This is a genomic window from Sinorhizobium sojae CCBAU 05684 (assembly GCF_002288525.1).
Taxonomy (GTDB): Bacteria; Pseudomonadota; Alphaproteobacteria; order Rhizobiales; family Rhizobiaceae; genus Sinorhizobium; species Sinorhizobium sojae.
This window is the reverse complement of record NZ_CP023067.1, coordinates 2719535-2834877: the sequence shown is the minus strand read 5'-3', so window position 1 is coordinate 2834877 and position 115343 is coordinate 2719535. Positions and strand designations below refer to the sequence as shown.

The following is a 115343-nucleotide window of genomic DNA, read 5'->3' as shown; positions in this document are numbered from 1 at the left end:
CTGATGCGTGCAGGCCTCGATCTTGTCGCCGACGACGGTCAGGTCCTCGTCGGTCGGGAAATCCATCGCCGTGTACATGGTCGGATCGTAGACGCCGAAAGAGAGCTTGCCCTTGAGGGGCATCGCTTCGGCGGGCTTCACCGCGAACATCATCAGGAGCTGGTTATCCTTGTAGTCGACGGCGATGCTGTCGGGCCGGTTCACCTTAACCGACTTTCCGTTGTCAAGGATCGTCGTGTAGTAATTGTACTCGGCCAGGGATTCGAGCACGGTCTGCCCGATCTCCTGCAGCTCTTCCGGATCGAGCGTGGCGTTCGCATTCTTGTCGAAGTCGAGCACCACGCTCGCCGAGAACAGCTCGTCGAAGCGCCAGACATTGCGCAGCTCGCTGATTGCTCCCTGGTCGTCGGAAACCACTTCCAGCCGCGCTTCGGCGAAGATATGCGGATGGGCGGCGGCAAACGCAGGTGCGAGAAGCGTTGCAAGGCCGGCCATGACGAGGCGTTTTAGGTTCATTGGATTGGAATCCCTTTCGGCCGGAACGGTCCGTATGAATCGTCCTTCGAATGTATCCCAATTGGGACGGAAATGGGACCTGGCCGCGCAGGCGCGCAAAAGTCGCAGCTCAACTCGGTTTGCGGAACCAGCCGTGCAAAAAATCGACGAAGGTACGCACCTTTGCCGGTAGGTAACGTCGATGCGGGTAGATCGCGTAAATGCCGCGATCCTTGGGCAAAAAATCGTCGAACAGGGACACGAGCTCGCCCGATTGAACTTTCGGCCGGGCGATGAAATCCGGCACAGCGGCAACGCCCAGGCCGGCCGCGGCCGCCCGCAGGGTGGCAAGCGGACTGTTGACCTCGATCGGCCCGCGCACCGGAACGGTGAAGGAGGAACCGTCCGCCTCGACGAACCGCCAATTCGAATAGGAGCGGCCGTTAGTGTCGAGGATGCACGCGGCCTTCGAAAGCTCGCTCGGATGATTGAGCGTGCCGTTTTTTGCCATGTATTCCGGCGAGGCGCAGATAACGACCTGGAAATCGTCGAGCTTGCGCGCAATCAGCGTCGAATCCTCGAGCCGGGTGATCCGGATCGCCACGTCGAAGCCTTCTTCGACGAGATCGACGAATCGGTCGTCGGAGACGATATCCAGGGACAATTCCGGGTGCTCGCTGCCGAAGTCGATCAGCGATTGGCCGATCTCCGCATCGAGGAAGGAGCGCGGTACGGTGATCCTCAGCCGGCCGCGCAGGTCGGAATTGTTGGCGCGGACGAGATCTGCGAGATTGTCGATTTCCTTGAGGATCTCCGAGGCGCTGCGGTAATAGGTATGGCCGGCCTCGGTCAGCGAGAATTGCCGCGTTGTGCGGTTGAGGAGAAGGGCACCGAGTTGATCTTCGAGTTCCCGCACATATTTCGAAAGCAGCGCCTTGGACTTGCCGACCCGCCGGGCGGCGGCCGAGAAACCCTCCGCATCCACGACGTCGATGAAGGCGCGGATTCGGGTCAAGGTGTCCATAACTCGTCTTTCTCGTCGCGCCGCGCCGGCCTTCGAAGTCGCCCGCGGTACCCGCATTCTTCGGCGTCTTTGCAGCAATCGCGACAGCCCGAAACGCGTTCAGTCAAACTGAACACTGGCGGTGGCGCCCGGTCCAGAAAAAATTACAGGGCGAGCGGAAAAAACTCTTGATTACGGCAGTGATTTTTCTTACCTACGCCCTTGCCCAAAGTCGCACGTGCCTGTGGGTGTCCGCCGACCCTCGATTAGGTGAGGGTATCGGTAAGGTACCTGGAACTAACCCCTCCAGTCGCTATTCCGGCCAACCGGGAAATGCGAGGACATCTTGAAGCAACGACGGTGCGGGCCTTTCTGGTGTCTGCCGGCTCTCCAACAGCCGGGGTTACTGAAGAGGCACACCTTCATTGCCGGAAGTGCGGTTGGGATATTCCCTCCAATCCATGGCAGACAAAGCCGAGTCTTAGCCTTCGCGGGCTTCGATTCATCGTTCGCGCATTGAGCGCATGCATGGTTCCGGGGTCTCCACCGGCTGGTGCCAGTGCAAGCGCGCATGCCCTTTGTCCTCCACTCAGGTGGAGCTAATGGATCAGGGGAATATCGCCATGACCACGGCACGCATCATCGACTTTCTGAACACCCGACGTCCGGAAGGCCCTTGCCTCGTCGTCGATCTCGACGTCGTGCGCGATAATTTCAAGGCCTTCCGCCATGCGCTGCCGGACAGCGCGATCTACTACGCCGTCAAGGCCAACCCGGCGCCGGAAATCCTGCGCCTTCTCGCCGGACTCGGCTCCAATTTCGATTGCGCGTCCGTCGCCGAAATCGAAATGGCGCTCGATGCCGGCGCGACCCCGAGCCGCGTCTCTTACGGCAACACCATCAAGAAGGAGCGCGATATCGCCCGCGCCCATGCGCTTGGGGTCAACCTCTTCGCGGTCGACAGCCACGAGGAAGCGGAAAAGATTGCGCGTGCCGCTCCCGGCGCCCGCGTCTTCTGCCGCGTCCTGACGGACGGCGAAGGAGCCGAGTGGCCGCTGTCGCGCAAATTCGGCTGCGTACCGCAAATGGCCGTCGACGTGCTCGTCTATGCCCATCAACTCGGCCTCGTCTCCTATGGCGTGTCGTTCCATGTCGGCTCGCAGATGACGAAGCTCGACGCCTGGGATTCGGCCCTTGCCGATGCCAAGCGCGTCTTCGTCCAGCTTGCCAAGCAGGGCATCGAGCTCAAGATGGTCAATATGGGCGGCGGCTTTCCGACGAAGTACCTCAGGGACGTTCCGTCGGCCGAAGCCTATGGCCAGGCGATCTTCGGTGCGCTTAAGAAGCACTTCGGCAACAACATCCCGGAGACCATCATCGAGCCGGGCCGCGGCATGGTCGGCAATGCCGGCGTGATCAAGGCGGAAGTCGTTCTCGTCTCGAAGAAGTCGGATAACGACAATCACCGCTGGGTCTTCCTCGACATCGGCAAGTTCGGCGGTCTTGCCGAGACGATGGACGAGGCTATCCGCTATCCGATCCGCACGGCGCGCGATGGCGACGCGATGGAGCCCTGCGTGCTCGCCGGCCCGACCTGCGACTCGGCCGACGTGCTCTACGAGAAGAATATGTATCCGCTGCCGATCTCGCTGACGATCGGCGATGAGGTTCTGATCGAAGGCACCGGGGCCTACACGACTACCTACTCGGCCGTCGCCTTCAATGGCTTCGAGCCGCTGAAGGCTTACGTAATCTGATCCGGCACGCTCCCGCCTCCAAAAGTGGGAGCGGCCACTTCACAATTTATCTCCGGTCCGCCTGAAGCGGTTTTGATGACGGGAGGCCCCGATGGCCGCTGTTGTTGACGCCCTCCGCGCGATCTTCGCGCCGTCCAACTTTGTGATCGATTCCGAAAGTGCCGGCGACGTCGTCGCGCGCGAAAGCCTGCTCGACCGGGCTATGGGCCCGGGCCGGCGCAAGAAGTCGTCGGAAAAGCTGCGGCGCGGCCGTCTGCCAGCCGAGGGCCTTGCCTTGGTCGCGCGTGACAACGGCCATGTGATCGGCACCGTCCGCCTCTGGAACGTCGAGGCCGGCGTCGACCGCGACGGACAGGCCGTGCCGGCTCTGCTGCTTGGCCCGCTCGCCGTAGATCCGGCGCATGAGGGCAAGGGTATCGGCGGCACGCTGATGCGCGCGGCCATTGAAGAGGCCAAGAAGCGCGGTCACGGCGCGATCCTGCTGGTGGGCGACGCCGACTATTACGAGCGCTTCGGCTTCTTCGCGGAGCGGGCGCGGCACCTCGTGATGCCCGGACCCTTCGAGCGCAACCGTTTCCTGGCGCTCGAGCTCAAGCAAGGCTGGCTTGACGGTGCGGCCGGCATGCTGGTCGCCAGCGGCCGCAAGCTGGCACTGCCGCCGCTCTCAAGCGCGCCGCATGACATTTTCTCGCCTTTCACCCTGGGGCGATTATCAACGGCGCTCCTGTGCCTTGCGGGCTCCTGGGCGCCGCTTGCTTTTGGCGTAGCCGTTTACGAGGCGGCCCGCCGATAGAATGCCAACGATCCGGCAAGCGCCAGAAGCGCGCCGCCGCATATTCGGTCGAGCCAGATGGCGCCGGAGCGTTTCAGGAACCGGACGGCCTGAGAGCCAACGACGGCATAGCCGAACATCACCAGGAAATCGATCGAGGCGAAGACGAAGGCAAGCATCGCATATTGCGACGCTTGCGGCATTGCGGGATCGATGAACTGCGGCAGGAACGCGGAAAAGAAGAGATAGCCCTTGGGATTGGTCACGGCGACTAGGAAGCTCTTGAGGAAGATCGCGCGCGGCGTGCTCGCCGATACGTTGGGTGTCCCGGCCGCGACATCGAGCGTGCCTTTGGATCGCAGCAACATGACGCCCAGATAAGCGAGATAGGCGGCGCCCAGCCACTTGACCGCTGTGAACCAGAACTCGGATGCGGCGAGCAGCGCGCCAAGCCCGAGCGCCACGGTGCCGATCAGCACGAAATCGGAGAAAACGGCGCCCACCATGCCTGCCGCCGCTTTCTTCAACCCATGGCGCGCGCCATTGGTGAGCGCTAAGAGAACCGTAGGGCCCGGGGTCGCGATGCCGATAAAGGCGACGAGGGCGAATGCGAAAAGAGTGACGTCGCTCATGACATGCTCCCTTGTGGAGCCCAGTCGTCACACAACTTTCAGGCTTGTGCAAGCGAGGCGCTTGGCGAAATAGAGCAGAAGCGCCTGTTTGACAGCCGACGCGGCTTCTCCTATGAACGCAGCGGGCGAGGGCCCCTGCCGTCCGCGAGCGTCAAGCTTTTGGTGAAGCCCTCTTCTCTGGACACGGTAACGCTTCAGGCATGCGAACCGATGGCAATGCGGACCCCATCCAGACGAGCGCATGCCGCAGCAGGAGACCCTGTCATGACGCATGGATCGCGGACGCTTCCATCACTCCACATGTTAAAAGATCAGGCGAAGCACTTGCGCGCCCTGCTCGCTGCCGCAGGCAATGAGATCGGGCATTCGAGATCGCTAGAACTGATCGCCGCCCACTACGGCTATCGCGACTGGAACGCGCTTCACGCCGCAGCCGGCGACCGGCCGGCGTTCAGGCCATGTATGCTTGGCTCTCGAGTTAGGGGCCATTATCTCGGCCAAGCCTTCGAAGGCGAGATAATCTCTGCCCAGGCCTTGCGGGCGCAGCCAGGCCGCTATCGCTTGACGTTCCGGTTCGACGAGCCGGTCGACGTCGTGACGTTTGAGAGCTTTTCGGCTTTCCGCCAACGGGTGACCGCAACTGTCGACGAAACCGGAACGACGGTCGAGCGAACCTCGAACGGCCGGCCGCATCTGGAACTCGAGTGGTAGCGGGTGAGGGGCAGTAGATTACGGCAGATGGATCAGTGATCCATCCCCGCCGACGCGTATCCTGTCGACGCGCCGGCGCGCAACATCGCTGTCGGCGCGCCGGCAACCGTCAACAGACCGTTGTCACCCACTACCCAGCAATATCCACCACACCAGAATCACCAGCCGCCGAACCGAACGCGAGCTGGCGGCCGTTCTTATTCCAGGCCATGGCGGTGATGGCGCCCTTGCCGGGGCGGCGCAGCAGCACTTCCTTGCTGTCGGCGAAGCGGGCGGCGATGACCATCCCGTCCTCATAGCCGATCGCGACGATGTCTTCCGCCGGGTGGCAGGCGACCGCCGTCACCATGGTGTTGCCGCGGGTCCCCAGTTCGAGCGGCGCCTTGCCCATGGGCCCGTCCTTGCCCTGGAAGGGCCAGACGATCGCCGCCGGCGCGCCGGATGAAGCAAGCCACTTGCCTTTGGCGGACCAGGAAAGCGATTTCACCTTGGCGGGATAGCCGGTCATGCGCATGTGCCGCGCGTCGGCACCGGGTTTCGTGTCGAGCTTCCAGCCATGCAGGGCGTTTTCCTGCATCGAGGTGACGACGAAGCGTCCGTCGGGAGAGAAGGTGACGCTCGTATGGGCACCCTTCCATTCGAGGTCGACGGCTTTCCCGGCCATCGCCACCCAGTGCAGCGAGACGCCGTTGTAGCGCGCAACCGCGATGCGCAACCCCTTGGGAGCAAAGGCAATGCCCTCGACGGTGCGCTCCTCGGCGAATTCCTTTGTCGTGCCGTCGGCAAGGCGGACATAGGTGGTTTTGCCGAAGGCGTATGCGACCGCGCCTTGAGGCCCGGCCGCGACCTCGGAGATCCACTTGCGCGGCGTTTCGGCGACGAGGCTCGCCGTCCCGTCGGCCAGGAGGCGCATCACCTTGCCGTCTTCGCCGCCGGTCAGAAGCGTTTCGCTCGCTTCGTCATAGGCAAGCGACAACAGGCCGTCATGCGCTTCCGTCGTCCTGTGGCCGTGATCAAGCCGGTGAATGGCGCCGGCGGCCCCGGCGAAGAAGGGGATGTCTTTCAAAAAGGCCACGCCGACGATGTGGCCTTCGAGATCGAGCGGTGCGACGGTCGGCATCAGTTGGGCAGGCTCTCTCGTTTCAGCTTGATGTCATTCGAAATCCGGCAAATCCCGCTGGCGATCATGCCTGGGCTTCGCAGGCCTTGAAGGTGCGCTCGAGCATCTCGCGGTCGAGATCACGGCCGATAAAGACGAGGCGGCTCTCGCGCTTCTCGTCCTCCTTCCAGGGGCGCTGGTGGTCGCCCTCGATGATCATGTGCACGCCCTGGACCACATAGCGCTGAGCGTCGCCCGCAAAGGCGATGATGCCTTTGAGGCGCAATATGTTCGGACCCTGCGTCTGGGTGACCTTCTGGATCCAAGGGAAGAAGCGCTCCGGGATCATCTCGCCGCCGCGTAGCGAGATCGATTGCACCGTCACGTCATGGATCGGCGACGGTCCGTGGTGATGGTGGTGGTGACCATGGTCGTGATCATGATGGTCGTGATGATCATGATGATCATGATGATCATGATGATCATGATGGGGGTGGTGATCGTGATCGCAGTCGGGGCCGCAGACGTGGTCGTCATGCTGGTCCTGATCGAGGAAGTGCGGATCGTTTTCGAGCGCCTTCTCGAGATTGAAGGCGCCCTGGTCGAGGACCTTGGTCAGCTCAATTTCTGAGCGCTGGGTCCGGTAGATACGGGCGGACGGGTTGATCACACGCACCGTCGCCTCAATCCGGTCGAGTTCTTCGGGCGTGACGAGATCCGTCTTGTTGAGCAGCACGACATCGGCAAATGCAATCTGGTCTTCCGCCTCCCGGCTGTCCTTCAGTCGGAGCGGCAGGTGCTTGGCGTCGACCAGCGCCACGACGGCGTCGAGCTCGGTCTTGGCCCGCACGTCATCGTCCATAAAGAAGGTTTGGGCGACCGGCACCGGATCGGCAAGCCCGGTGGTCTCGACGATGATGGCATCGAAACGGCCGGGACGGCGCATCAGCCCTTCGACCACCCGGATCAGGTCGCCGCGGACCGTGCAGCAGACGCAGCCATTGTTCATCTCGTAGATTTCCTCGTCGGACTCGACGATGAGGTCGTTGTCGATGCCGATCTCGCCGAATTCGTTGACGATGACCGCATAGCGGCGGCCATGATTCTCGCTCAAGATGCGGTTGAGGAGCGTCGTCTTGCCGGCGCCGAGATAACCCGTGAGCACGGTGACGGGGATCGGCTTCTGCGTCGATGTTTCGGTCATGGGGGCCTCGAGGATTGGCGATGCGCGCAGCTATCTAAAGTGTTGGCGTCTCATATAGGAGATGGCGGAGCGAAGCGCAAATGGCCCGACTTTCGTCGGCACCCAGCGCAGGCGACGCGATCAGGAAAGGTCGTCAGCGTCGAAGGCCTGAACGTCCTGAAGCAACTCGACGATGCCCTTCACCGCGTGGGCGATGAGGGTTTTGCCGCGCTCCGCCGTGGCGGCGGCGGCATTGCCGGCGGCACCTTCGGGATTAAGGTCCGACATCTTCCAGCCGAAGGCATGCGGACCATAGGCGCGCAGATGCCGGAAGCGGCGGGCGAACTCGCTCTGGCGCGAGTGGAAATGGCGGGCCTTCGCCATGTCCACCTTCTCGGGGTAAAGGGTCAGCATCGCCGAGGTCTCGATGTCGCCGCCGTGAATGTCGACCGCCTTGTCCTCAGGCCCGATCCAGCCTTCCGGCTGGCCGAAGCGGGTCCAGCTCGTCGCGACAGCGAGCATGTCGAAACGTATCCGCGCCTCGGTCGCGACGATCGTCGTCAGGGGAGAATTGCCGCCATGGGCATTCAGCATCACCAGCTTGCGGATGCCGAGGGCGGCAAGGTGTTCGGCGATGCCGAGCCAGCGCTCGATCGCTTCGCCGTAGGCGAGCGTCCGGGTCCCCGCCACGTCCATATGCTCGACCGAATAGCCGACCGGCTCGACCGGCAGAAATGTCGCCGGCAGATCCGCAGGCAGTGCCGCAATGACGCGCTCGACTATGCCTTCGGCGATCAGCCGGTCGGTTTCGAAGGGAAGATGGGGGCCATGCTGCTCCTCGGCGCCGAGCGGCAGGACGGCAATCCAATCGTGCCGCTCAACGGGCGAAAGTTCGGCTGGATTGTCCTCCCAGCGGGGCTTCGGCATCGACATATCTCTTCGGTCCTCAGCAGCGAATGTCGTAAAATTGTTATTTGAGTCATACAGTTCGTAATCACAAGCACTATTGTTATAAAGGTGGTGCAAGGGATTCGGCGGAGGTTCAATGGGCAAGAAGAGCAAAGCCGAAAAGAAGGGCAAGAACGGCAAGAGGAAGGATGAGCTTAACGCCGAAGTGCATGATCAGGATCTCGCTTCGGTGCTCGTCCAGGCTGCGCGCTCAATGCGTACCGTGCTATCCCGCAACCTGATCGAGAGCGGCCTTTATGCGGGGCAGGACGGCGTCATGCTGGCCCTTGGCGAAACCGACGGGCTGACCGCCGGGGCACTTGCCGCCAGGCTCGGGGTCAAAGCGCCGACCATGACGCGCACGATCGGCCGCATGGAAGCGCAGGGCTTCCTCGAACGTCGGCCGGACGAGGATGATGCGCGGCTGACCAAGGTCTATCTCACGGCTCCGGGGCGCGACCGGCTGCAAAGGATTGCCGAGGCCGGCCAGTACTCGGAGAGACTCGCCACCCGCGGGCTCACCGACAAACAGGTGCGCACGCTCCTGAAACTCCTGCGGATCGTCGACAGCAATCTGCAGGCGGCGCGAGCGGAGTGACGTTCAACCGTCTTCCCGATTGCAGCGATGATTTAAACAGTTTAAAGAGGGTTTAAAACGGGCTGGAACACATCATCAGGTACGGGGGGTATGGTGGCGCAAAAGGTCAAGCTTTCGACAATCGCGGAAACACTCGGCCTTTCGACGGCGACGGTATCCCTGGCATTGCGAGACAGCCCGCTTGTTGCGGCTGCAACGCGCGACAAGATCAAGGAGCAGGCGCGGGCTCTCGGCTATATCTACAATCGCCGCGCCGCCAGCCTTAGGACGTCACGCTCCGGCATCATCGGCGTCGTCGTGCATGACATAATGAACCCGTTTTACGGAGAAATCCTGAAGGCGATCGAGGCGGAGCTCGATCGCGACAAGCAGACTTTCATCCTTTCCAATCACTACGATTCCGTCGAGAAGCAGCGCGATTTCATCGAGACGCTGCTGCAACTCGGCGGCGATGGCGTCATCATGTCGCCGGCGATCGGCACGCCGCCGGAGGACATCCAGCTTGCCGAGGACAACGCCATGCCCGCAATCCTGATCGCACGCTCGATCGATGGGTTGGACGTGCCGATCTTCCGCGGTGACGACGCCTATGGCATCGCGCTTGCGACCAACCACCTGATCGGCCTCGGCCACCGCTGCATCGCCATGGTCGGCGGCACCGATCAGACCTCCACCGGGCGAGACCGTTACCAGGGCTATGTCAATGCGCTGCGCAAGGCCAATATCGACGTCGATCCGGATCTGCGCATTCCCGGCCCCCGTTCCAAGCAGGGCGGTTTTGAGGCGGCCGTGCATCTTCTGTCGCTGCCGCAAAAGCCGACGGCTGTCGTCTGCTGGAACGATCTCGTGGCGATCGGCATGATGAACGGCATCGCTCGCGCCGGCCTAGTGCCCGGCGTGGATATTTCAGTAACGGGCTATGACGATCTCGAGGAGGCGTCGATTGCCACGCCGGCGCTGACGACCGTGTGGAACGGCCAGGCCGAAGTCGGGCGTAGCGCCGCGCGCGCACTCTTGGACAAGCTCTCCGGCAGCCACGAGCCGGATGGAATCCATCTGATAAAGCCGGAAATGCGCATCCGCCAGTCAACCGGGCCTCTCCGCGTCATCGCTTGATCCTTACCGGTGTACTGGAGCAGGATGCGCTGCAACACGCACCGCACCGCTTCGCTTCGCAAAGGAACTTAGATGAGCCGTCCCCGAATTCTCGTTCCCGGCAAGGTCAATCCACGCATTCTCGAACGGCTGCCGGACATGTTCGAGACGGTGCTGATCGAACGTGCCGATCCGGCTCTGGTGCCGGCGGAGATGGCGGATGTCGTGGGCATTGCCGTTTCCGGTCGGCTGCCGACCGAATTGATGGATCGATTCCCCAGGCTTGAGATCATCGCCAATTTCGGGGTCGGCTATGACGGTGTCGATGTCGACCGCGCCGCCGCGCGTCGGATCGTCGTCACCAATACGCCGGACGTGCTGAACGAGGAAGTCGCCGACACGGCGATCGGCCTGCTGATCAATGCGGTCCGACGCCTGCCTCGGGCGGAACAATGGCTTCGGCAGGGCCGCTGGGCGCACGAAGGCGCCTTTCCGCTTTCGCCGTTGTCGCTTCGGGGACGAAAGGTCGGCCTCTACGGCCTTGGCAGAATAGGGCTCTCGATCGCCCGCAGGCTCGAGGCCTTCGGTCTGCCGATCGCCTATCACACGCGCAGCCGGCGCGAAGACATCGCCTTTCCGTATTACCCTAGCCTGGCAAGCCTTGCCGAGGCGGTCGATACGCTGATCGTGATCGTACCGGGAACGCCGAGTACGGCGAAGGCTGTCAATGCGGGGGTTCTCTCGGCGCTCGGTCCTAACGGCGTGGTGATTAATGTAGGCCGCGGCTCGACGGTCGACGAAGCCGCCCTCATCACGGCGCTTCAGGACGGCACGATTGCCGGCGCCGGACTCGACGTCTTCGAGAATGAGCCACATGTACCGGAAGCGCTCATCGCACTCCCGAACGTGTCGCTGCTGCCGCACGTGGCCTCCGCATCGGTGGTCACCCGCGGCGCCATGGCAGATCTGGTGGTCGACAATCTCGAGGCCTGGTTCACGCATGGAAGGGCCCTGACGCCCGTCGCCGAGACGCCGTTCGAGCGCAATTCCCGATAGACCTAGTTGCGCTTGTTTTCCCGGTAGGCGCGGACCGCGTCGCCGAAGGCCTTGAACAAGGCGGCCGACGGGGCGTCGGTCCTGACCCAATATTCCGGGTGCCATTGCACACCGACGGCAAAGGCTTTGGCGCCGATGACAGATACGGCTTCGATCGTGCCGTCCTCAGCCACCGCCTCGACGGCCAGGCGAGGCGCGGTGGCGGCAATCGCCTGGCGATGCAGTGAATTGACCCGGACCCGGCCGACGCCGAGGACGGGGGCGAGGCAGCTTCCCTCCTTGACGATCACGTCCTGCCGAATGCCATAGGCGACGTCGAGATCAGGCACGTCCGGCTTGCGGTGATCCCAGATACCCGGCTGCTCCTGAATTTCGGTCGCCAGCGTGCCGCCGAGGGCGACGTTGAGTTCCTGGACGCCGCGGCAGATGGCGAATAGCGGAATGCCGCGGTCGAGCGCGCGACGGATGAGCGGCAGGCTCGTCGCGTCGCGGCCCGGATCGAAGGGGCCATCCGCCTCTGTCGCCTCCCTGCCGTAAAGCGACGGATGGACATTGGAGCGGGCGCCGCTTGCAAGCACGCCGTCGACGCGGTCGAGAATCTCGTCGACGTCATTGCCGGATTCGAGCGCCGGGACTAGGAAGGGCATCACGCCGGCTCCTTCGACGGCCGCACGCACATATTGATGGGCAACCACATGCCAGACATTGCCGTCAAACTCGCGGAAGTCGGAGGGAATGGCAACGACAGGTTTCGACATCATCAGGCTCCGTCGATCTATTGCTGCATGTTCAGGGACAAAGCCATGCAAGCAATTCAAAGTGCTAAGCCGACCTTTGCGTGGTCTGAGGAAAACGCAGCTGAACGGTGGCGCCCCGTCCGTACCCGCTCCGGCTCATGCGAAAAGCCTTGGCGCCAGATACGCGTGAAAGTCAACTCCGGAGTATTACCGCATCGACCCGAATGCGGACCCTATTTTCCGGAGAGCCCGATGCGTAGATTTCGAGAAGTTGCAGCATCCCTTGTGCGTTCCGAGGGCCGCGCTGCGCTGAAAAGTGCCGTCTGCAGGCGCGGGGTCCGCCGGCTCCTGCCGGACGGCGACGGTCATATCGTGGTTGCCAACGAGCGCACCTGCGCGCTTCTCAAGCTCGGCGACAGGACGGAACTGACTGCGCTGAGCCTCAGCCATCGACCATGCAGCAGCCCAAGCGGAAGGGTTTTCGTTGCGAACACCCCGCGCATTGTGTATGCGGAAACCAAGGGGGTGTCCTGCGCGTTGCGCAGGTGCTCAATTCGTGGATCATGTGCCCGCCTATTGGCGGTGCCGCAGCATTCTGGAGTTTTGACGATGGCAGAGCATCATTCGGGACCGGCAGAGACGGGCGCTCCGATGGATTATTCCGAGCACGAGAAGACCTACAACCTCTTTCTCAACGCAACCAAGTACGGCACGCTGTTTTGCGTCGCACTGCTGATCGCCATGGCCGCTGGCTTCTTCACGACCATGGGCTTCTTCAGTTCCCTCATCCTTTTCATCCTCCTCAACGTCGCTGGCTATTTCTTCCTGCGCTAACACCTGCCTTGCCGAAGGCGGGAGGAGGATGCCCCGTCGCCGCTGCCGGAGGACTATCCGGTTTTCCCTCACCCTGTGAGGAGCATTGGTTTCGACGGCGGCCAAAACCGCCTTCGAGCGAAGAGTGTCCATCGCTACCAGCGCTGTGACACTTTTGAATGGTGGCGCATGGCTTTTGCTTGGATCGGGGGCGATCCGGCGAGACACGCGAGAGGGCGGACCGCTGCTGGCGACCCGCTCGGCAATCGATCTAGATGCCCGCCGTCCAGACCTAGTGCGGGCCGATGGAGGGGGACTATTGAGCGAGATCGTCTTTATAGCCAAGGAATCCGATCCGAATGAACCGCGCGTGGCGGGCTCGCCTGAGACGGTGAAGAAAATCCGATCGTTCGGCTTCGAGGTCGTCGTCGAAGCCGGTGCGGGCCTCAGTTCGCGCATTCCCGATGCGGAATACGAGAAGGCCGGTGCGCGGATCGGCACGGCGAAGGACGCCAAGAGTGCCGACGTCGTGCTGAAGGTGCGCCGCCCGACGGTGGCCGAGATCAAGGGCTACAAGGCGGGCGCGCTGGTCATTGCCATCATGGACCCCCATGGCAACGAGGAGGCGATCGCCGGGATGGCGAAGGCCGGGCTCACCGCGTTCGCCATGGAACTGATGCCGCGGATCACCCGGGCGCAATCGATGGACGTTCTGTCTTCCCAGGCGAACCTCGCCGGCTACCAGGCGGTGATCGACGCGGCCCATGAATACGACCGGGCGCTGCCGATGATGATGACGGCGGCCGGCACGGTGCCGGCGGCGAAGGTCTTCGTCATGGGCGCCGGCGTCGCCGGCCTGCAGGCGATCGCTACCGCCCGGCGCCTGGGTGCCATGGTGTCCGCCACCGACGTCCGTCCGGCCGCCAAGGAGCAGGTCGCCTCGCTTGGCGCCAAGTTCATCGCCGTCGAGGACGAGGAGTTCAAGGCGGCCGAGACCGCCGGCGGCTATGCCAAGGAAATGTCGAAGGAATACCAGGCCAAACAGGCGGCGCTCGTCGCCGAGCACATCGCCAAGCAGGACATCGTTATCACCACGGCGCTGATCCCGGGGCGGCCGGCGCCGCGGCTCGTCACGCGCGAGATGCTGAAATCCATGAAGCCCGGCTCGGTTGTCATCGACCTCGCCGTCGAGCGCGGCGGCAATGTCGAAGGCGCCGAAGCCGGCACGGTCGCGGAGGTGGAAGGCGTCAAGGTCGTCGGCCACCTCAACGTGCCTGGCCGCATCGCCGCCTCCGCCTCGCTTCTTTACGCCAAGAACCTCGTCACCTTCCTGGAGACGCTGGTCTCGAAGGAGGAAAAGCGGCTGGCTTTGAACATGGAGGACGAACTCGTCAAGGCGACGGCGCTGAGCCACGGCGGCACGGTCGTGCACCCGGCCTTCGACGGCGCGAAAGAGGGGAACAAGTGATGGCGAATGAACTCTTGGACAAGGCACTGACAGACCTCGAACGGGCGGTCGAGGCGGTCAGGACCGCCGCCGAATACGTGCCGGATGCGGCCGGGGCCGTTGCCCATGGCGCCACTGGCGGTGCGATCGATCCCTTCGTCTTCCGCCTGGCGATCTTCGTGCTGGCGATCTTCGTCGGCTACTACGTCGTCTGGTCGGTGACGCCGGCACTGCACACGCCCTTGATGGCGGTGACGAATGCGATCTCCTCGGTGATCGTCGTCGGCGCGCTGCTTGCCGTCGGTATCTCGGCCTCGGGGCTTGCCACCGGCTTCGGCTTCGTCGCGCTGGTGCTTGCTTCGGTCAACATCTTCGGCGGCTTCCTCGTCACCCAGCGCATGCTCGCCATGTACAAGAAGAAAGAAAAGTGAGGCGGGGCCAATGAACGCGAACTTTGCAGCCTTCCTCTATCTCGTCTCCGGCGTGCTGTTCATCATGGCGCTCCGGGGTCTGTCGCACCCGACCACCAGCCGCAAGGGCAATGCCTATGGCATGGTCGGCATGGCGATCGCCATCGTCACGACCCTCCTCTTGGCGCAGCCCTCGCTCGGCGGCTTCCTGCTGATCGTGCTCGGTCTCGCGCTCGGCGGCGGCGTCGGCGCCTATGTCGCCAAGCGCATCCCGATGACGGCGATGCCGCAGCTCGTCGCCGGCTTCCACTCGCTGGTCGGCCTTGCGGCGGTGCTGGTTGCCGCCGCCGCCCTCTACGCGCCGTCCTCCTTCGGCATCGGCGAGATCGGCGCGATCCATGCCCAGGCTCTGGTCGAGATGGCCCTCGGCGTCGCCATCGGCGCCATCACCTTCACCGGCTCGATCATCGCCTTCCTGAAGCTCGACGGCCGCATGTCCGGCAAGCCGATCCTCTTGCCCTACCGCCACCTGATCAATCTGGCGCTCGCGGCGCTTGTCGTCTTCTTCATCATCGGCCTGGCGCTGACCGAGAGCCACTTCAATTTCTGGGCGATCGTCCTCCTGTCGCTGGCGCTCGGCGTTTTGATCATCGTCCCGATCGGCGGCGCCGACATGCCGGTGGTGGTGTCGATGCTCAACTCCTATTCCGGCTGGGCGGCGGCCGGCATCGGCTTCACGCTCGGCAACCTGGCGCTGATCATCACCGGCGCCCTGGTCGGCTCCTCCGGTGCGATCCTCTCCTACATCATGTGCAAGGGCATGAACCGCTCCTTCGTCTCGGTTATCCTCGGCGGCTTCGGCGGCGAGACGGCTTCGGCCGGTGGCGACGACGGCGTTGAGAAGACGGTCAAGCAGGGCTCGGCCGACGATGCCGCCTTCCTGATGCAGAACGCCTCGAAGGTGATCATCGTGCCCGGCTACGGCATGGCGGTGGCGCAGGCCCAGCATGCGCTGAGAGAACTGGCGGACAAGCTCAAGGAGGCGGGCGTCGAGGTCAAATATGCGATCCATCCGGTCGCCGGCCGCATGCCGGGGCACATGAACGTGCTGCTCGCCGAGGCGAACGTGCCTTACGACGAGGTGTTCGAACTCGAGGACATCAATTCCGAGTTCGCGCAGGCCGACGTCGCCTATGTCATCGGCGCCAATGACGTCACCAACCCGGCGGCGCGCGACGACAAGACCTCGCCGATCTACGGCATGCCGATCCTCGACGTCGACAAGGCCAAGACCTGCCTGTTCGTCAAGCGCTCGCTCGGCTCCGGCTATGCCGGCATCGACAACACGCTGTTCTACAAGGACGGTACGATGATGCTGCTTGGCGACGCCAAGAAGGTCACCGAGGAGATCGTCAAGGCGATCAACCACTGAGAAGTCCTCAATCGAAAGACAAAATGCCCGCCTCACCGGCGGGCATTTGCGTTGGCGATCACAACTGCCGCGTGATTTGCAATCCGCAGTTACCCGCCCGTGGTCTCGGGATCCCAAGTGAACAATTCCTTCGCCCGGGCGATGCCGCGCAGGGCAAAGCGTCCCAATGACACGGCGTTGGCGCGGTGGACCGGCGGGCACGCCGCAATGAACTCGGACGACATGATCACCTGCCGCTCGACCGAACGGCACATGGCGACGATACGGCTCACCTCATTGACGGCCGGTCCGACAACGGTGAAGTCAAGTCGGTCCTGACTGCCGATATTGCCGTAGAAGACCTCGCCGATATGCAGGGCGAGCGAGACGTCGGTAACGGGCTTGCCCTCTTCAAGCCGTCGCGCATTGAGTTCAGTCAGCATGCGGCGCAACTGTCGCTCGGCGACGATTGCAGCGTTACAGGCATCAGCTGAGTCGCGGCCGTTGAAGATCGCGAGAACGCCGTCGCCGATCAGCTTCAGCACGCTGCCGCCATGGTCATGGATCGCGTCGATGACGGTGCCGGAGTAATCATTCAGAAAAGGAATGATCTCCTCAGGCGCAATGCTGTCGGATATCCGGGTGAAATGCCGCAGATCGGAAAACCACATGACCGCCTCAATGCGTTCGGCCGCGCCCCGCTCGATTCTGCCTTCGACGACGCGCCGGCCCGCATCCTCGCCGAGATAGACATCCGCAAGAGTGCCGATGATGCGCATGCAGGAGGCCGTCTTCACGGCAAGCGCGAGCGTCGGCACGAGGATCCTCAGCGAATCCACATCCTCGTCGCTGAAGCCCCGTTCGTTTTTCGTCGTCCAGTTGGAATAGAAGCAGTCCATCTCTCCGACGCGACCGCGATCGGTGAAATGATGTACGAAGCAAAGACAATCGGTTTGTCCCTCGGTTTTCAGCCTGTCCAGCGTTGTGAAGGGGACGTGCTGTTCGCGCGCGAGGCGGATACGTCGCTCCCATTGCTGTTGCTGCAGCATCTGGAAGAAGACCGAATGCTGCCAGTTCGCCAGGGCCTCCCCGCTGGTGGTCGAGCCGTAATGCAGGACCTCGGGGATTTCGTCCCTATCGCTGAACCACTGGAAGGCGCGTCCCTCGAATTCGGGATGAAGCGTATCGATGATCCCCAGTGCGCGATCGAGAGGAATGCCTGCAGCATGGCATTGGTCGCAGAACCCGGCAAGCAGGTCCTGTTCCTTCAGGCCTTGGATGCCCTGTTCCGACAGCCACCGAACAATGTCGCGGATCTGTTGCTCGTTCATGCTGTATCCCGTCGCCGCGGCTTTATCGACCCGGCAATCGCCGAGGGAAAAACACAGTGCCGCGCCGTGCTGCGGTGCGCAAGATCAAGCTGCTGCTGCATGTCTACTTTAGACCGACCTTGATTCAAGGAGACATGCAGCAATTCAAAGGTCGCTGTGTAGGACGGTGGGGCGAACCTGAACGCCCGCGGAGATGCCGCAGGCGTCGTGAGAACCACCGCTGAGGCTCAGGACATTGCCTTGACGCGGGCAAGACCGGCGCGGGCGGGCTCGTATTTGGGGTCGAGTTGCAGCGCGTGCGAGTAGGACTTCTGCGCCTTGGCTTTGTCACCGCGGCGCTCGTAGATGAGCGCCTGGTTCGCCCAGGACTCGGCCAGCTTGTTGTTGAGATTAATGGCGGTGTTGAAATCCGAGAAGGCATTCTCGTCGTCGCCCTGGGCGGCATAGGAGATGCCGCGACCATTGTAAGGCTCCGGAGAGCTGGGCGACAGCGAGATTGCCGTGGAGAAGTCCTCGATCGCTTGGGCATGCTGGTTGCGCGCCTGATAGATCAGGCCGCGATTGTGATAGGCGCGGGGATCCGTCGTGTCGAGCTGGATCGCGCTGTTGAAATCGTTGAAGGCCGCATCGAGCTGGCCGGCCTGGCGGTAGAGATTGCCGCGGCCGATAAAGGCGACGTCATAGCTCGGGTTGATTTGCAGCGACGCGTTGTAATCGGCGAGTGCCGCGTCCTGATTGCCCACATTGCGCTGGACGAGCGCACGGTTGGCATAGGCTTGGTAGAAGCGCGGATTGAGCTGGATCGCTTGGTCGAAATCGGCGAGCGCACGACGGAACTCGCCGGCGCGGCCGTAGGCGGACCCGCGCACATTGTATGCTTCCGGATCGCTGGGATTGGAAGCAATCACGCTCGAGAGCGAGGCAATGTTTTCTTCCGATCCCTGCGCTCGTTCCACTCGAATCATCGACTCGGGATTGTTCGTCGTCTGACAGCCGGCGACGAGCAGGGCCGAGCCGATGATCAGCATAGCGGCAAGCATCGGTTTGCGCTGGTGGCGGCGGCGCGCCTCTTGGATGGTGTGGCCGGAGACGTCCGCAGTCATGGCAGCAAGTTTCAAAGTCGATCCCCCAATGCGACAAGGTCCGAGTGGCTTTCCGTAGACGGAGAGCGGCGAAGGCGCCGGGTCCCGCGCCGGGGCTCGTCAATGTCCCCGGAGAACCGGCCTGTTCTTTCCGGGCGGTTGGCCGTCGCCAGTTTATGCAGCCAGGCTAGACTGCCGACGGACAAGGTGTCCATGTAAAAAAGGCGGCGGCGATAACTCGCCCCCGCCACGATTTACATCGGAAAGCGTCGAAAAAACGACGATCAGCGGGCCAGAAGGCCTTCACGCTGTGCGCGCTTGCGAGCCAGCTTGCGGACGCGGCGAACGGCTTCAGCCTTTTCGCGCGCACGCTTCTGGGACGGCTTTTCGTAGAAGTCACGCATCTTCATTTCGCGGAAAATGCCTTCGCGCTGCATCTTCTTCTTGAGAGCGCGGAGCGCCTGGTCGACATTGTTATCGCGGACAAGTACCTGCACGTGAATCCCGTTCCTTTGTTTGGCGTTGTCAGCCTCACCATATGGGAGGCAAAGAGTCTGCGTTCGCTGGGCCGGAGCTTTTGCGATTAAAGGAGCGGATATCAGATCGCGGGCGGAAAGTCCAGCGCGAGATCGTTTGCACCGGCAAAATTCGGTCGGGAGCGCGATGTGCCGGCGGGCAACGCAGCCACAAAAGGCGCCACCCCATGTCGCAGTTCCGTCCAAGTCCGTCGGATCGCGTCGCAAAAGAAACGTTGCGCAGCCCTCGGATTTGCGATTTCTAACGGCAACGGAAGGTTTACCCAGGTTCATGGAGTAGCAGGCGGATGCGCAAATATTCTGTTTTTGCCGTGGCGCGCGAGGCGATGCGCGGCCACAAGGGCTGGGGGCCGCATTGGGCCTCGCCGGAGCCGCGCAAGCAATATGATGTGATCATCATCGGTGGCGGCGGCCATGGCCTCGGCGCCGCCTACTATCTGGCGAAAGAGCATGGCATCACCAATGTCGCTGTGCTCGAGAAGGGTTGGATCGGCGGCGGCAATACCGGCCGCAACACGACGATCATCCGGTCCAACTATCTCTATGAAGAGAGCATGGACATCTATGAGCATTCGCTGAAGCTCTGGGAAAACCTGTCGCAGGACCTCAATTACAACGTCATGTACTCGCCACGCGGCGTGATGATGCTGTCGCACAACATTCACGACCAGCAGTCCTTCAAACGCCACATCAACGCCAACCGGCTCTACGGGATCGACAATGAGTGGCTGACGCCGGAACAGGCAAAGGCCTATTGTCCGCCGCTCGATATTGCCAAGACGGCCCGCTATCCGATCAACGGTGCAGCATTGCAGCGGCGCGGCGGTACGGCGCGCCACGATGCGGTCGCATGGGGCTATGCCCGCGCGGCCTCCGACCGCGGCGTACACATCATCCAGAACTGCGAGGTGACCGGCATTCGCCGTGACGAGACCGGGCGCGTCACCGGCGTCGACACCAATCGCGGCTTTATCGGCGCGAAGAAGGTCGGCATCTCCGCTGCCGGCCATACGTCGACCTTGATGCGGATGGTGGATGTGCGCACGCCGCTGCAGAGCCAGCCGCTGCAGGCGCTCGTATCCGAGCCGCTGAAGCCGATCTTTCCATGCGTGGTCATGTCCAACTCGGTGCATGCCTATATCTCGCAGTCGGACAAGGGCGAGTTCGTTATCGGCGCCGGCACCGATCAGTACAATTCCTATTCGCAGACCGGCGGCCTGCAGATCATCACCCATACGCTGGATGCGATCTGTGAACTCTTCCCGATGTTCCGCCGCGTCAAGATGATGCGGCAATGGGGTGGCATCGTAGACGTCACCCAGGACCGTTCGCCGATCCAGGGCGTGACGCCGGTGCCGGGTCTCTACCTAAACGCCGGCTGGGGAACGGGCGGCTTCAAGGCGACGCCGGGTTCGGCCAATCTCTTTGCCTATCTCATCGCGCGGGGCGAGCCGCACCGGCTCGCGGCGGGGCTGACGCTCGATCGCTTCCGCACCGGACGGCTCATCGACGAGGCGGCTGCCGCCGCCGTTGCGCACTGATGCGAGGACTTTCCAGATGCTTCTGATTTATTGCCCTTACTGCGAGGAAGAGCGCTCGGAGCTCGAATTCCGCAATGCCGGCGATGCCCATATCGTCCGCCCGACCAACATGGCCGAGATCAGCGACGAAGAGTTCGAGGCTTATTTCTTCCTTCGAGACAACCCGAAGGGCGTGATCTTCGAGAGGTGGCGGCACATGCATGGCTGCGGCCGCTTCTTCAATGCCGCCCGCGATACGGTGAGCGACCGCTTCATCACCACCTACAAGGCGGGCGAGCCGAAGCCGGATATCGACGCGAAGCCGAAGACGCCCGCAACGGTCGAAACCTACGAAGCCCTCGAAGGAGCAGCACAATGACCGGGGTCAATCGCATTTCGGGTGCGGGGCGCCTAACGCCGGCGCGCACGGCCCGCCTCACCTTCGACGGCCGGACGCTGGCGGCACTCGAAGGCGACACGGTCGCCTCTGCACTGCTGGCCAATGATATCCATCTCGTCGGCCGTTCGTTCAAGTATCACCGCCCGCGCGGCATTCTTTCCGCGGGTGCCGAAGAGCCGAACGCACTCCTCGACGTCTCGCGTGACGCCGCACGCCGGCAGCCGAACGTGCGGGCGACCGTGCAGGAGGTCTTCGACGGCATGAAGGTGTCGTCGCAGAACCGCTGGCCCTCCCTCTCGTTCGACGTCGGCGGATTCAACAATTTCCTGTCGCCATTCTTCGCTGCAGGCTTCTACTACAAGACCTTCATGTGGCCGAAGGCGGCGTGGCATAAGCTCTACGAGCCGTTCATTCGCCGCGCGGCCGGTCTCGGCGTCACGCCGACAGAGGCCGATCCGGATCACTATGCCAGCCGCTACGTCCATTGCGACGTGCTGGTGGTCGGCGCCGGCGTAGCCGGTCTGGCGGCGGCAGTCGCCGCGGCCAAGGCCGGAGCCAAGGTCATCCTGTGCGACGAGCAGGCTGAAGTCGGCGGTGCGCTTCACTACGACACCGGCACCCTCATCGACGGCCAGCCGGGTTACGAATGGGCGCAGGCCACAGGCAAGGCGCTCGCCGACATGGACAATGTCAGGCTGCTGACGCGCACAACCGCCTTCGGCTATTACAACCACAACTACGTCGCTCTCGTCGAGCGCGTGACCGATCATCTCGCTGCGCCGGAAAAGGCGCTGCCACGCGAGCGGCTCTGGCAGGTGCGGGCGAAAAAGGTGATCCTCGCAAATGGCGCGATCGAGCGCCACATGGTCTTCGCCAACAACGACCGCCCGGGCATCATGCTGGCGTCGGCCGGCCGCACCTATCTCAACCATTTCGGCGTGGCCGTCGGGAAGAGCGTCGGCGTCTATACCGCGCATGATTCCGCCTACGAGGCTGCCTTCGACCTTAAGAGGGCAGGCGTTGCGGTTCCCGCGATCGTCGATTGCCGCGAAAAACCCGGCGAGGCGGTGCTTCAACAAGCCCGCAACCTCGGCATTGAAGTGCTGACCGGCCACTCCGTCGTGGACACTAGCGGCAAGCTCCGGGTCGCCTCCATCAGCGTCGCCCGCAACGGTGGCGGCGGCCAGCGCAAGATTGCCGTTGACGCGCTTCTGGTCTCGGCCGGCTGGACGCCGTCGGTACACCTCTTCTCGCAGTCGCGCGGCAAGGTGAAGTTCGACGCGGCGACGGAGCGCTTCCTGCCGGGCATCTACGCGCAGGACTGCCTCTCGGTCGGCGCTTGCAACGGCACTGACGACCTGCAGGCGACGATCGACGAGGCGCTTGCCGCAGGCGAACTGACCGCACGCGCTGCCGGCGCCGACGGCGGCGCACAGGTGGCCCTGTCCGGCAAGAATGCCTTCGAGTGGACGGGCGGCATGATCGGCGCGGCTGAAGGGGCCGGCGCCGACAAGACGGTCAAGGCCTTCATCGACTTCCAGCACGATGTCTGCGCCAAGGACATTCGCCTCGCCGTCCGCGAGGGCATGCACTCGATCGAGCACATCAAGCGCTTCACGACGAATGGCATGGCCTCCGATCAGGGCAAGCTCTCCAACATGCACGGGCTTGCGATCGCGGCGGAAGCGCTCGGCAAGGAAATCCCGGCGGTGGGGCTCACGACTTTCCGCCAGCCCTATACGCCGGTGACCTTCGGTACCATCGTCAACCACTCGCGCGGCAGCCTGTTCGACCCGGCCCGCAAGACGCCGATGCATGCCTGGGAGGAGGCGCGGGGCGCCGAATTCGAGGATGTCGGCAACTGGAAGCGTGCCTGGTACTATCCGCGGGCCGGCGAGACCATGCATGAGGCGGTCGCCCGCGAATGCAAGACCGTTCGCGACGTCGCCGGGATCTTCGATGCCTCGACGCTCGGCAAGATCGAGGTGGTCGGCCCCGACGCCGCCAAGTTCCTCAATCTCATGTATACGAATGCCTGGGACAATCTGAAGCCCGGCCGCTGCCGCTACGGCATCATGCTGCGCGACGACGGCTTCATCTATGACGACGGCGTCGTCGGCCGGCTTGCCGAGGATCGCTTCCATGTGACGACGACGACCGGCGGTGCGCCGCGCGTTCTCCATCACATGGAAGACTACCTGCAAACGGAATTCCCGCATCTCAAGGTGTGGCTCACTTCGACGACCGAGCAATGGGCGGTCATCGCCGTGCAGGGCCCGAAGGCGCGCGAGATCATCGCGCCGCTGGTCGAAGGCATCGATCTGTCGAACGAAGGCTTGCCGCATATGAGCGTTGCGGAGGGTCGCATCTGCGGCGTGCCGACGCGGCTCTTCCGCATGTCGTTTACGGGCGAGCTCGGTTTCGAAGTCAATGTCCCGGCCGATTATGGCCAGGCTGTATGGGAAGCAATCTGGGCCCGGGCCGAACCGATGGGCGCCTGCGCCTACGGCACCGAGACCATGCACGTCCTGCGCGCCGAGAAGGGCTACATAATCGTCGGCCAGGACACGGACGGCACTGTCACGCCGGACGACGCAGGACTCTCCTGGGCGGTCTCGAAGAAGAAGCCGGACTTCGTCGGCATTCGCGGCCTGAAGCGGCCTGATCTCGTCAAGGACGGCCGCAAACAGCTCGTCGGATTGCTCACCAAAGATCCGAAGGTGGTATTGGAGGAAGGGGCGCAGATCGTCGCCGATCCGAACGAGCCGAAGCCGATGACCATGCTCGGTCATGTGACCTCGTCTTACTGGTCGCCGAATTGCGGCCGTTCGATTGCAATGGCGCTGGTCGCGGGCGGCCGCGCGCGCCTCGGGCAGACGCTTTACGTACCGATGGCGGATCGCACGATCGCCGTCGAAGTGAGCGACATGGTATTCTTTGACAAGGAAGGAGGTCGCCTCCATGGCTGACCAGGCAATGGCAACTCGCAAGGCTCCGCTCGAGGGGCTCCGCGGCGGCTCGCCGGCGGCGATGATCACTCCGGCAGCTCCGACCTCGAGGCTGGCGCTGCGCGCCCCGGCAGAGTCGGTTGCCGCCCTCTCCGCTGCGCTCGGCGTCACGCTGCCGGTGCGGGCGAAGACGTCCGCCTCGGCCGGCACGCGACACGCGCTCTGGCTCGGGCCCGACGAATGGCTGGTGATCGACGAGGATGGCGCCGATTTGATGGCGGCGGCCGCTTCGAGCGGCACGCTGCACTCGGCGGCCGATGTCTCCCATCGCAACACCGCCGTGATCGTCAGCGGTCCGGGCGCGGAGGTCGCGGTCAACAGCGGCTGCCCGCAGGACCTGTCGCTCCGCCTCTTTCCGGTCGGCGCCTGCTCGCGCACGATTTTCGGCAAGGCCGAAATCGTCCTCTTACGCACGGCTGAAGACACGTTCCGGGTCGAATGCTGGCGGTCGTTCGCGCCCTTCGTCTTCGGTCTGCTTTCAGAGGGTGCCGTAGACGCGGGGCACTGAACCAAGTCGATGCGTCGTCCAAAGCGCTACAGCGCCGCGCGTCTGAGAAGACGCGCGGCGCTGTAGCGCTTCATGACGATGCGGCGGGTCTCAATCCCGAGCGCAGGCGCGTTAGCGCTGCGCAAACCACTGCCGCGAGAGCCATCGTCGCCAGGATCAAGGCGGTTCCGCCAAACAGGCCTTCGTAGCCGAAGGCCGAAATCGCCGGCGTGCTGAGCAGCGGCGAGCAGAATTGCCCGATGAATACCGAAGCCGTCAGGATGCCACCTGCCAGTCCTCGCCGCCGAGCCGGCGCGAGATTGAGCAGGAGGGCGACGAAAGTGGGCGAGACGATCGCATAACCGGCACCGATCGAAGCGGCCCCGGCAAAGGAAAGCGGGCCCACCGCCCCGACGATCAGAAGGGCAAAGCCGACGCCCATCGCTGTATAGCCGAGAATGAACACGCCGGCATAGCCGGATGCCCGGTAGAGCCGAGGATAGAGCAGAGCGAAGACACCGCCCGCCAGCATGAGCGTGCCAAGAGCCGCACCGGTGGTGACTCCGCCGCCATGGCCATACGAATCGAAGAAAAACGGCAACTGCGTCGGGACGATGAAGAAGAGCAAATTCGTCAGCGCCTGGAGCAAGACGAGCCCGGAAAAGAACAGACGCCAGGACTTGCCTTCTGTTCTCGCGGCCGCACCGATACTCTGCCCTGGCGATGGCGGCGAGGCATCGACAATGACCCTCCACATCAGGGGCAGCAAGAGGATGGCAAGGGCATAGATAGCGAAAGGCATCCGGGGTGAAATGAGCGCCACGCATCCGGCCAGCGTGATGAAGAGGAGTCCGCCGAAGTTGCGCGCCGAGATCTGCAAACCCGTCAATGCGCTTCGCTCGACACCCGAGAAATAGTCTCCGATAAGTGCCGTTTGTGCCGTCATGATCAGGCCGACCGCAAGACCCAGGACAAGGCGGCTGATGAAAATCGTCGGCAGGTCCGGGAGGAAAAGGCCGGCACTTCCCGCAATCACGAACATAGTCACGCCCAGGAGCAGCAGCCGTCGCCGTCCGAAGCGATCGGCTGCCAATCCTGCAATCGGCGCGCTGAGCGCGACGCTTAACGAAGGGGCAGGGACGAGCAGGCGTGTCAGTATCTCCGCATACGGATCCTCCGCGAAGAGGCGCTGAAGCCCCGGCAGGGCGGGACTGATGGTTGCGTTCGCCATGGTCGTGAGCATTGCCGCCATCAGGAGTGCGACGGCCCGCGCATCCCGCCAGACCGCCTTTTTCGCTGCAGTTCCGAAGCTGTCCATGGATTTTCCTCTTGCTGAAATCACCGATGCGGAGGAGACTGCCACTTCAAGCCAACTTGAGGTCAAGCATGAATCTTCTCGACATCGGCGAGGTCGCTCGGCGCTCAGGCGTCCCGCCTTCGACGCTGCGCTATTACGAGGAAATCGGGCTGATCAGTTCCCATGGCAGGCGCGGACTGCGGCGGCAATTCGATGCCGATGTTCTCCTCAAGCTGGCGCTGATCGATCTTGGGAAGTCAGGGGGCTTCGGCCTCACCGAGATCGCCGGAATGTTCGGTCGGAACGGCCAACTTGCTATTCCTCGTGCCGACCTGCACGCCAAGGCGGACGCCCTGCAGAGGCAGTTGGCGGACCTCCGAGCATTGCGGGATGCGCTTCGCCACGTCGCCGACTGTCCAGCAGTGAGTCACCTTGAATGCCCGAACTTTCGCAAGCTGGTCAGGGCGGCCTCACGCGGACGGGTTGCGGCTGGGCGGCTCCGGAAGGCAACTGACAAAGAATGATGAGGCGTCGGCACGGCGAACGCCGTTCTCGGCCGATCGCTCGTCACGCATCGGCAGGCCGGTCCTTCGGGTCGAACTGTATGATGGTCTGCCAGATCGCAGTCAGCGCCGGCTTCCTCTCGCCTTCGATCTCCACCGTCGCGTCATAGGTGATCATCAGCATGCCGGCGCCGCGGAAGCGGGCATCGGCCATGGTAAAACGGCCGCGCACCCGTGCGCCGCTCTTGACCGGCGCCATGAAGCGCACCTTGTCGAAGCCGTAATTGATGCCCATCGTCTGCTCACGGATCTTCGGCAGGCAATTGTAGTTCATCGCCGAAAGCAGCGAGAGCGAGAGGAAACCATGCGCGATCGTGCCGCCGAAGGGCGTCTCCGCTGCCGCGCGAACCGGGTCGGTGTGGATGAACTGGAAGTCGCCCGTCGCCTCGGCGAAGTTGTCGATGGTCTTCTGCGTCACGGTAATCCAATCGGAGACGCCGATCTCTTTGCCGACCAGGTTCTTGACATCGGAAAGCGAAATTTCTTGCGGCATGTATTCGTCCTGAGGAAGCCTTGCAGCCGATCTATAGGCCGCTCGGCCCAAGCCTAGCAAGTGGTGGTAAAACTTTAGAAAACCTCGACGAGAAAGTTGACGGAGCGGGCAGGGGCGAGGGCTCCAAGTGCGGCCCCCGTGAGTGCGTCGCGCCATTCGCCGTCGAGGCTTGGAGGCAACTGCAAAGGATGCGGTGCGTGGCTGCGATTGATCACGACGGCAAGTCGCGTGAACCGCTTCTGCATCTCATCCTCTGTCGTAAGCATCATGATCAGATTGTCGGTCGCCGGGTGCTCCCAATCCTCGACCGTCATGGCGCGGCCGTCGAGGCGGAGCCAGGCGACGTCATCCCTGCCGGTGAAGAAGGTCGTTTCGGCGAAAACTCGGAAGCGGCGGCGCATGGCGGAGAGTGCAGCCGTGCGGTCGATCATCTGCTGGTCGAGCTGGCCCCAGTCGAGCCATGTGATCCTGTTGTCCTGCGCATAGGCATTGTTGTTGCCGTGCTGGCTGTGCCCGCCTTCGTCGCCCGCGGTCAACATGATCGTGCCGCGGGAGGCAAACAGGGTACCGATCAGAGCCATGACGTCATTTCGGCGTGCTGTCAGTAGCTCCGGATCTTCGGTCGGCCCCTCGACGCCGTTGTTCCATGAATGGTTCTCGTCATGGCCGTCGCGATTGCCTTCGCCGTTCGCCTCATTGTGCTTGCATGCGTAGGAGACGAGATCGATCATCGTGAAGCCGTCATGGGCGGCGATAAAGTTGAGGCTGCGCGTGCTTGTTTCACCCCAGCGCGAAAAGGTGTCGGAGGAACCCGCCAGCGCCGTAGCAAATGCGCCGATCGTATGCCGGTCGCCGCGCCAGTAGCGGCGGATATCATCGCGCGCCCGGTCGTTCCATTCGAGGAAGACATCCGGGAAATTGCCGAGCTGATATCCGCCGGGTCCGGTGTCCCAAGGCTCGGCGATGAGAACACGATCGCTCAGCACCGGATCGGTGGCCATCGCCTGCAAGAGCGCGGCATTGCGGCGGAACCCGCTCATGTCGCGGCCAAGAATGGAGGCAAGATCGAAGCGGAACCCGTCGACACCGGCGGCGCGTACAAAATGGCGTAGACTGTCGAGGATGAGCGCCTGCACAACCGGGTGGTCGCAGGCGATCGTGTTGCCGCAGCCTGTGTCGTTGATCAGTTCTCCAGGCTGATCGATCGCATGCCGGTAATAGGTGAGATTGTCGATCCCGCGCATGGAGAGCGTGGTGCCATGCCGATCGCTCTCGCCGGAATGATTGAAGACGAGGTCGAGGATGACGCCGATGCCCGCCCCGTGCAGGGCTTCCACGGTCCTGCGCAGTTCCTTGATGCCGCCAGGGGCGAGACTTGGATCGAGCGCCATTGGCGCAATCGGGTTGTAGCCCCAACCATTGTGGAGGCCGAGGGGCGGCAGGTGCCGCTCGTCGATCCAGGCAACGACCGGCATGAGTTCGACCGCGGAGACGCCGAGTCGCGTCAGGTGCTCGATGACGACCGGTTCGGCAAGTGCGGCCACGGTCCCGCGCTTTTTTTCCGGAACGTCCGGATGGAGGACCGTGAACGGCTTGACGGCGATCTCATAGATCAATCCGCCCGGCTGGAAGAGCGGCCGCTTCGGTTTGACCGGCCTGAATTCCGTGACGATCGCCTTGGGTACCAGATCCGCCGTTTCTTCGCCATGGATCGTCAGCCGGAGATCATGGCGAAAGGGGCGGTCGAGTTCCACCGCATAAGGATCAACCAGGAGCTTCGAGGGGTCGAACCAAAGCCCATGCTCCGGCGAATAGATCCCGTCGGCGCGAAGTCCATAGCGCGTGCCGAGGGGCACGTCGGAGAGAGCGAGGCTGTGCACGTCGCCGTTGCGCCGCAGCGGCAGGCGATGCAGTTCCTTGCTCCCCGTCTTGTCGAACAGGCAGAGGTCGACCCGGGCGGCATTGTGCGACCAGACGGCAAAGCGTGTGCCGTCGGGTGTACGGGTCACGCCGAGAGGTGGAATTCCGGTCGTCGGCATGAAGCACGCCCCTTCTTGAAAATGTCCTGCAGGTACAGCCGTTGTCTAAGCCCCCGCTGGCCTGTCGGTCACCTCCCCACAAAGGGAGAAAATGTGCGGTTTGCCACTCGCTTCAACTTAAAGCTTCTACAGTCGGAGTGCTTCGGAGGAGACGCAATGGATGCCACATCCTTTCTCCCCCCTGGTGGGGAGATGGCCGGTAGACCGGAGGGGTAAAGGGGCGCAGAGATGAGGCCGCAGGAAGCGGGCCTATAACATCTCAGGTGATCACGCTCGGCTCTTCACGGCCGGTGCGCGTCTTGATCTCCGCCATCTCGTCGGCAACGGCGATCAGGTCGGCCAAGGCGGCCTGCGTGTCGAGATCGTGGCGCTCCGGGTCCGGCTCGTAGCGCTCGATATAGACGCGCAGCGTCGCGCCAGAGGTCCCGGTGCCCGAAAGGCGAAAGACGACCCGCGATCCGCCCTCGAACAGAACGCGGACACCCTGATTTTTGCTCACCGACTTGTCGACCGGATCGTGATAGGAGAAGTCGTCGGCGGCCTCGACCTTTAGCGCACCGAAGCTCTTGCCGGGAAGGTCGGCGAGTTTTTCTCTCAGCGCCGCCATCAGCCCGTTCGCCGCGTCGGTATCGACGGCTTCGTAGTCGTGGCGCGAATAATAATTGCGGCCATAGGTCGCCCAGTGCTTCTGCACGATATCGAGCGCGCTTTCCTTGCGCGCCGCCAGGATGTTGAGCCAGAGCAGCACCGCCCAGAGCCCGTCCTTCTCGCGCACATGATTCGAGCCGGTACCGGCGCTTTCCTCTCCGCAGATCGTCGCTAGCCCCTCGTCGAGCAGATTGCCGAAGAATTTCCACCCGGTCGGGGTTTCATACAGGCCGATGCCGAGTTTTTCAGCGACACGGTCGGCCGCACCGCTTGTCGGCATGGAGCGGGCGATGCCGGCAAGGCCCTTGGCGTAACCCGGAGCCAGATGCGCATTGGCAGCAAGGATGGCTAGACTGTCTGAGGGCGTGACGAAGATCCCTCTGCCGATGATGAGATTGCGGTCGCCGTCGCCGTCGGAGGCGGCGCCGAAATCGGGCGCGTCCGGCGCCATCATCGTCTCGTAGAGCGCGCGCGCATGGACGAGGTTCGGATCCGGATGATGGCCGCCGAAATCCGGCAGCGGGATGAAGTTCATCACCGAGCCCTTCGGTGCACCAAGCCGCTTCTCGAGGATTTCCTTGGCGTAAGGGCCGGTGACGGCGCTCATTGCATCGAAGGCGACGCGGAAACCGCCGGCAATCAGCGCGCGGATCGCCGCGAAATCGAACAGGCTCTCCATCAGTTCGGCATAGTCCGCGACGGGATCGATCACCGTCACCGCCATGTCCTCGACATGCTGCGTGCCTTCCACATCGAGGTTGACGTCGGGAACGTCGGCGATCCTGTAACTGTCGATCGCCTGCGTGCGGGCGAAGATCGCATCGGTCACCCTTTCAGGCGCCGGGCCGCCGTTACCGACATTGTACTTGATGCCGAAGTCCTCGGTCGGGCCGCCAGGATTGTGGCTCGCCGACAGTACGATGCCGCCGAAAGCCTTGTATTTACGGATGACGTTGGAGGCGGCCGGCGTCGACAGGATACCGCCGCGGCCGACGAGCACGCGGCCGAAGCCGTTTGCCGCGGCCATCTTGATCGCTTTCTGGATCACTTCGCGGTTGTAGTAGCGGCCATCGCCGCCGATCACCAGCGTCTCGCCCTGATAGCCCTCGAGCGAATCGAAAATGGACTGGATGAAGTTCTCGGCGTAGTTCTTCTGCTGGAAAACCGGAACTTTCTTGCGCAGGCCGGAAGTCCCGGGTTTCTGGTCGCCATAGGGGTTTGTGGAGACGGTTATCATCATCTGTCTTAGCCTTTCGCGAGAAGACCGGAATAGAGCGAAGCGTAGCGTTCCGCACTCTTCGCCCAAGAAACGTCGGACTTCATGCCCTGGTTCTGCAAGCGTGCCCACACTTTCGGCTCTTTGTATGCATGCATTGCGCGCCGAATCGCGAGACGCAGGCCGTCCGCCGTGACCGGCTGGAACTGGAAGCCGGTCGCGACCCTGGCCGCCAGCGCCGCCTCGTTGGCGTCGATCACCGTGTCGGTCAGGCCGCCGGTGCGCGCGACGATCGGCACGCAACCATAACGCAAACCATAGAGCTGCGTCAGTCCGCAGGGTTCGAAGCGCGACGGAATGAGGATCGCGTCGGAACCCGCCTGCATCAGATGCGAAAGTGGTTCGTCATAGCCGGTCACCATGCCGATATGGCCGCGATGGCGCGAGGAGGCGGCCATGAGCGCGCCTTCGAGCGCCGCGTCGCCCGAACCGAGCACGACGAGCCTGCCACCGAGCGCGACGATGTCGTCGGTCACCTGGGCCAGCAGGTCCATGCCTTTCTGCCAGGTGAGGCGGCTGATGACGCAGAAGATCGGCCCCGGGCCCTTGTCGAGCCCGAAGCGCTCCTCCAGCGCCTTGCGGTTTGCTGCCCGCCGCTTGAGCGTGCCGGGAGCGTAATTCTGGGGGATATGAGGGTCCGATTCGGGATTCCATGTCGCGGCGTCGATACCGTTGACGATCCCGCTCAGGCTGGCGACACGGCTTGCCAGGAGCCCCTCAAGCCCCATGCCGAATTCCGGCGTCAGGATTTCCTGCGCGTAGGACGGGCTGACGGTCGTGATGGCGGTCGCCGTCTGCAATCCGCCTTTCAGAAAGCCAACATCGCCATAGTATTCTAAGAACTGCATCGAGAAGGCTTCGGGCGGCAGCGACAGTTCCGGAAAGACGGACGCGCCGAATTGGCCTTGGAAGGCGATGTTGTGAATTGTCATAACGGTCGGTATGTCGGCCGCGGAACCGAAGCGCATGTAGACCGGCGTCAGCGCGGTCTGCCAGTCATGCACGTGGACGAGATCCGGCTTCCAGCCCGGGACGACACTGTCGCTGGCGATTTCCGCCGCCGCCAGCGAGAGGGCGGCGAAGCGGCGAAAATTATCCGGATAATCGCGTCCCGTCGTGTCGAGATAAGGGCCGCCGTCGCGGGCATAAAGCGCCGGCTGATCGAGGACGAGCAGATCCAGGCCGTCATAGTCTGCTGCGAGCACCCGGGCAGGATGGCCGAAGAGGTTACCGATGCTGCCGACGGCTTTCTTCTTTTTCAGCTTGTGCAGTACGGCGGGATAGCCGGGCACCAGCGTGCGTATCCGGATGCCGTGCGGAAGAAGAGCTGAGGGCAGCGCACCGACCACGTCGGCGAGTCCCCCGGTCTTGACCAGGGGAAAGACTTCGGACGCAACGGACAGAACATTCATGCGACTTAAGACCTACATTCCCAGCTTGTCGATCATCGGTTGCGTGATCAGGCAAACGCCGTTCTCGCTGCGGCGGAAGCGTTTGGCATCGAGCACCGGATCATCGCCGACGACCAGCCCTTCGGGGATGGTTACGCGGCTGTCGATGACGACGTTGCGCAGGATGGAGTGCCGTCCAACCGTTACGTCGGGAAGAACTACGGCATTTTCGAGTCTGGAATATGAATTGATCCTGACGCCGGTGAACAAGAGGCTCCTGTTGAGCATGGCGCCTGAAATGATGCAATCGCCCGAGACGAGCGAGGAGGTTGCCGAGCCGCGGCGGTCCTCATCGTCATGGACGAATTTTGCCGGAGGCTTGATCTCGGCAAAAGTCCAGACCGGCCATGTGCTGTCGTAGATGTCGAGTTCCGGAGTCACATGGGTGAGGTCGATATTGGCCTGCCAATAGGCGTCGATCGTGCCGACGTCCCGCCAATAGGCCTCCCGTTCGAAATCCGAGCGCACGCAGGAGTGGGTGAAACGGTGCGCCACTGCTTTGCCGTGTTCGACGATATAAGGGATGATGTCCTTGCCGAAGTCCCGGCTCGACTTGGGATCGGCTGCATCGCGGCGCAGCATGTCCATCAGGAACTTGGTGTGGAAGACGTAGATGCCCATGGACGCCAATGCCATATCCGGATTGCCCGGAATGCCGGGCGGATCGGCCGGCTTTTCGACGAAGGCGATGATCCGGTCTTCGGTGTCGACATGCATTACGCCGAAGCCGGTCGCTTCCATGCGCGGCACTTCCAGGCAGCCGATGGTGACGTCGGCGCCGGAATCGACGTGCTGCTGCAGCATCAACTCGTAGTCCATCTTGTAGATATGGTCGCCGGCGAGAATCACCATGTACTCGACGCCGTAGTCCTCGATGATATCGATGTTCTGGTAGACCGCGTCGGCGGTACCCTCATACCATTGCGTTTCGGAGACGCGCTGGCTCGCCGGCAGGACGTCGAAGCTCTCATTGCGTTCGGGCCGGAAGAAGTTCCAGCCGCGCTGCAGGTGCCGGATCAACGAATGGGCCTTGTACTGCGTCGCGACGCCGATGCGGCGGATACCGGAGTTCAGCGCATTGGACAGCGCGAAATCGATGATGCGCGCCTTGCCGCCGAAATGGACGGCCGGCTTGGCGCGGCGATCGGTCAGTTCCTTGAGCCGGCTGCCGCGTCCGCCGGCAAGCACATAGGCCATGGCATCGCGAGCCAGAGGTTGTGTACGCTTCTCCACCATTTGTCCTCCCCAAGATCATGTCGTCGAGGACTGCCCGGCGACCACATGCGACGCCTCGCGGCCCACGTCACTTCGTCCTGTACCGCTCGGCGGAAGAGCCCGCCGGGCAGCTAGGTCCTGAGCCTAGTCCTGCTCCAGCATCAGCGTCGCCAAAGGCGGCAGCGTGATGGTGGCAGCCGTCACTCCGCTCGGTTTCCTCTCCGCATAAACGGCACCGCCGTTGCCCTTGCCGCTCCCTCCATAGATTTCCGCATCCGTATTGACTATCTCCCGCCAGCGACCTGCGACCGGAAGCGGCACGTCGTAGCTCTCCCGGTAGACCGGCGTGAAATTCGTGACCACTGCGACGAGCTTCTCGCCGGGCGCCTTCCTCAGCCACGCAAAGACGGAATTGTCGCGGTCGTCCGCGATTAGCCACTCGAAGCCTTCGCCCTCGCAGTCGCGGGCATGCAGCGCCGGCTTGGACCGGTAGGTGCCGTTCAGGTCTCGCACGAGGCGGCGCATGCCCTCGTGAAGGTTGTATTCGAGCAGATTCCAGTCGAGTGCGCGCTCCTCCGACCATTCCCGCCATTGGGCGAACTCCTGCCCCATAAAGAGCAGCTTCTTGCCCGGATAGCCCCACATGAAGGCGTAATAGGCCCTGAGATTGGCGAACTTCTGCCAGTCGTCGCCGGCCATCTTTGCAATCAGCGATCCCTTCCCGTGCACCACCTCATCGTGGGAGAGCGGCAGCACGAAGTTCTCGCTGAAGGCGTAAAGCAGCCCAAAGGTCATGTCGTTGTGGTGGAACTTGCGGTGGACGGGCTCATGCGCGAGATATTGAAGCGTATCGTGCATGAAGCCCATGTTCCACTTGAAGCCGAAGCCGAGCCCGCCGGCGTGGACCGGGTGTGAGACCTTCGGCCAGGAGGTCGATTCCTCCGCGATCGTCAGCACGCCCTGGTGGATGCCGTAAAGCCGGGTATTCATGGTCTGCAGGAAGCGTACTGCCGCGAGATTCTCGTTGCCGCCATATTCGTTCGGTACCCACTCACCGGGCTGGCGCGAATAGTCGAGGTAGAGCATTGATGCAACCGCATCGACGCGCAGGCCGTCGACATGGAACTTTTCGGCCCAGTAGAGCGCATTGTTGATGAGATAGGCGGCGACCTCGTCGCGGCCGAAATTGTAGATCGCCGTGTTCCAATCGGGGTGGAAACCCTGGCGTGGGTCTTCATGCTCGTAAAGCGCCGTGCCGTCGAACCAGCGCAGCCCGTGCTCGTCCGTCGGAAAATGCGCCGGCACCCAGTCGAGGATGACGCCGATGCCGACCTTGTGGCAGCCGTTGACGAAACGGGCGAAGCCCTCCGGCTCGCCGAAACGCGCCGTCGGCGCGTAGAGCCCGGTCGTCTGGTAGCCCCATGACGGGTCGTAGGGGAACTCGGAGATCGGCAGGAACTCGATATGGGTAAAGCCCATATCGACACAGTAGGGGATCAGCCGTTCCGCCAGTTCGTCCCAGGTCAGCATCTCGCCATTGTCGCCGCGTTGCCAGGAGCCCGCATGAACCTCATAGATCGAAATCGGCTGGCGGCGTGGATCAACCTCCTCCCAATGGCGGCGATGGGCCGCGTCCTCCCAGACCTGGTCGATCTCGCCCGTCGTCACCGAGGCCGTATCGGGACGCAACTCCGAGCGGCGGGCGAATGGGTCCGCCTTCAGGGGCAGCAGCTGGCCCTCGCGGTCGAGGATTTCATATTTGTACCGAGCGCCTTCGGACACGCCCGGAATGAAGATTTCCCAGATGCCGGTGTCGGCGCGAAGGCGCATGACGTGGCGGCGCCCGTCCCAATCGTTGAAGCTGCCGACCACGGAAACGCGGCGCGCATTCGGCGCCCAGACGGCGAAGTGAAAGCCTTCGGCACCGTCATGCGTGATCTGATGGGCTCCCATTCTGTCGAAGAGCCTGAGATGCGAGCCTTCGCGTATGTAGTAGTCATCCATCGGCCCAAGCACCGGGCCGAAGCTATAGGCGTCGACCACGATCCATTCGCCGCCCTCGTTGCGGGCGCGGTAGCGGATCGGCTGTTCCTTGCGGAGCGAAACGAGGCCCTCGAAGAAGCCGGCATCGTCGCGCCGCTTGAGCGTGCCGATTTCCTTGCCGGAAAGCGTTTCCGCGGTGACCGACTCGGCGCCGGGTATGAAGCACCGGGCAATATAGGCCTTGTCCGTCGCGTGCACGCCCAGAACGGCGAAGGGGTTGCCGTGGCTACCGGAAAGTATTGCCGCAATCTCCGGCGCCGGCAGGCCCGACCCTGCGGGTGTGGCTGTGTCCTTGCCGGGCGAGAGCTTCATCCAGCTCTCCAGATCTCTTCGGCATATTGGCGGATCGTCCGATCGGACGAGAACCAGCCCATACGCGCCGTGTTTCGTATCGTCTTCGAATACCAGTCGGAGGGCCCGGTCCAGAGCTGGTCTACCTCGCGCTGCGCCTTCGCATAGGCCTCGAAATCCGCCGCGACCATGAACCAGTCATGGTTGTAGAGCCCGTCGACCAGACCCGAGAAACGGTGGGGATCGTCCGGCGAGAAGACGCCGGAGGCAATGGCCGAGAGGGCCTGTGACAGTTCGCGCGAGCCCTCGATGACGGCGCGCGGATTGTGTCCTTCCGCTCGTGCCTTCGCCACCTCCTCGGCGGTCAGGCCGAAGATCTTGATGTTTTCCTCGCCGACCCAGTCGCGCATCTCGACATTGGCGCCGTCCAGCGTGCCGATCGTCAGCGCGCCGTTGAGCGCAAACTTCATGTTGCCGGTGCCCGAAGCTTCCATGCCGGCGGTCGAAATCTGCTCTGAGAGATCGGCTGCGGGCACCATCACTTCCGCGAGCGAAACATTGTAGTTCGGGACGAAGACGACCTTCAGAAGGCCGCGCACGGCCGGGTCATTGTTGATGACGCGCGCGACGTCATTGGCAAGCTTTATGATGAGCTTGGCGTTGTGATAGCTCGGTGCCGCCTTTCCGGCGAAAAGCTTGACGCGCGGCACCCAGTCGAGCTCGGGGTGCGAGCGTATCTGGTCGTAAAGCGCGACAGCCTCGATGATGTTCAGCAATTGCCGCTTGTATTCGTGGATGCGCTTGATCTGGATGTCGAACATCGCCGATGGATCCAGCCGGATGCCGAGGCCCGTCTGGACCAGCTTTGCCAGCCTTACCTTGTTGGCGCGCTTGACGGCGGCGAACTGCTCTTGGAAATCGGCCTTGTCGGCAAAGGCGTCAAGCGCCTGCAGCGCCTCCGTGTCGTCCATGAACTCATCGCCGATCGCATCGCGGATAAGAGCGAAGAGACCGGGATTGCATTGCATCAGCCATCGGCGCGGCGTGATGCCGTTGGTCTTGTTGTTGATGCGGTCGGGATAGAGCCGGTGCAGGTCGGCGAAAACCGTTTCCTTCATCAGCTCCGTGTGCAGCGCCGAGACGCCGTTGATCGAGTGGGAGCCGACGAAAGCGAGATTGCCCATGCGCACGCGCCGCTCGCCGGTCTCGTCGATGAGCGAGATGTTGCGGATCTCCTCGTCCGTCGCGTGCTTCTGCTTGCGCGCCTCGATCAGGATCTTGGCATTGACGGCGTAGACGATCTGCATGTGGCGCGGCAGCAGCCGCTCGAAGAGCGGTACGGGCCAGCTTTCCAGCGCTTCCGGCAGAAGCGTGTGGTTGGTGTAGGCGAAGGTGCGCCGGGCTATGTCCCAGGCCTGGTCGAAATCGAGCCCATGGATGTCCGTCAGCAGGCGGACGAGTTCGGCCACCGATACGGCCGGATGCGTGTCGTTGAGCTGGATGGCGACGGCATCCGGCAATGAGGTGAAATCCGGATATTGCTGCAGGTGCCGGCGCAGGATGTCCTGCAGCGAGGCGGATGAGAAGAAATATTCCTGCCGCAGCCGCAGTTCCTGTCCGGCCGGCGTCGCGTCGGCCGGATAGAGCACGCGTGTCAGGCTCTCCGCCTTGTTGCTTTCGCGCAGCGCGCCGAAGTGGTCGCCAGCATTGAAGGCGTCGAGCAGGATCGGATCGATCGGCTGTGCGGCCCAGAGCCTCAGCGTGTTGACCCGCGTCGCCCGCCAGCCGACGGCCGGCGTGTCGAAGGCCGTCGCGATCACCCGTTCCGCAGGCTTCCAGACATAGCGCTGGACTTCCTCGTCGACATTGACGGTTTCGACGCTGCCGCCGAAGCCGATTTCGTAGGAGCTTTCCCGGCGTTCGAATTCCCAGGGGTTGCCGTGCGCCAGCCAGGTTTCCGGCAGTTCGACCTGCCAGCCCTCGGCCATCTGCTGCCGGAACAGGCCGTGCATGTAGCGGATGCCATAGCCATAGGCGGGCACGTCGACGGTCGCCATGGATTCCATGAAACAGGCGGCGAGCCGCCCGAGGCCGCCATTGCCCAGTGCGGCATCCGGCTCCAGCTGCGCAACGAGATCAATATCGACGCCGAGGGAGGCGAGCGCATCGCGCATCTCGTCCATCAGGCCCATATTGGTCATCGCGTCGCGCATCAGGCGGCCGATGAGGAATTCGAGCGAGAGGTAATAGACCCGCTTGGCCCCGGTCGAATAGGTCTTGCGCGTCGAGTCCATCCAGCGATCGGTGACACGGTCGCGCACGACCAAAATGGCGGCCGTGAGCCAGTCATGCGGTTTGGCGACTTTCGGATCCTTGCCGATCCGATACTTCAGGCGCTCCAGGATCTCGACCGCGAGCTGGCCCGGTTCGGAAGACCTCAGTGCGGGCTGCGGCAGTTCGTTCGTGGAGAGCCGATTCATCATCAAAACTGTCAAACCCTTGTTGCATTTGGGAGACCGAAGGCCGGAGCCGACCGTAGACAAGGCAATTTATGCATCGATCCGAAACGCTTGCAACAGGTGTTTTTAAATGGATTAAAACAGCGGGCACTTACATGTGGACGGGTCCGAGACGCATTTGGCCTGAAACGCGCGGCGATCTATGCGCCTATCGCGGCATGCAAAGTGATGCGTGTCGGACCGATCTAATGCCACTGCACAACGACAAAATGCCGCCCGCGTGAGCCGGGCGGCAGCTTTAGACTTCGACGCTTGGGACGAGCAGAAACCAGCACTCACCGGTAACTCAACCGGTCAACCGGGGCGCGTTGATTATCTTTCTGAAGAGGGCATTCATGGCGTCACTGATGCCTTCAGTGGGAGAGACCTCGAAGAACAGACCCGGGGTTGCGCACTCCTGCATTCTTGAGCCAATTTCCGACTGGAACGGTTTGATCCAGGTGTTGTACCAGCCATTGGTTGGAAGAGGCAGATAGGTCGTATATAGAACGGCGATCTTGTAGCCCTTCGCTTTCAGCGCTGCGCAGGGCTTCGTATCGATCGGCTCTTGGCAGCGGCCACTCGTAGTCTTCTTGGTGCATGTTGATGGCTTATAGCTGTCGCCGACTCCGTCGGAGACGAAGAAGACGATCTTTTCCGGAGAGCTCGCGGTCAGCCCGGTGCCCGCCTCACCCATCTTCGTGGCGATCTGGGTCAGGGCGCGGTCGAAATCAGTTTGTTGATCGTTGTCGTAGCCTTGGTAGGGGATCGACATCAGATCGATCAGCGACGCCTTCTTTTTTGCGTCGGACAAGTTGACAGTCAGCGGCGAGACTTCCAGCAGCTTGGTGTCCTCTGCCTTTTGACCGAACGTATACACCGCCATGCGGTACTGGTTCGAGCTTTTGCGGGACGCCATTGCAGTGTCCATTAGGTTCGCAGTCGCTTGTGCGACGACGTTGATACGGACAGTTACGCCGAGCTTCTTTGCCAGGTTGTAATAGCTGTTCTTGTCTTCGAATCCGTTCTTGACGATGTGGCAAGCAAAGGCACACTTATCGGATGTGTTGGCGACCATCGTGGCAACATCGGCTGGCGTCGCCCCAACGCCCATTGATGGTGTATTGTCCAGCAAGAGGAAAAAATCGCGATATGTTTCAGTCTGGAATTCCGCGGTAGCTGATCCGGAAACCTCGATACTATCCTTGCCGATGATTCTCGACAGAGACGTCGGTACAGACGCCCTGTAGGTGAAGACCGCCTTCAGTTTGTTATCTTCCTTGATGACTTTGGCGTCCGATTCCACCAGGGTGAAATAGGTATTCGTAGCGAACTGGCTCTTGAAGAACTTAAACGCGTCCGTCTCACTCAAGTGGACGGTCCCGTTCCCAGACATCTCAAGAGCTTCAGTCACGCCGGCGGAGGTTTCGGCTATTGCACCCAAAGCCGCCGCGTCGGCGGCGCCCTGAAGCTCGCTCTTGGCCATGAGGGCGGCGCTGAAATCCAGGGCGAGTCCCGCGGTGGCTCCGATGGGCACAAGTAGCAAGGCCGTCATCATGCCGAAGTTGCCGCCCCGGTCCTTCCACATCTTCATAAATGACCGGCAGGCAGTGGATCCGCATTCCATGTTCGTGCCCCCACACGTTGTATGTTTCCGTGGCATGACACTAATGGTGATGCGTTACCGCTTGGTTCACCTGTTCGTTGCAATTTTATCGGATCGCCGCAAATCCAGTTGCTTCTGCGGGGTATCAAGCAGGGTCGTTCCGTTCGGAATTGGCACGCTCGTGCCATTTCGGATCATTCGACGGGGATGACGTCGACCGCCTGTTCGGTCGTCTGGCTGCCGTAGCTTTTCAGAACGCCGATCACCGGCGCCACGTCGCCATAGTCGCGACCATGGCCGACGACGATGTGATCGGTGCCGGCGGGCATGTTGTTCGTCGGGTCGAATTCCATCCAGCCGCCGGTCGTGCCGCACCAGAAACGCACCCAGGCATGCATGGCGTCGGCGCCTTCGAGCCGCTCCTTGCCGGGCGGCGGCAGGGTTCTAAGGAAACCGCTGACATAGCCGGCCGGAATGCCGAGACTGCGCAGCGCCACGATCATCACGTGGGTGAAGTCCTGGCAGACGCCGCCCTTCAGCTTGAATGCGTCGGCCGGGGTCGTCGTGACGGTCGTCGCGTCCGTGTCGTAGCTGAAATCCCGATGGATGCGATCGCAGATGGCAAGGCCGATCTGCTGCACCGTCATCCCGTCGCGCGCGATCTCGCGCGCATAGGCGGCGATCTCCGGGACCTGCGCCAGCAGCGGGCTTGGCCCCAGGAAATGATGGGGGGATTTGGCGTCGACGGACCAGCAGGCGGCAAGCTCCGCCGGCAGGGCGGCAAGCGACGGCGAAAGATCGGCTGAGAGCGCGGTTGGCTCCGCCTGCACGCGCGCCTGCATGCGGATGACCAAATCGTCGTGGGCCGAACGGAACAGAATGGTGGTGGTCGGATTGGCGAAAAAATCGACGCTTTCAGAGCGCTCGAACGGTGCCGGCTGGCAGGTAACCGACCCTGCGATGAGCCGCTGGCGCCCCGGGATCGAGACGGGCAGGACCCGGACGAGATGGCGCCCGCCGCTGACCGGAACCTCATAGCGATAAGTGATCTTCAGGTTGATGTCGTAGAGCATCGGAACCATCGCTCTTGTCAGCCGAGATAGGTTTGCGCGAGCAGATCGGAGAGCCTTTCGAGGTCCTGTTCCAGCCGCTTGTAGACCGTCGTCGTCATTGCCTCCGGCGTCATCACCGCAAGGCCGGAATGAAGTCTCATGGTTTCCCGATAGAAGGGCGACATCTGACCGTTGACGAAAGCGTTCGGCAGCAGCTCCACTTCCGTCTTGATCTCATTCAACTGGTAGAGGACGGAGCGCGGGTTGAGCGGGTCGAGCGCCAGCAGGTCGGTGACGGTCACGGCCGCCGTGTTGACGTTGTAGCGGCGCCGGTGGGTCATGACGCTGTCGCCGATCTCGAGCAGCATGTCGTAGGCGCCGTCAGGTGCATCGGGCCCGGACATGTGCCCGAGCAGCCGCGTCATGTGCAGGCCACGCTCGATATGGCGGCCGATCGACAGAAAGCGCCAGCCGGTGAAGCGATACATGTTTTCGTGCACGAGGCCGGCAAATCCCGCGAGCTTGCGCAGAAGAATCGTCATCGCATGGGAGGCGTCATCGCCGGCCTGCACGGTTGCATGGAATTTGCGCGCAGTTTTCAAGAGGTCGTTGAGCGCAAGCCAGCCGTCGGGCGAGAAGCGGTCGCGGATATTGCCGGCGCTGAAAAGGGCGCTGGCGATATCGGAAACCAGGCTGTCAGGCACTGGCTGGCGCGTCTTCACATCGAGGACGGCGAGATACTCGCTCACGTCCTTGAGCAGCGGCATGTCGGGATCGGCCGCCTCCGCAAAGCGACTATGCCAGGCGCGCAGGATTCGGAGCGCGCCCTCCGCCCTTTCGATGTAGCGACCGAGCCAGAAGAGGTTGTCGGCCGCGCGGCTCGGCAGGCTGCCCGGCAGGTTGCGAGTGAAGCTCTCCTCTGCCGGAAGCAGCGACATTCGCTCGACCGGCTTGTCGCTGACGATCCAGACATCGGCGGCGGTGCCGCCGGATTGCATGGCGATCGCCGCCACGTCGTCGCCGGAGCCGATACGGGCGAAGCCTCCCGGCATGATCTGCCAGCCGTCGCGGGTGCGCGCGGCAAAGACCCGGAGGCTCATCGGCCGGGGCGTCAGCCGCCCGCGCACCCAGGCGGGCGTCGTCGACAGCGTGACGACCTCCTGTCCAACGAGCTTGCCGCCGTCCGTCGCCAGCCACTGGGCGACCGAGGTCTTGGCCGTATCGCGGAGCGAGGCACCGAGCACCGACTGGCCATCGTCGTCAAAGAAGGGCCGCGTCGAGTAAGCCGGGCCGATGACCATGCCTTCGATATTGCCGGCGACGTGTTCGCGCTCGGATTCCTGGCCGCACCACCAGGTGGCGATCGACGGCAACTTCTGTTCCTCGCCGAGCAATTGGCGACAGATGGCCGGCATGAAGGCCAGAAGCGCACGCGTCTCCAGGATGCCGGAGCCGAGCGCATTGACGATCGAAACCGAGCCTGCCCTCAGTGCCGCGACGATACCCGGCGTGCCGATATGCGACGACTGGTTGAGCTCCAGCGGGTCGGCGAAGGAGGCGTCGAGGCGGCGCCAGAGCACGCCAACAGGCTTCAGGCCGGCGACGGTGCGAACCATCACGCGGCCGCCGACGACCGTCAGGTCCTCGCCCTCGAGCAGCATGAAGCCGAGATAGCGGGCGATATAGGCGTGTTCGAAGTAAGTCTCGTTGGCGATGCCCGGCGAAAGTACTGCGATGCGATCGTCGGGGTGCTGCCTGCGCGCCTGGAGCGTATCGCGGAAGGCGCCGAAGAAGCTCGCCAGCCGGTGGGCGTGGGTTTCGGCATAGAGATCGGAAAAGGCACGCGCCGTCGCCACCCGGTTTTCGAGCGCGAAACCGGCGCCGGACGGCGCCTCCGTCCGGTCCGAAAGCACCCACCAGTTGCCGTCCGGGCCGCGGCCGATCTCGAAAGAGCAGAAGTGCAGGAAGTGCCCGTCGGCCGGCCGGACGCCGACGAGAGGGCGCAGGAATTGCGGATTGGAGGCAATGAGCGCCGGCGGCAGCAGGCCTTCCCGCACCAGCCGGTTGTCGCCATATATATCGGCGGCTACCCTTTCCAGGAGCTCGGCCCTCTGCACGAGCCCAGCCGATACGGCGGCCCATTCGACCTCGTCGATCAGCACGGGTATATGCGACAGCGGCCAGCTTCGCTCCGTATTCTCCTTGCCATAGGCGCGGTAGAAAACGCCGGCGTCGCGCAGGTACCGGTCGGCGCGGGCAAAGCGGTTGGCGAGTTCCGTCTCGTCCATGCGGCCAAGCGTCGAGAGCAGCCGTTGCCACACGGGCCGGACATTGCCGTTCGGATCGAGCATCTCATCAGCGACGCCCGGCAGCGCGCGGTAGCCGCCGAAGGGGTCGTGCCCGGTTCGGCCCATGTCTTTTGCCTCTGCCGCCTGTTTCTTCGCCATTTACACTCCTGCCGGACGCCGCAAATCGAGCGTCAGGGGAAACTCCGCCGATGGGCTTTCGGGATGCAGCCGATACATGCCCGTGGTGTGGCCCCAGGGTTCGAAGCGCGCCAGCCGGCGAGCCTCGGCCTCGTTGCCGTTGACCGGGAACGTCTCGTAATTACGCCCGCCCGGATGCGCAACGTGATAAACGCAGCCGCCGATCGCGCGATTCGACCATGTATCATAAATGTCGAATGTAAGGGGAGTGTTCACCGGCAACACCGGATGAAGGCCCGATGCCGGCTGCCAGGCCTTGTAGCGCACGCCCGCAACGGCAATACCGCTCGTTCCGGTCTTCGCGAGCGGTATCGGCCGGCCGTTGCAGGCGACGGTATAGCGGTCGGGATTGGCGGTTTCGAGCTTCACCTGCAGGCGCTCGACCGAGGAATCGACGTAGCGCACCGTGCCGCCGATCGCGCCCTGTTCGCCCATCACATGCCAGGGTTCGAGCGCTTGGCGGATTTCGAGCTGCGCCTCCTCGTACTCGACCGCGCCGCAGAAGGGGAAGCGGAACTCGAGTTGCGCCTTGAACCAATCCGGGCGGAGATCGAAGCCGTGGGCGCCGAGGTCCGCAAGGACGTCGAGAAAATCCTGCCAGACATAGTGGGGCAGCATGAAGCGGTCGTGGAGCGCTGTGCCCCAGCGCACGAAGCCGCCCTCGACCGGGTTCTTCCAAAAGCGGGCGATAAGGGCGCGTACGAGCAATTGCTGGGCGAGCGACATGCGCGCGTTCGGCGGCATTTCGAAGCCGCGGAACTCGATGAGGCCGAGCCGTCCGGTAGGACCGTCCGGCGAGAACAGCTTGTCGATGCAGATCTCCGCGCGATGGGTGTTGCCCGTGACGTCGACGAGCAGGTTGCGGAAGAGCCGGTCTATCAGCCAGGGCAACGGCGGCAGCCGGCGGGTATCGGGCGACGGCACTTGGGCCAGCGCGATCTCCAACTCGTAAAGCGAATCATGCCGCGCCTCATCGATGCGGGGAGCCTGGCTGGTCGGGCCGATAAACAGGCCGGAAAAAAGATAGGAGAGCGACGGGTGGCGCTGCCAATGGAGGACGATGCTTTTCAACAGGTCCGGCCGGCGAAGGAAGGGACTGTCATTGGGGCTGCGGCCGCCAACCACCACATGGTTGCCGCCGCCGGTCCCCGTATGGCGGCCGTCGATCATGAACTTGTCGGCACCGAGCCGGCTCTGGCGCGCTTCCTCATAAACCGCCGTGGTGATGTCGACGCATTCCCGCCAGCTTGCGGCCGGGTGGATGTTGACCTCGATCACGCCCGGGTCGGGTGCGACGCGGATGACGTTGATGCGTTCGTCGTGCGGTGGCGGATAACCTTCGATATGGACCGGCAGGCCGAGCTCCGCTGCGGCGCGCTCGGTGGAAGCGATCAGGTCCAGATATTCCTCGATGCTTGTCGTCGGCGGCATGAAGACGCTGAGGCGGCCCCCGCGGGGCTCGACGGTTATCGCGGTGCGGACATGGCCGCCGATCTCGTCACGGACCGGCGGCCGCGACGCCTGCGGCTCGACTGACGCCTGGAAGCGCGGCGGCTGCGCGCGCCCCTTCTCCGCGCTGAAATCCGGAAGGTCGTCGCGCGGAACGGACGGATCGACCGGATTGATGTAGGGATAGGAGGAGGGGGAGATGTGGGGGAGCGATCCGAGCGGCAACCGGTGGCCGATCGGGCTGTCGCCGGGGACGAGAAAGATGCGTCCGCGCCGCGTCCGCCATTTCTCGCTTGTCCACTTGCGGCCAAAGGCGCGCGAATTCCACGCCTGTACCGGCAGCACGAAGCCTGTGGGTGTCGTCAGGCCGCGTTCGAAAACGCGCGCGAGCCGGCTGCGCTCCTCCGGATCCTTGAGCTTGGAATTGGACGGATCGACATTGTCGGGAAGATTGGCCTCCTTGACGATCCATTCGGCCGGATCCTCATAGGCCGGAACGACCCTGTCCGCAGCGATATCGAGTTCGCCGGCAATGGCAGTGAGCAGGCGTTCGGCATCGTGTTCGGTCACCTCTTGTCGGCCACTCTCCTCGGCGATGAGGTCGGGACGCTGCCATATCGTCACGCCGTCGCGACGCCAGTAGAGCGAGAAGGTCCAGCGCGGCAGGCTCTCGCCGGGATACCATTTGCCGTGCCCGTAATGCAGGAAGCCGCCCGGGGCGAAGCGCTCGCGCAGCCGGCGCACCAAAATGTCGGCCTTTTCGCGTTTGGTCGGACCGACGGCGGCGGTGTTCCACTCGTCGGATTCGAAGTCGTCGATCGACACGAAGGTGGGTTCGCCGCCCATGGTGAGCCGCACGTCGTTTTCAGCAAGCACCCGGTCGACCTCGTCGCCGAGGGCGTTAAGCGCCTCCCAGCTCTCGTCGGAAAAGGGTTTGGTGATGCGCGGATGTTCGGCAACGCGCGCAACCTTCATGTCGAAGGCGAATTCGGACTGGGTTTCCGGATCGCCGAAGAAGCCGCCGGAGATCGGTGCGGCATTGCGATAATGCGGCGTGGCGGCGAGCGGGATATGGCTCTCGCCGGTCAGGAGCCCGGATGTCGGGTCGAGTCCGATCCAGCCCGCGCCCGGAATATAGACCTCGGCCCAGGCATGGAGGTCGGTGAAGTCGTGTTCCGTGCCTGAGGGGCCGTCGAGCGCCCTGAGGTCCGGCGTGAGCTGAATGAGGTAGCCGGACACGAAGCGGGCGGCAAAGCCGAGATTTCGGAGAATCTGCACGAGCAGCCAGCTGGAATCGCGGCAGGAGCCTTTGGCAAGACCCAGCGTCTCCTCCGGCGTCTGAACACCCGGCTCCATGCGGATGACGTAGCCGATCTCCTTCTGCAGCCGCATGTTGATGCCGACGATCATGTCGACCGTGCGCTGCCGCGAACGGTCGATCGTTTCCATGAAGGCCGAGAGCTGCGGCCCCATCGGTTCCGGCGTCATGTAGATCGTAAGGTCTTCGCTCAGGTCTTCGGCATAGTGCAACGGCCAATGCTCTGCCTCTTCCTCGACGAAGAAGTCGAAGGGGTTGTAGACCGTCATGTCGGCGACGAGATCCACCTCGATCTTCAATTCCGACACGGGATCGGGAAAGAAGTAGCGTGCGAGATAGTTGCCGTAGGGGTCCTGCTGCAGATTGACGAAATGATTGGCCGGCGAAACCTTCAGCGAATGGCTGATGACCTTCGTCTTCGAATGCGCGGCGGGCTTCAGCCTGATGATCTGCGGTGAGAGCTTGATCGGCCGGTCATATTTATAGTGGGTCAGATGATAAATACTGGCCTTGATCGACATTGAGCGTTTTCCCCTCGATGGCAGGTCCTTTTGCCCGCCATTCGAGAGGACTTTTGTGCAATGCGAACAAGAAAGCAAGCCGAAACCATGGGCGGTGGCGGCTGGCTTTCGGATGGCAGCCGGCCTCCTGCCCACTCAGATCGGCGGCGGGTTGATCCGCGCAAAGCCTGCCTGCCGATAATAAGGAAAATAGGGGTAGGGCGCCGTCGTTGCACTCACCGCATCGAGGCGCGACACTTGTTCCGTCGAGAGCGCCCAGCCGATCGCGCCGAGGTTCTGCCGCAGTTGCTCCTCGTTGCGCGCACCGATGATGACGCTTGAGACGGTTGGGCGCTGGAGAAGCCAGTTGATGGCGATTTGCGGCACGGTCTTACCGGTCTCCTCGGCGAGTGCGTCCAGTACCTCGACGATGTCGTAAAGCTTTTCGTCGTCCACCGGCGGCCCGAAGTCGGCCGTGTCGTGCAGGCGGCTGCTCTCCGGCCAAGGTTGGCCGCGACGAATTCTGCCCGTCAGCCGCCCCCAGCCGAGTGGGCTCCAGACGAGGGCGCCGACGCCCTGGTCGAGGCCGAGCGGCATCAGCTCCCATTCGTAGTCACGTCCGGCGAGCGAATAATAGACCTGGTTGGCGACGTAGCGTGGATAGCCATATAGGTCGGCGGCCGCGAGGGATTTCATCAGTTGCCAGCCGGCGAAATTGGATACGCCGACATAGCGCAGCTTGCCCGAGCGCACGAGCATGTCGAGCGTCGAAAGCACCTCCTCGATTGGCGTTCCGGCGTCGAAGGCGTGCAGTTGCATGAGGTCGATATAGTCGGTGCCGAGCCGCTTCAGGGCATCCTCCACGCCGTTGACGAGGCGCGCGCGGGACGAGCCGGCATCGTTCGGACCATCGCCGATCGGTAGCGATATCTTCGTCGACAGGATGGCCTTGTCGCGCCGTCCTTTGACTGCCGCTCCCAGGATCACCTCGGAGGCGCCATCGGAGTAGACGTCTGCCGTGTCGAAGAGATTGACGCCGGCTTCGAGGCAGATGTCGATGAGGCGCCGTGCCTCCGCTTCATCCGTCGCGCCCCAGGCGCTGAAAAGCGGTCCCTTGCCGCCGAAAGTGCCTGCGCCGAAACTGAGCGCCGGCACCTTCAATCCAGACGAACCAAGCCGTCGATAATCCATTCCAAAACTCCTTTGCGCTCGTCATGATTTCTCCATGACAAAGATTGGAGCCGGTCGCTTTTTGAATATAGACTCCGTGCGGGAACATTATCTGTGAGTTGAATTCACATGTCGCGACTCTCGGTCAATCGCTCGGGCGAAATGGAGGTTTTCGCCAAGGCAGTTGAGCTTGGCGGCTTCTCTGCGGCAGCCCGCCATTATCGCATGACGCCCTCGGCCGTCAGCAAGCTCGTGCTGCGCCTTGAGGAGCGGCTCGGCGTTCGCCTGGTGAACCGATCGACGCGTAAGCTTCAGCTTACACCGGAAGGGCACGCATTTTACGATCGAACGACCCGCATCCTCGCCGATATCGACGAGGCGGAGCGCTGCGCGTCGGCCGGCGAAAGCCCGGCGGGCAGGGTCCGATTGAATGTCAGCGCGTCCTTCGGCACCCATATCCTGATGCCGCTAATACCCGAATTCCGGGCGCGCTTTCCGGCCGTCACCCTTGATATCGTTCAGACCGATGCGGTGGTTGACTTGATGGAGGCGCGCGCCGACGTGGCGGTGCGGGCAGGTCCCTTGAAGAGTTCGACGCTGATTGCGCGCAAGCTCGGGGCGACGCGAATGATGATCGTCGCGGCACCGTCCTATACCGAACGCTTCGGCATGCCCTCGAATCTCGACGAACTCAAGACGCATGACCGGCTCGGTTTCTGTTACGCCCGCACCGTTGACGGCTGGCCCATCAAAGCGGATGGCGAAACCATCATAATTCCGGCTAACGGGGCGGTGCAGGTAAGCGATGGTGAGGGGCTGCGCCATCTGGCGCTCGCCGGTGCAGGATTGGCGCGGCTTGCTGAGTTCACGGTGCGCGATGATCTGCGCATGGGCCGGCTCGTTCCCGTGCTCGAAGAATTGAACCCGGGCGATCTGGAAGAGGTTCATGCCGTCTTTCTTGGCCAGGGCGGCGCGCTCCCTTCTCGGATGCGCGCCGTTTTGGATTTCCTCGCCAGCCATGCCCGGGTGATGCCGGACACGGCCATGTAGAGTCAGGGCAGGCACAAATCGTTCCTCGAGACCGAGGAGCGGATCAGCGTTTTGGCGCGACCAGCGCGAAAAACGCGCCCTGCGGATCGGTGCACTGGACGATCCAGGCTCCGCCGGGGACTTCCATCGGCTCAACCACCACTTGAGCACCCTCGGACTGAGCGCGATCGATCGCGGCGTCGAGCGCTTCGACGTTGAAGTAATAGAGCCAGTAGGGCGCTGGAACCTCCTTCGGCTTTGTCATCATGCCGCCAATGGCCTGACCATTATGGGCGAACAGCTGGTAGACGCCCATTTCTCCCATGTCCATCGCCTGGTCCTTGGTCCAGCCGAACAGCTTCGAATAGAAAGCAAAGGCGCTGTCGAGCTCGCCGGCCATCAGTTCGTGCCAGCCGATATTTCCGGGCGCCATCTGGTCGAGCGACGGCGGCGGCTCGCCGGTTCCCTTGAAAAGGGCGAAGGCGGCGCCATGTGGGTCGGTGACGATGGCGAAGCGGCCGACGCCGGGGATATCATCCGGCTCGCGATGAACGGTGCCGCCCTCGCCGGCGAGCCTGGCGGCGGCGGTGTCGACGTCATCCACGGCCACGTAGCCGAGCCAGGCCGGCGGCACGTTCAATTCGAGCGCCCCTTCGGGCATGGTCATCAGGCCCGCCACCAGATGGTCGCCCATGGAAAACAGTGTGTAGTCGACCCCCGGCATGTCGGCGTCGCGAGCGTCCCAGCCGACGACCTTCTTGTAAAAGGCCTCCGCAGCTTTCGTGTCCGTTGTCATCAACTCGTACCAGACGAAATTGCCATGCATTGTCGGTCCTCCCGTTTTTTTGTGGACATGCTGCTGTAGGACGGCGACGGAACCGTCGCCGTGGTGGTCTGGACTAGGGCGGATTGCGCCGCGCCGGCCCCGCTCCGGATCGGTCTACCGGCGGCGGTAGTCCGCTGTCATGATGTCTTTCCAGTCTCCGCTGTCGGTTTCGACGCGGGCCGTCAGGGTACGCCGGGTGGCATCGATCAGCGTAAGCCTGTCCTGATATCTGGCGGTCCGGCCGGGATTCTCGAAGTCCGGTCCCTCGCAATTGAGGGCAAGCGTCCGACCGTCGTCTTCGATATCGCCGTCATAGAGCCACATATGGTTCATCATCGAGCCGACCCAGGTGCCGACATAGCGACCCGTCGAAGGATTGAATCCGAGCGTCATCAAAGTCTGGCCGGGCTTTCCGCCCGGCATCGTTCCCTTGCCTTCGCAAACGATCCAGAGGCCGTTGAGCGAGCGGACATTCTCCACCCAGGCTTCATCCGGCGGCGCGGTTCCGGCGGGATCCTCCGACGTCACCGTCCACTCGCCGAGCAATTGCTCGAGCCAGCGGTGTTCCTCCTGAGGCTCTGCATGCATTTCTTTCTCCTGAGGGCTAAGGGACGCTCTTTCGTCGACGCAGCCGGACAAAACGTCCCGGCGCGGCGACGGGTTCCATCCCGGATGGTTCTTCTTTACGCCCGCCGCCGCGGCTCGCCATCGTATTCGTCGTGCCGGCGGACGAAGTCCATGATGGTGCCTTCGTTACGGCCCTTCGGCGCCCGATCGAGCAGCATGAAGGTGCTGACCAGTTCCTCGAGGCCCCGCGCATAGGTGGAGTAGGTGTGATAGACGGTTCCGCCCTCGTCCTTGTAGAAGGCGCTCAGGCCCGGCAGTTCCTCATGGGCCTCCTTGCTGTCGATTTCGGTGAAATTGTAGCTGACCTTGCCGCGCGCCATTTCCGATGGCGAGAAGGACACATGGAAATCACGGTTGAAATCGCTGCCGTGAGACGAAACCCAGGGGAAGTGCCAGTCCATCCGCTTGCGATAGGCTTCGATCTTTTCGAGAGGAGCGTTCGAGGCGGCCACCAGCGTGACGTCGTGATGGTTGAGATGGGGTAGGGTGCCGTCGAAGTGATCCGCAAGGAAGGAGCAGCTTGGGCAGCCGGCCTCCCAGTTTTCACCGAACATGAAGTGGTAGAGAAGAAGCTGGCTGCGTCCATCGAAAAGGTCCGCGAGGCTCTTCGGCCCGTCACGGGTTTCGAACCTATAGGTCTTGTCCAGCACCACCCAAGGCAAGGCCTGACGCTCGGCATTGACCCTGTCGCGCAGGTGGGTTTGCTCCTTTTCGAGGGCGAGAAGCGATTTGCGGGCTTGCAGCCATTCCTCCTGCGATACGACGGCGTGGTTCGGTCTCATGTCCGTTCCTCCTCCAGTGCATCCGATGACTTATTGCGGATAATGCAGTCAATCAGGCGTTGTGGCGACAGGCGAATTTCATGGGTCCTGGGGCCGACTGCATGCTCTTCGCGCCTGAAGACGCGCTTGACACATTATGTTGGTATCAACATTAATGCTCCATGTCAAAGACGTCGCTCATCCCTTTTACCACCACCATGCATGTCAGGGATACCTGCCTCTGCCTCCACGTCCAGCGTGCCGCCCGGGCGCTGGCCCGCCGCTTCGACGAGGCGCTGCGGCCGTTTGCCATGACGAACGGCCAGTTTTCGCTGATGATGTCGCTCAACCGACCGGAACCGCCGACCGTCGGCGCGGTAGCCGCGTTGCTCGCCATGGACCGCACGACGCTGACGGCGGCACTGAAGCCGCTGGAACGCCGCGGCCTGGTGGAGATTTCCGCCAATCCGGGCGACCGGCGGCAGCGTCGGATCCGGCTGACTGCGGATGGCGAGCACCTGCTGGCCGAGGCCGTACCGGTCTGGAAGGAAACACATCGGGCGCTCGACGAGCAACTCGGCGAAGATGGTTCGAAGCGCCTGCGTGCCGACCTTCTTGCGGTGACGCATGCGCCAGATGCGGATGGTTAGCCGCGGCCGCTTAAAACAGTTACGTCTTCTGCGGCACGATGCTGATTGCGCCGTCCGCCTCGAGAACGGCGAACTTGATCTGGTCCAGGCGATAGAGACCCTGCTGCTGCCTCGCAGCAGTCAAGATGTCCTCTATGCCGACCCTTGCGCTCTTCAGCGCATGGGTGTCGACTTCCCCGTCGGCGACGAGAACCGTCGGTGTGCCGTCCATGAGCAATTCGGCCCTCGGGAACCATTGCTTGACGTAGGACAGCGCTATGTCGACGCTGAACAGGGTGAGGATCAGTATCGTCGCATTCATGATCGAGAAATCGTCGCCCAACAGGGCCTGCTGCGTGGTCTCCGCGACGATGAGCAGCAGTACGAAGTCAAAAGGCGTCAGCTGCGCAACCGTGCGCCTTCCCGACAGGCGCATAGCGATCAGCATGATGACGTAGATGGCAAGGCCGCGTGCAACAGAATCCATTGCAGTCTCCTCCTAAACAGGCTTCGAAAAGGTGTCCCACGGCTTGGGCGAAGCCACGCAACCTGCTTACAGCGCCGTGCGTCCTTCAGGACGGACAAAGGACCCTGTAACTCTTTGAATCTACGCATCGTGCTTTCCGAAAATCGGGTGCGATTTTCGGGCCGATGCGCTAGGGCCAGACGATCGTCCGCGCGTCTTTCATCGCCTCGCCGTTAACGCCCACGCGATAGCGCACGACGCCGGGCCCCTGGGCCCGAAGGTGCATGGTGAGCGCCAAAGGCGCCTCCGGATCGGACCGGAAGTGGTAAATCGTGCCGTCACTGCCGTTCTCGGTGGCGAAGGGTGGCGGTACAATGTCTTCGATCTGGAATGTGCGGAAGAATGCGGGGCCGACGGTGAAGCGGCGCTCGCTCGCTCCCGGAGGCAACGACGCGGTCAGGCTGTCCGACGCCTGCCAGCGACTGAAGCGGGGCACGTCGACATATCCGTCACCGAAGTCGATGGTCATTCGCGAGAACACGCCTCCCGATCCCATTATGCCGAGCAGTGCCAGGAGGAGAAGGAGGCCAAAGCCAGCCCAGGCAATCCGCTCCGCTTTCCAGAACTTCTGCTGAAAAGGGCGATGCTCCTCTAACTGTAGTCCGTCGCGGCGGACCGGCGGCTGTTCCAAAGTTCATCCTCCGTTTCGGCTTCTGAAAACGCGTTGGAGGTGAGGAGGTTCCTTCCTGCCGGCGTCGTGACTTGCCTGCAGCGCCGCCGCGAAGGAATGTGGCGGTTCAAGGCTGTGCCCCCCGTTCCTTGAGGAGAGCGATGACGTCGCTCACCAGTGCTGTCGCCTGCTTCAGCCTCTCCTCGCCGATGTCGGCGCCGAGAGCGTTCGTCCAGACGGCCTGGCGGCTGCTGATGTCAGCGAGGACGGCCTCGCCCTTTGGTGTGGGTATCATCAGCTTCGCCCGCTGGTGAACCGGATTGTCCCGATAGGCGATCATCCCTTCCGCTTCGAGGAGGTCTGCGATGCGCTGCACCCCCTGGCGGGCGAGTCCAAGCATGCGGGCCGCATCGGCGACCGACATCGGTGCATGATTCGCCGCCGCCAGAACCTGCCAGCGCGCGCTGGTCTGGCCGGAAGGGCGAGCGAGCTTATCTCCTTCGGAGGTCAGATGGCCCGCCAATCGAAGGACGGAGATGGCGAGTTCGGCAAATGCATCGCCGGAGGGCGTTCTCGGGGTCGAATTCATATTGACAACATACTGTCATGAGTTACTTTGACAATATATTGTCATATTGATCGACGCATGACAACATCATGTTAAACCCAATGGAGGAGCAATCATGAAGCAGACCTACAAGGGCAGCTGCCATTGCGGCCGAATCCGATACGAGGTCGATGTCGACCTTCAGGCTGGGACCAGCCGCTGCAACTGCTCATATTGCTCGAAACTGCGCTACTGGGGCGCGACCGTTAAGCCGGAGGACTTCCGGCTGGCGTGCGAGGAGGCGGGGATCGGCGACTATCAATTCGGCACCATGAGCGGGCACCACCGCTTCTGCACCATTTGCGGAATGGCGCCCTACGGTCACGGCCATGTCGAGGAGATCGGGGGCGCCTTCGTCTCGATCAACATCGCCTGCCTCGACGACGTCGATCCGGCCCTGCTCGCGGAACTGCCGGTGCAGTACATGGACGGCTTGCATGACAACTGGTGGAACCCGCCAGTCGAGACGCGGCATATGTGACAGATGCCCGCAAAAAGGCTCCCGTCGGGAGCCTTTTTGGTTGAAGGTTGAGGATTAGCGGTCTCCGAGGTCGCGCACGGCGCCGCGGTCGGCGGAGGTGGCGAATGCAGCATAGGCCTTGAGTGCGGTCGTTACCCGGCGCTTACGCTGCTCGGCCGGTTTCCAGCCCTTGGCATCCTGCTCCTGCCGGCGAGCGGCAAGTTCCGTCTCGTCGACCCTGAGGCCGATCGTACGGTTCGGGATGTCGATATCGATCACGTCGCCATCGCGCACAAGGCCAATTGTGCCGCCATTCGCCGCCTCGGGCGACACGTGGCCGATCGAAAGGCCGGAGGTGCCGCCGGAGAACCGACCGTCCGTGATCAGCGCGCAAGCCTTGCCAAGGCCCTTGGACTTCAAGTAACTGGTTGGATACAACATCTCCTGCATGCCCGGTCCGCCTTTCGGTCCCTCGTAGCGGATGACCACGACGTCGCCGGCCTTGATCTCGTTGCCGAGGATCGCCTTGACCGCCGCGTCCTGACTTTCGAAAACGCGTGCCGGACCGGAAAATTTCAAAATGCTCTCATCGACGCCGGCGGTCTTCACGATGCAGCCATCAAGCGCGATATTCCCCCTCAGGACCGCCAGGCCGCCATCCTTGGAGAAGGGATGTTCGACCGAGCGGATAACGCCGTGCTCGCGGTCGGTGTCGAGTTCCTCCCAGCGGGCATCCTGGCTGAAGGCGACCTGGGTCGGGATGCCGCCGGGCGCGGCTCGGAAGAAGTTGCGCACCGTCTCGCTCGTGGTGCGGGTAATGTCCCAGCGGTCGATGGCGTCGCCGAGCGTTTCGCTGTGCACAGTCGTGCAGTCGCGGTTAATGAGGCCGCCCTTGTCGAGCTCGCCGAGGATCGCCATGATGCCACCGGCGCGGTGCACGTCTTCCATGTGCACATCCGCCTTGGCGGGCGCGACCTTCGACAGGCAGGGTACCTTGCGCGACAGCCGGTCGATGTCGTCCATGGTGAAATCGACCTCGCCTTCATAGGCTGCGGCGAGGATGTGCAGCACGGTGTTGGTCGAACCGCCCATGGCGATGTCGAGCGCCATCGCGTTCTCGAAGGCCCGCTTCGACGCGACCGAGCGCGGCAGGATGCGCTCGTCCTCCTGCTCGTAATAACGGCGGGCAAGGTCGACGATCAGGTGGCCGGCCTCGACGAAGAGACGCTTGCGGTCGGCATGGGTTGCAAGCGTCGAGCCGTTGCCCGGCAGCGACAGGCCGAGCGCTTCCGTCAGACAGTTCATCGAATTTGCCGTGAACATGCCCGAGCAGGAGCCGCAGGTCGGGCAAGCGGAGCGCTCGATGATCTGGACGTCCTCGTCGGATACGTTGTCGTCGGCGGCAGCAACCATCGCGTCGACGAGATCGAGCGCGTGCTTCTTGCCGTGAAGCACCACCTTGCCGGCCTCCATCGGTCCGCCGGAGACGAAGACGGCGGGGATATTGAGCCGGAGGGCGGCCATCAGCATGCCGGGTGTGATCTTGTCGCAATTGGAGATGCAGACCATGGCGTCGGCGCAATGGGCATTGACCATATATTCGACGCTGTCGGCAATGATCTCGCGCGAAGGCAGCGAATAGAGCATGCCGTCGTGGCCCATGGCGATGCCGTCGTCCACGGCGATCGTGTTGAATTCCTTGGCGACGCCGCCGGCAGCCTCGATCTCCCGCGCAACGAGCTGGCCGAGATCCTTCAGATGCACGTGGCCCGGCACGAACTGCGTGAACGAGTTCACCACCGCGATAATCGGCTTGCCGAAATCGCTGTCCTTCATGCCCGTCGCGCGCCAGAGGCCGCGGGCGCCGGCCATGTTGCGGCCGTGGGTGGTGGTGCGAGAGCGATAGGCAGGCATGAACGTCTTCCTTCACGGACGGATGGCGATACGCGGAACGTGGCGATGCTGGAGCGCCAGTGCATGGCGTACTAGCGCAAAATTGCGCCCGCGTCATCTTTGCGTCAGAATATTTCCGCCTCTCGCCGCGATTCAATCCGGCGGCTGCCGACCTCTCTTGCTTGTCAAGCCGGGGCTAGAGGTCCATTGTCATCGGGCATTCCCGCGTTCTCTCCCGGGTATTCCGGCGGGAGCGGCCTCATGAGGTTCGTCCGAGATGAACTGCCACGAATGCGGCACCGAAATCGAGAGCGGCTTCGCCTACTGCCCGAGATGCGGGGCGAAGCAGCAGACGCTGTGTCCGGACTGCGGCTATGCGTGTCCGCCGCACTTCGCTTTCTGCCCCCGATGCGGCACGAAGATCGGCACCTCTCCGGTCCCAAGGCGATCGTCACCCGAGCCCTCCGCAGCGCCCGCGCCGCGATCCTCATCGTCGAGCCCGGATGCCGGGGCCGACCGGCGCACCGTAACGGTCGTCTTTGCCGATCTCTGCGGGTTTACGGGCCTGAGCGAGCGGGTCGATCCCGAAATCCTGCAGACCCTTCAGAACGAGCTTTTCGAGGAATTGACCGAAGCCGTCGAAGCCGTCGGCGGCTTTGTCGACAAGTTCATCGGCGATGCACTGCTTGCCCTTTTCGGCGCGCCAGTGGCGCATGAGGATGATCCGGAACGGGCGCTTCGCGCGGCGCTCGAGATGGTGGGCCGGGCGGGGCGGGTGAGCGAGCGCTGGCGCAAACAGATCGGCTTGCCCCTGAGCCTCCATGTCGGCGTGAACACCGGGCCGGTCGTCGCGGGGCGCCTCGGCGCGGGAGATTCCAAGTCCTATTCCGTCACCGGCGATACGGTCAACATTGCTCAGCGCCTGCAGGCGACCGCTGGGGCAGACGAAATTCTTGTAGGCCCGGTGACGCACAAGCTCACCCGGCACGCCTTCGCCTACGAGACGCTTGGCGCCGTTGGTCTGCGCGGCAAGACCGGCAGCCTGCAGGTTCACCGCGTGCTGAGTGCTCTGGAGATACCCCGGCCGGCAAGGGGGCTCGAAGCACTCGGCCTCAATGCCCCGCTGATCGGACGGGACTCCGAACTCGGCCGCCTGCGGGATTGCCTGGCGCTTGCCTGCGCCGGTACCGCGCAACTGGTGCGGCTGACCGGCGAGGCGGGCATCGGCAAGACGCGTCTCGTCGGAGAATTCCTCGCGAGTATAGGCGGCGATCCGCGTTTCGCCCATGTCGCCGTCAGGTGTGCCGCCTGCTCGCCACTTGGAGAGCCATCCTACGGCACGCTCGCCACCGTGCTCCGCAGCGCCTACGGGCTGTCGCGCGCCGACTCGGCGGAGAGAGTTCGGGAGGGCCTGGGGTCGGGCCTGGCGGAGATCGGCTTTACAGCCGCCGAGGCGGATGAACTGATGCCGCTCCTCTTTCACATTTTCGGCATGGGGGATCGAACGGGCGCATTGCAGCATCTCGCACCCGAACAGGTTCGCCGCCAGCTCTTCTCCGTTATCCGCACCCTGTTTGAGCGTCGGCTCGATCTGGCGCCATTGCTTCTCGTCATAGAGGATCTGCACTGGGCCGATGAGGCCTCGCTGGAGGCCCTGCGTTTTGTGCTTGACCGTTTGGATTGCCGGCCGCTGATGGTGATCACCACGCAGCGGCCGCATGCCGGGCCGGAGCGGCTGGCGCCGGGTCGAGCCAGCGTCACGGCGCTTCGCTTGGCTCCGCTCCCTGCGGCCGACGGCCAAAGGCTCCTTCGCGCATTCTTCGGCGAAGACGGGCTGCCGCGAGTCCTGCACACAAGAATTCTGGCGAGGGCCGGGGGCAATCCGCTCTTCGTGGAAGAGATCATCCGAGCCCTGATCGAGCTCGAAACGCTACGGCGCGACGGCTCGTGCTGGCAGGCGGCCGATGCCGATGCAAGCGTCGACATTCCAATCGGCATCGAGGCGATGCTGCTTGCACGCATCGACCGGTTGTCAAAGGGGATGCGCAGCCTTGTCCACAACGCCGCCGTCATCGGCCCGCGTTTCGACGCCGCGCTTCTCGCCGCCATTTCGCCCCACCCGGCCGACATCGAATCCGGACTGGAATTGCTCTGCGAAGCGGAAATCTTCGAGGAAGATGCGGGGGCAGGGGAGCAAGCCTATCGCTTCGTGCAGTCGCTGCTCCACGAGGTGGTCTATAACAACCTCCTGATGAAGCGGCGGATGGAGATCCATGCGGCTGTCGCAGCGGCCCTGGAGCGCCGTTTTGGCGCAAATCCCGAGCGCTTCGAAGATTTGGCGTTTCTCGGGTATCATTTCAGCCAATCGGCCGAGCGGGCGAAAGGGGCCCGGTGCCTGCTGGAAGCGGGAGACCGCGCGCGCCGGCTCTATGCCAACGAGGACGCCATCCGCTTCTATAGGCAGGCAATGGCGGCACTCGCCGCTCTGGAGGAGCCCGAATGGTTCATCGCGCGCGAGCGCCTCGCCGATCTGCTCGGGCCTGCCGGCAGGCGAGCCGAGGCGGAGGAGCACTACAATGCGCTGCTCGACAGCCATCGGGTGTCGGCGGACACGGTTGCCTCCGCCCGTATTCTCCGCAAGCTCGGGCATCTTTATTGGGAGGCGGGCAAGCGCGATCGGGCGCAGGCGAGTTTCGCCCGGGCCGCGGCGTTGCTCGAAAGCGCGCACGCTCCCCTGGAGAGTGCATCGCTCTTGCAGGAGCGCGGACACCTCGCCTTCCGCATGGGTGACTATCCCGCTGCCGCCCGTTGGGCCGACGAGGCCTTGGACAAAGTCGCAGGGCTCGCGTCCGACGCCACTGAGGAGACGCGGCGCGAGGCGGCTCTGGTTACCGCCGAGGCGTTGAACACCAAGGGTGTTGCGCTGGCGCGGCGCGGTAGCCTCCGCGACGCGATCGATGCGGTGGAAAGGAGCGTCGGGGTGGCCGGCCAGGCTGAATTGATGCATGCCGCCTGCCGCGGCTATACGAACCTCGCCGTGCTCTACACGATCGTCGATCCCAAGCTGGCCGTGGATGTCTGCCGGCGCGGCCTCGACGTGGCGCACCGCACCGGCGATCTCGGTTTCCAGGCGCGTCTGCTCGCCAATCTCGCGGTTGCCTGTTGCACCTTCACCGACCGCTGCGGAAGGGAAGGCGTGCCTGCGGCGCAGAGGGCAATCGAGATCGACCGGAGCCTCGACCAGCGCGAGCATCTCCCGGTATCTCTGCTCGTACTCGGTCAGATCTACCAGTGCCATGGCCGGCCGGAGGACGCCCGCGCGCTTTACCGAGAGGCGCTCGACCTTGCCGACGAAACGGGCGAGGCGCAGGTGCTGTTTCCATGCTATGATGGGTTAGCGACACTCTGCCTCGACGAGGGCCAACTCGCCGACGCGGAGCGCTACTTCGCTTTGGCTCGCGACGTCTGCGAGCGACATGATCTCGACCCGGAAGCCTTGGTGGTATTGCCGTTTCTTGACTAGTCGCCGAGATGCGGGGTTTTCCGCCTTCCGAGCCGAAGCGGCGTTAGCGTTACGGGAGGAAAAAGCCATGGAGGAATATCGTCGTTCCGAACCGTTGCAGCCCGGCGATCGGGCACCCAATGTCGTGCTGGATGCGATCACCCATGAGGGCAAGATCGCCATCGACGATTTTCGTGGACACAAGCCTGTCCTGGTGGGTCTCTTCAGGGGTCTGCAATGCCCCTTCTGCCGTAGGCAGATCGCGACAATGGGACAGCTCAAGGCCGCCCTGAACGAAAAGGGCATCGAGAGCCTGACGGTGGTGAACACCCCGATCGAGCGGGCGCGCCTCTACTTCCGGTACCATCCCTTGCCCGATCTGCTTGCTGCGGCCGATCCCGAGCGGCTTTCACACCGAGCCTTCGGTCTGGCCAACCCTGAGTTCACCGAAGACGAGGACGACTGGCCCTATAAGATCAGCATGCCGACAATGATGTCGATGCGGGTGGAGATGCCCGGCGAACTGCCGGAACCCATGGATCCTGCTGCCGCCTCCGACTATCTCCAGCAATCGGACGGCTACGAGATGACGGAGGACGACAACCGCATGCAGGCGGCCGCCTTCGGGCAACTCGTCGGCGAGTTCCTGCTCGACCGTGACGGCGTTGTGCGCTGGTGTTTCACGGAGGCGGTGTCGGAAGGCAGAAACATGTTTCGAACCCCGTCGCCCGAGGAGGTGATGTCGGCGGCAGCGCAGGTGGCACATTAGATCAGCGCATCCGTCCAAATCAGACCCGATCTTCGGAAAGCACCATGCGAGGGCGGCGCGGTAGGGCGGATCGAAGGTTTGCATCGACTGCGCGAACAAAAAAAGGCCGGGGCAAACCCGACCTTCCTCGTGACCTTTCGCTAGTGCCAGTACATCCGTGGTCAATGGCGAGGTGGTTATTTCTTAGCCTTCAAACGTGACAACAGCATGACGCCTTCGAAAAATGCGCCTGACTACTGACATCACAGGAAGAAATCGGAATGGTGGGCGTGACAAGGATCGAACTTGTGACCCCTACGATGTCAACGTAGTGCTCTCCCGCTGAGCTACACGCCCATCCGATGCGGCGCATAGACCACAAAACCCGCACCGGCGTCAATAGGCTATTCGAAGGTTTTTTGACAGAAAATTCGACCGAGATTTCGAAAGCGACGCAGGTGCGGGATTTGCCGTTTGTTCTTGCCGCTTCAGGATCGGCGCAGCCGTCGGCGGGACTTAAATCCTTGAAAAGGAAAGGCCATCGCGGACGCTTTCGTCTGCGATGGCCTCGCAAGCCATTTGGAACGGATGCTGTGGATAAATCTGCGGCGGCTCTGTAAGCGAGCGGTTGCCGGCCGCACCTAACCCAGCGAGATCAGGCCGCCAGCATCTTGTTGACCTCGTTGACGAGATCGCGCAGGTGGAAGGGCTTGGAAAGCACCTTGGCGTCCTTCGGAGCCTTCGAATCGGGGTTCAACGCCACGGCGGCAAAGCCGGTGATGAACATGACCTTGAGGTCCGGATCGAGCTCGGTGGCGCGGCGGGCAAGTTCGATGCCGTCCATTTCCGGCATGACGATGTCGGTCAGGAGCAGCGAAAAGGGCTCTTCGCGAAGCCGGTCATAGGCGCTGGCGCCGTTGTCGTAGGACTGGACCTTGTAGCCCGCCTTTTCCAACGCCTTCACGAGGAAGCGGCGCATGTCGTTGTCGTCTTCGGCAAGGAGGATTTTCGCAGTCATGAATTCGGCCGTGGCTACTTCTTTTCAATGCTTGTGAATGGCGGCAGTCTAGCTAACCGCAGCCGCGTAAATATCCGGTGAATGGGATGGGTCAACCCCCCGAATCCGGGAAGCGGCCACTATGGACACAGAGGCGGCCAACTGGCAACATGGTCGACGAAGCAAGATCCCGACATGGTAAAAAGGGTTCCGATGGGGGAAGTGGGTGAGTGGGAAATGTTCGAAATTCTGGAACCCGCGACCCAGCGGATTCCCTTCGTGTTCAACTCTCCCCATAGCGGCCGCCTCTATCCTCAGTCCTTTCTCGATCAATCGCGCCTCGACGCCCATTCGATCCGCCGTTCGGAAGACCATTTCGTCGACGAACTGTTTCAGAGCGCCACCTTCCTGGGGGCGCCGCTTCTGAGGGCGCATTTCCCGCGGGCTTTCCTCGACGTCAATCGCGAACCCTACGAACTCGATCCCCGCATGTTCGACGGCGCCCTGCCGCCGCATGCGAATATCAGCTCCATGCGCGTTGCCGGCGGGCTCGGCACCGTTCCGCGCGTGGTCGCCGAGAATATGGAGATATATCGTGGCCGTTTTCCGGTCGAGGAGGCGCTCACGCGCGTCGAGTCGATCTACAAGCCATACCACGCGACGCTTCGGAAGCTGATCGCCCGCACGCATGTGCAGTTCGGGATGGCGGTCCTCATCGATTGCCATTCCATGCCCGGCAACGTGCATCTTGCAGCGAGCGGGCAGCGGCCGGATTTCATCATCGGCGACCGCTACGGAACGAGTGCCGCCGCGGAATTGTCGCGCATGGCGGTGGAACTCCTGGAACAGCTTGGCTATGCGGTGACCCGCAATAAACCCTATGCCGGCGGCTTCATCACCGAGCATTACGGCCGCCCCACCCGCGGGCTGCACGCGCTGCAGATCGAGATCAATCGCTCTCTCTATATCGACGAGTCGACACTGATCAAAAAGCCTGGTTTCTCTGCATTGGCGACCGATCTCGCCACCTTCATCGGAACGTTTTCCCGACATGTCGAGGATTTTGCCGCCGATCTGCCGCTGGCGGCCGAGTAGCGCTCGCGTCTCTTCAAACCTCGCCGTCCATAAAAAGAACCGCGCCAGCGGCGCGGTCAAGTCTAGGGAGGAAACACCCAAGGAGGGTATTCGCAGCCACGAGTGACTGCACGATCAGGCTAATATTGCGCTGCACAATTGTCAAGTTTTCCGGTCGGTAACTTTTGCGGCGCAACAAGAAACATTCGTGATCTCGCCGGACTTGCTTGCGTCCGTGCGCCCAGGGCGGTCGTTGCCTTTCGGTGGGATTCGTCTATTCAAAGATTTTCCACATCCGCCAAGAGAGTGCCATGTTGCCCGACCGTTCCTTCTTCGATCGCCTCGCCGACGCCGCCAAGGCGGAAACCATGCCGCGCTTCCGCACCGACGCATGTGTGACCAACAAGCTCCAAGGTGGCTTCGATCCAGTCACGGAGGCTGATCAGTCGGCCGAGGCGGCGATCCGGGCGCTGATCGAAAGCGCATATCCCGAGCACGGAATCCTGGGCGAGGAGCACGGCAATGTCGGGCTCGATCGCGAGCATGTCTGGGTTATCGATCCGATCGACGGAACGCGCGCCTTCATCTCCGGCCTGCCGGTCTGGGGCACGCTGATCGGGCTCTATCGCAACGGCGAGGCGATCATGGGACTGATGGATCAGCCCTTCACCGGCGAGCGCTATTTCGCCGATGGCGAGAGATCGGTCTATCGCGGTCCGGGCGGTGAGAAGGTGCTGCGTACACGCGATTGCGGCGGGCTTTCGGATGCCGTTCTCTTCACCACCTCGCCGCATCTTTATACGGGCGAAATCAAGGAGCGCTTCGAGGCGCTGCAGTCGGAGGTCCGGCTCTTCCGCTATGGCTGCGATTGCTACGCATTTGCGCTGCTGGCTGCCGGCCATGTCGATCTCGTCATCGAATGCGGCCTGAAGCCCTATGACGTCGGCGGGCTCATCCCGCTGATCGAACAGGCCGGCGGCATCATCACCGATTGGCAGGGCGGACCGGCGGAAATGGGGGGAGAGGTCATCGCCGCCGGCAGCCGCGAGGTCCACGCGCAAGCGCTGGAGATGTTGCGCTCCCGCTGAATGCGAAAGCGTCAGGCCTCTTCCAGGACTTGCGGCGAGCCGTCCGCTTCCTCGGCTTCGGCCTCCGGCAGGAAGGCGAGGATCGCCGCCATGGCCTGCGCCCTATAGCGATCCGCCTCCTGCAGCAGTTCGTGGCGCGCACCATCGATGGGTATCAGGTGGCCGGCGCGGAAATTGCTGGCCAGGCGTTCGATCGCGAGATAGGGCACGAGCCCGTCGGCCGTCGGCGCCAGCAGGACGGTCGGTACGGTGATCCTTGTCAGATGCCAGGGGCGCGTCACGCGCCGTATGGTCCGGAAGGCCTCGTTCAACCATCGCGCCGTCGGCGGCCCGAGCCGCAAGCGCGGGTGGCTCTCGAGCAGCGCCAGGTTGCGGGCGTAGCGGTCGGCGTCCCTGGTCAACGGATTGTTCGCGAAGGGCCCGTGGCCGCGCCTGTCCCGGTGGAGCGGCATTCTGCCGAGGCCAAGCCAGCGCATCACGGCCGCGAGCGCGACGATGCCCGGCTCGCCGATGACCTGCCCGCCCAAGCCTACGAAAGGGGCAAGCAGCACGATGCGGTCGACCCGAGTCGCCATCGCCGGCGCCACCGACAGACAGACGAGCGCTCCCATGGAATGGGCGACGATCGAGAAGGGCAGGCGCGTGTCCGGCAACACGATCTGCTCCAGGAAAATCATCAGGTCGCGCCCGTAATCGGAGAAGTGCTCCACATGGCCGAGCGCCGGCTGTGGCAGCAGCCGTTCCGACCCGCCCTGTCCGCGCCAGTCGAAGGTCGCGACCCAATAGCCGGCCTCCATGAACTCGCCGATGGTTTCGAAATATTTCTCGATCGATTCGTTGCGCCCCTGCAGCAGCACCACCGTGCCACGCGCGACGCGCGCCTTCGTCTTGAAAATCGCGTAGCGGATCTTCCGGCTGCCGACGCCATCGAAAAAGCCTGCCACGGGATTTCCCGGGATCGGATTGTCCGGTGTGGCGTCGAGAATCGCGGTCATGGGGCGCCGGGCGAGATGAAAATGAACTTGAGTTGCTACGTGCCTGTCGGCCGGGACACGGAGACGCTGGGCTGCTCCCCGCGCTCCCATCCCCCTTCACGGATAGGCTGTGGCTTCTCGTCCGTCAAAGGAAAAAGCCGGAAGCGGTGGATGAAGTCCGGGCGATCACCGCTTCCGGCCGCTGAAGGGAGAAGGGACATGTCACTTCAGCACCGGGGCTTTCGCTCCCAGTATCCTGCTTATACTTGCGAGCCCATGAACCGCGCCCGAATCCGCCATTCATGCAGCATTCACCAAGGCCGCGGGTGCGCAATGCGCGCCCTTGAACTCAGTGATCCGCATTCCCATGTCTTCCCCCGGACGCCGTTGACGGGTCCGTTCACCGGTCGCGCCACTGCCGGATGGGGTGGCAGGCCAGTAATCGCAAACAGTTGCTCTAAGGAGGACAACATGCGTCACTTTGATTTCTCCCCCCTCTATCGTTCCACCGTCGGCTTCGATCGCCTGTTCACCATGCTTGACAGCCTGGGCCAGCCCGATCAGGCGCAGACCTACCCGCCCTACAATATCGAGCGCACCGGCGAGAATGCCTACCGCATCACCATGGCCGTTGCCGGCTTTGACGAAAGCGAGCTGTCGGTCGAGGCGCGCGAAAACACGCTGACGATCAAAGGCGAAAAGAGCGAGGAAAAGGCTGATGAGACCCAGTTTCTTCATCGTGGCATTGCCAAGCGCGCCTTCGAGCGCCGCTTCCAGCTCGCCGACCACGTCGAGATCAAGTCGGCCTCGCTGAAGAACGGCCTGCTCCATGTCGACCTCGTGCGCGAGATCCCGGAAGCCGCCAAGCCGCGCCGGATCGAGATCACCTCGGTATCCTCGCAGCCGAAGCAGATCGAGGCGCAGAACGCCTAGATCACAAGGCTGGGATTCACCGAACGGCGCCCATCGTGGCGCCGTTTTTCATAGGGGAAGTCGCCGCAGTTGCTCAGCAAGCGGCGAGGAGGCGGTCGACGTCCTCGATCCTGGTGGCGAAGCTCGTGACGAGGCGATAGAGGCCCTCGTCTTCGCCGACGCTGCCGGCAAGGTGCTGCGGCACGTGCCAGTCGTAGAAGATCGCCCCTTCCTGCTGAAGCCGTGTCGCCACCTCGCGTTTCATGATCGCAAAGACCTCGTTGGCCTCCGGCGTCCAGGCAAGACGGCTGCTCGCGGACGCCGCGATGCCGTCGGCGAGGCGATTTGCCATGGCGTTGGCATGACGGGCGAGATCGAGCCAGAGGTCGCCCGCGAAATAGGCGTCGAACTGCGCGGCGATGAAGCGCGATTTGGAAAAGAGCTGGGCCGCCCGCTTGCGCAGGAATTGCATCTCCTGTGCCTTGGACAGATCGAACAGAACCACGGCTTCGGCGCACCAGCAGCCGTTCTTCGTTCCCCCGAAGGAGAGCAGATCGACGCCGCGCTTCCAGGTCATCTCGGCCGGCGCGACGCCGAGGCCGACGAGGGCATTGGCAAAACGCGCGCCGTCCATATGGAGCGGCAGCTTGTGCGCCCTGGCAATCGCAGCGATCGCCTCGATCTCGTCAAGCGAGTAGACTGTGCCACTCTCGGTTGCCTGGGTCACGGTCACGGCCATGGGCTGGCCACCATGCACGAAATGCGGCGGAAAGCGGCGGATCTCCGCTTCGAGCCGCGCTGCATCCATCTTGCCGAGAGCGCCGTCCACCGGGTCGAGCCTTGCCCCATGCGAGAAGAACTCCGGCGCGCCGCACTCGTCGACATTCACATGGGCCTCGCGGTGGCAGAAGACGACGCCGCCCGGCCGATTGGCGGTGGCAAGCGCCAACGAGTTCGCTGCCGTTCCGGTGCCGACAAAAAACACGGCGACCTCTCTCTCGAAGACCTCCGAGAACCGCTTCTCCACCTTTCGGTCGAGTTCGCTGGTGCCGTAGGCGGGAACATAGCCGTGGGATTGCGCCATCAGGGAATCGGCAATTGCCGGGTGGGCGCCGGCCCAATTGTCGGAAGCGAAGATCATGCAAAACACCCTGTGCTCATCTGCTCTCGGCGAGACCATAGCGGACTTCGGACAGCTGGCAATGCTTCACGAATGCGGTAATTCCAAATTAAGACCAATTTGAAACCAAAGGGAAGAAACTATGGGAAGTGTGTAATTTTATTTCAAAACTGTGAAACTTTCGGCAATGTTCGGCAAAATCTCCTCCACTATTGCGGGGCAAGCCCCTTGCGGAGGGGGGTGCTTTCTGGCATACAGCGCATGAAATAGGACAGGTTTGCTGTCCTATTTCGGTCTAGGGACCGGAACAATCGTCGGGGAACGGCGCGAAAAGCGACCTCCGGCGAGGGCGCAAGGGGTTTCTCCGGATTTTATTCGGTTGTTAGCCATTGCCATCTGTATGGTCGCAGACATTCGTGCCTGATGCGGCCGCGCTTCATTTGCGACCTGATCAGGATCATGCGACGATAACGCCCGGCCTGTCGCACTGCAAAAGCAGACGCAAGGTGGCGACAGGCGGGGCCCGCGGTTTGCCCAAGACTCTGGGCGCAACAGGAGGGAACAGGATGACGGATCATTCGCCATCGCAACAGATTGGGCTCAACCTCGCAACGAGCGCTGCGACGGCTGTGAAAACGCCCGCATTCCCGTCCGGGCTGCCGCGAAGGCAGGGGCTTTACGATCCGCGCAACGAACGCGACGCCTGCGGCGTCGGTTTCGTTGCCCATATGAAGGGTGAGAAGTCGCACCAGATCGTGCGCGACGGCCTCTTCATGCTCGAAAACCTGACGCACCGCGGTGCGGTCGGTGCCGACCCGTTGATGGGCGATGGCGCAGGCATCCTGGTGCAGATCCCCGATCGCTTCTTCCGCGAGGAGATGGCGAAAGAGGGCGTCACCCTGCCGAGGGCCGGCGAATACGCCGTCGGCTACCTTTTCATGCCACGGGACGAAAAACTGATCGCCCATTTCAAGGACGTGATCCGCGAGGTCGTCGAAGAGGAGGGGCAGTACCTGCTCGGCTTCCGCGAGGTGCCGGTCGACAACTCGTCGCTTTCCAAGGCGCCGGATATCGCCGCCACGGAGCCGTATCATGTGCAGGTCTTCATCGGCGCCGGCCGTGAAGCCGCCACCAACGACGAGTTCGAGCGCCGGCTGTTCACGCTGCGCAAGGTGATCTCCAACCGTATCTATGCGGAAGCTGACGGCGGCGATCTCGGCTTCTATATTGTATCACTGTCCACCACGACTATTGTCTACAAGGGCATGTTCCTCGCCTATCAGGTTGGCGCCTATTACAAAGACCTGTCGGACGAGCGGTTCCAGTCGGCGGTAGCCCTGGTGCACCAGCGCTTCTCCACCAACACCTTCCCGTCCTGGAAGCTGGCGCACCCCTATCGCATGGTTGCCCACAATGGCGAGATCAACACGCTGCGCGGCAACGTCAATTGGATGGCGGCGCGCCAGGCTTCGGTCTCCTCGCCGCTCTTCGGCGACGACATTTCCAAGCTCTGGCCGATTTCCTATGAAGGACAGTCGGACACGGCCTGCTTCGACAATGCGCTCGAATTCCTGGTGCGCGGCGGCTATTCGCTCGCCCATGCGGTCATGATGCTCATCCCGGAGGCCTGGGCCGGTAACCAGCTCATGTCGGCGGAACGCAAGGCATTCTACGAATATCATGCGGCGCTGATGGAGCCGTGGGACGGGCCGGCGGCAGTCGCCTTCACCGACGGGCGCCAGATCGGCGCGACCCTCGACCGCAACGGCCTGCGCCCGGCGCGCTACATCGTCACCAACGACGATCGCGTCATCATGGCGTCGGAAGCCGGCGTGCTGCCGGTCCCAGAGGACAAGATCGTCAAGAAATGGCGGCTGCAGCCCGGCAAGATGCTGCTGATCGACATGGAAGAAGGCCGCATCATATCCGATGAGGAGGTGAAGTCGGCGCTCGCGGGCAAACACCCCTATCGTCAATGGCTCGACAACACCCAGCTCATCCTCGAAGACCTGAAGCCGGTCGAGCCGAGGGCGCTGCGACGCGACGTGTCGCTGATCGACCGCCAACAGGCTTTCGGCTATTCGCAGGAGGATACGAAGATCCTGATGTCGCCGATGGCGACGACCGGCCAGGAGGCGATCGGCTCCATGGGCACCGACACGCCGATCTCGGCGATGTCGGACAAGCCGAAGCTGCTTTACACCTATTTCAAGCAGAACTTCGCGCAGGTCACCAACCCGCCGATCGACCCGATCCGCGAGGAGCTGGTAATGAGCCTCGTCTCGTTCATCGGCCCACGCCCGAATATTCTCGACCATGAGGGCATGGCGCATGCCAAGCGGCTGGAAGTCCGACAGCCGATCCTCACCAATGGCGATCTCGAGAAGATCCGCTCGATCGGCCATACCGAAGACCGCTTCGACACCAAGACGCTTGATTTCACCTACGACATTTCGCGTGGGGACGAAGGCATGCCGGAAATGCTCGATCGCCTTTGCGAACGGGCGGAAGCGGCGGTCAAGGGCGGCTACAATATCATCGTGCTTTCGGACCGGCAGGTCGGGCCCGATCGCGTGGCGATCCCGGCGCTGCTCGCCACGGCGGCCGTTCACCACCACCTGATCCGCAAGGGCCTGCGCACGTCGGTCGGTATCGTGGTGGAATCCGGCGAGCCGCGCGAGGTACACCATTTCTGTCTGCTCGCCGGTTTCGGCGCGGAAGCGATCAACCCCTATCTCGCCTTCGACACGCTGATCGACATGCACAAGCGCGGCGAGTTCCCGAAGGAGGTCGACGCCAGCGAAATCGTCTACCGCTACATCAAGGCGGTGGGGAAGGGCATTCTCAAGGTCATGTCCAAGATGGGCATCTCGACCTACCAGTCCTATTGCGGCGCGCAGATCTTCGACGCCGTCGGCCTTTCGTCGGCGTTGGTCGAAAAGTACTTCTTCGGTACGGCGACGACCATCGAAGGCATCGGCCTCGAAGAGATCGCAGCAGAGACCGTCGCCCGCCACAGGGCGGCCTTCGGAGCCGACCCGGTTCTCTCCAACGCGCTCGAGGTCGGCGGCGAATATGCCTTCCGCATGCGCGGCGAAAGCCATGCCTGGACGCCGGATGCGATCGCCTCACTCCAGCATGCGGTGCGCGGCAATGCCGAGGATCGCTATCGTGAGTTCGCCGCGATGATGAACGAGCAGGCGAGCCGCATGAACACGATCCGCGGCCTCTTCACGATCAGGCGCGCCGAGGACGTCGGCCGCAACCCCATCCCCGTCGAGGAGGTCGAGCCGGCATCCGAGATCGTCAAGCGTTTCTCGACCGGCGCCATGTCCTTCGGCTCGATCAGCCGAGAGGCCCATACGACATTGGCGATCGCGATGAACCGGATCGGCGGCAAGTCGAACACCGGCGAGGGCGGGGAGGAGAGCGACCGCTATCTGCCGCTGCCGGACGGATCGATGAATCCGGAGCGCTCGGCGATCAAGCAGATCGCCTCCGGCCGCTTCGGCGTCACCACCGAATATCTGGTCAATGCCGATGTGCTGCAGATCAAGGTGGCGCAGGGAGCCAAGCCCGGCGAGGGCGGTCAGCTTCCCGGCCACAAGGTCGATGCGACCGTCGCCAAGACCCGGCATTCTACCCCGGGCGTCGGCCTCATCTCGCCGCCGCCGCACCATGACATCTATTCGATCGAGGATCTGGCGCAGCTGATCTTCGATCTCAAGAACGTCAACCCGGAGGCCGATGTCTCGGTCAAGCTGGTGTCGGAAGTAGGTGTCGGCACGGTCGCGGCCGGTGTCGCCAAGGCACGCGCCGACCACATCACCATTGCCGGTTTCGACGGCGGCACCGGCGCCTCGCCGCTTACTTCGCTGAAGCATGCGGGCAGCCCGTGGGAAATAGGTCTTGCCGAAACCCAGCAGACGCTGGTCTTGAACGGCCTGCGCTCGCGCGTCGCGCTTCAGGTCGACGGGGGCCTGAAGACCGGACGCGACGTCATCATCGGTGCCATGCTGGGGGCCGACGAGTTCGGCTTCGCCACCGCGCCGCTGATCGCGGCCGGCTGCATCATGATGCGCAAGTGCCATCTGAACACCTGCCCGGTCGGCGTCGCCACCCAGGACCCGGTGCTCAGAAAGCGCTTCAAGGGTACGCCTGAACACGTCATCAATTACTTCTTCTTCGTTGCGGAGGAGGTGCGTGGAATTCTCGCTTCGCTCGGCGTCAGGAAGCTCGACGAAATCATCGGCGCTTCGGAACTGCTCGAGCGCGACGGGATGATCGAGCACTGGAAGGCCAAGGGCCTCGACTTCTCCAAGATTTTCCACAAGGTCGAGGCGCCGAAGGAAGCGTCCTATTGGACGGAGCGCCAAAGCCATCCGATTGACGACGTTCTCGACCGCGGGCTGATCGAAAAGGCGAAGCTGGCGCTGGAAACCAAGGTGCCGGTGGCCTTCGAAGCCGAGATCAAGAATGTCGACCGCTCGGCCGGCGCGATGCTTTCCGGTGCGCTTGCCAAGCGCTGGGGATACAAGGGGCTCAAGGACGACACGATCCACGTGACGCTCAAGGGCACGGCGGGCCAGTCCTTCGGTGCGTTCCTGGCTCGCGGCATCACCTTCGACCTTGTCGGCGACGGCAACGATTATGTCGGTAAGGGTCTTTCGGGCGGACGCATCATCGTCCGGCCACCGGAAAACGCCAGGATCGTGCCGCAGGAGTCGATCATCGTCGGCAACACCGTGCTTTACGGGGCGATTTCGGGCGAATGCTACTTCAACGGCGTCGCCGGCGAGCGCTTCGCGGTGCGCAACTCCGGTGCAATCGCGGTCGTCGAAGGTGTGGGCGATCACGGTTGCGAATACATGACTGGCGGCGTCGTCGTCGTGCTCGGCAACACCGGACGCAACTTCGCGGCCGGCATGTCCGGCGGTGTCGCCTATGTGCTCGACGAGGAGGGCGACTTCGCCCGCCGCTGCAACATGGCCATGGTCGAGCTGGAGCCGGTTCCGGAGGAGGATGACATGTTGGAGAAGCTGCACCACCACGGCGGCGACCTCATGCACAAGGGGCGGGTCGACGTCTCGGGCGACATGACGCGTCACGACGAAGAGCGGCTCTATCAGCTCGTCTCGAACCACATGCATTACACGGGTTCCATTCGCGCCAAGGAGATTCTCGAACATTGGGCGGACTACCGGCCGAAATTCCGCAAGGTCATGCCGGTCGAGTATCGCCGCGCGCTCGAAGACATGGAGCGCATGAGAATGTCGGAAGCGGCCGAGTAACGGGCTCCACGTGACCGCGGCCCCGATCCGTTTTCCGGCGGCGGGGCCATCATGCGCGCTTTGAGGCGTGTCTGTTTGAGATTGAAGATATCAGGATCGTAAGATGGGCAAGGTTACAGGATTTCTCGAGATCGATCGGCAGGTGGCCAAGTACCAGCCGGCATCCGACCGCATCCGCCATTTCCGCGAATTCACCATTCCGATGTCCGATCAGGAAGTGCAGAAGCAGGCTGCTCGCTGCATGGACTGCGGCATTCCCTATTGCCATGGGCCGACCGGCTGCCCCGTTCACAACCAGATCCCGGACTGGAACGACCTCGTCTATAACGGCAATTGGGACGAGGCGATCCGCAACCTGCATTCGACCAACAATTTTCCGGAATTCACCGGCCGAGTCTGCCCCGCGCCTTGCGAGGAAGCCTGCACGCTGAACCTCGAAGACGTACCGGTTGCGATAAAGACGGTGGAGCAGGCGATCGCCGACAAGGCCTATGAAATGGGCTATATCGTGCCGCAGCCTGCCGTCACCAAGACCGGCAAGAAAGTCGCGGTCATCGGATCCGGTCCGGCGGGAATGGCGGCCGCCCAGCAGCTCGCCCGCGCTGGCCACGAGGTCCATGTCTACGAGCGCGAATCGAAGCCAGGCGGGCTGCTGCGATACGGCATTCCGGACTTCAAGATGGAGAAGAACTTCATCGATCGCCGCATCGAGCAGATGAAGGGCGAGGGGGTCACCTTCCACTGTGGGGTCAATGTCGGCGTCGAGCTGGCCGTCCAGCAACTCCTCGACGAGAACGACGCCGTTCTCTATTGCGGCGGCTCCGAAACCCCGCGCGACGCCGGCATTCCGGGCGTGGAATTTATCGGCGTGCACGATGCGATGCCCTACCTCGTCCAGCAGAACCGGCGCATCGGCCGCGAGAATATCGACAGTGTCGGCTGGCCGTCCGAGCCGATCCTGGCCGGCGGCAAGCATGTCGTCGTCGTCGGTGGCGGCGACACGGCGTCCGACTGCGTCGGAACCGCTTTCCGCCAGGGCGCCGTCAAGGTGACGCAGCTCGACATTCGCCCGCAGCCGCCGGAAAAGGAAGACAAGCTCGCCGTCTGGCCCTTCTGGGCGACGAAGATGCGCACGTCCTCCAGCCAGGCAGAGGGCGCGGTTCGCGAGTTCCAGGTGGCGACGCTGGAGTTCGTCGGCGACGAGGACGGCATTCTGGCAGGCGTGAAGTGCTGCCAGGTCGATGAGCGCCGCAAGCCGATCGCCGGCACCGAATTCGTTATCAAGGCCGACCTAGCATTCATCGCCATCGGCTTCCGTGGGCCGTTTACCGACGGCGTGCTCAAGGATCTCGGCGACCGGCTGGCCCTCAATGTCGACCGTCGGGGTTCGACCAACGTCATTGCCAACGAGCGGGACTACAGGACCTCGGTTGAAAAGCTCTGGACGGCCGGCGACGTCCGTCGCGGCCAATCGCTCGTCGTCTGGGCGATCCGCGAAGGCCGCCAGGCAGCGCGCGCGATAGACGAGGCGCTGATGGGCTCGACGGTGCTGCCGCGGTAGGCGATTTCGCGCTCTGTTTCCGCGGGCGCCGGCGGGTTCGGACTCCTTTACCGCTTACGAGCCCGAATCACATCGCCGCGCGTCCTTTCAGACGCGCAAAGGTCGATGTAACTCTTGAACCTACGCGTCGGCCCGAAAATCAGTCACGATTTTCGGGCCGATGCCTAGCCGCCGTCATCCTCCGGCTTGACCTGGTCGAGCCGAGCCTAAAGACCTTCAGGGGGGCGGCAAATGGGCCGGCAATGTCCCCGGCTTGCTCTGGTGCGCTGCTTTCGTCTACACGCACTTCCCTCAGATTGCCGGGCAGCACTCAATTCCGCATCAGCGGTTTGCTGATCACCGTTTCGGGCTTCGCCAGGCGGAAATCATCGACGCGTCCGGGCGGGGCGCTAACGATTTCGCCCTTCTCGACGAGCAGGTCCCTCGCGCTCTTGCCATTTCCTTTCGGCGGGTCGCCCGCACCGAGAAGCGCCGTCGCGCCGTCGAGTGCCGGATCCGTCAGGCTGATCGGCTGCGTCCTGACGATGTCCTCACTGGCGAGCGGTGTGGTGACAACCAGATCCTTCAGGCCATCGGCGCCTAGGTCGCTGCCTGTCGTCGCGCCGTCGCCAAGCAGCTTGCGGATCTCCTTCTCGACGTAAAAGGCGAGTTTGCGCTTGCCGGCCTTTGTCAGATTGATCCCGTCGGAGCCGCGCAACCGGACCTGCTGGCCGTTGATGTCCGAACCCGTCAGCACGAACTTGCCTTCCTCGTCAACGAAGCCGTCCCAGATGTCGATGAAATGGCCGCCCGCCTTTTCGGCCTCCTCGCGATAGATGCCGTTGAAGGTCACCATGTCGGCGGTCATCGCGCTGGATTGGAAAGGCGGCATGCCGACCCAGAAGACCGGCAGATTGTCCTTCCGCGCAAGGGCGGCGAGCGTACTGACGCGTCTGCGATATTCTTCCGTCCAGCGATCGGTCCTAAACTTTTCCTTGCTGTCTCCGACGCCCATCGTCTGTCGGTCGTTGGCGCCGATGCTGATGACGATCGCGGCGGGATTGAGTTCGGCGACATAGCCGGGCAGGACTTCCGGCCAATCGAAATAATCGTCGCGCACGAGGCCCGAGGAGCCGCTGGCGCGCGTTTCGATCGCGATGCCCGCCGTCTCCTCGAAAGCCACCTTCAGGCCGTCGCCAAGGCTCGCGGCAACGAAATCGCCGACCACCAGGATCTTCTTCGCATCCGGCGACTTCTCGATGACCGGGGCGGGCGGCGGCGTCTCGGCAAGGCGCGGCTTGGCGCGCTGCTGGCGCCGCTGCTGCACACCTGCGGGCTGTGCACGGCGTTTCTGTATCCGCCGCGGCCTGGGTGCTTCGGGATACGTGTATCGGTCGTCATAATAGATCGGCCGCTGGCCGAGGCCAAAAAGGCGCTGCAGCAGGTTGCGCCGCGGAACCGGCTCCTGGGCCGCGGCGATGGTGGCAAGGAAGCCGGCGACAAGCATCGCCGCCGCCCCCGCGAGGACAGCTGCGAGGCGGAACGGACGCAAGATCTTGCCCTTCCCGGCGTTTCTGTCTGTCAACATGCCTGCTTACCGTTCAATGGCAATGCTCTCACCATACGCCAGATCACGGTGATTTGGCACCGTCAGATCGCAGATCGTCGCGATTGAAAGGTGCGTCTTTCCGCTCACTTGCGCAGCGCGCGCAGGATATGCTGCGTCGGCTCGCCATCCGGCGTGAGACCGTTCTGGGCCTGGAAGGCCTGGATTGCGGCCCGCGATCCCGAACCAAAGTTGCCGTCCACCTCGCCGCTGTAGTAGCCGAGTTCCTTGAGGCGGCTCTGCAGCTCGAATTTCTCGCTGATGTCGAGGGAACCGTCCGGCCGCGGCCAGCGCTGCTGCATGCCGGAATAACCGGCAATCTGATCTGCAAGCAAGCCGACGCCGAGCGCGTAGGAATCCGAGGCGTTGTAGCGCTTTATGACGAAGAAGTTCCTCGTCATCAGGAATCCTGGACCATTGCCGCCGCTCGGCAGCTTGAGTTCGGCGCGCATGCCAGGATTGCGGAAGCCCTTGCCGCCCGGGCGGGCGAAGCCGAGTGCCGCCCATTGGCCGAGCGTCTTCGTCTGGCCCGAATATTTGGCAGCATTCGCTGGCGGCACTACTTCGTAGCCCCAGGTCTCACCCGTCCGCCAGCCGTTCTTCTTCAGCAGATTGGCGGCCGTTGCTAGCGCGTCCGGAACCGAATTCCAGATGTCGCGATGGCCGTTTCCGTCCGCATCGACGGCGTAGAGAAGGTAACTCGTCGGGATGAATTGTGTATGGCCCATTGCACCGGCCCAGGAGCCGGTGAGGTTACGCGGCGCTACATCGCCGCCCTGCAGGATCTTCAAGGCAGCGATGAGTTGCGTGCGTGCAAATTTCGCCCGCCTCCGGTCGGCATAGGCAAGTGTCGCCAGCGCGCGGGGCACGTAGTGCAGTCGGTCGTCCTTTTCGAGGATGGCGCCGTAATTCGATTCCATCGACCAGATCGCCAAAAGCACCGATCGGTCGACGCCGAAATGCCGTTCGATGGCAGCGAGCGTGCGCGCATGTCTGGCCGCCATTTCCTGGCCGATGCGCTTGGTATATGGATTGACTCGCGAGTCGATATATTCCCAAATCTTGTGCTTGAATTCGGGTTGGTGGTTGGCTTTCTCGATGACCGTCGGGTCGGGTGTCTTCACACCGGCAAAGGCCTGGCGGTAGGTCGCCCTGGAGATGCCGTTCTTGGCGGCCGTCGCGTAGAAATCATTGATCCAGTTTTGAAAACCCGCATCTGCGCGCGCGGGTGAGGCACCAGACGCGGCGGCGATGACAAGAGCGGCGGCGATATGTCGGAAGAACGTCCTGCGGTTTCTGATCATTTTGCTGTCGGTTCCGTTTCTCGGCGGAGCATTCAGCCGGTGTTCATGCCGGACCGACTACTCCGGATTGCGAATGTCGCCCGCAAGGGCCGCTGGGGCAGCATGCGGTCGTCCTATGTGAGGCCGTACGGCAGGCAGCCGTAACGGGTCAGTGGAGAAGCCTACAGAAACGAGGTCAATAAAGTCTTTACCATGAAAGTGCCGAATCGTCTTCCACGATGGAAAGTCGGCAAACGGTGTATCTGCAAGATTTCGTCAATCGAAGTTGATTATGGAAGCGCGCAGAGATTCAAATCGTTACAGGACCCCGCGCCTGTTGTCGGCGCAGGCCTGTTCCATTTCGCCTGCTTCAGGCTACTGCATGTCTCCTTAAATCGCCTCGATTCAAGGACAAAGACATGCAGCAACACAAAGAGATACAGCGAGCTTTGCGCGTCTGATAACACGCGCGGCGCTGGAGAAGAGAACCACTGCAGGAGGTTTCCATGACCGAAAAGCGTAAAGTCCGCAAAGCCGTTTTCCCCGTCGCGGGCCTGGGGACGCGCTTCCTTCCCGCCACCAAGGCGGTGCCGAAGGAAATGCTGACGGTGGTGGACAAGCCGGTCATTCAATACGTCGTCGACGAGGCGCTCGAAGCAGGCATCGAGCATTTGATCTTCGTGACGGGCCGCAGCAAGGCGGTTATCGAGGACTATTTCGACATCCAGGTCGAACTGGACCAGACCCTGCGCGAGCGCAACAAGAAGGCAGAGATCGAGCTCCTCGAAGCCATGCTGCCGAAGGCCGGCACCACGAGCTTCACGCGCCAGCAGGCGCCGCTCGGCCTGGGACACGCGGTCTGGTGCGCGCGCGACCTCGTCGGCAATGAACCCTTCGCCCTACTTCTTCCCGACATGATCATGAAGGGGGAGAAGGGTTGCCTCAAGGGCATGGTCGATCTCTACGAAGAGAGTAACGGCAATGTCGTCGCCGTCGAAGAATGCGCGCCCGACCAGGCGCACAAATACGGAATCGTCGGCGTCGGCGAGCCGGTCGGCGAGGGCTTCAGGATCACCAGAATGGTCGAGAAGCCTGCACCGGGCACGGCGCCTTCGAACTTCTTCATCAACGGCCGCTATATCCTGCAGCCGGAAATCTTCCCGATCCTCGAACACCAGGAGCGCGGTGCCGGCAACGAGATCCAACTGACCGACGGCATGGTGAAGCTTTCCGAGACGCAGCCCTTCTCGGCCTATCACTTCCGCGGCGAGACATTCGACTGCGGCGCCAAGGACGGCTTTATCCTCGCCAACGTCGCCTTTGCGCTGGAGCGCGCCGACATCCGTCCGGTGGTAGAGGGGCCGCTCAAGGGGTTGCTGGAAAGGCTCAAGTGATCCAAGCTCGACAGTGCGAATACCGGCCACGTCTTGGGCGTGGCCGTTCGCGTGTTAGAGCCTTTCCTGGTTAACTGGAAACAATTCTGTTGGCTGAAGCGGGCGGCCTCTTTGCCCGGCTGGCTTGGCCGTATGCTTTGGCTACGCCGCGCGTCAGCGGCGCAAACATTCCGCTCCGATTGAGCCAACAGAATTGTTTCCAGTTAACCAGGGGAAGGCTCTATGGCTGGTAATCAGCGCCTCAGCATGAGCCCGACTCCCACGCGTGCCGTTTCGCTCGTAGGCCCGCTGTCTCTGTTCGTGCGTTCGTAGCTCACGTCTCCGGTGAGCGCGAGATAGCGGCTCATGTCATAGGTCAGCCCGGCGCCCGTGCGCCAGGTTGTCTCGTCGGAGGCGGCGGCATTCGAGGGGAAATTGCGCAGCGTCACGCTGTTCGATAGCCTGGCGACGATATCCGACCTGACCTGATGCGTGATCACATTCGTCAGCTCGTAATTGATCGATCCCGCCTCGCCGGCCGTGGTGGACGGGTCGAGATAGGTCAGGAAGCCGAACAGGACATCGGTGCCCCGCTGTGGCGACCAGTTGACGCGCCCGTCGACCGATAGCCCGCGAAGCTCGCCGAGCCGCGCATCGTCGAAACGGTAGGTTTCGTAGCCGGCGGCGAGTTCACCGTTGAGCTTCTCGCCAAAATCGAACTCCATGCCAGCGCGGCCGGCATAGCTCTGATAGGAGCGTTCGAAGCCGAGGGTATCCCGCCTGAGATCGTAGACCGATTTGCCGACCGAACCTTCGAGGAAGGGGATGAGCGCCGGCGAAAGTTCGTAGCCAATGCGTGCTGTTAGCGTGGCAATGTTGCGATCCCTGTCCTCCTGGGACAGCGTCGTGCCGTCGTCGAGTTCGACGTCACCGTAGGTGCGGCGGTCGAAATCGATGCCGATCGAGCCCCGGATGATACCGAAATCACGCTCAGCCGCCGCGCCGAGCCGGTAGCTGTTGACGCCGGATTGGTTCTCGGCATTGGCGACAGCGTTCGGGTCGGTGGCGTCCTCGCGTTCGAAGCTGTAGCCCGCCCGCAGCCTAGCAATGGTGTCCTCGCTCAAGTCGAGCCGCAGTTCCGCATCGATATCTGCGCGCGGTTGCTCCTCGCCCTCGCCCGAGACATTGTGCTGCAGCACGCCTTCGCCGGTAATGCTCAACTGGTGGCGCGACCAGTCCGAGGTGAGCGAGCCTTTGAGGCCGGTCTCAAGGAAGCTCCGGCCCTGGCTGTCGCCGCCGGTCTTCTGCCGCTCATGATTGAAGCTTTCGCTGAGCGCCGGCTTGAGGACGAAGGTGCCGATCCGGATCCCCACCGCCTCGTCGCGATAGGGATCGGGGCGCGCGCGCAGCCCGTCGATCGTTTCTTCGCGTCGGTTGAGGCGGTTGAGATCCTCGTCGAGCGCGGGCGGAAGATCGGCACCGGAGACGGCGCCGGTCGTCTGCGGATCGGCAATGCCCGGGGTCACACCCGTCAGGTTGGTGGCGAAGCCATCGTTCACCGGAGGTGCGAGGCTCTGCGCCGCGGCCGGCGTCAGCGCGACAGCGGTACAGCCCGCCAACAACGCCGCCGGCATTGTCACCCGCATGGCGCCCGCCAATTGAGAGCGTAAGGTGTTGGGCGCCATTGATCGTCTGTCCGCGTATCTGATTGCAATTCTTTCGCAATCGTAAAGCGGTGTGGTTAACCAATGGTTTCCGTTATATTTGCAGCCTTACATCGCCTTGCGTCCTGCGGGACGCACAAGGGTGGCTGTGAGGCTTTGAACGACGCATCGTGCTTCCGAAATTCGTCGGGCCAAATGCGCTAATGAGAAACGGGGTCGATGTCCGACGGCCCGGTCAGGCGCGTTCGACCGTGAGGTGCCTTCCGGTACTGGCAACGATGCGCACGCGTGTTCCCGTGGGAAGATCGGGTCCTTCAACCGCCCAGGTCGTGTCGTCGAGGCGCACGCGTCCATGGCCCTCGGCGATTGGCTGTTCGAGCACGGCGGTGCGGCCGACCAGGCTTTCGGCACGTTTGTTGAGCAGAGGTTCGTCGCTCTCCTCGGAGGTCGCGGCGATGCGACGTCCGATCAGGACCGCGACCATCGAGAGCAGGGCAAATACGATGAGCTGGACCTGCCAGATCCAGAATGCCGCATCCCACAGGAGCAGGGACAGGGTGCCGGTGATGAGCGCCGCAAGCCCGATCCACACCAGGAATACGCCGGGGACAAGCACTTCCGCCGCCAGCAGTAGGAGGCCCAGTACCCACCAGTTCCAGGGACCGAGTTCGACAACGAGGCGGGCGATCATGGAGCGGCCCTCACGGCGTATCGAGTGGACCGGGGGCCGGACCGGTACGCGGCGTGGAGGCACGCGGCCGCGCGGCGGCCGGGTGCCCGTCGGCGAAGACCTCCCGGGCGATTGCGCCGATGCCGCCGAGCGAACCGATCAGCGAGGCCGCTTCCATCGGCATCAGAACGATCTTCTGGTTGTTTGCTGTACCGATCGAAGCCAGGGCCTCGGTATATTTCTGCGCCACGAAATAGTTGATGGCCCGGACGTCGCCTGCGGCAATCGCTTCGGAAACCATCCGGGTCGCCTTGGCTTCGGCCTCTGCCAACCGTTCGCGCGCCTCCGCCTCGCGATAGGCGGCTTCACGCTGGCCCTCGGCCTCGAGGATAGCCGACTGCTTGGCGCCTTCGGCACGGAGAATCTGGGCGTTTCTCGCACCTTCCGCCTCCAGCACCTGGGCGCGCTTTTCGCGCTCCGCCTTCATCTGCCGGGCCATGGCCTCGACGAGGTCCGTCGGCGGCGCAATATCCTTGATCTCGACTCGGGTGATCTTGATGCCCCAGGGATTTGCAGCCTCGTCGACGACGCGCAGCAGGCGATCGTTGATCGTATCGCGGTTTGAAAGCAATTCGTCGAGGTCCATCGATCCCATGACGGAGCGGATATTTGTCATGGTCAGGTTCAGAAGGGCGTTTTCGAGATTGGCGACCTGGTAAGCAGCCTGGGCGGCGTTCAGCACCTGGTAAAAGGCGACGGCGTCGGCTGAAACGCTGGCATTATCCTTGGTAATCACCTCTTGGGTCGGGACGTCGAGAACCTGCTCCATCACATTCATCTTCGCACCGATGCGGTCGAAGACGGGGATGATGATGTTCAATCCCGGCTCAATTGTCCTTACGTACCGGCCAAAGCGCTCGACAGTGTAGCGATAGCCTTGCGGGACCGTCTTGACCCCGGTGAGGAGCACCAGAAATACGAAGACGACGAAAGCGATGACCGCGATATCCAGGCCGCCCAAGGACAATCCTCCACTTTACAACTTCAGCGATAGGCATGCTGCTTCAATCCAACACGTGGCGATTCGCTCCGACTTTTCAAGCGGCAGCGGGCGAAACCGGCTCGGTCGAGAAAGAAATCTGTGCGCAATTTCAGCTTTGCCTTAAGAAAGCTCAAAGGACTTTTCGCGTATGGGTGGCCTTCAGGACGTTTTAGAAGGCCGATGCAGCGTGATGAATGGCATGTGGGGTCAATTTGTAGGCAATCTTGCTTTCGTAAGCCTGACGATTTCACTTTGGGCGCATCTGTCGATCTGGTTCCGCTCGCGGCTTTCCTATCGTGAAAATGCCGTGCTCGGAGCTATAGCCGGCGCAGCCTCCATCGGCTCCATTCTGCTCGCCATCGAGTTCGCTCCCGGTATCTATATCGACCTGCGCTTCGCACCGCTCGCCCTTGCCGGAATGTTTGGCGGAGCGCTCTCTGCGACAATAGCCACGACGCTGGCGATCGCCGCTCGTCTCATGCTGGGCGGAGCGGCTGTCTCAGAGGGGATCCTGGTCATGGCCGTCCTTGCGGCCGCTGGTCTTATCGCCAATCACTGCATGAAGAAGAAATCGGCGACTTTGCTGCACGTCGTCGTGCTCTCCGCCGCCGTAGGCTGCGTGCTCGTCGTATCGATGGCGCTGCTGCCCACCCTTTCGAAAGCGCACACCCTCGCCGAAATCGGCCTGCCCATGACGGGGATGAATGTGACGGCGACGCTGATCTGCGGCCTCATCATCCTGAAAACACGCCAACTGGATCTCGAGCGTCGGATGCTTGAGACCGCGTTTTCGCAGTCGCCCGACTATCTCTATGTCAAGGACAGGGATAGCCGCTTCATCACCGTCAACGAAAACATGATCCGGCTCTACCGCTACGGGACGGCCGCGGAAATGGTCGGCCTGTCGGATTTCGATCTCCAGCCGCTGCGGCTGGCGGAAGAGCTCTATCATAGCGAACAGGAGCTCATGCGCACGGGCGTGCCTCTGATCGACTCTGTCGAGCACATTGAAGGCAGAGACCTTTTCGCCTCCAAGGTTCCGCTCAGGGACAATGAGGGGCGCGTGATCGGCCTTGCCGGCGTCACGCGGGACGTAACCGAACGGGTTGCTCTGGAGCGGGAATTGCGGGAAAGCAAGAACCTGCTTTCCCATGCGATCGCGGGAATGTCCGATGGCTTTGCGATGTTCGACAGGGAAGGCTATTTGCTCTTCTGCAACGAGCAATACCGCAATGCTTTTCCGCTTTCCGGAAATGCCCGGGTGATCGGCGCCCATATCAGCGACATTCTACGGCGCGTTGCCGAAACGCGCGAGCGTTCAGGTATCGACTATGAGGCGGTGGAAGACTGGATAACGTCGCTCAGCGCCGCTTTGCACCAGAACAAGGATGAAGAGGTTCAACTCCAGAATGGAGACTGGCTCAGCATTCGCACGAGGCTTGCGGCGGACGGCAGCGCGATGGTGGTCGTCTCCGACATCACGGCGACGAAGCAGTCCGAAATCGCGCTTAGGATGTCGGCCGAGCAGCTGAAGAATCTCGCGGAGACGGACGGGTTGACCGGCATCGTCAACCGCCGCGCCTTCGACGAGGCTTTTAAGCGCGAGGCTGCGAAATGCGCCAGGAACAGTGCTTCGCTCAGCCTGCTGATGATCGATATCGACCGCTTCAAGGCCTATAACGACACCTACGGGCATCCTGCCGGCGATCAATGTCTGCGCCTGGTGAGCAACTGTCTGCTGAAGTCGGCGAAACGGCCCGCGGACATTGTCGCCCGCTACGGCGGCGAGGAATTCGTCGTCTTGCTGCCGGATACCAACGAGAGGGGTGCGGTCACGGTTGCGGAACAATTTGCGCAACTTCTCGAAGAGGAGAATATCGTCCATTCGCAGAGTGAGTTCCGGAAAGTAACCGCCAGCATCGGTATAGCCGTTGCGAGCGGCCACGTCCTGCAGGCGGAGCCGGATCTTCTTCTGTCGGAGGCGGACGCCGCGCTCTATGATGCCAAAGTGCAGGGACGCAATCGCGTTCTCATCCGTTCGATCGCCGAGGACCCGAAAGCCATCAAAAAGGTCGGGTAGTTGCGAGGAGGCACGGTTCCGGCCCGTTTGCAAGAGCTTGCCCTCTGAGCGGAAGGCTGAGTGGGGCCGTTCTCCGTGCGATTTCCGTTAAATCCACCCCTGCAACTCGCGGCGCACGACGTGGTTGAGCACCGCCATGCCCTCGGGACTGTCGTTCAGACAGGGGATATGGGCGAATTTCTCGCCACCATTGTGAAGGAAGCTTTCGGCCGCCTGGCCTGCGATTTCCTCCAGGGTTTCCAGACAGTCGGAGACGAAGCCGGGATTGATCACCGCAATGCGCTTGACGCCGTTTTTGGCAAGTTTCTCGACGGTCGCGTCCGTATAGGGCTGCAGCCATTCTTCCGGGCCGAAGCGCGACTGAAAGGTGACCTGCAGCTTCTCCTTCGGCCAGTCCAGCCTTTCCCTGAGCAGCCGCGCGGTCTTCTGGCACTGGCAGTAATAGGGATCGCCCAGGTCGAAATAGCTTTTCGGAATGCCATGGAAGGAGGCAAGGACGACCTCCGGCTGCCAATCTAGCTTTGCCAGGTGGCGGTTGATCGAGGTGGCGAGCGCGTCGATATAGACCGGATCGTCATGATAGGGCGGAACGGTGCGCAAAGCCGGCTGCCAGCGCATCTTCAGAAGCCTCTCGAAGGCCTTGTCGTTGACGGTAGCGGTCGTTGCCGCCGCGTATTGCGGATAGAGCGGAAAGACCAGGATGCGCTCGCAGCCCTGTTCCTGCAGCGCCTCCAGGCGCGAGGCGATCGAAGGCTGACCGTAACGCATGGCCCAGTCGACGACCACCTGCGGCGTGTCTGCGAAGCTCTCGGCCATCAGCGCCGCCTGGCTGCGTGTATAGGTCCGCAACCAGCTTTCGTTCTTCTCCTGATTCCAAATCAGCTCATAGGCCTTCCCGACCTTTTGTGGCCGGGTGTTGAGCACGATGCCGTAGAGGATGGGATACCAGAAAAGACGCGACCATTCGATGACGCGCCGGTCGCTCAGGAATTCTTTGAGGTAGCGGCGCATGGAGGCGTAATCGGTACCGTCCGGCGTGCCGAGATTGACGAGCAGCACGCCGACCTTCCCACAATTCACGGGCGGATGAGCGGGGGCGATCGGTTCTGCGGTTGCTTCGGTCATCGTCTTCCTCATGGGCGCCTATATGTTGATTGACGCCTCCACTTTCAAACCCTTCTAAAAAGAAACGCCGGCGCGGGAAAGCTCGCGCCGGCGCTAAACTTGAGGCAAACTGTCCTACTTCGCTGGAATCTGCAATTCGCGTCCGACATCGAGCCTGCCCGGCGCCGGGTTGCCATTGGCGGCCGATATCTTCCTCCACTCCCCACCGTTGCCGTAGAAGGTCTCGGCGAGGTCCCAGAGCGTATCGCCGCTGGCGACGACGTGCTTCTGCGGGCCGCCGGCGGGTGCCGTCGCGTCGGGCGTCACCTCGCGCGCGGCGGCGACTGTCTCGGCCGGTTGCATCTCTGCCGTCGGCTCAGCCGCCGGCGCTGCTGCTACCCCTGCGACCTCGGTGATGCGGCCGTCCGTATAGGGCTTGTAGGGGCGATTGGCGGTGAGATAGTCGGCGACGACTTGCTCGAGGCTCGGGCCGAAATCGTAGGCATTCATACCGGCTGTCGCGAAAATCTTGTAGCCGTCGCCGCCCGCACGCATGTAATTATTCGAGACGACGCCGTACATCTTGGCCGGGTCGAGAGGCACGAAGCCGTTTCCTTCCTTGATCTCCACGGAAACAAGGCGGCTGCCGGCCGGCTTGGACTTGTCAAAGCTGTATTTGAGGCCTGCAACCTGCGCAAAGCGCCCGGCGCCTTCCTCGATCTGACTCAGCCCGTTTTCAAGCGCCGTGATCAGGTCCGAGCCCTTGAGCTGGAAGGTGGCGACCGTGTTCTGGAAGGGAAGCACCGTCAACACTTCGCCCATGGTCACGGTACCCTCGTCGATGGATGCGCGCAGGCCGCCGCCGTTCTGGATGGCGATGGAAATCCCCTGCGGGGCGACGCGCGCCAGCATGGCGTCGGCGACGAGATTGCCCATGGGGCATTCCCGTGCGCGGCAGGTCTCGCGCGATCCGTCGATGACGGCGGTCGCTTCGGAAATCTCCCTCTTCTTCAGCTCCTCGATCGGTTTGCCGAGCTCGGCGACACGATTCTTGAAACCCGCATCCGGCGTGATCGAGGCATCGAGCAGTTCCGGTGTGCCGCTTGCGGACTTCACCTTGCCTGCATCGTCGAAGACGACCTTCAGATTGCCGAGATACTTCGAATAGGCATAGGCTTGGACGATCGGCACCTCTACGCCTGACGGATTCTTGACGTTCGTGGGATAGGGGCCGGCGGCCTTCTCGTCCGTGTTGGACAGCAGCGTGTGGCTGTGCCCGCCGACGATCACGTCGATGCCGTTGACGGCTGCGGCGATCTCCTTGTCGCGGGGATAGCCGACGTGGGACAGGAGAATGATCTTGTTGATCCCCTCAGCTTCGATTTTCGGCACGATCCCTTTCAGATAAGTGATTTCGTCCTCGAAGAACACGCTCTTGCCGGGCGAGGAGGTTTCATCCGTGTCGGTTGCAAGGACCGACACAACAGCGACTTTCTGGCCGTTGACCTCCTTGATGATGTAGCCGGGAATGCGATTGGCGATCGGTGTGTCGGCGCCGGCGACGGTGTTGCCCGAAATAACAGGGAACTTCACTTTATCGAGAAACTTCGCCAGTTCCTCCGGTCCATCGTCGAATTCGTGGTTGCCGACGGCCATGGCGTCAAAGCCGATGCCGTTCATGAATTCAGCCACCGCCTCGCTCTTGTAGGTCGTGTAGAAAAGCGATCCTTGGAATTGGTCGCCGGCATCGAGGACCAGCACATTGGCGCCGGCATCCGCAAAATGCTTGCGGTGGGCGTCGATTGCGGTCTTCACCCTCGCCACACCGCCGAAGCATTCGTTCTTCTCCTCCTCTTCTGCCGAGCAGGTCGAATCATATTTGTTGATCGACTCGATGCGCGAGTGGAGGTCGTTGATGTGCAGGATGTTCAGCTCGTAGTCGGCGAGGGCGGCGCCCGATGAAAGCGCGAGTAGCGATGCGGTGATAAGGCCGGTCCGCATGTGTCTGATCATGATGTTCTCCTGTTTGCCTGTCCTCTTCGGCCGACTTTCAAGGCCCTTCGCCGGGGGCGCAGTCGATTTTGCCAGGCCGGATGGTTTCACCAGTTGCGTCCGACTGCAAGCGTTAAACGTGTCGTGCTTGCGCTGCGTCGAACCAGTGTTAAACGCTCGCTGGAGATGATAAAGCCCCCGGGAGCGGGGGCTTTCGAAGGCATTCCAGGGGGTGCTTCTTCTCAACTTTGGCGCGCGAGCGAGAATTGGGCGCCGGAGTCCGTGGTGCAGTTCAGCTGGTTGGATGTCACCAGCGCGCAATTGACCTTGGATTGCGTGTTGCGCACGAGCGATGTCATGTTGATCTCGACGAGCGTCGGGCTGACATTGACGTAGCTGCCGGAGGCAAGAAGCTGGTTGGTGTCTGTCGTGCGCGTCGAGAAGGTACCGCCCGCGAAGGTGGAAACGATGCCGTTCGGATCGACCCAGGCGCCCTCCACGCCGGCGGGCTGGCTTGCCTGCGGCATCGGTCGGACGGCCCTTGATGTCGTGTGGCACGATGCCAATGCCGCGGCGGCGGCAAGAAGTGCAAGGGTGGCGACTGGCTTCATTGGCGTTTCTCCCGCGTCACAAAATTGCAGCGGATGCGAACGCAATACCGCTTCACACTTGTCCGCTCTAGCGCATAAATCCTCCATCCGGAACCGGCTAGAGGCAAAATCAGGCAGAAATTCAAGGCGCTGCAGCGACTTTTGTGCATAAAACGCATTACCGCAGCGATGCGCAGAACATGCCGCGATCAGGAGTTGAAAGCAAGGGCGGGTGTGTAGCGAGGCCCGAGCTGCGGATGCCGCGCCCGAAGCGGTTCGCCCGGGCGCAATCGATTCCGTGTTGAATCGGAGGAAATGGGCGGATGACCGCCCACGCCACGATCATTTCAACGGACCAGGATATTCCGGAACTGCCAGGGATCGCGGGTGTCGATGTCCTCGGGGAAGAGGCCCGGGCGGCCGTCGAGCGGCGTCCAGTCCGTATAGTGGCCCTCGACCGGACCGAGATAAGGCGATTGCACTTCAAGGCAGCGCTTGTAGTCCATCTCGTCGGCCTCGACGATGCCCGCCTTCGGATTCTCCAGCGCCCAGACCATGCCGGCGAGAACGGCGCTCGTCACCTGCAGGCCGGTCGCATTCTGGTAGGGGGCAATGCGGCGGGTCTCTTCGAGCGACAGGCGCGAGCCGTACCAGTAGGCGTTCTTGGCATGGCCGTAGAGCAGTACACCGAGTTCGTCGATACCGTCGACGAGCTCGTTTTCGTCCAGGACGTGCAGTTCCGGCTGCGCCTTGCCGCCATTTCCGAACATCTCATGCAGCGACAGGACGGCGTCGTTGGCCGGATGATAGGCGTAGTGGCAGGTCGGGCGGTAGACGACGTCGCCATTCTTGTCGCGAACGGTGAAGAAGTCGGCGATCGAAATCGACTCGTTATGGGTGACGAGGAAGCCATATTGCGGGCCGGGCGTCGGGCACCAGGTGCGAACGCGGGTGTTGGCGCCCGGCTGCTCGAGATAGATCGCCGCCTTGCAGCCCTTCTTGTGCTTCTTCGCGTTCTTGGGCATCCAGTCTTCATGCGTGCCCCAGCCGAGTTCTGCCGGCTGCAGGCCTTCGGAGATGAAGCCTTCGACGGACCAGGTGTTCCAAAAGACATTGAGCGGCTTCGGGTTCTTCGTCCGCTGGGTGTCGCGTTCGGCGATGTGGATGCCCTTGACGCCGACCTTCTTCATCAATCTCGACCAGCCCTCGCGATCGTCCTGATGCGGCTCCTCGTACTTGATTCCGATGTCGTCGGCGACGTTCAAGAGGGCCTTCTTGACGAACCAGGAAACCATGCCCGGATTGGCGCCGCAGGTGGAAATCGCCGTCGTACCGCCGGGATTCTTTTCCTTTTCGCGGCGGACGGTCTCGCGCAACGCATAGTTGGTGCGGTCGGCGTTGTCCATTTCAGTGTCGAAGTAGAAGCCGAGCCAGGGCTCGACGACCGTATCGATGTAAAGCACGTCGAGCTTGCGGCAGAGCTTCATCAGGTCGAGCGACGAGGTGTCGACCGAGAGATTGACGCAGAAGCCCTGACCGCCGCCTTCGGTGAGCAGCGGCTTCAGGACTTCCTTGTAATTGTCCTTGGTCACGTATTCGCGGACGTGCCGCACGCCATGGCGGGCGAAAATCTCCGCATCCTTCGCATCTTCGCGCGGTTCCACCACGATCAGCCGGTTCTTGTCGTACCTGAAGTGGCGCTCGATCAGCGGCAGGGTGCCGTGGCCGATCGAACCGAAACCGATCATGACGATCGGGCCGGTAATCTCGCCATAGACCGGATAGGTGGTGTCTGACATTTTAGCGTGTCTCCTGACAAAACGTCTCTGTGGTGCTTAAACGCTCGGGAATTGCGGGCCTAGGGTCATTCTTGAGCCTGCTGCAGCCATCTTTGCGCGCCTGACAAGACGCGCGGCGCTGTAGAGCACAGTTTCCTGTCACAATAAAGGGCTGGCCGGTCAACCGCGATGTCGATTATTGCTTAACCGGCGATCGAGGCGAGGGCGGCAATCAGCGTTTCCCGCTTGCTGACCAGGCCCTTGTAGGCGGCTTGCGGCAGCGTCAGTTCGCGGAGCTGTACGATGAATGAGAGGGCCAGTCTCGCCGCATCGGGGCGGTCCCTGAGTGCCGTAAGCGGGTCGGAGTAGATGCGGATCGTGAAGGCAATGGCGCCCGTTTGCGGCAGCTTGCGCAGCGTTTGCCTTTCGACCCGGATAAAGGTGCGGTTTTCCTCAAGGGCGACGGCGTCTGCGCCGATGTCTTCCGATTTCGATTTCGGCAGATGCAGTGCGCCGTCTACATTGATTGACCAGTTGAAACGCTCGACGAAACGGTCGGGCGGCAGCCGGTCAAGCATGCGGGTGATCAGTTCCGCATTGCGCGAGCCTCCTCCGAAGCCGGGAACGGGCGCGTGGATCTCGTCCATCGAACGGCCGAACTTTTCCGCAAGCGACCAGGACGAGGGAAAGGCGATATAGGCGGCGGTCAGGCGCCATTCGCCCTCCTTGAACTCCATGATGGCGAGATCGTCCTGAATGAGCGATCCGGCGGAGAGGATCGGGAGGTCGCCATTCAGGTTCGCTTCGCGCCCGCCGACGACGATCGTCTTGCCCTCGCGCCGGTAAATATGTGGATAGCGGCGCAACAGATAATCCGTGAGCAGCGACAGAAGCTCCCGCTGAGCGCCTTCGCTCTCCGCCGCGGCTGCGAAAACGCTGCTGCGGTCTGCGCCCAGCAGCCGCACCTTTTCCGACAGATAGAAGTCGAGCGCCTCGTCCGGCTCGATCCATCGGTCGGGATCGAGCTGGGCGAGACCGATGGTGAAGGGTTTCGACGTGCCGTCGTAAGGCGTGTGCTTCATTCGAGATGACTCGACTTTACCAATCCCTTGCGTTTCGCATGTTAATCCGACTTGTCACAAGCGTTTCGTGCTATAGCTTAGGTTGAGCCGTCCGCTTCGCGCCGCGATTGATGCCGTTCTAGCTGGAGCAGACCAAACGTGACCGGTGAATACGCCAAGGCCCTGATGGGCTTGCAAGCCCGAACGCCCGTGCTGATCGCGCTCTACGATCAGCACGACCGATTGCGCTTTGCCAATGCGGCATTTCGTTCCGCCTATCACGTCGGCCTGGAAGAGGCTCCGACCTGGGCGGAGATCACGCGCCGCAACCACGCGACCGGCAGCGGAGCGATGATCGAGACCGGCGACATCGAAGGCTGGATCGGCGCCGCGCTCGAGCGCCGCGGCGGCGCCCCTAGCCGGACTGCGGAAGTCGAGCTGCATGATGGACGCACCCTGTTCGTGACCGAAACGGTCGACGAGAAGGGTTGGCGGCTTTCCATCGCCGTCGATGTCACCGCGATGCGCGAGGACGAGCGCAAGCATCGGCGCGATCGGGATTTCGCCCTCAGGGATTCGCAGGTGGACGAACTGGTGAGCGTCCCTGACCGCCGGCACACCCTGGGAAAGCTTGCCGACTTCATCCAGAACTGCGCCGACAATCCACAGATGTGGGGATGCGTGGCGATCCTCGACATCGACTATTTCAAGGCGATCAACGACCGCTTTGGTCCGCACGGGGCCGATGAGGTGCTGCTCGATTTCGCCCGCCAGATGCAGGGCTTCGTCCGTCGTACCGACTGTTTCGGCCGGATCGGCGGCGAGGAGTTCATGCTGATCCTGCCCGACACCACCGTCAGCGAAGCGAACCTGATTCTCGATCGGCTGCTCGAAAAGGTGCGCAGCGCCAGGCCGTTGGCGAACATTCCGGAATTCTACTACACCTGTTCGGCGGGGCTTGCGGAATATCGCGAGGGTGACAAGGTCAACGACATCTATGTGCGCGCCGGCCAAGCGCTCCATCTCGCCAAGCGCGAGGGCCGCGATCAGGTGAGACGCTATACGCTCCCCGGTTCAGACCACGAGTTCCGCCCGGATCAGACCTCTTAGCGAATTGCCGACAAACAAGCGGCCATGCTGAAGATCGGCCGGAAGGAGCTGTGCGACGCGCGCCCTGCGCCCGCAGATGAGTTCGCTGCGCAGCACACCGGCGAGAAGGCCACAGGCGATCGGCGGCGTCTTGAGCACGTCGCTACCGTCGTCGAGGAAAACCGAGGTGATCGTGCCCTCGCAGATATCGCCCTTTTCGTTGAGCAGGATGACCTCGTCGGCCTCTTCCGGGGAAAATTCGCCGCGCGCCGTCTCATAAACGTGACGCCGCGTCGTTTTCATCCGCAGGAGCCGATCGCCGGAATCGAGCCGCGTCGAGGCGATCCGCACGCGCCATGTGGTGTCGCGGCCGAGCGGGGTGAAGGGGGCGGTTGTAACCGCAACGGTGCCGTCGCGACTGAGCGTCAGGCGGACGCGGAGCGGTCGTTCGGCGCCGCGCACGGCCTCTTGCAGGCGCTCGCCGGCGGCGGCTGCGCCGGCAAATCCCAGGCGTCGGGCCGATCGTGTCAAGCGTGCCAGATGCAGCCGGAGACGGACCAATCCCGCTTCCGGGTCGTAGCGCAGCGTCTCTACCAGCGCGAAATCCGTCATTGCGCGATCTCGGCGTCGCCGACGGCGAAGCGCGCCTTCAGGAGGCATTCGGCATATTCCGCCTCGGCCGTGGAATCGAAGACGATGCCGCCGCCGACGTTGAAGATTGCCCGGCCGTCGGGAAAGAGTGAGATGGTGCGGATCGCGACGTTGAAGCGCATGACGCCGTTCGGCGCGACGAAGCCGATGGCGCCGCAATAGGCGTCACGCGGGCCGGCCTCCAGCGCATGCAGGATCTCCATCGCCCGCATCTTCGGCGCGCCGGTGACAGAGCCGCAGGGGAAGAGCGCGGCAAAAATGTCGGCGATGCCGATGCCGGGGAGAAGCTTGGCACGGACATGGCTCACCATCTGGTGAACCGTCGGATAGGTCTCGATGTCGAAAAGTCTCGGCACGTCGAGCGAACCGACCTCGGTGACGCGGGAGATGTCGTTGCGCAGCAGGTCGACGATCATGCGGTTCTCGGCCTGACTCTTCTCGTCGTCCCGCATCGCCTGGATGATGGCTGCGTCCTCAGCAGGGTTTGCCCCGCGCGGCGCCGTTCCTTTCATCGGATGCGTCTCGATCCAGCCGTCGGTATCGACGCGGAAGAACAATTCGGGCGAGCGCGACAGGAGCAGCGGTCCATCGAGCGCAACAAACGCGCCGTACTTCACCGGCTGGCGCTCGATCAGCGACCAGAAGGCGGCGAGCGGGTCGCCGGACCAGCGCGCGAAGACCGGCATCGTCAAGTTCGCCTGGTAGCAATCGCCCTGGCGCAGATGCTGGTGCAGCCGCTCGAAACGCTGCCGGTAGGCCGCCAAGTCCCAACCGGCACGCGGCTCGACGAGAAACGGCTCGTTTTCGGTGCGCCGGAGCGGCACGGCAAGCGGGTGATCTTCCGCCGGCGCGTCGAAGACGCCGAAGGACATCAGCGGCGTTTCCCGGTTCTCCTCGGCAAAGGGCGCAAGCTTTTCCTCGAAGAGGTGCCCCGCCTCATAGGCCATGTAGCCGGCAAGCCATTTGCCGGCACGGTGGGCGGCATCGAGTTCGGCAAGGCCGCGCTGAAACTCCGCCCGCGTGCGCGCGGTGATCACGCGCGACGGTTCGGCGAAGACGGTCGTCAGGTTTTCGCTGTCGTCCCGGAAAAGGACAAAGGGCGCGTTTTCGATCATACGGGTTGCAGTCAGTCGTCGTCTTGCCGGACGGGCTCGGTCACGCTCTATCAAGGGCCTCCAGTTCATCGATCAGCCCTTCAATCATCGACAGGCCCTGTGCCCAGAACGACGGATCGGCGGCATTGAGCCCGAATGGCGCCAGCAACTCGGAGTGGTGCTTGGTTCCTCCGGCCTTCAGCATCTCGAAATACTTCTCCTGGAAGCCGCTCTCGGTGCTTTGATAGACGGCATAAAGCGAGTTCACCAGGCAATCGCCAAAGGCATAGGCATAGACATAGAAGGGCGAGTGGATGAAGTGGGGAATATAGGCCCAATAGGTCTCGTATCCCCCGGACAGCCGGATCGCCGGGCCAAGACTTTCGCCCTGCACAGACAGCCAGAGCTCGCCGAGGTCGTCCGCCGTCAGTTCGCCCTGCTTGCGGGCCGTGTGGACCCTGCGTTCGAAATCATAGAAGGCGATCTGGCGCACGACCGTGTTGATCATGTCCTCTACCTTCTGCGCCAGCATGGCCTTGCGCTCGCGCTTGTCCTTGGTCCGGTCGAGCAGCGCGCGGAAAGTCAGCATCTCGCCGAAGACGGAGGCGGTCTCGGCGAGCGTCAACGGCGTCGAGGCCATCAGCGCCCCTTGCGCGCCCGCCAGCACCTGGTGAACGCCGTGGCCGAGCTCGTGCGCGAGCGTCATCACGTCCCGTGGCTTCCCCATGTAGTTGACGAGCACGTAAGGATGCGCGGAGGGAACCGTCGGATGAGCGAAGGCGCCCGGCGCCTTGCCGGGCCGCACCGGCGCGTCTATCCAGCGCTCGTCGAAGAAGCGCCGGGCGATCGCCGCCATTTCCGGCGCGAAGTCATGATAGGCGGAAAGCACCGTGTCCTTGGCGGTGTCCCAGGGAATTACCGCGTTCGGGGTTTCGGGGGGGGGGGCATTGCGGTCCCAGAACTCCATCTGTTCCATGCCGAGCCACTTGGCCTTCATTGTATAGTAGCGATGGGAAAGACGCGGATAGGCGGACTTCACCGCCGCGGTGAGCGCGTCCACCACTTCACGCTCGACGCGGTTGGCGAGGTGGCGGCTGTCGGCGATGTCCTGGAAGCCCCGCCAGCGGTCGGAGATTTCCTTGTCCTTTGCGAGCGTGTTGGTGATCAGCGCGAAGGTGCGGATGTTTGCCTTGAAGGTTTCGGCAAGCGCCATGGCTGCTTTCTTGCGCTGCTCCGGCGATGGATCTTGCAGGAGAGTCAGGGTCATCTCGATCGGCAGGGCTTCGCCGTCGACCGAGAAGGTGAGGGACGCGACGGTCTCGTCGAACAGCCGATTGAAGGCAGCGGCGCCCGTCATCGATTTCTCGAGGAAAAGCTGCTCCAGTCGGTCGTCGAGCTGGTAGGGTTTGTCCTTGCGCAGGTCGAGGATCCAGGGCTTGTAGTGCGCGGCGAGGCTGTCGGTTTCCAGGGCGGCGTCGATCGCGGCATCATCGACGCGGTTGAGCTCCAGCGAAAAGAACAGGAGATGTGCCGAAATGTCGGTCAGCTTCGACTGTACGTCGCCATAGAGCTTGCCATTTGCCGGCTTGGACGTATCGGAGAAATAGGTCAACCCCGCGAAGGAGGCGATGCGGCCCATCAATTCCTCGAGCGTTTCCAGTTCCTTTACCGCCGCGCCGATGCCCTCGTCGCCGGTCCTGCGCGCGGCTTCTGCGAGCTTGCCCTTCCATTTGGCCTCGAAGGCGATCGCATCGGCTTCCGCCTTTGCGAGGTCGACACGGAATTCCTCGGAACTCGCCGAGATATAGAGATCCTCGAGCCGCCAGCTCGGCAGGTCGTCCAGCTCGGCGCCTCCGCCCGCCGCCTGTTCGGCCTGCGCGCGCACTTGGGAACGGCCGGAACCGGCGGAAAGGAGCGAGGCGAATGTCATCGGCGTTTCTCTCGTTTCGACTTGAATTGCTGCATCTTTTCACCGGACCGGACCGATCCGGGAAGAGGGGTGCCGTAGGCAAGCGATATGGGGCCCATTGCTATCCCTCGCAATGGATAAAATGCAAGCATTTCTCAAAACATGATCTTCAGCCCTTTGTGGCACCAATATTGGCATGAATTGGCACATGAGGTTGGCCAAGAGTACCCGCGTGTCCAGAGCAGGAGGCTTTCGTGACATCCCATATTCTTGTCATCGATGACGATCCGGTGCAGCGCCGGCTGCTGACGAACATGATCGAACGGCTGGGCCATGTCGCCCATGTGGCCGATAACGGGCGCCGCGGGCTCGAGCTCCTGGGCCGCAAGGGCGGCATCATCAATGTCATCCTGCTCGATCTGCTGATGCCGGAGATGAACGGCCACGGCTTCCTCGAGGCGCTTGCCGAACGCGGCGTCGACACGCCCGTCATCGTGCAGACGGGCCAGGGCGGCATCGAGACGGTGGTCCAGGCGATGCAGGCCGGCGCCTTCGATTTCCTCGTCAAGCCGGTGTCGCCGGAGCGCCTGTCGATCGCCATCGGCAATGCGCTGAAGATGGCGAGCCGCGACGGCAAGGTCAAAACCGCGCGGCGCCCCCGCGGCGGCGCCATCGGTTTCGACGACATCGTATCTGCGAGCCCGGCGATGATCCGTGTTCTCGACCTTGCCCGCCGCGCTGCGCAGTCAAACATTCCGATCGTGCTCGAAGGCGAGTCCGGCGTCGGCAAGGAGATGGTGGCGCGGGCGATCCAGGCGGCGAGCGATCGCGCCAACAAGCCTTTCGTCACCGTCAATTGCGGCGCCATCCCGCACAACCTGGTCGAAACCATTCTCTTCGGCCACGAAAAGGGCGCGTTCACCGGCGCAACCGAAAAGCATGCGGGCAAATTCGTCGATGCTGACGGCGGCACGCTGTTCCTCGATGAGATCGGCGACCTGCCCCTCGAGGTGCAGGTGAAGCTGCTGCGCGCCGTCCAGCAGGGCGAGATCGAAACGATCGGTGCCCGCCAGCCGCAGAAGGTCGACGTGCGGCTGATCTCGGCCACCAACAAGGACCTGATCAATGAGGTGCGCGACGGGCGTTTCCGCGAGGATCTCTATTACCGGCTGAATGTCTTCCCGATCACAATTCCGGCTCTGCGCCGGCGCAAGGAGGATATCCCCGTGCTGGTGCGCGCCTTCGTGGAGCGCTTCGCCGCCGAGCAGAGGCTCAATCAGCGCCTGACGGTTGCGAGCGGCGCACTGGCGCTGCTCACCGCCTATGACTGGCCGGGCAATATCCGCCAGCTGGAGAATGCGATTTTCCGCGCCGTGGTGCTCGCCGAAGGCGACGAACTGACGGTCAAGGATTTCCCCCAGATCGCCACACAGATACCGGGTTACGTGGTTGCAGACCGAAGCGGCTTTTCCTGGGGTGAGGCGGGGCCGGAGCGGCGCGCCGCGGAAGACTTCATCGGCTTCGTGCGGCCCGATGTCGCCGCATCCGCAAAACCCACTTCGAGGGAGCAGGTACCGGAGGGACGGGTCGAGAACGCCATCGCCAGTGTCGACGAGGGCGGAGACGTGCGCAAGCTCTCCGACGTGGAGGAAGAGCTGATTCGCTTTGCATTGAAGTTCTATCGCGGGCAGATGAGCCAAGTGGCACGCAAACTCGGCATCGGCCGCTCGACTCTCTATCGCAAACTCAAGGATTACGGCATCGATCCGGACAATCCGCTGCGCGATGCTGCTTAATTCGACGTATTCACACCCTGTTCGCTGCGCAAATTCCGTCGCTCCGTTTAGACCTTGTTAGTGAACCGTTCACTATATTATATGGAGCGGTGACCACTGTGGCATATTTGCCATTCTGTCACCTTAATTGACAGTCATGTGACACGGCAAAAGCACGGTTGTCCGTCGGACGGGGATTGAATGCCAAATTTGTTCGGTTTGGAGGAACCGGTCGGTTCCTTAGCGCACAGACTCTGCTCGGCTGTCGCCCGTGCGGCGCCGAAGGTTCTTGCCGCCATTGCTCTGGCCTGTTCGCTGGTGACCCCCGGCATGGCACCGCCGGTCGAGGCAGCCGGCCAGACGCGGACGCTGAAGCTCTATTTCATTCATACCAAGGAAAAGGCGCAGATCACCTACAAGCGCAACGGCCGTTATGATTCGAAGGGCTTGCAGCAGGTCAACCGACTCCTGCGCGACTGGCGGCGAAACGAGCCGACAAACATGGATCCGCGCCTTTTGGACCTGATTTGGGAAGTCTACCAGAAGAGCGGTTCGCGCGATTACATCCACGTCGTCTCCGCCTATCGCTCGCCGGCCACGAACTCCTTGCTCCGGTCGCGCTCGAAGGGCGTCGCCAAGAAGAGCCAGCACATGCTCGGCAAGGCGATGGACTTCTATCTGCCGGACGTCAAACTCAAGACTCTCCGTGAAATCGGCATGAAGTTCCAGGTCGGCGGCGTCGGCTATTACCCGACCTCGGGCTCTCCCTTCGTGCATATGGATGTCGGCGGCGTGCGCGCCTGGCCGCGCATGACGCGCAACGAGCTTGTGCGGCTCTTCCCGGACGGCAGGACCATGCATATTCCTGCCGACGGCAGACCGCTTCCCGGCTACCAGCAGGCTGTTGCCGATTACAAGCGTCGCGTTGGAGCATCGGCGATCGAGGTGGCGGGCGGCGGGGCCAAGGGCCCGGGCGACGTCGGCAAGCGCCGCAATCTGCTTGCCATGCTCTTCGGCGGCGGGGACGAGGATGAAGAGCCGACGGCGATCGCCGCCGGCGCGCCCGACGCCGGCGAAACGGCGGCTCCGGCTGCGGTGCGGGCCGCGTCAAGCCAGGAAGGATTGCCGGGTGTCGCGACCTCCGCCGATGGCCAGCAGAATTTCAACGCGCCCGTTCCGAGCGTACGTCCGGCCTTCAAGGAAGCGCCTGCCGAAAGCGGCGTAGCCGTTGCGCTCGTCGCGCCGGAGAAGAACAGCGCCGAGCAGGCACTGGCGGCGGCGATGCCGCAGACGTCGACGGCATCGGGTTCGGAATTTACCGATCTGAGTTCGCTTGCGGTGCCTGTGCCGCAGATGCTCGACCGGGGTGAAGCGGCCGCTGCCGGCGAAACGCTGCTGGCCTCTGCCGATGGCGGGGTTGACGAACTGGGCTTCGTGCCGGTGCCGGACATGCGCCCGGCGGGCCAGGCCGCGCTTGCCGCCGTTGCAGAGGTCGAGGTCACGGTCCCGACCGTCGCTGATCGTCCGGCCGTCGCGTCAATAGCCGAGCCGCTGAATGTGCCGGCAGAGACCGGCACGCAGGTAGCGCTGGCCGCGCCGAGCGCCGCGGCCGGGCGGAAGGTCGAGGCTCCGGCGCTACGCGCGGCGGCCTATGCGCCGCAACCGGAAACGAACGGCAGTGCTTCGATTTTCGACAGTGCCTTCGATACGCAGGCGGATGCGCCATCGAAGGGCGCGCGGCCGAAGAAGCGGGATGCGGCGGCCGCGTCGCGCGCCGCGGTGCGCACCGAGCCGAAGCTGACGCAGAAGATCATTTCCGAATGGGCTCTGTCGACAGGCCGTGTCGCGACGTTGTCGAAACCGGTCAAGGCCCCACGTTTCGTCAGCAGCTCGCTCAGGGCCGCGCCCACGACGGTTTATGCCGCCGGCTTCTCCAGCGATGCCGGCGCGGTCGACACGGCCCGCTTCAGCGGCAATGCCGTGAACTTCATGGAAGTGAAGAGGTTCAGTACCAATTGAGACCCTTCGCAGAACCGAAAAGGTCCGCCGGTCGGCGGACTTTTTCGTTTGTGGGCAACGGTACGAGCGTAGACGCGGTCCAGCCGCGTCGGCTTACGCCGCGTCCTCGGCCGCAGGCATCATGCCCAGCGCCTGCAGGTAAGTGTCGAGGATCGCCTCCTGTTCCATGCGCTCGTCCTGATCCTGCTTGCGGATCGAGATCACCTTGCGCAGGATCTTCGTGTCGAAGCCCATCGACTTTGCTTCGCCATAGACGTCCTTGATGTCGTCCGCGATGGTCTTCTTCTCCTCTTCCAGCCGTTCGATCCGTTCGATGAAAGCGCGAAGCTGATCGCGTGCGAAGCCTTGAGCATCGGACATGGTCTTCTCCTTTTGGGGAATGAATTTGCAGGTGCTGTGACCTGCCGCGAACCGCCGTCGAGGTCAAGGGTGATTGCGCAACAACGCCCGCATTTCCTGCCGCGCTACACACAGGCGCCGCATTCTCCTGCTTCTGCAGCTACACTACAGCGGATGCGCTCACAGGCGTTCGCGACCGCCGCTCTCTCTGTTTGCTCTCCCCGCATTTCTTGCGACGTCAGGTGATTCCACCTGACTGCAAAATCTCTCTATTCCTTTGGCCGGCTGCGCTCGAAGGCGGCCTTCTGCTCGGCCGATGCATCCGTCTGGTGGCGTGATCGCCACTCCTCATAGGCCATGCCGTAGATGACCTCGCGCGATTCTTCCTTGCTCATCGCGATCCCGGAAACCTCGGCCGCCTCACGATACCAGTTCGACAGGCAATTGCGGCAGAAGCCGGCGAGATTCATCAGATCGATGTTCTGGACGTCGCTGCGCTTACGCAAATGCTCGACCAGCCGGCGAAACGCGGCGGCTTCAAGGGCCACGCGTTGTTCGGCACTTATCTCGGTCATGGCAGTCTCTCCTCTTCATCGCCGTCCTGATAGGCGCCCGTGCGCGAAGGGTGCCGCTTATAGGCGTGGAGCGCCGGCATGGCGTTTAGGGCCGCGAGAATGGGCGCCAGGCGCTCGGTCCAGGCGGCAACGCCCGCATCATCGGCAATCAGGTCTTGCCGTACCTCGATCAGCGCATGGGGGATGCCGGGCGCCATGCAGTGCCGGTACATGGTATCGCCCCGGAGTGCGCCGTCATAGGGCTCGTTGTTGCCGACGACGATGTCGCCTGCCGCCTCGAGCCGTTCGATCAGCGGAAACACTGCGCGCGGGTCGTTGTCCCAGAGCACGGCCGCGTGCCAGGGCCGTGCCACGCCCTTCCAGGCGGGTGTGAAGGAGTGCAGCGAAATGACCAGCGGAGCCCTCCCGCCGGTGGCCGCGACTTCGGCAATCGTCTGGGAGACTGCCTGGTGATAGGGGCGGTGAAAGCGGTTCAGCCGCCTCTGCCATTCCTCTTCGGCGATCGGATGGTTGCCCGGGACGATGGCTCCGTCGGAAATCTTCATGATCAGCGTCGGGTCGTCCTCGCCGCGGTTCGGATCGATCAGGAGACGCGAAAAGCAGCCGAGAACCGCCGGTGCGTCGAGCGCCGCCGAGAGCTGCCGTGTGAGCGGCTCGATGCCGATGTCATAGGCGATGTGGCGCTCGAAGGCGCCTTCCGGAAGGCCGAGCCTGTCGTATTCAGGCGGCAGCCGGTTCATCGCATGGTCTGCCAGAAGCACGAGACCTTTCGCCGGATTGCCCTTGATGATCTCGTAAGGGGAGTAGTGCCGCATGCCGTTTTCTGCTGGGATTCGAAGGTCGCAACCTGATCGCATGCAAAATTGCCTTCCGCAAGAAAAAGGCGCAAGTTCGGCAGCTTCTGTCACAGGAATGGAGAATATAATCGATTAGAGTTGCGTTGACTTTCGGGGCTGGCCGTCGCAAGAAAGTGCCATGCAAATCAAAACGGAGTTCCGCAGGAAACCGTGTTCAGACATCCATTTTCCGAAGCGAAGCCGGGGACGATGACATTGGGGCCTGCCCTCCTGTTTTCCTTGGCTATATCCGGTTCGTTCCTGTTTGCGGGCGAGGCTCGCGCCGACTTTCGCGTCTGCAACGGCACTCAAACCCTGGTCGGAGTGGCGATAGGCTATCGCGCCGAAGAGGGCTGGGTGACGGAGGGCTGGTGGCAGGTGCCGGCAACGACCTGCGCCACTCTGATCGAGGGCGAGCTCCAGTCGCGCTATTACTATCTTTACGCGGAAGATGCGGCCAAGGGCGGCCGCTGGACGGGCGACGTCAACATGTGCGTCGCGGAGAACGAGTTCAAGATTGTCGGCGTTGAGGACTGCTACGCACGCGGCTTCCAGCGCATGGGCTTCAAGGAATACGACACAGGGCGGCAGGGAAGCTGGATGGTTCAGCTTTCCGACACACCCGGCACGCAGGAAAGCCAGAATTGATGAGACGGAACAGAAAAGTCAAAATTCTCGCCACGCTCGGACCGGCATCGGCCGAGGAGCAGACCATTCAGAAACTGCACGAGGCGGGGGCTGATCTGTTTCGCATCAACATGAGCCATGCCAGCCACGAAGTCATGCGCACATTGATTACGCGGATCCGCGCCGTCGAAGAGCGTTGCGGCCGCCCGATCGGGATCCTGGCCGACCTGCAGGGGCCGAAGCTGCGCGTCGGCAAGTTCGCCGACGGCAAGGTCGAGCTCGCGATCGGCCAGACCTTCACGCTCGACAACAAGGACGTGCCTGGTGACAACACGCGCGTCTATCTCCCGCATCCCGAAATACTCCAGGCGGTGAAACCTGGCGATCGCCTGCTGATCGATGACGGCAAGTTGCATTTGCGCGCCGAAAAGGTCGACGGCAACAGCATCGTGACCACTGTGGTCTCCGGCACGAAGATCTCGGACCGCAAGGGCGTCAGCCTGCCGGATACGCTGCTCGGTGTCGGAGCGCTGACGGACAAGGATCGCTCCGATCTCGACGCGGTGCTGGCCACGGAGCAGATCGACTGGGTGGCGCTCTCCTTCATCCAGCGTCCGGAGGATATTGCCGAGGTGCGCAAGATCGCGCGCGGCCGCGTCGGGCTTATGTCGAAGATCGAAAAGCCGCAGGCGATCGAGCGCATCGACGAGATCATCGAATTGTCCGATGCGCTTATGGTGGCGCGTGGCGATCTCGGCGTCGAAATGCCGCTCGAATCAGTCCCCGGCCTCCAGAAGCGATTGACGCGCGCCTGCCGTCGCGCCGGTAAGCCGGTGGTGGTCGCCACTCAGATGCTGGAATCGATGATCTCGGCGCCGGTGCCGACGCGCGCGGAAGTGTCGGACGTGGCGACCGCCGTGTTCGAGGGCGCCGACGCGGTGATGCTTTCGGCCGAATCCGCCTCCGGGGAATATCCGATCGAAGCGGTTGCGACCATGGCTTCGATCGCGAGCAATGTCGAGCGCGACCCGCATTATTCGGGCATCATCTATGCCCAGCGCACGCCGCCCGAGGCGACCGGCGCCGACGCCATTTCGCTTGCCGCCCACCAGATCGCTGAAACGCTCAATCTTTCCGCGATCGTCTGTTACACGTCCTCCGGCGCCACGGGCCTGCGTGCGGCGCGGGAGCGCCCGCAAGTCCCGCTCATCGCCCTTTCGCCGATCGTCGAAACGGCGAGGCGCCTCTCGGTCGTGTGGGGGCTCCATTGCGTCGTCACCGAAGACGCGAAGGACCTCGACGACATGGTCAACCGAGCCTGCCGCATTGCCGTTAGCGAAGGCTTCTCCAATCCGGGAGACCGCATCATCATCTCCGCCGGCGTGCCGCTCGGAACGCCCGGCGCCACCAACATGCTGCGTATCGCCTACATCAATTCGGACGGTTTGACGGGCATTTGAGCCGCCGCTTCGGAGGCGAGAGCCACTGCCCTTGACCCATTTCACGGGCGGAGCTTGCTCCAGCAGGCGGGGAGAAGGGGGTGGACGCGTGCTGCGGGTCCCTTCGCCCGCTTGGGGGAGAGATGCCGGCAGGTCAATGAGGGACCTACGATTGCGCTGCGATTACTCACACGGGCGTGCGTCCTTCAGTACGACTCCGTACGCCGAGGGCGCTCTAAACCATTGGATCTACACATAGCGCTTTCCGAGAATTGGTCCGATGCGTTAGATCAGGTCCGGCTGCCGGCGAGCTTTTCCGCCAGCGCGCCGAGCTGCTCCTGCGCTTTCCGGTCCGACGGGTAGATGTCGAGAAACTGCTGCCAGGCTCGCAGGGCGAGCTCGCTCTTGCCGGCGTCGTCGAGCATCGTCGCCATGCCGGCGATGGCGCCGAAATGCCTTGGTTCGAGTAGCAGCACGCGGCTGACGTCCGACATCGACTTGCGAAAATTACCCATCTGATAATGCAGCGTGGCGCGACGATTCCAGCCCTCCACATATTTGGGCGCGAGAACGATGACCTGGTCGAGGATATCAAGTGCCATCGACTTCTTGTCGTCGGAGATCGCCTTGTCCGCCCATTGCATGAGCAGATTGACGGTCGCGCTACCGGAATCCTGCCATTGCAGTCGGATGCGGTTGGCGACGTCCCGCGCCCGATCCTCATCGCGCTCTTTCTTCAGTTCGGCAAACAGGGAATCGAGCTGCTGCTCGGGTGTTGCGAGACTGGCCGTCTCGGATTGCGGCGAAGCCTCGGCGGCCGGGAGCGGAGTGCCGGACGCCATCGAAATGGCCAAGGCGGAGGACGCCAGAATCAAAGTCACAAAAATGCGCATGGCGGGCATCGTAGCCCGCCATGGCGCAAGATCAAAATCAAATATGATGGATCACCGAAGCGACCGACGATCAGGCAAGCGGCAAGGGCCGCCGCGAGGGCTCAGCCCTGGCGTGCCTTGAAGCGCGGGTTCAGCTTGTTGATGATGTAGACGCGGCCCTTGCGGCGAACGAGACGGTTTTCGCGGTGGCGGGCCTTCAGTGACTTGAGCGAATTCTTGATCTTCATTTTTCCTGATCCGCAGGTTTCGGGGAACGAAAATTCGCCCGGTAATTCCAACAATCAAAAGCGCGCCGGAAAGCGCGCTTTTCAAGTAGGCAGGCACATACCGTGTCGCCGCTGGCGTGTCAACCGCGGGACGGAGGGATTTTGCCGCCGGCCGGCGTAACCCTGTGGCTAACGAGGCCGGAGGAGCCGGGTAAAATGACCCATCTTGCGACCCGGGCGTGCCTCGGCCTTGCCATAGAGGTGGACCAGCACATCGCGCTCGGCGAGCAGGCCGGAGACTGCGGCAATGTCGTCGCCGATCAGGTTCTGCATGACGCAATCGGAGTGGCGCGACGCGTCTGCGAGCGGCAGGCCGGCAATGGCGCGGATGTGCTGCTCGAACTGCGATACGGCGCAGGCTGCCTCCGTCCAGTGGCCGGAATTGTGAACGCGCGGCGCCATCTCATTGGCGACGACGCCGCCGTCGGCAAGCACGAAGAACTCGACGCCGATGACGCCGACATAGCCGAGCGCGTTCAGGATGGCGGTCGCTGCCTCGCGGGCGGCTTCAGCCGTGGACGGGTCGACGGCTGCCGGCACGGTCGAGGTGTGGAGAATGCCGTTGCGATGCACGTTCTCCGCCGGGTCGAAGCTGGCGATTGTGCCGTCAGGCCCCCGAGCCGCGATGATCGAGATTTCCCGCTCGAAGGACACGAAGCTTTCGAGAATGAGCGGCACCTCGCCGAGCGCGGCAAAGGCGCCGGACGGATCGTCCTCGGCGGAGCGGAAGACCCGCTGGCCCTTGCCGTCATAGCCGAGACGCCGGGTCTTCAGGACGCCGGTACCGCCGAAATCTGCCAGGGCCGCTTCGAGATCGGCCTGACTGTCGACCGCGTGGAAGCGCGCCGTGGCGATGCCGCAGGCGTTGATGAAGTGTTTTTCGACCAGCCGGTCCTGCGCAACTTCAAGGGCTTTCGGCGGCGGAAAGACCGGCCGCGATGCCATGAGCCGCTCGGCCGCGGAAACCGGGACATTCTCGAATTCGTAGGTGATCAGGTCCGAGGCCTCGACCAGTTGCTCGAGCCCCTGCGGATCGTCATAGGCGGCGATGATCTGGGCGTTTGCAACCTGGGCGGCCGGACAGTCGGGTTGCGGTTCGAGAATGACCGTACGGAAGTTCAGCCGGGCAGCGGCCATGGCGAGCATGCGGCCAAGCTGACCGCCGCCGATAATGCCAATGGTCTTCATTCCTCGTCCACCGGGTATTCGGCAACCGAAACGCTCTGCTGTTCACGCCAGTCGTCCAGGCGGTCGGCCAGCTCCTCATCGCTGAGCGCAAGCACGGCGGCAGCGAGCAGGGCGGCATTGACGGCACCGGCCTTGCCGATTGCCAGGGTGCCGACCGGGATGCCGGCTGGCATCTGCACGATCGACAGCAGGCTGTCCTGGCCGGAAAGCGCCCTCGACTGAACCGGAACGCCGAAGACCGGCAACGGCGTCATCGAGGCACACATGCCCGGAAGATGAGCGGCCCCGCCGGCACCGGCGATGATGACCTTGAAGCCCTCGTCGCGGGCGCCCTTGGCAAAGCGGACCAGGCGATCGGGCGTGCGGTGTGCGGAGACGATGCGGGCTTCGTAGGCGATGTCGAGCGCCTCGAGCGTATCGGCCGCATTCTTCATCGTCTCCCAGTCCGATTGGCTTCCCATGATGATGGCGACGGGCGGGGTGGTGGCTTCTGTCACGCGGTCAGGTCCGTTTCAGGCGATTGGTTCTTCAGGCGATGATGTCTGGAATGATCTGGTCTTCGATCTTGGTGATCTTGTCCTTGATCGCCAGCTTTTTCTTTTTCATGCGCTGGATGCGTAGGGCGTCGCAGCCGGTTTCGATCATGGCGTTGATCGCAACGTCATAGTCCTCATGCTCCTGCCTCAGGCGCGCTATGGTTAGTCTGAGTTCGGCCTGGTCCTGGTCCGGCATGCGAGTACGATCCCCATAAGCCCGGTCGTGATTCACGATCCGGCATTTCCTGCGCCGCTCTATCACATCTTTGCCCGTGACGTGAAGACGTCATCATTTCGCCTTCGACAAATGAAAAATGGCATGGCACAGTAGTAAGGTTACACCATGGAAGATCCGGCATTTGCGTGCTGGATGCAAGCAAAAGGAAGGGACTGCCAATGACCATTGAGGCTCATCTTGCAACGCTTGAGAAAAAACATGGCGCCCTGGAAGAGGAGCTCCATCAAGCTCTCAACTCTCCCTCCTGCGAGGACGAGTTGATCAGCGAACTCAAGCGGCGGAAGCTGCGCATCAAGGACGAAATCGAAAGACTCCGTTCCGCGTCCCACTGATCGCGGACGCTTTTTCCGTCCGGTCGCGAGGCGTCTCGCACCCACCGCCTGACGGCGCGGCGGCAAGGTCAAGAACAATCCCAAAACGGAAGAAAATAATGGGTCGACCGGGCTTTTTGCCCGGTCTGCTCTGCAGGGCAGCTCTCGAACTCACGACCAGAACTGGTCGAGCCAGAGATTGAGCCGATCGAATCCTGGCCTGTTGATGGCGTAGATCCGTCGCGTGCCGTTCGTCGACACCGACACCAGATTGCAATCGAGCAGCGCCTTCAGATGCTGCGACACGGCCGGGCGGCTGATTGGCAGCCCCTCTGCCAGCTCATTGACGGTCCTGGGCGCGCGTCGCAGTTCCTCCAGCAGATGGCGCCGGTTCGGATCCGCAATTGCATCGAAAGGGTCCGCGATGGTCATGGGCGTGACGTTAAGCGAATTTCTGCGGTGCGGCAAGAAGAAATTGTGCAGTGCGGCAATTTCTGTTGCTTTGCAGCATCACTGTTGCGTCGCCTGTGTCGTCGCTTGTGCCGTGGGACGCGCTCTCGGTCAGAATAGGCTGGACAGACCGTCCCAGACGAGTTTCGAGCCGGCGAAGAAGGCCATCGTATACATGAATGGATAAAAGATCTGCGCCTTCATTCGGCGCACGATCCACACGCCGCAGGCCGTTGCAAGCATGGCAAGCGGGAAAAGCGTTGCCGATGTGGCAAGATTGCTGAGGTCGAGCTGACCGAGCGCGAAATAGGGGATGAGTTTCACCGCGTTCAAGGTGGCGAAGAAGCGCACGATGGTTCCGGTATATTCGCGCGGATCGAGCTTCAGCGGCAGGGCGTAAATCTGGAAAGGCGGGCCGCCGGCATGGGCGACGAAGCTGCCATAGCCGGCGAAGCTTCCCCAGAGAGCGGCCGGGCCTCGGCGGTGCGGCTTGGGCAGGATCGGTGCGCCGCTGCGGCTCAGCCAGACCGTATAGGCATATCGCAGCACGAACACCACCGTGATCGTTCCGATGATCAGCCGCAGCGCGTCCCGCGGCACGTGCGCCGCGGTTGCCCAGCCGACGGCGATGCCGACGATCGCGCCCGGCAGCAGCATGAAAAGCGTCTTGCGGTCGCCATGCTTGCGCCAGAACCATAGGGAGACCATGTCCATGGCGATCAAAATTGGCAGGAGCAGCGCCGCTGCCTCCACCGGCGAAACTGCGAGCGAGAGGAGCGGCACGCCCATCAGAGACAGCGCTTCCCCCATGCCGCCCTTGCTGAGGCCGACGAGCAGGACGGCCGGGACGGCGACGAGATAGAAGTCGAGATCGGGAAGCATAGGCGGCGGTTGATCCTTTGGTCATCTCCGTCTATCGGTTTTCCGGAACGAAATCGAGTACCGGCTTCCGCGCGCGGGAAGCGGACGCCGCCAGGAAACGGACCACATGAGCAATATCGAAAACCGCTGCCGCCTCGTTCTGGTTGCGCCCGACATGCCTGATTTCGCCGAACGATCGAGAGTGCTCGCGGATGCGCTGAAGGGCGGCGACGTGGCCTCCGTCATCCTGCCGCAATACGGCCTTAACGAAGCGGATTTCCAGAAACACGCCGAGGCGCTCGTGCCGGTGATCCAGGCGGCGGGCGCCGCGGCGCTTATCGAAGGCGATACGCGGGTAGCCGGCCGCGCCAAGGCGGACGGGCTCCACATACCGGGCGGCGCGGATGCGCTCGCCGAGGCGATCGAGCGACACACGCCGAAGATGATCGTCGGCGGCGGCAATGCCACCGACCGCCACCATGCGCTCGAAATTGGCGAGCTCAGGCCCGACTACGTCTTTTTCGGCCGCACCGACGGCGACATCAAGCCCGAGGCGCACCCGAAGAACCTGGCACTTGCCGAATGGTGGGCGTCGATGATCGAGATTCCCTGTGTGGTCATGGGCGGCACCGATCCGCAATCGGCGCTCGCGATTGCCGAAACCGGCGCAGAGTTCGTCGCGCTTCGCCTTGCGATCTTCGCCGATCCGGCGCAAGCGCCATCCGTGGTTGCGGCCGTCAATGCATTGCTTGACGAAAAAGCGCCACGGTTCGAAGATTAAGACGTGCGGATGCTGAGCCGTTTCCTACTGAGATCCAGCCTGGCCGCGATCCTGTCCGCGGCAGCCGTCCTGACGGTCCTGCCGTCGTGGGCCGCGCAGCCGACCGCTCAGGAACCGGTCGAGGAGGGAAGCGCACCGAAGCGCGGGCGGATCACGCCGTTCAATGGCGCCGCGCCGCCGGAGGGGGCGCCGCAAGCGGACACCGGTCAGCCGTCAGAGCCGAAGGCGAGCGACGGCGATGCGCCCTCGGAGGGGGTCAATGTCATCGAGCGCATGGGTGCCGAACTGCCGGCGCTTCCGGAGGAAAAGCCCTTCACCGGCAAGATTGACGAGGCCTATGGCGCCTTCCAGCGGGGTTACTACCTGACCGCGATGGATCTTGCTCTGCCGCGCGCCCAGCTCGGGGATCCTGCCGCGCAGACGCTCGTCGCGTCGATCCTCGAGCAGGGGCTCGGTGTTGCGCGCGACCCGAAAGAGGCGGCCTTCTGGTACGGCCAGGCGGCCGGGAACGGCGATCCTGCCGCCATGTTCAAATATGCCCTGATGCTCATGGAGGGGCGTTACGTCGAGCGCGACCGCAAGAAATCGGAAGCGCTGATGAAGAGGGCGGCCGATCTCGGCAATGCCTCCGCACAGTTCAATTACGGGCAGACGCTGGTGGCCGACATGCCCGGGCCGAGAGGGCTCAAGGCGGCAATGCCCTATTACGAGAAGTCCGCCGAGCAGGGGATCGCCGACGCCCAATATGCGCTCTCGCAGATCTATCTCAATGTCGACGGAATCGAGGAAAGCAAGCGCGCGCGGGCGCGCGAATGGCTGATGCGCGCCGCCCGCGCCGGCTACGACACGGCACAGCTCGACATCGCCATCTGGCTGATCGAAGGCATTGCCGGCGATCGCAATCTCGACGAAGGCTTCGCCTGGATGAAGCGGGCGGCCGAAGGCGGCAACGTCGTCGCGCAGAACCGGCTGTCGCATCTGTACGTCAATGCCATCGGCACGCGCCCGGACCCGCTCGAGGCGGCGAAGTGGTACGTGCTTTCACGCCGCGCGGGGCTTAAGGACGATGCGCTCGAAGACTTCTATCTCGGCCTCACCGAGGAGCAACAGAAGTCGGCGCTGTCGGCAGCGAACAGGTTCCGTTCGTCCTGACTACTGCGTGGCTCCCTAATCGACCTCGATCTGAAGGATGAAGGCATACGGGCGGGTCAATGGGCTACAGCGGCAGCGCACACTTCGGCGGCCGCCATCTATTTTACTTGAAATTCCGGGTCTTTTGTGGTCTTGAACCCGCGGTTTGGTCTGCGGGTCTCCCTTCATCGTCTCCCCGTGGACGGAGTGATCTCACTCGGTTTTTTGACGACGGCATCGCACCCCACTCTGGCGTTCCGACAGGATGCGCAGTGCTTTTCAAGGCGCGAGCCGTCAAGCAGGTTCAATCTCCGGCCGGGGTGTTCGGCTGGCCTTCGTTTCAGAGGATCGTCCTATGGCCCGTTCTGCCCTTCTCAACGTCATGGTTCAGGCCGCCTTCAAGGCCGGCAAATCGCTGGCACGCGATTTCGGCGAGGTGCAGAACCTGCAGGTGTCCTTGAAGGGTCCCAGCGACTATGTTTCCCAAGCGGACCACAAGGCCGAGCGCCTCATCCGCGACGAACTCCTGAAGGCGCGCCCGACCTATGGATTCCTCGGCGAAGAGGGTGAGGAGATCAAGGGCACCGACGGGGCCCACCGCTGGATCGTCGATCCGCTCGACGGCACCACCAATTTCCTGCACGGCATTCCGCATTTTGCCGTTTCGATCGCCCTGGAGCGCCAGGGCGAGATCGTTGGCGGGGTCGTCTTCAACCCCGCGACCGACGAGCTCTACACCGCCGAGCGCGGAGGCGGCGCTTTCCTGAACGACCGGCGGCTGCGGGTCGGCGCCCGCCGCAAGCTCTCCGAGGCCGTCATCGCCACCGGCACGCCGCATCTCGGCCGCGGCAACCACGGCAAGTATCTGATCGAGCTTCGCCATGTCATGGGCGAAGTTGCCGGGGTCCGCCGCTTCGGCTCCGCCTCCCTCGATCTTGCCTATGTGGCCGCCGGACGCTTCGACGGTTACTGGGAGCGCGATCTCGCCGCCTGGGACATCGCAGCCGGCGTGCTGCTGATCCGCGAGGCCGGCGGATGGGTGACCGATTCCAACGGCGACAGCAGGCCGTTGGAGGACGGCTCCATAATCTGCGGTAACGAATATATCGCCAAGGCGCTCAGCGAGGTCATTCGCCGCCCGGTCCCCAGCAAGTAGCCAGACGGGTGCAGAACGCGGAAGCTGCTCGGGTGATGTCCGCAGCCGCTGCGCGGGCAGTCAAGTTCCGACAGTCGCGGAATAGCAACGGTAGTGGGTTTGGCCCATCGGATCGGTCAGAAACTACTGCCGTTCCTTATAGTTCGCGTAACATCTGTTTTCCCTTCAATTCGGCGCAAAGTTACACTAGTCTCCGGGCCAGTAACCGATGGCCTCGGCCTCACCGTGGCATCACGTCTTCGGGTCGCAATCGCTTCGAGAATGATCCGACGAATCAGAGCGTTGCGGCGATCTTCACCTGGCATGAGAGGTGGGCGTTGCTGCAAACCGGGAGACTGGCAAACATATGACGACATTGAACCTGTCTGGCTGGCGTGACCGGGAAGGCGCGGAGGAAAATTACAACCCGCACAAGCTTTCAAGCCCCATGCCCTATTTCTGGACGATGGCCATTTTCCTGATCATCGTCGGTTTCGTCGCCGCCATCCTCTTCCGCCAGGCGCGTGACGCATTCCTCGGCAATCCCGGGCTCAACGGGCTGATCCTCGGCGTTCTGCTGATCGGCATTCTTCTCGCGTTCAACCACGTCCTCAGCCTACGGCCTGAGGTGCGCTGGTTCAATTCGTTCCGCGCCGCCGGCAGCGCCGCCAAGGTCGGACGCGATCCGGTGCTGCTTGCACCGATGCGAGCGCTGATCGGCGAGCGTCACGGCAGCGGCATCTCGACCACGGCGCTCCGGTCCATCCTCGATTCCATCGCCTCGCGCCTGGACGAGTCTCGCGACACTACCCGTTATCTCACGGGCCTTCTCGTCTTTCTCGGCCTGCTCGGCACCTTCTGGGGCCTGCTCGGCACAATTGGTTCGATCAACACGGTCATCCAGTCGCTCGATGCGGGTACCGGCAGCACGGAAGATCTGCTGGGGTCGCTGAAAAGCGGTCTGTCGGCGCCGCTGACCGGCATGGGGACCGCCTTCTCGGCCTCGCTGTTCGGCCTGTCCGGCTCGCTGATCCTCGGCTTCCTCGACCTGCAGGCGGGCCGAGCCCAGAACCGATTCTACACGGAACTCGAAAACTGGCTGTCGTCGGTGACCGATGTCGGCTCCGGCGTATCGGGTCCGGTCGAGGTCTCCGACAGCGCGCCGGTCGAGGAATTGCGGCGCCTGACGGATCAGATCGCCCGCATCGCCCATGACGGCGGCGTCAACCAGCGCACGACGGCCGCGATGGCGAGCCTGGCCGAAGGCATCCAAGGTCTCGTCAAGAACATGCGCGGCGAGCAGCAGATGCTGCGCGACTGGATCGAAGCACAGCAGGAGGAGGCGAAATCCATGCGCAAGACGCTCGACAAGCTGACCTCGCGTATCGGACAGGCGGATCGGATTGCCGTCAATAGCGAGAAGGCGCTGTCGCAGCCGAAGCTCGGCCACCGCGACGATGGGGGTGATTGACCATGGCACTCGCCAGAAGAAGCCGCAACGAGCGGGCTATCAATTACTGGCCGGGCTTCGTCGATGCGCTGTCGACCCTGCTTATGGCGATCATGTTCCTGCTCAGCGTCTTCGTGCTGGCCCAGTTCCTGCTCGGCAGGGAGATCAGCGGTAAAGACGAGGTGCTGAACCGGCTGAACAGCCAGATCAACGAACTGACCCAACTGCTTGCTCTCGAAAAGAGCGGCAAGCAGGATCTGGAGGATTCGCTTGCCAATCTCCAGGCATCACTGGCGCAATCCGAGGGCGAGCGTTCGCGCCTACAGGCCTTGCTGGACAAGGGCGCCGGCAGCGTCGACGTCGCGAACGAAAAGCTCGGGAGGCTGGGATCCGAGCTAGAGACAGAGCGGCAGATCAGCGCCCGTGCGATGAGCCAGATCGAACTGTTGAACCAGCAGATCGCGGCCCTGCGCAGCCAGATCGCCGCCATTGAGGGCGCGCTTCAGGCCTCCGAGGCGAAGGATCAGGCGTCGCAGGCGAAGATTGCGGACCTCGGCCGCAGGCTCAATGTTGCGCTCGCTCAGCGCGTGCAGGAGCTCAACCGCTATCGTTCGGATTTCTTCGGGCGCTTGAGAGAAATTCTGTCCGACCGCGAAAACATCCGCATTGTCGGCGACCGTTTCGTCTTCCAGTCGGAGGTGCTGTTTTCTTCCGGCAGCAGCGACCTGAATGCCGAAGGGCAGGCGGAGATGACGAAGCTCGCCACGGCGCTGCTCGACCTCGCCAAGGAGATTCCCTCGGAGATAAACTGGGTTCTGCGCGTCGACGGACATACGGACAATGTTCCCCTCTCCGGAACCGGGCGCCTCCGGGACAATTGGGAACTCTCGTCGGCGCGCGCGACTTCGGTGGTCAAATTCCTGATATCCCAGGGCGTTCCGGCCGACCGGCTGGTCGCCGCGGGTTTCGGCGAGTATCAGCCGATAGCCGAGGGCGAGAGTTTGGAGGCACGGGCGCAGAACCGCCGCATCGAACTCAAGCTCACCGAGAAATAGGCGCAGACCCCCGCTTGAGTTGACTTTGACGTGCGCGTAAGAATCGTTCGGGTCGAAGGATGTGGGGGAGGGCGCCGTTGATAGATTGTGATGTGCTGGTGATCGGTGCGGGCCTTGCCGGACTCGTCACGGCATCCGAGGCGGCGGCGCGCGGCCGCAAGGTGATCGTGCTCGATCAGGAGCGGGAGCAGAATCTCGGCGGCCAGGCTTTCTGGTCGCTCGGCGGCCTCTTTTTCATAGACAGTCCAGAGCAGCGGCGGATGGGCATTCGCGACAGCCGCGCGCTTGCGGGCCAGGACTGGATGGGATCGTCGCAGTTCGATCGGCCGGAAGATCATTTGCCGCGGCTCTGGGCCGAGGCCTATCTCGATTTCGCCGCGGGCGAAAAGCGACGCTGGCTTCATTCGCTTGGCTTGCGCTGGTTCCCGGTCGTCGGCTGGGCGGTGCCGCGGTTTCACGTCACCTGGGGCACGGGTCCAGCCGTCCTCGAACCCTTCATCCGCCTGACGCGCGAGGCGGAGGGCCGCGGCCTCGTCCGCTTCCGCTTCCGCCATCGCGTCGACGAGTTGGTGACGTCCGACGGCGTGGTGACTGGAGCACGCGGCGCCATCCTCAAGTCGGATACGGCCTCGCGCGGCGAACAGAGTTCCCGTGATGTGGTGGGTGATTTCGAAATTTCCGCCGGCGCGGTGATCGTCAGCTCCGGCGGCATCGGCGGCAACCACGAGCTGGTGCGCCGCAACTGGCCGCGCAAGCGGCTCGGCCAGCCGCCGGCCTCGATGGTGAGCGGCGTGCCGCACCATGTCGACGGCCGGATGGTCGAGATCGCCGCCCAGGCCCGTGGCTCCGTGATCAATGCCGATCGCATGTGGCACTACACCGAGGGCCTCAGGAATTTCGACCCGATCTGGCCGGACCACGGCATCCGCATCCTGCCGGGGCCGTCCTCCTTCTGGTGCGATGCCGACGGCAACCGCTTTTCGGCCCCGGCAATGCCTGGCTTCGATACGCTCGCGACGCTCGAGGCGATACGCCGCAGCGGTCATGATTATAGCTGGTTCATCCTGACGCGGGAGATCATCAAGAAAGAGTTTGCCCTTTCGGGCTCCGAACAGAACCCGGATCTAACGGGCAAGAGCATTCCGCTGCTTCTGAAGAGGCTCGGTCAGAATCCACCCGGGCCCGTGCAAGCCTTCATCGAGAAGGGCGAGGATTTCGTCGTCGGCACCCGGCTCGAGGATCTCGTCGAGGGGATGAACAGGCTGACGGGTGAGAACCGGCTTTCAGCGGCTCATCTCAGAGTGCAGATCGAGGCGCGCGACCGCGAGATCGCCAACCCCTTCTCGAAGGATGCGCAGGTCACTGCCATCCGCGGCGCGCGCGCCTATCGCGGTGATCGCCTATTGAGAACGGCGAAGCCGCATCGTCTCCTCGACCCGAAGGCCGGCCCTTTGATTGCAGTGCGCCTCCACATCCTGACCCGCAAGACACTCGGCGGGCTGCAGACCAATCTCTCGGGCCGGGTGCTGGAGCTTTCCGGTACGCCGGTGCCGGGCCTCTATGCGGCCGGCGAAGTCGCCGGCTTCGGCGGCGGCGGAATGCACGGCTACAATGCGCTCGAAGGCACATTCCTCGGCGGCTGCATTTTCTCCGGCCGCGCGGCGGGGCAAAACGCCGGCGCGGCGGTTTGAGGTCGGCGCTGCTGGCGGAGGTCGAGGGGATGCCCCCTGTTGCATCATGCGTCTATTGCCGAGTTGCGACGAAAGAGCCCCTCCGCCCCATGGTCGAATTGCAGGCGCGCGAGCTTGGCATAGAGGCCGCCCTGGTGGATCAGCGAGGCATGGGTGCCTTCCTCGACGATGCGGCCGTTTTCCATGACGAGAATGCGGTCCGCCTTGAGCACGGTTGCGAGCCGGTGGGCAATGACTAGGGTGGTCCGTTCCTGCATCAGCCCGTCGAGCGCCTTCTGTACGAGTTTCTCGCTCTCCGCATCGAGCGCGGAGGTCGCCTCGTCGAGAAGCAGGATAGGCGCGTTCCGGAGGATTGCGCGTGCAATGGCGATGCGCTGGCGCTGGCCGCCGGATAGCGTGACGCCACGCTCGCCGACCAGCGTATCGTAGCCGCGATCGAGCCTGGTGATGAATTCATCCGCCTGGGCGGCAATCGCTGCGGAGACAACCGTTTCGCGACTCGCGTTCGGTGCGCTGAAAGCGATGTTGTCGTGGACGGATGCGGCGAAGATCGTTACGTCCTGCGGCACGATGGCGAAGCGCTCGCGCAAGTCCTTCGGATCGGCCGCGCGGATGTCCGTTCCGTCGACCAGAACGGAGCCCTTGGTCGGATCATAGTAGCGCAAAAGCATCGAAAAAACGGTGCTCTTGCCCGCGCCGGAGGGGCCGACGATGGCCACGGTCTCTCCCGGCTCGACCGCGAAGCTCAGGCCCTTGAGGCTCTTGTAATCCGGACGGGCCGGATAGGCGAAGTGCACATCGGCGAAGGCGATGGCGCCCCTCGCCGGCGTCGGCATTGCAACCGGGTGTTCGGGCGCGCGGATCTGCGGGACTTCCGCCAGGAGCTCGCGCAGGCGCTGGGCTGCACCCGCCGCCTGGGAGAGCTCGCCCCAAACCTCGGAGAGTGCGCCCAGGCTGCCGGCTGCAAAGACCGAGTAGAGCAAGAACTGGCTGAGCGTTCCCGCCGAGAGCGTTCCATCGAGGACGTCCCGCGCGCCGAACCACAATACGGCTACGACGCTGCCGAAAACCATGGTGATGGCGAAGGCCGTCAGCGCCGCGCGTGCTCTGATGGCGGATCGGGCGGCGCCATAGGCGTCTTCGACGGCGGTGCCGAAACGCCGATTGGCGCTTTCCTCGCCGTTGAAGGCCTGGACCGTGCGGGTGGCGGCGATCGCCTCTCCGGCATAGGCCGAGGCGGCGGCGAGCGTATCCTGTGCCTCGCGGGAGCGGCGGCGGACCGAGCGTCCGAAGCCGACGAGCGGGAAGACGATGAGCGGAATGGCGGCAAGCACGAGGCTCGATAGCTTCGGGCTCGTATAGACCATCATGGCGACGGCGCCGAGACAGAGAATGAGGTTACGCAGCGCAACAGAAGCGGTTGCGCCCACTGCCGACTTGATCTGCGTCGTATCTGCCGTCAGGCGCGATACGATCTCGCCGGACTGGTTGACGTCGAAAAAGGCGGCCGAAAGCTCCGTCACCCGGGCAAAGACCTCACGCCGGAGATCGGCGACGATGCGCTCGCCAAGCGAGATAACGAAATAATAGCGGGCGGCGCTCGCCAGCGCGAGGACGATCG

General features: G+C 62.9%; 95 protein-coding genes, 1 tRNA gene and 1 pseudogene (2 of these 97 running past the window's edge). 39 read left to right on the top strand and 58 right to left on the bottom strand.

The window, feature by feature from the left end:
* Positions 1–516, bottom strand: the 5' portion of a protein-coding gene (locus tag SJ05684_RS13855; RefSeq protein WP_034855761.1) for a DUF1007 family protein. 129 nt of this gene lie to the left of the window's left edge; 516 of the gene's 645 nt are visible here — the first part of the coding sequence; it begins with the start codon at positions 514–516; its stop codon lies off the left edge, out of view.
* A 109-nt stretch (positions 517–625) separates the two neighbouring features.
* Positions 626–1519: a LysR family transcriptional regulator gene (locus SJ05684_RS13850; protein WP_034855758.1), complete on the bottom strand. Its 894-nt coding sequence runs from the start codon at positions 1517–1519 to the stop codon at positions 626–628.
* Positions 1520–2121: 602 nt separating this feature from the next.
* On the opposite strand from SJ05684_RS13850, the gene odc2 reads away from it, so the two are divergent.
* Positions 2122–3255, top strand: coding sequence for an ornithine/lysine decarboxylase (odc2, locus tag SJ05684_RS13845; protein WP_034855789.1), 1134 nt, complete (start codon positions 2122–2124; stop codon positions 3253–3255).
* A gap of 91 nt (positions 3256–3346) precedes the next feature.
* Positions 3347–3928: pseudogene (locus SJ05684_RS13840) on the top strand (GNAT family N-acetyltransferase); the annotation flags it as partial.
* 98 nt (positions 3929–4026) lie between these two features.
* Here SJ05684_RS13840 and SJ05684_RS13835 read toward each other — a convergent pair.
* On the bottom strand, positions 4027–4659 hold the full coding sequence (locus SJ05684_RS13835; protein WP_034855756.1) for a LysE family translocator: 633 nt from the start codon (positions 4657–4659) through the stop codon (positions 4027–4029).
* Between the two features lie 264 nt (positions 4660–4923).
* Here SJ05684_RS13835 and SJ05684_RS13830 point away from each other — a divergent pair, with 264 nt between their 5' ends.
* Entirely contained in the window at positions 4924–5370 is a 447-nt protein-coding gene (locus SJ05684_RS13830) for a glyoxalase superfamily protein (RefSeq protein WP_034855753.1), read from the top strand.
* Positions 5371–5500: 130 nt separating this feature from the next.
* Here SJ05684_RS13830 and SJ05684_RS13825 read toward each other — a convergent pair whose 3' ends face one another.
* The 3 genes from SJ05684_RS13825 to SJ05684_RS13815 form a co-directional block, all read right to left on the bottom strand.
* A complete protein-coding gene (locus SJ05684_RS13825; RefSeq protein ID WP_034855750.1) occupies positions 5501–6490 on the bottom strand; it encodes a WD40 repeat domain-containing protein in 990 nt (329 codons plus the stop codon).
* A gap of 64 nt (positions 6491–6554) precedes the next feature.
* Positions 6555–7673 (bottom strand): CobW family GTP-binding protein, encoded by a 1119-nt coding sequence (locus tag SJ05684_RS13820; RefSeq protein ID WP_034855748.1) that lies wholly within the window; start codon positions 7671–7673, stop codon positions 6555–6557.
* Between the two features lie 120 nt (positions 7674–7793).
* On the bottom strand, positions 7794–8585 hold the full coding sequence (locus SJ05684_RS13815; RefSeq protein ID WP_034855746.1) for a creatininase family protein: 792 nt from the start codon (positions 8583–8585) through the stop codon (positions 7794–7796).
* A 112-nt stretch (positions 8586–8697) separates the two neighbouring features.
* Here SJ05684_RS13815 and SJ05684_RS13810 point away from each other — a divergent pair, with 112 nt between their 5' ends.
* From SJ05684_RS13810 to SJ05684_RS13800, 3 genes are all read left to right on the top strand, one after another.
* Positions 8698–9198 carry a MarR family winged helix-turn-helix transcriptional regulator gene (locus tag SJ05684_RS13810; RefSeq protein ID WP_034855745.1) on the top strand — a complete coding sequence of 167 codons (501 nt, stop codon included), beginning with the start codon at positions 8698–8700 and terminating at the stop codon, positions 9196–9198.
* 93 nt (positions 9199–9291) lie between these two features.
* Positions 9292–10314: a LacI family DNA-binding transcriptional regulator gene (locus tag SJ05684_RS13805; RefSeq protein WP_034855785.1), complete on the top strand. Its 1023-nt coding sequence runs from the start codon at positions 9292–9294 to the stop codon at positions 10312–10314.
* A gap of 72 nt (positions 10315–10386) precedes the next feature.
* Entirely contained in the window at positions 10387–11349 is a 963-nt protein-coding gene (locus tag SJ05684_RS13800) for a 2-hydroxyacid dehydrogenase (RefSeq protein WP_034855744.1), read from the top strand.
* A 2-nt stretch (positions 11350–11351) separates the two neighbouring features.
* Here the strand turns inward: SJ05684_RS13800 and SJ05684_RS13795 are convergent, their stop codons facing one another.
* Complete coding sequence (locus tag SJ05684_RS13795; protein ID WP_034855783.1) at positions 11352–12107, bottom strand: gamma-glutamyl-gamma-aminobutyrate hydrolase family protein; 756 nt, start codon at positions 12105–12107, stop codon at positions 11352–11354.
* A gap of 588 nt (positions 12108–12695) precedes the next feature.
* Between SJ05684_RS13795 and SJ05684_RS13785 the strand changes: the two genes are divergently transcribed.
* The 4 genes from SJ05684_RS13785 (at position 12696) to SJ05684_RS13770 (ending at position 16188) form a co-directional block, all read left to right on the top strand.
* Entirely contained in the window at positions 12696–12920 is a 225-nt protein-coding gene (locus SJ05684_RS13785; protein ID WP_034855742.1) for an aa3-type cytochrome c oxidase subunit IV, read from the top strand.
* A gap of 298 nt (positions 12921–13218) precedes the next feature.
* On the top strand, positions 13219–14367 hold the full coding sequence (locus tag SJ05684_RS13780; protein ID WP_095694272.1) for a Re/Si-specific NAD(P)(+) transhydrogenase subunit alpha: 1149 nt from the start codon (positions 13219–13221) through the stop codon (positions 14365–14367).
* Positions 14367–14777, top strand: coding sequence for an NAD(P) transhydrogenase subunit alpha part 2 (locus SJ05684_RS13775; protein WP_015887714.1), 411 nt, complete (start codon positions 14367–14369; stop codon positions 14775–14777). Before SJ05684_RS13780 ends, SJ05684_RS13775 begins: the two co-directional genes overlap by 1 nt.
* A gap of 10 nt (positions 14778–14787) precedes the next feature.
* Positions 14788–16188, top strand: a complete 1401-nt coding sequence (locus tag SJ05684_RS13770) for an NAD(P)(+) transhydrogenase (Re/Si-specific) subunit beta (RefSeq protein ID WP_095694271.1) — start codon at positions 14788–14790, stop codon at positions 16186–16188.
* A gap of 89 nt (positions 16189–16277) precedes the next feature.
* Here SJ05684_RS13770 and SJ05684_RS13765 read toward each other — a convergent pair whose 3' ends face one another.
* From SJ05684_RS13765 to rpsU, 3 genes are all read right to left on the bottom strand, one after another.
* Positions 16278–17498: an adenylate/guanylate cyclase domain-containing protein gene (locus SJ05684_RS13765; RefSeq protein WP_034854960.1), complete on the bottom strand. Its 1221-nt coding sequence runs from the start codon at positions 17496–17498 to the stop codon at positions 16278–16280.
* 227 nt (positions 17499–17725) lie between these two features.
* Positions 17726–18616: a tetratricopeptide repeat protein gene (locus tag SJ05684_RS13760; protein WP_034854961.1), complete on the bottom strand. Its 891-nt coding sequence runs from the start codon at positions 18614–18616 to the stop codon at positions 17726–17728.
* Positions 18617–18864: 248 nt separating this feature from the next.
* Positions 18865–19077: a 30S ribosomal protein S21 gene (gene rpsU, locus SJ05684_RS13755; protein ID WP_012709405.1), complete on the bottom strand. Its 213-nt coding sequence runs from the start codon at positions 19075–19077 to the stop codon at positions 18865–18867.
* A gap of 326 nt (positions 19078–19403) precedes the next feature.
* Here rpsU and SJ05684_RS13750 point away from each other — a divergent pair, with 326 nt between their 5' ends.
* The 4 genes from SJ05684_RS13750 to soxG are packed head-to-tail and all read left to right on the top strand — an operon-like array spanning position 19404 to position 24552.
* Positions 19404–20657 (top strand): sarcosine oxidase subunit beta family protein, encoded by a 1254-nt coding sequence (locus SJ05684_RS13750; RefSeq protein WP_034854962.1) that lies wholly within the window; start codon positions 19404–19406, stop codon positions 20655–20657.
* 16 nt (positions 20658–20673) lie between these two features.
* A complete protein-coding gene (locus SJ05684_RS13745; protein ID WP_034854963.1) occupies positions 20674–21015 on the top strand; it encodes a sarcosine oxidase subunit delta in 342 nt (113 codons plus the stop codon).
* A complete protein-coding gene (locus tag SJ05684_RS13740; RefSeq protein ID WP_034854964.1) occupies positions 21012–24005 on the top strand; it encodes a sarcosine oxidase subunit alpha in 2994 nt (997 codons plus the stop codon). Before SJ05684_RS13745 ends, SJ05684_RS13740 begins: the two co-directional genes overlap by 4 nt.
* Positions 23998–24552 (top strand): sarcosine oxidase subunit gamma family protein, encoded by a 555-nt coding sequence (gene soxG / locus SJ05684_RS13735; RefSeq protein ID WP_034854965.1) that lies wholly within the window; start codon positions 23998–24000, stop codon positions 24550–24552. The genes SJ05684_RS13740 and soxG overlap by 8 nt, the downstream gene beginning before the upstream one ends.
* Positions 24553–24622: 70 nt before the next feature.
* Here soxG and SJ05684_RS13730 read toward each other — a convergent pair whose 3' ends face one another.
* Positions 24623–25849 (bottom strand): MFS transporter, encoded by a 1227-nt coding sequence (locus SJ05684_RS13730; protein ID WP_034854966.1) that lies wholly within the window; start codon positions 25847–25849, stop codon positions 24623–24625.
* 68 nt (positions 25850–25917) lie between these two features.
* Here SJ05684_RS13730 and SJ05684_RS13725 point away from each other — a divergent pair, with 68 nt between their 5' ends.
* Positions 25918–26352 carry a helix-turn-helix domain-containing protein gene (locus SJ05684_RS13725; protein WP_050980018.1) on the top strand — a complete coding sequence of 145 codons (435 nt, stop codon included), beginning with the start codon at positions 25918–25920 and terminating at the stop codon, positions 26350–26352.
* Positions 26353–26395: 43 nt separating this feature from the next.
* Here SJ05684_RS13725 and SJ05684_RS13720 read toward each other — a convergent pair whose 3' ends face one another.
* From SJ05684_RS13720 to SJ05684_RS13665, 12 genes are all read right to left on the bottom strand, one after another.
* Positions 26396–26884 carry a MaoC family dehydratase gene (locus tag SJ05684_RS13720; RefSeq protein ID WP_034854967.1) on the bottom strand — a complete coding sequence of 163 codons (489 nt, stop codon included), beginning with the start codon at positions 26882–26884 and terminating at the stop codon, positions 26396–26398.
* A gap of 74 nt (positions 26885–26958) precedes the next feature.
* The gene (gene glgX / locus SJ05684_RS13715; protein WP_034854968.1) at positions 26959–28923 is read right to left on the bottom strand and encodes a glycogen debranching protein GlgX; all 1965 of its coding nucleotides are present in this window, start codon (positions 28921–28923) and stop codon (positions 26959–26961) included.
* Between the two features lie 259 nt (positions 28924–29182).
* On the bottom strand, positions 29183–30811 hold the full coding sequence (locus tag SJ05684_RS13710; protein ID WP_034854969.1) for an alpha-D-glucose phosphate-specific phosphoglucomutase: 1629 nt from the start codon (positions 30809–30811) through the stop codon (positions 29183–29185).
* Positions 30812–30816: 5 nt separating this feature from the next.
* Positions 30817–32259 (bottom strand): glycogen synthase GlgA, encoded by a 1443-nt coding sequence (gene glgA / locus SJ05684_RS13705; protein WP_095694270.1) that lies wholly within the window; start codon positions 32257–32259, stop codon positions 30817–30819.
* A 12-nt stretch (positions 32260–32271) separates the two neighbouring features.
* Complete coding sequence (gene glgC / locus SJ05684_RS13700) at positions 32272–33534, bottom strand: glucose-1-phosphate adenylyltransferase (RefSeq protein ID WP_034854973.1); 1263 nt, start codon at positions 33532–33534, stop codon at positions 32272–32274.
* Positions 33535–33657: 123 nt separating this feature from the next.
* Positions 33658–35868, bottom strand: coding sequence for a 1,4-alpha-glucan branching protein GlgB (gene glgB, locus SJ05684_RS13695; protein ID WP_034854974.1), 2211 nt, complete (start codon positions 35866–35868; stop codon positions 33658–33660).
* On the bottom strand, positions 35865–38330 hold the full coding sequence (locus SJ05684_RS13690; protein ID WP_085939073.1) for a glycogen/starch/alpha-glucan phosphorylase: 2466 nt from the start codon (positions 38328–38330) through the stop codon (positions 35865–35867). Before SJ05684_RS13690 ends, glgB begins: the two co-directional genes overlap by 4 nt.
* 322 nt (positions 38331–38652) lie before the next feature.
* Positions 38653–39939: a pilus assembly protein TadG-related protein gene (locus SJ05684_RS13685; RefSeq protein WP_034854975.1), complete on the bottom strand. Its 1287-nt coding sequence runs from the start codon at positions 39937–39939 to the stop codon at positions 38653–38655.
* Between the two features lie 206 nt (positions 39940–40145).
* Positions 40146–41024, bottom strand: a complete 879-nt coding sequence (locus SJ05684_RS13680) for a transglutaminase family protein (RefSeq protein WP_083846148.1) — start codon at positions 41022–41024, stop codon at positions 40146–40148.
* A gap of 17 nt (positions 41025–41041) precedes the next feature.
* On the bottom strand, positions 41042–43450 hold the full coding sequence (locus tag SJ05684_RS13675; protein ID WP_095694269.1) for a circularly permuted type 2 ATP-grasp protein: 2409 nt from the start codon (positions 43448–43450) through the stop codon (positions 41042–41044).
* Positions 43451–46777, bottom strand: coding sequence for a transglutaminase family protein (locus tag SJ05684_RS13670; RefSeq protein WP_034854978.1), 3327 nt, complete (start codon positions 46775–46777; stop codon positions 43451–43453).
* A 135-nt stretch (positions 46778–46912) separates the two neighbouring features.
* Positions 46913–47947 carry an aldo/keto reductase gene (locus SJ05684_RS13665; protein WP_034854979.1) on the bottom strand — a complete coding sequence of 345 codons (1035 nt, stop codon included), beginning with the start codon at positions 47945–47947 and terminating at the stop codon, positions 46913–46915.
* A gap of 108 nt (positions 47948–48055) precedes the next feature.
* On the opposite strand from SJ05684_RS13665, the gene SJ05684_RS13660 reads away from it, so the two are divergent.
* On the top strand, positions 48056–48976 hold the full coding sequence (locus SJ05684_RS13660) for a LysR family transcriptional regulator (protein WP_034854980.1): 921 nt from the start codon (positions 48056–48058) through the stop codon (positions 48974–48976).
* A gap of 43 nt (positions 48977–49019) precedes the next feature.
* On the opposite strand, the gene SJ05684_RS13655 is transcribed toward SJ05684_RS13660, so the two are convergent.
* The 3 genes from SJ05684_RS13655 to SJ05684_RS13645 form a co-directional block, all read right to left on the bottom strand.
* A complete protein-coding gene (locus SJ05684_RS13655; RefSeq protein ID WP_034854981.1) occupies positions 49020–49781 on the bottom strand; it encodes a VOC family protein in 762 nt (253 codons plus the stop codon).
* Between the two features lie 114 nt (positions 49782–49895).
* On the bottom strand, positions 49896–50369 hold the full coding sequence (locus SJ05684_RS13650) for a DUF1579 domain-containing protein (protein ID WP_034854982.1): 474 nt from the start codon (positions 50367–50369) through the stop codon (positions 49896–49898).
* A gap of 95 nt (positions 50370–50464) precedes the next feature.
* Positions 50465–51190: a DUF899 domain-containing protein gene (locus SJ05684_RS13645; RefSeq protein WP_034854983.1), complete on the bottom strand. Its 726-nt coding sequence runs from the start codon at positions 51188–51190 to the stop codon at positions 50465–50467.
* Between the two features lie 161 nt (positions 51191–51351).
* Here SJ05684_RS13645 and SJ05684_RS13640 point away from each other — a divergent pair, with 161 nt between their 5' ends.
* A complete protein-coding gene (locus SJ05684_RS13640; RefSeq protein WP_034854984.1) occupies positions 51352–51819 on the top strand; it encodes a MarR family winged helix-turn-helix transcriptional regulator in 468 nt (155 codons plus the stop codon).
* Positions 51820–51838: 19 nt separating this feature from the next.
* On the opposite strand, the gene SJ05684_RS13635 is transcribed toward SJ05684_RS13640, so the two are convergent.
* From SJ05684_RS13635 to SJ05684_RS13625, 3 genes are all read right to left on the bottom strand, one after another.
* Positions 51839–52285 (bottom strand): DUF421 domain-containing protein, encoded by a 447-nt coding sequence (locus tag SJ05684_RS13635; RefSeq protein ID WP_034854985.1) that lies wholly within the window; start codon positions 52283–52285, stop codon positions 51839–51841.
* 169 nt (positions 52286–52454) lie between these two features.
* Positions 52455–52793, bottom strand: coding sequence for a hypothetical protein (locus tag SJ05684_RS13630; RefSeq protein WP_244938002.1), 339 nt, complete (start codon positions 52791–52793; stop codon positions 52455–52457).
* Between the two features lie 268 nt (positions 52794–53061).
* Entirely contained in the window at positions 53062–53523 is a 462-nt protein-coding gene (locus tag SJ05684_RS13625; protein ID WP_034854987.1) for a MarR family winged helix-turn-helix transcriptional regulator, read from the bottom strand.
* Between the two features lie 94 nt (positions 53524–53617).
* Between SJ05684_RS13625 and SJ05684_RS13620 the strand changes: the two genes are divergently transcribed.
* The gene (locus SJ05684_RS13620; RefSeq protein ID WP_034854988.1) at positions 53618–54022 is read left to right on the top strand and encodes a GFA family protein; all 405 of its coding nucleotides are present in this window, start codon (positions 53618–53620) and stop codon (positions 54020–54022) included.
* A 54-nt stretch (positions 54023–54076) separates the two neighbouring features.
* On the opposite strand, the gene ilvD is transcribed toward SJ05684_RS13620, so the two are convergent.
* Positions 54077–55915, bottom strand: a complete 1839-nt coding sequence (gene ilvD / locus SJ05684_RS13615; protein ID WP_034854989.1) for a dihydroxy-acid dehydratase — start codon at positions 55913–55915, stop codon at positions 54077–54079.
* Positions 55916–56171: 256 nt separating this feature from the next.
* Between ilvD and SJ05684_RS13610 the strand changes: the two genes are divergently transcribed.
* Both SJ05684_RS13610 and SJ05684_RS13605 read left to right on the top strand, forming a co-directional pair.
* Positions 56172–59417: an adenylate/guanylate cyclase domain-containing protein gene (locus SJ05684_RS13610; RefSeq protein ID WP_034854990.1), complete on the top strand. Its 3246-nt coding sequence runs from the start codon at positions 56172–56174 to the stop codon at positions 59415–59417.
* Positions 59418–59484: 67 nt separating this feature from the next.
* Positions 59485–60165, top strand: coding sequence for a peroxiredoxin-like family protein (locus SJ05684_RS13605; RefSeq protein WP_034854991.1), 681 nt, complete (start codon positions 59485–59487; stop codon positions 60163–60165).
* 261 nt (positions 60166–60426) lie between these two features.
* Here SJ05684_RS13605 and SJ05684_RS13600 read toward each other — a convergent pair.
* Both SJ05684_RS13600 and cpdR1 read right to left on the bottom strand, forming a co-directional pair.
* Positions 60427–60501 (bottom strand) — tRNA-Val (locus SJ05684_RS13600).
* Between the two features lie 298 nt (positions 60502–60799).
* The gene (gene cpdR1, locus SJ05684_RS13595) at positions 60800–61162 is read right to left on the bottom strand and encodes a response regulator CpdR1 (RefSeq protein ID WP_034854992.1); all 363 of its coding nucleotides are present in this window, start codon (positions 61160–61162) and stop codon (positions 60800–60802) included.
* A 192-nt stretch (positions 61163–61354) separates the two neighbouring features.
* Between cpdR1 and SJ05684_RS13590 the strand changes: the two genes are divergently transcribed.
* Entirely contained in the window at positions 61355–62236 is an 882-nt protein-coding gene (locus tag SJ05684_RS13590) for an N-formylglutamate amidohydrolase (RefSeq protein ID WP_034854993.1), read from the top strand.
* Between the two features lie 290 nt (positions 62237–62526).
* On the top strand, positions 62527–63303 hold the full coding sequence (gene hisN, locus SJ05684_RS13585) for a histidinol-phosphatase (protein ID WP_034854994.1): 777 nt from the start codon (positions 62527–62529) through the stop codon (positions 63301–63303).
* Between the two features lie 11 nt (positions 63304–63314).
* On the opposite strand, the gene SJ05684_RS13580 is transcribed toward hisN, so the two are convergent.
* Positions 63315–64298: an alpha/beta fold hydrolase gene (locus SJ05684_RS13580; RefSeq protein WP_095694268.1), complete on the bottom strand. Its 984-nt coding sequence runs from the start codon at positions 64296–64298 to the stop codon at positions 63315–63317.
* A 450-nt stretch (positions 64299–64748) separates the two neighbouring features.
* Here SJ05684_RS13580 and SJ05684_RS13575 point away from each other — a divergent pair, with 450 nt between their 5' ends.
* Positions 64749–65210, top strand: a complete 462-nt coding sequence (locus SJ05684_RS13575) for an Hsp20 family protein (protein ID WP_034854998.1) — start codon at positions 64749–64751, stop codon at positions 65208–65210.
* 73 nt (positions 65211–65283) lie between these two features.
* Here the strand turns inward: SJ05684_RS13575 and SJ05684_RS13570 are convergent, their stop codons facing one another.
* Positions 65284–66330 (bottom strand): threonine aldolase family protein, encoded by a 1047-nt coding sequence (locus SJ05684_RS13570; RefSeq protein ID WP_034854999.1) that lies wholly within the window; start codon positions 66328–66330, stop codon positions 65284–65286.
* Between the two features lie 545 nt (positions 66331–66875).
* Between SJ05684_RS13570 and gltB the strand changes: the two genes are divergently transcribed.
* Together gltB and SJ05684_RS13560 are read left to right on the top strand one after the other, a co-directional pair.
* The gene (gene gltB, locus SJ05684_RS13565; protein ID WP_034855000.1) at positions 66876–71600 is read left to right on the top strand and encodes a glutamate synthase large subunit; all 4725 of its coding nucleotides are present in this window, start codon (positions 66876–66878) and stop codon (positions 71598–71600) included.
* Between the two features lie 103 nt (positions 71601–71703).
* A complete protein-coding gene (locus SJ05684_RS13560; protein ID WP_095694267.1) occupies positions 71704–73161 on the top strand; it encodes a glutamate synthase subunit beta in 1458 nt (485 codons plus the stop codon).
* Positions 73162–73471: 310 nt separating this feature from the next.
* On the opposite strand, the gene SJ05684_RS13555 is transcribed toward SJ05684_RS13560, so the two are convergent.
* Positions 73472–74728 (bottom strand): SGNH/GDSL hydrolase family protein, encoded by a 1257-nt coding sequence (locus SJ05684_RS13555; RefSeq protein ID WP_034855003.1) that lies wholly within the window; start codon positions 74726–74728, stop codon positions 73472–73474.
* Positions 74729–74832: 104 nt separating this feature from the next.
* Positions 74833–76050: a lytic murein transglycosylase gene (locus SJ05684_RS13550; RefSeq protein WP_034855004.1), complete on the bottom strand. Its 1218-nt coding sequence runs from the start codon at positions 76048–76050 to the stop codon at positions 74833–74835.
* A gap of 485 nt (positions 76051–76535) precedes the next feature.
* Between SJ05684_RS13550 and galU the strand changes: the two genes are divergently transcribed.
* The gene (galU, locus tag SJ05684_RS13540; RefSeq protein WP_034855005.1) at positions 76536–77423 is read left to right on the top strand and encodes a UTP--glucose-1-phosphate uridylyltransferase GalU; all 888 of its coding nucleotides are present in this window, start codon (positions 76536–76538) and stop codon (positions 77421–77423) included.
* Positions 77424–77656: 233 nt separating this feature from the next.
* Here galU and SJ05684_RS13535 read toward each other — a convergent pair whose 3' ends face one another.
* The 3 genes from SJ05684_RS13535 to SJ05684_RS13525 form a co-directional block, all read right to left on the bottom strand.
* Positions 77657–79087 (bottom strand): outer membrane beta-barrel protein, encoded by a 1431-nt coding sequence (locus tag SJ05684_RS13535; RefSeq protein ID WP_034855006.1) that lies wholly within the window; start codon positions 79085–79087, stop codon positions 77657–77659.
* 214 nt (positions 79088–79301) lie between these two features.
* Entirely contained in the window at positions 79302–79757 is a 456-nt protein-coding gene (locus tag SJ05684_RS13530; RefSeq protein ID WP_034855007.1) for an NfeD family protein, read from the bottom strand.
* A gap of 10 nt (positions 79758–79767) precedes the next feature.
* On the bottom strand, positions 79768–80757 hold the full coding sequence (locus SJ05684_RS13525; protein ID WP_085939074.1) for an SPFH domain-containing protein: 990 nt from the start codon (positions 80755–80757) through the stop codon (positions 79768–79770).
* Between the two features lie 169 nt (positions 80758–80926).
* Between SJ05684_RS13525 and SJ05684_RS13520 the strand changes: the two genes are divergently transcribed.
* On the top strand, positions 80927–82858 hold the full coding sequence (locus SJ05684_RS13520) for a diguanylate cyclase (protein ID WP_034855009.1): 1932 nt from the start codon (positions 80927–80929) through the stop codon (positions 82856–82858).
* Positions 82859–82945: 87 nt separating this feature from the next.
* Here the strand turns inward: SJ05684_RS13520 and hemH are convergent, their stop codons facing one another.
* The 5 genes from hemH to SJ05684_RS13495 form a co-directional block, all read right to left on the bottom strand.
* Positions 82946–83983, bottom strand: a complete 1038-nt coding sequence (hemH, locus tag SJ05684_RS13515; protein ID WP_034855010.1) for a ferrochelatase — start codon at positions 83981–83983, stop codon at positions 82946–82948.
* A gap of 114 nt (positions 83984–84097) precedes the next feature.
* Positions 84098–85975 carry a 5'-nucleotidase C-terminal domain-containing protein gene (locus SJ05684_RS13510; RefSeq protein WP_034855011.1) on the bottom strand — a complete coding sequence of 626 codons (1878 nt, stop codon included), beginning with the start codon at positions 85973–85975 and terminating at the stop codon, positions 84098–84100.
* Positions 85976–86196: 221 nt separating this feature from the next.
* Positions 86197–86565 (bottom strand): outer membrane lipoprotein Omp10, encoded by a 369-nt coding sequence (gene omp10, locus SJ05684_RS13505; RefSeq protein WP_034855013.1) that lies wholly within the window; start codon positions 86563–86565, stop codon positions 86197–86199.
* Between the two features lie 326 nt (positions 86566–86891).
* Positions 86892–88343, bottom strand: a complete 1452-nt coding sequence (locus tag SJ05684_RS13500; RefSeq protein ID WP_034855014.1) for a homospermidine synthase — start codon at positions 88341–88343, stop codon at positions 86892–86894.
* 182 nt (positions 88344–88525) lie between these two features.
* Complete coding sequence (locus SJ05684_RS13495) at positions 88526–89404, bottom strand: heme-dependent oxidative N-demethylase family protein (RefSeq protein ID WP_034855016.1); 879 nt, start codon at positions 89402–89404, stop codon at positions 88526–88528.
* Between the two features lie 138 nt (positions 89405–89542).
* Between SJ05684_RS13495 and SJ05684_RS13490 the strand changes: the two genes are divergently transcribed.
* Entirely contained in the window at positions 89543–90493 is a 951-nt protein-coding gene (locus tag SJ05684_RS13490; RefSeq protein WP_034855017.1) for a GGDEF domain-containing protein, read from the top strand.
* Here SJ05684_RS13490 and SJ05684_RS13485 read toward each other — a convergent pair.
* Genes SJ05684_RS13485 through SJ05684_RS13475 form a run of 3 tightly spaced genes read right to left on the bottom strand, consistent with a single transcriptional unit; the run spans position 90458 to position 94147 of the window.
* Positions 90458–91084, bottom strand: coding sequence for an aminotransferase class IV family protein (locus tag SJ05684_RS13485; protein WP_034855018.1), 627 nt, complete (start codon positions 91082–91084; stop codon positions 90458–90460). The two genes, SJ05684_RS13490 and SJ05684_RS13485, sit on opposite strands and share 36 nt — an antisense overlap.
* Positions 91081–92238 (bottom strand): aminodeoxychorismate synthase component I, encoded by a 1158-nt coding sequence (locus SJ05684_RS13480; protein ID WP_034855019.1) that lies wholly within the window; start codon positions 92236–92238, stop codon positions 91081–91083. Before SJ05684_RS13480 ends, SJ05684_RS13485 begins: the two co-directional genes overlap by 4 nt.
* Before the next feature lie 40 nt (positions 92239–92278).
* Positions 92279–94147 (bottom strand): M3 family oligoendopeptidase, encoded by a 1869-nt coding sequence (locus SJ05684_RS13475; protein WP_095694266.1) that lies wholly within the window; start codon positions 94145–94147, stop codon positions 92279–92281.
* Between the two features lie 233 nt (positions 94148–94380).
* Here SJ05684_RS13475 and SJ05684_RS13470 point away from each other — a divergent pair, with 233 nt between their 5' ends.
* A complete protein-coding gene (locus SJ05684_RS13470; RefSeq protein ID WP_034855021.1) occupies positions 94381–95922 on the top strand; it encodes a sigma-54-dependent transcriptional regulator in 1542 nt (513 codons plus the stop codon).
* Positions 95923–96102: 180 nt separating this feature from the next.
* Positions 96103–97920 (top strand): peptidoglycan L,D-endopeptidase MepK, encoded by a 1818-nt coding sequence (locus tag SJ05684_RS13465; RefSeq protein ID WP_034855022.1) that lies wholly within the window; start codon positions 96103–96105, stop codon positions 97918–97920.
* Between the two features lie 93 nt (positions 97921–98013).
* On the opposite strand, the gene SJ05684_RS13460 is transcribed toward SJ05684_RS13465, so the two are convergent.
* From SJ05684_RS13460 to SJ05684_RS13450, 3 genes are all read right to left on the bottom strand, one after another.
* Positions 98014–98280: a DUF2312 domain-containing protein gene (locus SJ05684_RS13460; protein WP_034855024.1), complete on the bottom strand. Its 267-nt coding sequence runs from the start codon at positions 98278–98280 to the stop codon at positions 98014–98016.
* A gap of 248 nt (positions 98281–98528) precedes the next feature.
* The gene (locus tag SJ05684_RS13455; protein ID WP_034855026.1) at positions 98529–98834 is read right to left on the bottom strand and encodes a DUF1244 domain-containing protein; all 306 of its coding nucleotides are present in this window, start codon (positions 98832–98834) and stop codon (positions 98529–98531) included.
* The gene (locus SJ05684_RS13450) at positions 98831–99649 is read right to left on the bottom strand and encodes an N-formylglutamate amidohydrolase (protein WP_034855027.1); all 819 of its coding nucleotides are present in this window, start codon (positions 99647–99649) and stop codon (positions 98831–98833) included. Before SJ05684_RS13450 ends, SJ05684_RS13455 begins: the two co-directional genes overlap by 4 nt.
* A 231-nt stretch (positions 99650–99880) precedes the next feature.
* Between SJ05684_RS13450 and SJ05684_RS13445 the strand changes: the two genes are divergently transcribed.
* Entirely contained in the window at positions 99881–100318 is a 438-nt protein-coding gene (locus tag SJ05684_RS13445) for a DUF1036 domain-containing protein (protein WP_034855028.1), read from the top strand.
* Entirely contained in the window at positions 100318–101757 is a 1440-nt protein-coding gene (gene pyk / locus SJ05684_RS13440) for a pyruvate kinase (protein ID WP_034855029.1), read from the top strand. The genes SJ05684_RS13445 and pyk overlap by 1 nt, the downstream gene beginning before the upstream one ends.
* Before the next feature lie 269 nt (positions 101758–102026).
* Here the strand turns inward: pyk and SJ05684_RS13435 are convergent, their stop codons facing one another.
* From SJ05684_RS13435 to SJ05684_RS13415, 5 genes are all read right to left on the bottom strand, one after another.
* Positions 102027–102638 (bottom strand): tetratricopeptide repeat protein, encoded by a 612-nt coding sequence (locus SJ05684_RS13435; RefSeq protein ID WP_034855030.1) that lies wholly within the window; start codon positions 102636–102638, stop codon positions 102027–102029.
* A gap of 92 nt (positions 102639–102730) precedes the next feature.
* On the bottom strand, positions 102731–102856 hold the full coding sequence (ykgO, locus tag SJ05684_RS13430; protein ID WP_034855034.1) for a type B 50S ribosomal protein L36: 126 nt from the start codon (positions 102854–102856) through the stop codon (positions 102731–102733).
* A 168-nt stretch (positions 102857–103024) separates the two neighbouring features.
* Positions 103025–104083 carry a 5-(carboxyamino)imidazole ribonucleotide synthase gene (locus tag SJ05684_RS13425; protein ID WP_034855035.1) on the bottom strand — a complete coding sequence of 353 codons (1059 nt, stop codon included), beginning with the start codon at positions 104081–104083 and terminating at the stop codon, positions 103025–103027.
* Complete coding sequence (gene purE / locus SJ05684_RS13420; protein WP_034855050.1) at positions 104080–104544, bottom strand: 5-(carboxyamino)imidazole ribonucleotide mutase; 465 nt, start codon at positions 104542–104544, stop codon at positions 104080–104082. Before purE ends, SJ05684_RS13425 begins: the two co-directional genes overlap by 4 nt.
* A 67-nt stretch (positions 104545–104611) precedes the next feature.
* The gene (locus SJ05684_RS13415; protein WP_034855051.1) at positions 104612–104815 is read right to left on the bottom strand and encodes a YdcH family protein; all 204 of its coding nucleotides are present in this window, start codon (positions 104813–104815) and stop codon (positions 104612–104614) included.
* Positions 104816–105015: 200 nt separating this feature from the next.
* On the opposite strand from SJ05684_RS13415, the gene SJ05684_RS13410 reads away from it, so the two are divergent.
* A complete protein-coding gene (locus SJ05684_RS13410) occupies positions 105016–105189 on the top strand; it encodes a YdcH family protein (protein ID WP_034855037.1) in 174 nt (57 codons plus the stop codon).
* A gap of 150 nt (positions 105190–105339) precedes the next feature.
* On the opposite strand, the gene SJ05684_RS13405 is transcribed toward SJ05684_RS13410, so the two are convergent.
* Positions 105340–105600, bottom strand: coding sequence for an ArsR/SmtB family transcription factor (locus SJ05684_RS13405; RefSeq protein ID WP_034855038.1), 261 nt, complete (start codon positions 105598–105600; stop codon positions 105340–105342).
* Between the two features lie 129 nt (positions 105601–105729).
* Entirely contained in the window at positions 105730–106500 is a 771-nt protein-coding gene (locus SJ05684_RS13400) for a sulfite exporter TauE/SafE family protein (protein WP_034855039.1), read from the bottom strand.
* A gap of 106 nt (positions 106501–106606) precedes the next feature.
* Here SJ05684_RS13400 and SJ05684_RS13395 point away from each other — a divergent pair, with 106 nt between their 5' ends.
* The 6 genes from SJ05684_RS13395 to SJ05684_RS13370 all read left to right on the top strand — a co-directional run bounded on the left by SJ05684_RS13395 (position 106607) and on the right by SJ05684_RS13370 (position 113722).
* Positions 106607–107260 carry a thiamine phosphate synthase gene (locus SJ05684_RS13395; RefSeq protein WP_034855041.1) on the top strand — a complete coding sequence of 218 codons (654 nt, stop codon included), beginning with the start codon at positions 106607–106609 and terminating at the stop codon, positions 107258–107260.
* 9 nt (positions 107261–107269) lie between these two features.
* Positions 107270–108412, top strand: a complete 1143-nt coding sequence (locus tag SJ05684_RS13390) for a tetratricopeptide repeat protein (RefSeq protein WP_034855043.1) — start codon at positions 107270–107272, stop codon at positions 108410–108412.
* Between the two features lie 334 nt (positions 108413–108746).
* Positions 108747–109547, top strand: coding sequence for an inositol monophosphatase family protein (locus SJ05684_RS13385; protein ID WP_034855045.1), 801 nt, complete (start codon positions 108747–108749; stop codon positions 109545–109547).
* A gap of 346 nt (positions 109548–109893) precedes the next feature.
* Complete coding sequence (locus tag SJ05684_RS13380; RefSeq protein WP_034855047.1) at positions 109894–110997, top strand: MotA/TolQ/ExbB proton channel family protein; 1104 nt, start codon at positions 109894–109896, stop codon at positions 110995–110997.
* Between the two features lie 2 nt (positions 110998–110999).
* A complete protein-coding gene (locus tag SJ05684_RS13375; RefSeq protein ID WP_034855048.1) occupies positions 111000–112031 on the top strand; it encodes a peptidoglycan -binding protein in 1032 nt (343 codons plus the stop codon).
* Between the two features lie 80 nt (positions 112032–112111).
* Entirely contained in the window at positions 112112–113722 is a 1611-nt protein-coding gene (locus SJ05684_RS13370) for an FAD-binding dehydrogenase (protein WP_095694301.1), read from the top strand.
* Positions 113723–113766: 44 nt separating this feature from the next.
* Here SJ05684_RS13370 and SJ05684_RS13365 read toward each other — a convergent pair whose 3' ends face one another.
* On the bottom strand, positions 113767–115343 hold the 3' portion of the coding sequence (locus SJ05684_RS13365) for an ABC transporter transmembrane domain-containing protein (RefSeq protein WP_095694265.1). 235 nt of this gene lie beyond the right edge of the window; the window shows 1577 of its 1812 coding nt (coding positions 236–1812); the start codon falls outside the window, past its right edge — the gene reads right to left on this strand; it ends in the stop codon at positions 113767–113769.

Bases quoted from the DNA above. Each gene is read 5' to 3' on its own strand.
- gltB (WP_034855000.1), top strand. From the start codon at position 66,876: ATGACGGATCATTCGCCATCGCAACAGATTGGGCTCAACCTCGCAACG.
- SJ05684_RS13815 (WP_034855746.1), bottom strand. From the start codon at position 8,585: ATGTCGATGCCGAAGCCCCGCTGGGAGGACAATCCAGCCGAACTTTCG.
- SJ05684_RS13625 (WP_034854987.1), bottom strand. From the start codon at position 53,523: ATGAATTCGACCCCGAGAACGCCCTCCGGCGATGCATTTGCCGAACTC.
- SJ05684_RS13460 (WP_034855024.1), bottom strand. From the start codon at position 98,280: ATGTCCGATGCTCAAGGCTTCGCACGCGATCAGCTTCGCGCTTTCATC.
- SJ05684_RS13765 (WP_034854960.1), bottom strand. From the start codon at position 17,498: ATGAACGAGCAACAGATCCGCGACATTGTTCGGTGGCTGTCGGAACAG.
- SJ05684_RS13395 (WP_034855041.1), top strand. From the start codon at position 106,607: ATGAGCAATATCGAAAACCGCTGCCGCCTCGTTCTGGTTGCGCCCGAC.
- SJ05684_RS13620 (WP_034854988.1), top strand. From the start codon at position 53,618: ATGAAGCAGACCTACAAGGGCAGCTGCCATTGCGGCCGAATCCGATAC.
- SJ05684_RS13785 (WP_034855742.1), top strand. From the start codon at position 12,696: ATGGCAGAGCATCATTCGGGACCGGCAGAGACGGGCGCTCCGATGGAT.
- SJ05684_RS13575 (WP_034854998.1), top strand. From the start codon at position 64,749: ATGCGTCACTTTGATTTCTCCCCCCTCTATCGTTCCACCGTCGGCTTC.
- SJ05684_RS13455 (WP_034855026.1), bottom strand. From the start codon at position 98,834: ATGACCGAGATAAGTGCCGAACAACGCGTGGCCCTTGAAGCCGCCGCG.
- SJ05684_RS13630 (WP_244938002.1), bottom strand. From the start codon at position 52,793: ATGACCATCGACTTCGGTGACGGATATGTCGACGTGCCCCGCTTCAGT.
- SJ05684_RS13640 (WP_034854984.1), top strand. From the start codon at position 51,352: ATGTCAAAGACGTCGCTCATCCCTTTTACCACCACCATGCATGTCAGG.
- cpdR1 (WP_034854992.1), bottom strand. From the start codon at position 61,162: ATGACTGCGAAAATCCTCCTTGCCGAAGACGACAACGACATGCGCCGC.
- SJ05684_RS13795 (WP_034855783.1), bottom strand. From the start codon at position 12,107: ATGTCGAAACCTGTCGTTGCCATTCCCTCCGACTTCCGCGAGTTTGAC.
- SJ05684_RS13410 (WP_034855037.1), top strand. From the start codon at position 105,016: ATGACCATTGAGGCTCATCTTGCAACGCTTGAGAAAAAACATGGCGCC.
- SJ05684_RS13480 (WP_034855019.1), bottom strand. From the start codon at position 92,238: ATGATCGAAAACGCGCCCTTTGTCCTTTTCCGGGACGACAGCGAAAAC.
- odc2 (WP_034855789.1), top strand. From the start codon at position 2,122: ATGACCACGGCACGCATCATCGACTTTCTGAACACCCGACGTCCGGAA.
- SJ05684_RS13740 (WP_034854964.1), top strand. From the start codon at position 21,012: ATGACCGGGGTCAATCGCATTTCGGGTGCGGGGCGCCTAACGCCGGCG.
- soxG (WP_034854965.1), top strand. From the start codon at position 23,998: ATGGCTGACCAGGCAATGGCAACTCGCAAGGCTCCGCTCGAGGGGCTC.
- SJ05684_RS13710 (WP_034854969.1), bottom strand. From the start codon at position 30,811: ATGATGATAACCGTCTCCACAAACCCCTATGGCGACCAGAAACCCGGG.
- SJ05684_RS13475 (WP_095694266.1), bottom strand. From the start codon at position 94,147: ATGACATTCGCCTCGCTCCTTTCCGCCGGTTCCGGCCGTTCCCAAGTG.
- SJ05684_RS13445 (WP_034855028.1), top strand. From the start codon at position 99,881: ATGACATTGGGGCCTGCCCTCCTGTTTTCCTTGGCTATATCCGGTTCG.
- SJ05684_RS13770 (WP_095694271.1), top strand. From the start codon at position 14,788: ATGAACGCGAACTTTGCAGCCTTCCTCTATCTCGTCTCCGGCGTGCTG.
- SJ05684_RS13720 (WP_034854967.1), bottom strand. From the start codon at position 26,884: ATGCCGCAAGAAATTTCGCTTTCCGATGTCAAGAACCTGGTCGGCAAA.
- SJ05684_RS13425 (WP_034855035.1), bottom strand. From the start codon at position 104,083: ATGAAGACCATTGGCATTATCGGCGGCGGTCAGCTTGGCCGCATGCTC.
- SJ05684_RS13610 (WP_034854990.1), top strand. From the start codon at position 56,172: ATGAACTGCCACGAATGCGGCACCGAAATCGAGAGCGGCTTCGCCTAC.
- SJ05684_RS13835 (WP_034855756.1), bottom strand. From the start codon at position 4,659: ATGAGCGACGTCACTCTTTTCGCATTCGCCCTCGTCGCCTTTATCGGC.
- SJ05684_RS13390 (WP_034855043.1), top strand. From the start codon at position 107,270: ATGCTGAGCCGTTTCCTACTGAGATCCAGCCTGGCCGCGATCCTGTCC.
- SJ05684_RS13450 (WP_034855027.1), bottom strand. From the start codon at position 99,649: ATGCGGCACTACTCCCCTTACGAGATCATCAAGGGCAATCCGGCGAAA.
- omp10 (WP_034855013.1), bottom strand. From the start codon at position 86,565: ATGAAGCCAGTCGCCACCCTTGCACTTCTTGCCGCCGCCGCGGCATTG.
- SJ05684_RS13520 (WP_034855009.1), top strand. From the start codon at position 80,927: ATGGGTGGCCTTCAGGACGTTTTAGAAGGCCGATGCAGCGTGATGAAT.
- SJ05684_RS13485 (WP_034855018.1), bottom strand. From the start codon at position 91,084: ATGACGGATTTCGCGCTGGTAGAGACGCTGCGCTACGACCCGGAAGCG.
- SJ05684_RS13820 (WP_034855748.1), bottom strand. From the start codon at position 7,673: ATGACCGAAACATCGACGCAGAAGCCGATCCCCGTCACCGTGCTCACG.
- SJ05684_RS13645 (WP_034854983.1), bottom strand. From the start codon at position 51,190: ATGAGACCGAACCACGCCGTCGTATCGCAGGAGGAATGGCTGCAAGCC.
- ilvD (WP_034854989.1), bottom strand. From the start codon at position 55,915: ATGCCTGCCTATCGCTCTCGCACCACCACCCACGGCCGCAACATGGCC.
- SJ05684_RS13680 (WP_083846148.1), bottom strand. From the start codon at position 41,024: ATGCTCTACGACATCAACCTGAAGATCACTTATCGCTATGAGGTTCCG.
- SJ05684_RS13560 (WP_095694267.1), top strand. From the start codon at position 71,704: ATGGGCAAGGTTACAGGATTTCTCGAGATCGATCGGCAGGTGGCCAAG.
- SJ05684_RS13690 (WP_085939073.1), bottom strand. From the start codon at position 38,330: ATGATGAATCGGCTCTCCACGAACGAACTGCCGCAGCCCGCACTGAGG.
- SJ05684_RS13830 (WP_034855753.1), top strand. From the start codon at position 4,924: ATGACGCATGGATCGCGGACGCTTCCATCACTCCACATGTTAAAAGAT.
- SJ05684_RS13500 (WP_034855014.1), bottom strand. From the start codon at position 88,343: ATGTCAGACACCACCTATCCGGTCTATGGCGAGATTACCGGCCCGATC.
- SJ05684_RS13400 (WP_034855039.1), bottom strand. From the start codon at position 106,500: ATGCTTCCCGATCTCGACTTCTATCTCGTCGCCGTCCCGGCCGTCCTG.
- SJ05684_RS13415 (WP_034855051.1), bottom strand. From the start codon at position 104,815: ATGCCGGACCAGGACCAGGCCGAACTCAGACTAACCATAGCGCGCCTG.
- SJ05684_RS13510 (WP_034855011.1), bottom strand. From the start codon at position 85,975: ATGATCAGACACATGCGGACCGGCCTTATCACCGCATCGCTACTCGCG.
- SJ05684_RS13670 (WP_034854978.1), bottom strand. From the start codon at position 46,777: ATGTCGATCAAGGCCAGTATTTATCATCTGACCCACTATAAATATGAC.
- SJ05684_RS13650 (WP_034854982.1), bottom strand. From the start codon at position 50,369: ATGCATGCAGAGCCTCAGGAGGAACACCGCTGGCTCGAGCAATTGCTC.
- SJ05684_RS13685 (WP_034854975.1), bottom strand. From the start codon at position 39,939: ATGAAGATGTGGAAGGACCGGGGCGGCAACTTCGGCATGATGACGGCC.
- SJ05684_RS13660 (WP_034854980.1), top strand. From the start codon at position 48,056: ATGTCGCGACTCTCGGTCAATCGCTCGGGCGAAATGGAGGTTTTCGCC.
- hemH (WP_034855010.1), bottom strand. From the start codon at position 83,983: ATGACCGAAGCAACCGCAGAACCGATCGCCCCCGCTCATCCGCCCGTG.
- SJ05684_RS13775 (WP_015887714.1), top strand. From the start codon at position 14,367: ATGGCGAATGAACTCTTGGACAAGGCACTGACAGACCTCGAACGGGCG.
- SJ05684_RS13375 (WP_034855048.1), top strand. From the start codon at position 111,000: ATGGCACTCGCCAGAAGAAGCCGCAACGAGCGGGCTATCAATTACTGG.
- ykgO (WP_034855034.1), bottom strand. From the start codon at position 102,856: ATGAAGATCAAGAATTCGCTCAAGTCACTGAAGGCCCGCCACCGCGAA.
- galU (WP_034855005.1), top strand. From the start codon at position 76,536: ATGACCGAAAAGCGTAAAGTCCGCAAAGCCGTTTTCCCCGTCGCGGGC.
- glgX (WP_034854968.1), bottom strand. From the start codon at position 28,923: ATGCCGACGACCGGAATTCCACCTCTCGGCGTGACCCGTACACCCGAC.
- SJ05684_RS13655 (WP_034854981.1), bottom strand. From the start codon at position 49,781: ATGCATGGCAATTTCGTCTGGTACGAGTTGATGACAACGGACACGAAA.
- SJ05684_RS13725 (WP_050980018.1), top strand. From the start codon at position 25,918: ATGAATCTTCTCGACATCGGCGAGGTCGCTCGGCGCTCAGGCGTCCCG.
- SJ05684_RS13605 (WP_034854991.1), top strand. From the start codon at position 59,485: ATGGAGGAATATCGTCGTTCCGAACCGTTGCAGCCCGGCGATCGGGCA.
- SJ05684_RS13380 (WP_034855047.1), top strand. From the start codon at position 109,894: ATGACGACATTGAACCTGTCTGGCTGGCGTGACCGGGAAGGCGCGGAG.
- SJ05684_RS13580 (WP_095694268.1), bottom strand. From the start codon at position 64,298: ATGACCGCGATTCTCGACGCCACACCGGACAATCCGATCCCGGGAAAT.
- SJ05684_RS13800 (WP_034855744.1), top strand. From the start codon at position 10,387: ATGAGCCGTCCCCGAATTCTCGTTCCCGGCAAGGTCAATCCACGCATT.
- SJ05684_RS13530 (WP_034855007.1), bottom strand. From the start codon at position 79,757: ATGATCGCCCGCCTCGTTGTCGAACTCGGTCCCTGGAACTGGTGGGTA.
- SJ05684_RS13665 (WP_034854979.1), bottom strand. From the start codon at position 47,947: ATGGATTATCGACGGCTTGGTTCGTCTGGATTGAAGGTGCCGGCGCTC.
- glgC (WP_034854973.1), bottom strand. From the start codon at position 33,534: ATGGTGGAGAAGCGTACACAACCTCTGGCTCGCGATGCCATGGCCTAT.
- SJ05684_RS13405 (WP_034855038.1), bottom strand. From the start codon at position 105,600: ATGACCATCGCGGACCCTTTCGATGCAATTGCGGATCCGAACCGGCGC.
- SJ05684_RS13810 (WP_034855745.1), top strand. From the start codon at position 8,698: ATGGGCAAGAAGAGCAAAGCCGAAAAGAAGGGCAAGAACGGCAAGAGG.
- SJ05684_RS13550 (WP_034855004.1), bottom strand. From the start codon at position 76,050: ATGATCAGAAACCGCAGGACGTTCTTCCGACATATCGCCGCCGCTCTT.
- SJ05684_RS13465 (WP_034855022.1), top strand. From the start codon at position 96,103: ATGCCAAATTTGTTCGGTTTGGAGGAACCGGTCGGTTCCTTAGCGCAC.
- SJ05684_RS13635 (WP_034854985.1), bottom strand. From the start codon at position 52,285: ATGGATTCTGTTGCACGCGGCCTTGCCATCTACGTCATCATGCTGATC.
- SJ05684_RS13745 (WP_034854963.1), top strand. From the start codon at position 20,674: ATGCTTCTGATTTATTGCCCTTACTGCGAGGAAGAGCGCTCGGAGCTC.
- hisN (WP_034854994.1), top strand. From the start codon at position 62,527: ATGTTGCCCGACCGTTCCTTCTTCGATCGCCTCGCCGACGCCGCCAAG.
- SJ05684_RS13535 (WP_034855006.1), bottom strand. From the start codon at position 79,087: ATGGCGCCCAACACCTTACGCTCTCAATTGGCGGGCGCCATGCGGGTG.
- SJ05684_RS13435 (WP_034855030.1), bottom strand. From the start codon at position 102,638: ATGCCCGCCATGCGCATTTTTGTGACTTTGATTCTGGCGTCCTCCGCC.
- pyk (WP_034855029.1), top strand. From the start codon at position 100,318: ATGAGACGGAACAGAAAAGTCAAAATTCTCGCCACGCTCGGACCGGCA.
- SJ05684_RS13730 (WP_034854966.1), bottom strand. From the start codon at position 25,849: ATGGACAGCTTCGGAACTGCAGCGAAAAAGGCGGTCTGGCGGGATGCG.
- SJ05684_RS13590 (WP_034854993.1), top strand. From the start codon at position 61,355: ATGGGGGAAGTGGGTGAGTGGGAAATGTTCGAAATTCTGGAACCCGCG.
- SJ05684_RS13385 (WP_034855045.1), top strand. From the start codon at position 108,747: ATGGCCCGTTCTGCCCTTCTCAACGTCATGGTTCAGGCCGCCTTCAAG.
- SJ05684_RS13675 (WP_095694269.1), bottom strand. From the start codon at position 43,450: ATGGCGAAGAAACAGGCGGCAGAGGCAAAAGACATGGGCCGAACCGGG.
- SJ05684_RS13570 (WP_034854999.1), bottom strand. From the start codon at position 66,330: ATGATCTTCGCTTCCGACAATTGGGCCGGCGCCCACCCGGCAATTGCC.
- purE (WP_034855050.1), bottom strand. From the start codon at position 104,544: ATGGGAAGCCAATCGGACTGGGAGACGATGAAGAATGCGGCCGATACG.
- glgA (WP_095694270.1), bottom strand. From the start codon at position 32,259: ATGAATGTTCTGTCCGTTGCGTCCGAAGTCTTTCCCCTGGTCAAGACC.
- glgB (WP_034854974.1), bottom strand. From the start codon at position 35,868: ATGAAGCTCTCGCCCGGCAAGGACACAGCCACACCCGCAGGGTCGGGC.
- SJ05684_RS13495 (WP_034855016.1), bottom strand. From the start codon at position 89,404: ATGAAGCACACGCCTTACGACGGCACGTCGAAACCCTTCACCATCGGT.
- SJ05684_RS13850 (WP_034855758.1), bottom strand. From the start codon at position 1,519: ATGGACACCTTGACCCGAATCCGCGCCTTCATCGACGTCGTGGATGCG.
- SJ05684_RS13825 (WP_034855750.1), bottom strand. From the start codon at position 6,490: ATGCCGACCGTCGCACCGCTCGATCTCGAAGGCCACATCGTCGGCGTG.
- SJ05684_RS13750 (WP_034854962.1), top strand. From the start codon at position 19,404: ATGCGCAAATATTCTGTTTTTGCCGTGGCGCGCGAGGCGATGCGCGGC.
- SJ05684_RS13555 (WP_034855003.1), bottom strand. From the start codon at position 74,728: ATGTTGACAGACAGAAACGCCGGGAAGGGCAAGATCTTGCGTCCGTTC.